The following is a 115,343-nucleotide window of genomic DNA, read 5'->3' as shown; positions in this document are numbered from 1 at the left end:
GCGCGCCTGATCCCGTTGCTCCTGCCAAAGCCGCAGCAGAATAGCCACGTCGTCGGCGGACTCCTGTGGTGGCGTGGGCGGCTGCGGTCCGGCCGGCGCGGCAACAGGGCTTGCCCGATGCTCGCGGATCGTCTCTCGCGCGCGTTCCCACCTCGGCAACCACTCCAGTGGATCGGCACCGCATGCCTCGACGAACGCCTTGACGGTGTCCCAGCTGGGCAGATGGTCACCGCCTGCAGCCTCGGCCAACGCTGTGCGCGACCGGCCCGTCCGCCGCGCCATCAGCAGGTACTTCGGTGACCCCGCCTTCTCCCGCAAGTCTCTCAGTTCCTGCGCGAACTCGGCAATCGGACCGTCATCTGCGCGAAGCGGCCTCTCAGGCCGGGGCATAAATCGATGCGAGGTAGTCCGTCACGCCCGTAGTATAGTCGCGGATATCGATCTTCAAAGGCTGTTCAGTCACGCCGTGGCCGACAGAGCCTGGCGGACATGGCACGCGTGATCACGTGCCCGCTCATGCCGCAATCCGATCGTTACGCTAGGTGACCGGCGGCTGGGTAGATCGAACGCTCGGCCGTGCCGAGTTGAGTGCACGTGATGCCGGTCGCGAATCTCGCGTTGGCCTGTCGTCCGTGACTGCCGGTTATCCCGTCGGTTCGACTCGTGTCTCGGCCTTAACGATGATCGAGACCGGTCAGGCCGAATGTGTCCTTCGGATGGTGGATTCTGCGCAGCGGGCTCAGGTGGCGCTTGCCGCGATGGCCGCGTACCTGCGGTCCGGGCGGTCCGGGAACTGCTGCCGCAGGCGCTGAAGTTCGGTGAAGCCGGCCTTCGTCAGGCGTGCGGAGAACTCGTCCACCGGCCAGCGGTACGCAGTGAGGACCTTGTGGTCGAACTCGGCCACCTCGTCGTCGCTGTCGAAGAACCCAATCACCAACCTCCCGGACGGGGTCAGCATTCGGCGGAACTCGGTGAGCACGTGGTCCAGTTCCTGGGGCGGCAGATGAATTGTCGAATACCAGGAGAGGATGCCGGCCACCGAGTGGTCGGGGACGTCCAGTTCGGTCATCGAGCCGAGCCGGAACTCCGGCCCGGGAAAGTTCGCTCGGGCGTGGTCGATGAACTCACGGACCAGGTCGATGCCGGTCACGTCGGCGCCGAGCGAATGCAGGTAGGCGGTCCAGTGACCGGGGCCGCAACCGAGATCGAGCACCCTGCCGTCCAGACCGGCGAGGTGGCCCCGGATGAGCGCCGCGTCGTCGGGGACCTGCCAGCCACCACCGAACAGCGCGATGTACTGCCCTGACATCGACGAATAGGCATCGCGTACCGGTTGGTTGCGCACGGCGACACTTTAGACCTGGCGCACCATGCTCCAGCACGGTTGAGTACGGCAGCCTGCGCGGAGGACGAGCCCGCAGAACCTCGATCGACACCCCAGCTACATCCTCGCCGCCTACATAACCTCCGACGCATAGCCCCCACCGCAGCCTGACCCAACACCGTGAAGGTTCGTGGCCACGGCACGAGGACGCCTGGCGGACGGGCGTGTCGGCCAGGTCGGCGAGGGGGGCGTCGAGGGCCTGGCGGGGACAGACCACCGTGCCGGTCGCCGGTACGGGTAGCCGGCCCGCCTCGATCTTGCGCAGCGTCTCGGGGAAGATGCCGGCCGCCAGGGCCACCTCGACGAGGCTGCGGCCGGGCAGGGCGGTTCCGAGGTGCTGGCCTGCGGCGATCTGTGTGGGGGTGAGGGGTTGGCGAACCATGCCAGCACGGTGTCCCTGCGGAGCGCCCCAACCTCGGGTGGTATAAGAATGCCGGTATAGAAATACCGCATGGGGGGGAGGGAGGCAGTTGTGATCGAGCTGAAGTCCACCGAAGAGATCGGCCGGATGGCGGTCACCGGCCAGTTCGTCGGCGAACTGCTCGGCTATCGCAGCAGGCCGCGCCGGTAGCCCTCGCCGACGGCGGCGGCCCGGTCTCGGACGCCGAGCTTGTCGTAGACGTGCTGCAGGTGGGTCTTGATGCTTGCTTCGCTGACGAACAGGAGTCTGGCCGCCTCCCGGTTGGAGGCGCCGTCGGCGACCAGTTGGAGTACCTCCAGTTCTCGGTTGCTCAGCGCCAACCCGGTCGGTTTGCGGACCCGGCCCATGAGTTGACTCGCGGCCGACGGCGCGAGGACGGATTCGCCGCGGTGGGCGGCGCGGACGGCGCGGATCAGGTCCTCGGGTGGTGTGTCCTTGAGCAGGTAACCGGTGGCGCCGGCCTCGACCGCCGGCAGCACGTCGGTCTCGCTGTCGAAGGTGGTGAGCACCAGCACGTGTATGGACGGTGCGGTCTGGGCGAGAGCGGCGATGGCCTGCACGCCGTTCATCTCGGGCATCCGCAGATCCATCAGCACCACGTCGACGTCCAGCCGCACCGCTTCGGCCACCGCCTCCCGACCGTTGGCGGCCTCGCCGGCGACCTCGACGTCGGGCAGGTCCGCGAAGGCTCCCCGGAGCCCGTTACGAACGATCGGATGGTCGTCGACGATCAAGATGCGGATCATGGTGCCGCCATCGGGATCGCCGGCACCCGTACGCTGATCGCCGAGCCCTCGCCAGGGGCGCTCTCGATCTCCACCACACCTCCCACGCTCCGGACCCGCTGCATCATGCTCCTGAGGCCGAACCCCTGAGCCGAGCCACCGTTCATGCCCCGCCCGTCGTCACGGACGTCGAGTAGGACCACGTCGGTCAGGTAGGAGAGGGTCAGTCCCACCCGGGATGCGCGGGCGTGTCGGACCACGTTGTGCAGCGCTTCCTGCGCGACCCGGAACAGGGTGACATCGATGGCCGGGCTCAGCGCGACCTGTTCGCCGGTGATCTCGAACCGTACCGTGATGCCGGTGTCGTCTTCCCATCGCCGGGCCAGGTCGCCGAGGGCGTCTGGCAGGTGGGCCGCCTCCAGTTGGCGCGGCCGTAACGCCTGAACCGACCGGCGGGCCTCGTCCAGGCCGTCCCGGGCCAGGGCCAACGCCCGGTCGACGTGCTCACGCGCCTGTGGCGGCGAGTGCCAGACACGCTGGGCTGCCTGCATCTGGGTGATGATGCCGGTCAGGCCCTGCGCCAGCGAGTCGTGGATCTCGCCGGCCATCCGATGCCGCTCGTCCAGCACGCCGGCTTCGCGGGCCTGGGCCAGCAACTGGGCGTGCAGCCCGGCGTTCTCCTCCAGCGCCGCCTCCAGCCGGGCGACCATCTGCTGGCGTCGTTCGTGCTGCTCGGCGCTTTTCTCGGCCAGCACGATGCCGGCGCTGATCGCCGCGGTCTGCACCACGATCACTCCCAGATAGGTGCCGAGTGACTGCACCGTCGCGGCTGGCGCGTCGGACGCCATGGTGTTGATGGCGACCGAGGTGCCGAACACACCGGCCACCCCCAACGGCCACGGCCGTAGCTGGTACGCGTGCAGGAACCCGGTGATGGCGAAGAGCAGGAAGACCGCGTCGCGCGCCATCAGTGCGACGCAGAGCGCGAGCAGTCCGGCGAAGTAGACCAGCATCGGCCGGGTCTGCTTGCGGCGTTCGCGCGGCACTCGGGTGTGTCCCAGATACACCCACCCGGCCGCCGTCCCCACCAGTCCTAGGGTGATCGCGCGGTCGTGCCAGGTCTGGCTGGGCTGGGCCATGGCGATCGCTGTCGAGCAGGGGAGTAGCAGCCAGGGCACCAGGACGAGCAGCTTCTCGTACCAGCGGTCCCACTCGGGACCGGCGTCACCGCTCATCGAAGCTCGCACCTTCGGCTCATTCCCAGCGGAACAGCTTCGCTGCCGCAGCACCGGCCACGACCGCGAACAGCGCCATTATCCCGAGTTGCAGGAGCAGCGGCGACGCCGCCGTGCCGGCCCCCGCCACCGCATCACCCGACCAGCCGAGCAGGAGCGACTGCGCGCCGGGTGGGGTGTAGTCGCCCAGCCGCCTCAGGAAATCCGGCAGCAGGAAGCGGGGCAGGAAGACCCCTCCAGCGAACATCGTCACCATGTAGACGACGGTCGCCAGACCGGTGGCGGCCCGGGAGGTGGGCGCGACCGCAGCGATCAGCATGCCGATCGCCAGTACCGCGCCGAAACCGAGCAGGAACGCGACCGCGAACCGGAACGGGTGCCGAGGCAGAGGCACGTCGAGCACCAGCCGGGCCGAGACGACCAGCAGGGTCGCCGCCGTGACCGCAGCGGCGAGGGCGACGATGAGCTGCGCCGCCAGCACCGTGCCGGGGTGGACCGGCGTGGTGGACATCCGCCGCAGGATGCCCCGCTCCCGATAGGTGGCCACCACCGCCGGGATGTGCTGCAGCCCGACGATGCCGAGCCCGAGCACGAGTGCGCTCGGTGCCCAGAGTTCTACGAAACGCACCCCGCCGAACTCCTCCGACGGCGCCCGCATTGCGGGGACGAGGCCGAGCCCGAGCAGGATCGCGGTCGGGAACAGCACCCCGAAGACGACCGCCATCGGCTCCCGCAGGAACAGCTTCGCCTCGGCAACAGTGAGTTTGTACAGGGCAGACATTATGACAACTTCTTTCGAGTGAGGGTGACGAAGGCGTCGTCCAGGCTGGCCTGCTCGACCCGGAGTTCCTGGGCGATGACGCGCTGCTGGACCAGGACCGAGGTGACAGCCTGTAGCAGGTTTCCGGTGCCGGTCACCACCACCTGCTGCCCGTGGCGCTGCACGCCGGTCACCTCCGGCAGATCGGTCAGCAGCCGCTCCACCAGCGGGGTCGACGGCCGGAACCGCACCCGCTGCTCGGCGGCAGCGCGCGCGACCAGGCCGGCAGGCGTGTCGAGGGCGACCACGCGCCCGGAGTCGATCAGCGCGAGACGGTCACAGAGCCGCTCCGCCTCATCCATGAAGTGCGTGACGAGAACGATCGTCACGCCGGAGTCGCGTACCTCGTCGACCAGATCCCAGGTGTCGCGCCGGGCTTGTGGGTCGAGCCCGGTGGTGAGCTCGTCCAGCACCGCGACGGCGGGACTACCCACCAGGGCCAGCGCGATCGACAGCCGCTGCTGCTGCCCACCGGAGAGCCTCCGGTACTGGGTATGGCGTTTCTCGGCGAGTCCCAGCATCTCCAGCAGCCGCGCCCCATCCGCCGGCGCGCGGTAGAACGATCGGTACAGATTCATAGCCTCGGCCACCGTCTGCTTGTCCGGCAGTTGGTGCCCCTGCAACTGGACCCCGACTCGTTCCCGCAACTCAGCCCGGTCCCGCCGTGGATCGAGGCCGAGCACCGTGATCTCGCCACGATCGGGGGTACGCAGACCGCTGACACACTCGACCGTGGTCGTCTTGCCGGCGCCGTTCGGACCGAGAATCCCGAAGATCTCGCCCGCCTCGACCACGAACGACACATCTTCGACAGCGACCGTGTTCCCGTACCGCTTGTGGAGGTTCGTCACCTCGATGATCCCCATAGCGGCAGCCTCACCGTCGGCGCTGGATGCCGGATCACCCAGCCGGCACCGGGGTCGGTCGACCCTCGGATCAACCAATCGGTTGACGCCGAGCGGGCGCGCGTCGGGACCGGGCGACTTCTGTGAGCATCCGGGCAGGTCGTAGGGTCACCATTCGCCTACCCGAGTCCAGGGCGCGTGGCAGGTCGGCGAGCAGTTTCCGGGAGACCCGTCCGGTCAATACAAAGCCCGCTGTGTCCATTTATTTGATGCGGCAAACGCTGTGCAGGATATCGTGTCTCTACGTTCGTAGGACCATCCTGTTCGAAAGGAATGTGCCGTACCGTGGCGAAGCAGATCATTCAGAAGTTGATCGATGACCTGGACGGCGGAGACGCCGAGGAGACCGTCAAGTTCGCTCTCGACGGCGTGCAGTACGAGATCGACCTGTCGAGCGGCAACGCCGACAAGCTGCGCGAACTGCTCTCCCCCTACGTCACCCGCGGCACGAGGGTCGGCCGAGGTGGAGTGGTAGTCGTTGGCCGCGCCGCTCGCGGCCACGGCACCGTCGGCACCGATCGTGAGCAGAGCAAGGCAATCCGGGCATGGGCCAGGAAGGCCGGCAAGGACATCTCCGACCGAGGACGAATCCCGCAGGAAATCGTGGACGAATACCACGCGAAGGCCGGCAGGTGAACCACCCGAACCACCCCTGCCCGCGCCCCGACCGCCCCGCGGTCGGGGCCATGTGACGGCGGTGCTGAGCTGGGCCGCCACACGCACATGATGCCGTACGCGATTCACCGACACGTTCGGTCGCCGAGCTTCCCGTCGGTGCCGGCACGCCCACTCGCGATCGGTGGCGGCCGAATCCAGTCGAGGTCGTCGAGTTGTGTCCACAAGGTTCACGATCCTGTGGATTCGGAGACTCCCAGCGTGATCGGCAGCCACCACGCTCGTTTCGTGAGTGCGCGCGGCTGGTGAGTGTCTGACAGAGGTTGAGCGTTCTCGCTGGAACTCTGGCCCCGTATGGCGTTCTCAAGGTGCTCTCGAATGCCCGGTGGCCGTGGGATCGAGTGGATGCCCCCGAAGCCGACGGAACGCCGAGGCCGGACGGAATGGCTGGCGACGTATGATCGCGGTGAGGGCGAAGGGCCAGGCCGAGATGCCGGCACCGGTGTGAGAGGGGTGTCAGGATGTTCGGTTGGAAGAAGAAGCTCAACGATCTGGTGGCGCAGCTCAGGCCCGACCTGAGTCGGGAATCGCTCGGTGTCGGGCCCGACTTCCCGGGCATCGCACCGAACCCGCTCCTGAGCAGAGATGCACGGAAGCGCAATGCGGAACTGCGTACGGGGGCGCTTGCGCTCGGCGTTCTCGTCGATTGGCGGGAGGTCAGCAGCGACGGCAGTCCCCGCGTGGTCCTGATGCTCGACGTGGAGACCGCTGACGGCGTCTCGTTCCGCGGGATCGCAGACGAAGACCTCACGATCACCGAGCTCACCCGACTCGCCCCAGGGCAGACGATGCCCGTGCGCTACCGGCCGGCCGTCATGGACCACTACGTCGCCCTCGCCCGGGACGCGGACCCCGCCCGCGTGCAGCAGCTCGCTGATGAGATCGCGAGCCGCAAGCGGACCTGATCCGAAGCCACTGGCCGGGCGCGGCTGGGTCGTGTATCGGAAGTGCTGGTCGTAGGCGAGACGCTGCCCGAAATGGCGTGCGATCTCCGTCCGGTCATGCTGGGATCAGTCGGTATGAATAACCAGTCTCTTGGCGAAGCCGACCTGACGGACAGGATGGAACGGAACCTCGCGGAACACGCCTGTCACCTGCACCGGAGTATGGCTGGCGCGACCGTCACGGAGACCGGTGACCTCCTGGTCGCGGACAGTGGTCTGGACGACGACACGTTCAACATCGTCGCCGCGGCCCGCTTCACCGCCGCCACCGCTGCGGCCCGCATCACCGAGACCGTCGGGGCACTGGCCCGTACCGGTCGCCGTTTCTCCTGGTGGGTTGGGCCTGCCTCGACACCGGCGGACCTCACCGCCCGCCTGGCGGCGGCTGGTCTGCCGGTGTCCGAACGCGAGACGGCGATGTGGGTCGAACTGGACAAGAGCCTGCCGCCCCCCGCCGTTCCGGGACTGGACATCCGGAGGGTGACCACGGCCGAGCAGCTCGCCGACTACGCCACGGTCCTTGCCGCGAACTGGGACCCGCCCGCCGAAACCGTCCGCGGCTTCTTCGCCCGGGCTGCCGCGCGGGCACTGGCCGCGACCTGCCCGGCCCGGTACCTGGTGGGCTACGTGGCGAATCGTGCGGTCTGCTCCGCCGAAGTGTTCCACCACGCGGGAGTCGCCGGCATCTACAACATCTCCACCCTGGCCGCCCACCGTCGGCGCGGCTACGGCGGCGCCATCACGCTCGCGGCCCTCCGCGCGGCCCGTGACCGAGACCACCGCATCGCGGTCCTGCAGGCGTCGGCCGACGGCGAGCCCGTCTACCGCCGGCTGGGCTTCCGTCCCTGCGGCCAGTTCATCGAACATGCCGTCAACCCCTGAACCACCAAGACTCCACGGGCTGTCCGTCCGCCATCCCCGAATGGGCCGCTCACCGCCTGCCCGAGTCCCCTGCGCGAACCCGGGGCCGGGGTCGGCCTCGATGATCGATCGGGACGAGCTGATGATCGACCCGCCCGCCCTGGTGTAGACCGGCCCGGATGATGTGTCCGACAGGACCGCCCTGATGCCCCACACCAGCGACGAGTATCGGCAAGTGCGCAGCGATCCGTCGTACCTCGCCGACCTGTTCGGGGTGGGTACCACCGACCAGCACACGGCAGTTGGCGTGCTCGTTCCAGTCGTACGCGGCCAGGCGCGCCACTCGCATGTACAGCGGCTCCCCGCCGGTCCGTAGGTCCTGCAACTCTCCGGAGCCGGGGTTCGAGGTGCGGCACAACACGATGACACCCTTGGTGCGGGTGTCCAGGAACGGCCGCAACGCATCGACCCCCAGGTAGGGCTGGACTGTCACCGTGGAGAGTGGGCGTTGGTCACGGATGACAAGCCGGTCTGGGCAGCCCTGGGGCAGCCGCGGCGGCGGGACCAGTCGTCGAGGCCGACGGGTGGTCGACAAGGGCACCCAGGCGTCGGATTCGGGCGCCCTTTCTCGGGTGAACTAGGGTGGGCGCGATGGGGAGCAGGCAGGAGATCGGCGCGGTGCCGCCCGAGGCCGACCTGGCTCGGGCCGATTCGCTGGCGCGGGAGATCTTCTCGGACATCGCCAACAAGTGGCCTCTTCTGATCATCGAGTTTCTCGGTCTGCGGACCATGCGGTTCAACGAGCTACGCCGCGAGGTGGGCGGCATCAGCCACAAGGTGTTGGCGCAGAACCTCCGTACGTTGGAGCGCAACGGCCTGGTCGAGCGCACCGTGCACCCGACTGTGCCGCCCAGCGTCGACTACTCACTCACCGAGGCTGGCCAGGCGCTACGCAAGGTGGTCGACGGCATGTGCGACTGGACCCAGACATACCTGAGCCATATCGAGGACTCGCGCGCACGCTTCCCGAGTTGATCGATGCGGTTAGTCGATCACGGCCGTCGCCTCGATCTCGACCAGGTGCTCGGGGACGTCCAAGGCCACGATGCCGAACAGTGATGCGGGCGCCTCGATGGTGACACCCAACTTCGCCGAGGCGCGGGCGATCCCGTCCAGCACCTGCGGCATGAGCCCGGGCTCCCAGTCGACCACGTGCATCGTCAGCTTGACCACGTCAGCGAACGTAGCCCCGACGCCGGCCAGCGCCGTGCCCACATTGAGGTAGCTCTGTTCGACCTGTGTGGCCAGGTCACCGCCTCCCCACGCGACCTGACCGGCGATGTGGACAAGTTTCGAACCCGTTGCCACCGACACCTGCTTGTAGATCGGGATCTCGGGCAATCCGGGTGGATCGATCAAGTGAACAGCCATGAACCGACCGTACGAGGAAGACGTCAGGCCCGGAAGAGAGCACTTTGTCGAGCCCAGGGCACCTTCTGGTAACCGCGTCGGTCGGCGCTACGGCGCGGATCGGATCGACCCCGAGGAAGGCGAGTCGACCTGTGCGTTGCTGGAAGCCGTCTGCGCTGACCTCCGTCGCGATAGTCGGCCCCGGTCACTGCGGTGAGGTCTGGCGTTCTGTCAGCGGCGTAGAAATCTATCGGACACTCCACAGTAGCGATACCTGTTTAGGGTGAGCGCCATGTCTAGATCGATACGCATCGCGATCAGTGTCGTTCTTGCAGTCGTGCTGGCCTCGACCGTCGTCGTTACCGCCCCGGCGCGTGCCGCGGGTGTCCTGACCACCTGGCGATTCGATTTTCGGTACGTACCCGCGCAGGAGCACCTGATCGAGGCTGCGCTCACCGGCGCCTACTCGGTCGCCTACCACGACCTTGAGGACGTGCTGCCCGATCATGACGAACTGCGCAAACGGGGTCTGAGCTGCGACGCCGATAACCTGCACATGCTGACCGGCAAGGAGTTGATCCTGTGCGGGATGAAGAAGGAATTCGCCGTCGACTCGCCGCGGGACCTGCCGGCCAAGGTTGTCGCCGAGATCGACCAGGACAACGATATGGTCAGCCTGACGGTCGAGGCCAGTGTGTCGCAGGAGAACGCGGACAAATGGAAGAAGGCCGCGATTACGGCGGCTGCTAGTATTGCGAAGATCTTTCTTCAGGCTGCCTGCATCAACTATCGCACCAGTCGCGGGCACAACCCGAGTTTTGCGGTCGTCGCTGCGTCGTGCGCGGCCTTCGGCGAGGCGCTCTCGCTCCTGGCTTCCCGCGTCGGTGAGAACGCCATAGACGGTGTCCTGAAAGATCCTCACACCTGGGGCACGAATCTACTCGTAATCCTTGTCGGCTCGGGGCTGGCGTGGTTGTGGGAGTGGGACCTCGTCGGCCGGGTCCAGAACGACCAGGGTGGATTCTTCACCGCCGCCGCACGCGTCATCGACCAGATAGCCGCGACCGTCGGCCGGATCTGTCCACTCTGCAAGACCTACTTCGGGTCCATCTACAACGCGTTGGCCGATAGGTTCATTCGGCCTGCCCCGCCGGTGCCCAACATCCCGCGCGGGCTGGCCGCGATGCGGGTGATGCCACTCGGCGACTCGATCACCTATGGCGTCGGTGTCGACAACCCGGCCGGCACCGGATACCGCGCGCGCCTGTATGACGGCCTGAGGGACGATGCGGTGCTTGATCTGGTGGGATCGCAGAGTTCGGGGACGCTACCGGACAGGAACCACGAGGGGCATCCGTACTGGCGAATCAAACAGGTGGAGCAGCGGGTCGAGTGTGTGATCCCGCAGTACCGGCCGAACGTGGTGCTTCTGCACATCGGCACCAACGACATGCAGTTCAACGAGGATGTCGCGGGCGCACCGGGGCGGCTCGACACGCTGATCGGCAGGATCGTCGCGTTGGCGCCGGAGACCACGGTCCTGGTGGCGCAGCTCGTGCCGGCGTTCAACGCCGGCACCAACGACAAGGTGCAGACCTACAACCGAGCCATCCCCGGAGTCGTCGCCAGGTACGCGGCGGCGGGCAAGCGGGTTCGCGTAGTCGACATGAGCGCGGTGACCCGGGCCGATCTGACCGACTCGGTGCATCCGAACGCCACCGGGTATCGCAAGATGGCCGACGCGTTCCTCGGTGCCATCCGGTCCGCCCAGATCGAGGGCCTCATCGTTGACCCGGTCGGCGGGAACGCGGACGCGTGCAGCGGCGAGGTCGGCAAGGCGCCGGACTCTCTCTCGGCCGGCAGCTCCGCGTCCGGCACCGGATGGCGGTGGCAGGGCGTGGTCGCACCAGGTGTCGGTGCGACCCGGGACAGGGTGCAGTTCGCCGACGTCGATGGTGACGGCCTAGACGACTACCTGGTGCTCGACGACCAGGCCCGGGTCAAGGCGTGGACCAACGCGCATACGCTCGGCGGCGGGTACGGCTGGAGGTATCGCGGCGTGGTGGCGACCGGTGTCGGCGCGGCACCGGAGAACGTCCGGTTCGCCGATGTCGACGGGGACGCCCTGGAGGACTACCTGGTGGTGGACGGCAGCGGCCGTGTGTCGGCGTGGATCAACAGCTACACCCCGGCCGGTGGGTTCGGCTGGTCGTACGCCGGGGTGATCGCCACCGGCGTCGGCGCCACCCGGGACCAGGTGCGGTTCGCCGACATGACCGGCGACGGCAAGGACGACTACCTGGTCGTCGACGAACAGGGCAGGGTCACCGCCTACGCCAACATGTACACCACCGGCGGCACGTACGGCTGGTCCTCGATGGGGCAGGTGGCCAGCGGCGTGAACGCGACCCGGGACCGGGTCCGGTTCGCCGACGTCAACGCCGACGCACGCGACGACTACCTCGTGGTACACGACGAGGGGCACGTGAGCGTCTGGCTGAACACGGCACCCGCCCTGACGGTGCAGACGCCTGGGGGTAGGCCGCCATCGATCGTGTGGCAGAACCACGGCCGCACCCTCACCGCGAGCGGAGCCAACCGCGACCAGGTCCGCTTCGCCGACATCAACGGCGACGGGAAGGACGATTACCTGTTGGTCGACTCGGCGGGCAAGGTCGGCGCCGCCCTCAACGACCGCTACGGCAGGCCGGACGTGTGGGAGTGGCAGGGCGTCATTGGCCGCAACCCGGACTCGGCGACGCGCAGCGGCATGGTCGACCTGACCGGTGACGGCCGGGCGGACTGGGTGGCGGTCCGCGAGAACGGAACGGTCGCCGCGTGGGTCAACCGGGTCGGTCAGGGCGGTGGCTACGGCTGGGACTACGCCGGAGTGATCACCACCGGTGTGAGCCCGGGACGCGACCGGGTCCGGTTCGCCGACATGGACGGCGACGGCAAGGACGACTACCTGGTGCTGGAGGACAACGGCGCGACCAAGGCATGGCTCAACAAGTACACCCCGGCCAACGGCTTCCAGTGGGACTACGCCGGTGTCATCGCCCCCGGTGCCGGCGCACCCAAGGAACAGGTGCGGTTCGCCGACATGAACGGCGACCGCAAGGACGACTACCTCGTCCTCGGTAGTGACGGTGGAGTGAAGGCATGGCTCAACAGACGCACCGCCGACGGGTGGGGCTGGGACTACACCGGGTCGATCGCACCCGGGCCACACCCGGCGCGCGACGAGATCCACCTCACCGACCTCAACGGTGACCTCCGCGCCGACTACCTGCTGGTCGACGCCGCCGGTCGTGTCTGGGCCTGGCTCAACGGATACAGCGACAACCGTTTCACCTGGCGCTTCGACGGCATGGTCGCCTCCGGGGTCGGAGCGAGCGGCACCCAGGTCCGATTCGCCGACCTCAACGGGGACCGGCGGGCCGACTACCTGGTAGAGAGCCCGGACGGCCAGATCAAGGCGTGGACCTTCCACGGGTACGTCGTCAACCAGCAGTCCGACACCCCGATGCCCGACGCACCGAACACCCCGGGCAGCGGCGTGGGAATCGACCCCTGCCTTCTAGAAGTAGCGAACCGGCAGGACTGCTGAGTGGCAGCCGGCCAGGGCTCCGGTGAACGACGTCGATCTTCGGACCCTGGCCGGGCCGTCCCCCGTCAGCTTCGAGGAAGAAGCGCTGTCCGTTCGAGGGTGGAACTGACGTCCGTCTTCGAGCCGCGCAGCGCTGAGGCCCTGACAGAGCCCGCCTGATGGAGAGCCGCCGGCCGGTGGGCCAAGGGGCCATCGACCGCTCGCCGGCCATGGTCCCCTGCCGACCGGGCGCGACCTGCCCGCACCGTCCGCGTCAACCAGGATGGCGGTGCGGTGTCGGCGTGGACGTGGCGACGAGCCACGGGACGGGTGACTGCTTCCGAGGCCACACAGCATCCGGATATGGCCGGATGGGGGAGGCGTCCGTTTGGTGAGTCACCGCAGTGCTGCTGCGAGGTCGGTGGCGTTGTCGAACGCGGTTGCCGCTCTTTCGGTTTCGTCCTTCGTGAGCGTGACGGACTGGGCGCGGGCCAGCATCTCGGCCGCGGTCTTCGGGTCGTGCAGCACCATCGCGAGTTCGGCGCGGTAGACCAGGACCTCTACCTGCTCGACCGGGTCGTCGTCGGTTTGCGGGCGGGCCAACGCGCTGTCGAGGATCCGCACCGCCTGTCCGACATCTCCCCGGGAATCGGCCTGCACGACAGCATTCGCCAGGGCCTTGGCCAGCCGCGCGGCAGGCGTGGCGGCCGGTATGGGCGCGGTGGCGGTGTCCCGAAAGACGCGGATCCAGTTGCCGCCCGGGTCGATGACGCTGAACCCGCCCAACCCGTCGGCGTTCTTCCGCGCCCTCGGCCGGGTCATCCGCGGCGTTCCGGACACCAGCACCTTGCCGTACGCGGCGCGCATGCCGGCGGCGAACGCCCGGTGTAGTCCGTCGATGTCCGTGGTGAGTACGAGACAGGAGCCGTAGGACTGCTCCGGGTCGAACCCGGCGATCTCGAAGAACTGTAGATGCAGGTCTTCCCGCTGCACCCCCACACACGGGTGGGGCTTGCGCTGCTTGTACGTGGTGCGGAAACCGAGCACTCCGTAGAAGGTTTCGATGTCGTCGATGGATGCACACGGCAGCAGGGGAACGGTCCGCTCGTTGGCCATGCCTCCTTCCTAGACGTCGCAGGGTGTCCGTCGCCCATGGAAATAGCCGATCATCGCTGTCGGTCGTCCGACTGGCTGATGACCAGAACGCCACGCCGCCGAGTCGAGCCATCGGCGATGCCTTCCCTGCCTGCCGTGCGACTCGCTGAGAACAGGCTCAGGCGACGCCGAACAGCAGGGCGGCACCGATGGTCTCGATCCAGAAGTACCACCAGATCGGATAGAACCCAGTTGCCTTGTCGCCGATCCGGGAGAACAACCGGCCGAGGGCCATTCCGGCAAGGGCCGCTGCGACGGTGATGACCGCGCCGGTCCGGATATCGCCGACGTCGATCGCCGCCGCAGCCAGTACGGCGGCGATCGCCAGGCCGAACCCGCCGTAGACCGCCCGAATCTCGGACCGGCTATCTGCTGATTCGATGACGATGCGGAACGGACGGGCAAGTGCCGCAGGCGCGGCGAGCGCGTAGACGCCCATGCCGAAGAAGAACGTCCCGACGATGATGATGACCGTGGTCGTCATGCGCGCCCTCGAACCGCTGGCGTCGTGCGGCGCCCGCAGGGGCTGGACGCGAGCAGGGCCGTCCCCGCCGACAGGACGAGCAACGCGACGGCGTCGACCTGCGCCACCCGGACCATCTGCTGGTTCAGCGATGGGGTGGTCAGCACGAGAAGCAGGAAGGTGCCGAAGCTGGCCGCATTGATGGCCACCGCGGCGGGGCGTAGGTGCGGGCGGAACGCCGAAACGATGATGGTGACGCCGACCAGAGCGAGCAGGATCGCCCGATGCCGCATCAGTGTCGCCAGGTCCGCGCCCGTGACGTCCACGCCGTAGGCCGTACGGGCCCAGGCAGGCGACACGGCACCAGCGCCGGGCAGCACGTTGAGCAATCCGGCCGCCACGAGGAGCCCTTGCCCCAGTCGCCGCCTGATTCGTCCTGGCGGGCGCAGTACGCGCGTTGGCCGTTCCGCTGCGGTTATGAGCACACGTGCGATCATCGGCCACGTGGCCGATGTCCTGCTTCCAGAAACGTGTCGTGCCGAGCAGGCGAGGATCTGGATCTGGCTCGGACAGGCGGCCTATCTGGGGCCCGCACTGAGGCTGAAGGCGCACTCCGGTTCCGTGCACTGTTTCGTGTTGGGCGTCGACGCACCGTTCACGCTACAAGCCGACGACATCGGTGAACGGCGTACCCGCAGCGCCCTCGTTCGGGCGCGAACACGACACCGGGTCATCGCGGACGACGGCCGGATGCTCTTCTTCTACCTCGACCCCGGCTCGGGCCTGGCGGAGGGTGTTCGCGCTCGGATGACCAAGCGCACCTCCTCGGTCGGGCTCGACTATCAGCACGAGTCGTCGCTGATCAGTCACGTCCAGGAAACCTCGTTCCCCGATCCGGCCCGACTGCGGGAATTCGTCGACGCTCCGAACCCTGATGCGATGGACGAGCGGATCCGCACCGCGATCGGCATCATGCGTGCCCACCCTGACCAGAAGATGAGCGCGCCGCAGCTCGCTGCCGAGGTGCACCTGTCGACGTCACGATTTCTGCACCTGTTCTCGGCGCACGCCCACACCAGCTTCCGCCGGTACCGGTTGTGGGCCCGGATGCTGCACGTCGCACTCGCGGTCGACGAAGGTGCGGACCTGACCCGGGCGTCCACCGAGGCCGGGTTCGCCTCGCCGGGACACTTCAGCGACAGCTTCCACGCCATGTTCGGACTGACCGCGAGCAGGCTGTTCTCCGAACACACCCGCCTCGTCGTGCTCGACACGCACTGACGTTCACCTCGGGGTGACCGCCGGGCAGCGCGGCGACAGCCCACAGTTCATCCCCGTACTGGCCAGGATCCGCGTCCCCCGAGTCGGAGGCGGCCGACCACGGACCCGCTCCGACACCGTGCTGGCCGACAAGGCGTACACGTCCAAGGCCAACCGCGCCCACCTACGATCCCGGGGCATCCGCGCGTGTATCCCGAGCAAGGCCGACCAGGACGCGCACCGCAAGGCCAAAGGCTCCGCAGGCGGCAGACCACCCGCCTTCGACCCCCACGTCCACCGCCTACCGGCGTCCCGCTCGACGAACTGGTCGCGGCCCCGCCCACCGGCGATCCACGTGTCCACCTGCGGCCCGTACGGCGATCCGGCTTCACCGTCGTGCGAATGGTTCTACGTACTCAACGGATACGTCAGGCTCGTCCTCGGTGACCAGGAATACCGGCTGGGCCCCGGCGAAGCCGCAGAGTTCGACACCCGCATCCCGCACCAGATCGGCAGCGCCGACTCCCGGGCCGCAGAGCTGCTCACGATCTTCGGCGCCCAAGGCGAACGGGCTCACCTGTCGCCCTCCGCGACATCGCCCACCTGAACGAACCGGCAGCGCCGAATGGTCCACAAATTGGGAGGCGGGATTGATCTTCGCTGTTCATACTGGTGCCCATGAAGCTTGCTGAGGCTCTTGCGCTGCGCGCGGATGCGGCGCGTCGCGCCGAACGACTCCGTGCCCGCATCGTCGCCAGCGCTCGATACCAGGAGGGTGAGACGCCTGCGGAGGACGCCGCGACACTTCTGGCGGAAGCCGGCGAGGTGCTTGGTGAGCTGGAGACGCTGATCCGGCGGATCAACCGCACCAACGCCGCCACCCTGGTTGACGGTGGCACACTGACCGACGCGCTGGCACGCCGTGACGTGCTTCGTTCGCGGCACAGCGTGGTCACCTCCGCCGCCGACGCCGCCGCTGGGGAGGGCCAGCGTGGGCTTCGGCAGTTGCGGTCGGAGCTGAAGATGATCCCGGCCCTGCCGGTGGCACAACTGCGCAGCCAGGCCGACGACCTCGCCCGGCAACTTCGCGAGGTCGACACGGTGATCCAGCGGACGAACTGGGAGGTCGACCTGCTGGACTGAGAGGTTGCGGAGCAGGTAGCCGACGTGGAGGCGTGCACGAACCCGAGAGCCGGCGGGTATTCCGGTTCACTCCTGGCGCGCCGAGGGCAGGCGCAGGGGTTCGACTCCCCAGCACACATCGCAGGCCCAGCACAGCACACAGGTGACGGCGCACAGGGCACGGCACACTACCGGGTGCAGATCCACGACGGCGAGGGTGGGACAGGGGCCTACCGCAACCCCCGAGTACAGATCGGGAAACAAGGCGAGAAGCGCTCAGTTCCTCAGATCGCGATGGACCCGAGAACGTCTGCGATGATCTCGCGCGACCGCGTCCGCGCGGTGTGATCGGTCAACATGTCCTGGACCATGATCTCGATTGCGCCCGAATCCTGGATCACTGGTTCGAGTTGAGCCCGAAGGGTCGTAGGAGTTCCGGAGATCTGCGGCGGAATGACGCCGTCCACGATCGTGCTCGAGCGGGTTTTCGTCGAGGCACTCAGTTCGGCCCGGGCCTGTTGCACGGTGGGGATGGGCCTGTCCCGTCCGCCGGCCCGCAGGGCCCGCGCGGGCCAGGTCAACTCGTGTGCTGTCTCGGCATCGTCGGCAGCGACGATGTTGAGCGCGGTTGGCGGGACTGACCCGTACCGTCGTGGTTGGCCGCACGCACCGTGTCGAGCTGCGGCGCGCGGAGCTTGACGCCCGGTTCCCTGGCCTGGTCGATGCTCTGACCGTCACCGTCGGCGTGCCAGCGCAGGAGCAGGCGGTCCGGCCGGGTCGTGCCTGACGGTGCGGCGAGACGCACCGCCGCCGGGCTCCGGCCGGCAGCACTGCAGGCCGGAGCGGACCGAGGTGAAGCGCGGGGTGTCGGAGCCGAGCCTGCACTCGGCCCGCGCGTGCCTCAGCAGGTGACGAGCGCACCGGTCAGGACGTTCAGCAGTCGCCCATGTTCCGGCGCCGGAGCGTTGATCCAGCCAGGGACTCCGTTCGTCGAGACCAGGTCACGCAACTCGTCCATCCGGGGAATCCAGTACATCCGGTGTTCCGGGTCCGCCTCTCGGCAGGCCAGAAGATCATTCAACGCCTTTCCCCAGGCATCGACGGATTCTGGTTCCTCGGCCTGTTCCACGGTCATTCTCAGCACCGTGGCCACGGCAGCGAAAACGGTCGCGTTCCACCGGCCGTCATCGACTCGCCCCCGCTGCTCACCGAGCACCCCCGCCGCCAACGGCGCTGCCAGATCGCGTGCTCGCGGGTCCAGATACATCAACCGCAGCAATCGGTCGTCCCAGGGCCTGCGGTGCGACGGATCGGGTTTCGGATCGAGATAGTCGAGAGCGAAGGTCACCGACAACGGTCCACGTACCCCGTCGAACGGCTCCACCGAGTGCGGCCCCGGCTTCTCCGGCGCGCGGTAGCGGGACGCAGCCGGATCGACCGCGTGGCCGCTCTCCCGCACCAGGTCGAGAAGGGCCGTGAAGGCCGGCAGCAACCGGTTGGTCGGATCCTGTTCACTCAGACCCACCAACTCCTGCCGGATCTGCGGCTGCAACAGATCGCTGGTGTGCTCCCGCAGGAAACGCTCCGCAGCCGGCCAGTCGGGCTGTGCCAACCACTCGGCCAGCAATTCGGAACCGGCGCGCTGGACCCCGCTGGACGGCACCGCACCGGCCGCCGCGAACGACGCCAGACTGAACTCCCGGGCCGACCAGTGCACCACGCCATCCGGACCGACAACCTGCCACCTCGCGTCGGACCCGGCACCATCCGGACCGATCACCGGCAACCCGTAACGACCCACCACCGCCGTCACCTCGAAGACCAGCCCCGTCGCCACCACAAGCGGCTGCACCCGGCGACGACCGAACTGCACCAACACCATGCCGATAGCAGACAGCGCCGCACTGCGTGGCCCCAGCCCCTCACCCACGTCGACCACCACCACCGGACGCACCGACGACCCCGCCGCCGCCACCACCGCCGAAGACCCCGACCACGCCCGCCACCGAGCCATCTCACCCACCACCAACACACCCCGGTCGACGGCTACCCCACGGCGGCCACCGCCGACCGGCGGCTCGGCGACAGCGGCACCCTCGGGAACGTCCGCGCCCGCTTGAGGCCTCGCAGAGGCTCCGAGCCAGGTTTCGCCGCCCTGCCACATGCTGTTCCAGTAGTCGTCGTCTTGGTGGAGTACGTCGAATGACACCGGGTCCTCGTCCGGGTCTACTGGGCTTCCGTCCCATTCGAGTAGGCCGTTGGGGCCTATGGGGTCGTTCATCAGATGGTTGGGGTCGCGCCAGCCGTTGACGAGGACGGGTCCTGCGGTGCCGGGGTCGAAGGCCGGGTAGGGGTAGGTGACCTGGGCTTTCTTGCCGTTGCGCGCCCGTACCCACACGGTGGTGGCGTCATATCGGTAGGCGACCGGCCCTGGGGGTAGATCTCTGGCCACTCGCCGCAGCTCTACCCGACGCCCACCGACCTGCAGCCGCCCATTGCTCTCCAACGTGGTGAGGCGGGCCGTGGTCGCCTGCTCGTCGGGCTCGCGCGACCAGCCCTCCTCCAGCACCCGTCGCCCCGCGATCGGGTCGAAGACCGGGTACGGATACGTGACCGTGATCCCTCGGCCATCAGGCCAGCGGACCCACACCGTGTTCGCGTCGGACCAGAGCTCGACATTCCCGTCCGGAAAGTTCGTCCCCAGTGGCACGGCAAGGTCCCTCAGGCGCAGAACTCCCTGCGCCACCCGGCCGGAGTCGAACTTCGCCGCCGTACCGGGATCCTGCGGCCAGCCCTCTTCCACCACCCGTTCGGCACCAGCCGGATCGAGAATCGGATTCGGGTATGTGAGCATGGCCCTTCTGCCGTCCGGCAGACGCACCCACACCGTCGTCGCGTCATGCGTGTACTCGATCGTGGTATCCGGGAATCTCCTCAAGCCGAGATCCATGCGTCGGAGGTTCACCCAGAAGCGCCCTGCCGAGAGCTTGGTGGTGTCGAACTCCGCCGTCGGGCCCGGTTGCCGGGGCCAGCTTTCCACGACCTCCGGCCCGGCCGCGGCCGGATCGAGCACCGGGTACGGAAACACGGCCATGATCTTCTTGTCGTCCGGTGTCCGCACCCACACCGTCGTCGCGTCATACCGATACTCGACCTCGGAACGGGCCGGGACGCGCTTGGCAAACGGGATCTGGCGGCCGTCGATGGTGAGTGCACCATGGGCAGTCACCGTGCCGGTCCGCACCACCGCCAGGTCACTGGGCTGCCGCAGCCAGCCCTCCACGATTCTCGGCCTGACGCTCGTCGGGGTGAAGACCGGGTTCGGGTAGACGATCGTGACCCTCTTGTCCTCGGGTAGACGCACCCAGGCGGTCGTACCGTCAGCCCAGAATTCGGCCGTGACGCCGCTGACTCTCGACCCCATCCGCACGTCGCGGCCCCTGATCGACAGATTTCCGTTGCGAAGTTTGCCGACGGACGGAGCCTCCCGCGGCGGCTGCCACCGCTCATCCCTCGGCTGGCTCGGCTCGCCGACCACTGTTTCCGCGTCACCCGCATCCACTGCCGACAGTGCCGGGGCATCCGCCATCGATAGATCAGCCAGATTCACCACTGACAAGGCGACCGGGTCCACCACTGACATGGCGGTGGGATCCATCGTGACGCCCGGATCGGTAGGGTCGGAGGGTGCGGTTTCGCCGCCTTGCCACATGCTGTTCCAGTAGTCGTCGTCTTGGTGGAGTACGTCGAATGACACCGGGTCCTCGTCCGGGTCTACTGGGCTTCCGTCCCATTCGAGTAGGCCGTTGGGGCCTATGGGGTCGTTCATCAGATGGTTGGGGTCGCGCCAGCCGTTGACGAGGACGGGTCCTGCGGTGCCGGGGTCGAAGGCCGGGTAGGGGTAGGTGACCTGGGCTTTCTTGCCGTTGCGCGCCCGTACCCACACGGTGGTGGCGTCATATCGGTAGGCGACCGGCCCTGGGGGTAGATCTCTGGCCACTTGCCGCAGCTCTACCCGACGTCCGTCGACCTGTAGCCGTCCACTGTGATCCAAGGTGGTGAGGCGGGCCACGGTCGCGTGGTCGCCCGGCTCGCGCGACCAGCCCTCCTCCAGCACCCGTCGCCCCGCGATCGGGTCGAAGACCGGGTACGGATACGTGACCATGATCCCTCGGCCATCAGGCCAGCGGACCCACACCGTGTCCGTATCGGACCAGACATCGACTCTCGAATCCGGATAGTTCACCCCCAGTGGCACGGCAAGGTCCCTCACACGCAGACTTCCCTGCGCCAGCCGGCCGGAGTCGAACCTCGCCGTCGCACTGGGATCCTGCGGCCAGCCCTCTACCACCACCCGTCCCGCATCAGCCGGATCGAGAATCGGATTCGGGTATGTGAGCATGGCCCTTCTGCCGTCCGGCAGACGCACCCACACCGTCGTCGCGTCATGCGTGTACTCGATCGGGACGTTCGGGAATCTCTTGTATCCGAGATCCAGTCGCCGGTTGTTCACCCAGAAGCGCCCTGCCGAGAGCTTGGTGGTGTCGAACTCCGCCGTCGGGCCCGGTTGCCGGGGCCAGCTTTCCACGACCTCCGGCCCGGCCGCGGCCGGATCGAACACCGGGTACGGAAACACGACCATGACCCTGTTGTCGTCCGGTGTACGCACCCACACCGTCGTCGCGTCATACCGATACTCGACCTCGGAACTGGCCGGGATGTGTCCACCCAGCGTCACCCGCCGACTGTCGACGACCAGGTCTCCGTATGCATTCACCGTGCCGGGCCGAGCCACTGCCGACTCACTCGGCTGCTGCGGCCAACCCTCCAGTAGTCTCGGTCTGGTTCTACTCGGGCTGAACAACGGGTTCGGGTAGACGACCATGACCTGGGTGTCACCCGGGAGACGCACCCACACCGTCGTACCGTCAGCCCAGTATTCGACCGTGGCGCCGGTGTGGCTCGATCTCAACCGCACTCTGCGGCCCTCGATCGGCAGGTCCGTCTTGACGATCTTGCCGGTGGAGGGTGCCCGCCGGGGCGGCTGCCACCGCTCATCCCCCGGCTGGCTCGGCTCGCCGACGCCGGGTTCCGCGTCGCCCGCATCCGCGGTCGTCGCTGGCGGGGAATCGGTCATCGCCATGTCGATCAGATCCCCGATCGACATGGCGGGAGACATGGCGGCCGGAGACATCGTCCTGTCCAGGTCCATCGGGACGGCCTGGTCCATCGTCTTGTCCAGGTCCATCGGGACGGCGTGGTCCATCAGGACGGCCGGTGGCTCGCCACCGCCGTGCTGCGTGGACTCCCAGGGCTCGTCATCCTGGCGGAGACCGTCCGACGGCACCGGCGCCTCACCCGGAAGCTCACCAGGAGCCCGGCCCGGTTCCACCGGGCTGCCGCCCCACTCCAGCAGGCCGCCAGGGCCTACCGGGTCGTACATCAGATGGTCGGGATCGCGCCAACCATCCACCACCACCGGACCCGCAGCGGCCGGCGCTGCAGCCGGATACGGAAACGTGACCATGGCCTTCCGGCCATCCGGCCACCGCACCCACACCGTCGTCTCGTCGAAGCGGTAGGCAACCAAGCCCCGGGTCGACGCCCCGCCGAACTTCTTCCCGAAATACAGGTAGAGCCGGTCGACCCACATCTGACCGGTGGCACTGACTGTGCCGAGCCGGGCCATCGCCGCCTGCTCGCTCGGTTCCCGCGGCCAGCCCTCCTCCACCACCGGCTTCCGGTCAGCCGGGTCGAAGACCGGATACGGATAGGTGACCATGACTCTTTTGTCACTCGGTAGACGCATCCACACCGTCGTCGCATCATGCGTGTAGGCGACCGGGGCATCGGGATACTTCCTTCCCAGAAACACGAATCGGTTGTTGACCCGCACCTGCCCCTGCGCCAGTTTGCTGTTTGCGAACTCCGCCCTCGCGCCCGGCTGCCGTGGCCAGCCCTCCACCACCAGCGGCCCCGCAGCCGCCGGGTTGAAGGCCGGGTACGGATACGTGACCATGGCCTTCCGGCCGTCCTGCGTACGCACCCACACCGTCGTCGCGTCATACCGATACTCGACCTCGGCCCTGGCCTCGAGGAGGCCGACCGGCACGACCTTGCTGTCGACAGAGAGCCGCCGCTGCCCATCCAGCGTGCCGGGACGAGCCGCCGCAGCCAGCGCATTCGGCTCCCGCTCCCAGCTACCGATCACTCTCGCTGGAGTACGATCCGAGCCGAGAACCGGGCTCGGGTAGACGACCATGATCCTTCTGCCGTCCGGCAGAAGCACCCACACACGCGTGTCGTCGGTCCAGTAGTTGACCATGACGTTGTGGTCCTTGTGCCTGAGCCACACCCTGCGACCCTTCACGGGCATAGTCCCGTTGCGAAGCATGGCGCTGGACGCCGCTTCCTCTGGAGGCTGCCAAGGCCCGTCCCGGTCGATGACCGGCAGAAGCGCCGGGTCCAACGTCGTGTCCACATCCATCGGAGCGGTCGACGATCCCGCACCGCCCTGCCACATGCTCTCCCAGTAATCGTCATCCTGGCGCAGCCCGTCGAACGACACCGGATCCTCACTCGGATCCACCGGGCTACCGGTGATCTCCACCGGCAGGACTCGCTCGTGCCCTGTCGAGCCCGCGGCCACAGTCCACGCGCCGGGGAACTGCCCGCCCGCCGGAGCAGCCTCCGCCCGCAGTTGGACCGTCTCGGCCGCTGCGGGCAGTCGCAGCGGCCTTCCGCTGACGTCCAGGAACACGGCCGTGGTGCCGTCCCGCAGCGCGGCGATGTGCCAGTCGTCCAGCATGGTGTCGAGCGGGGTGCCGTCCGGCTCCGGGGAGCCGATCCACCGTACGCCCGTTTCGTCCGCGAGCAGCCACGCGACCGACGGGGCACCACCCGGCTGCCGGAACCACACCAGGGCAGCAGAATCCGGGGTGCTCCGCAGGGCGTCGAGCAACGCGTCGGCCTCCACCGGTTCCGCGACGCCGCCGACCAACTCCGGCAACCGGTTGACGGCGACCGGCAGCAGCCGCCGGACCAACTCCGTCGCCTGCGTCTCGGATCCGGACCGGGCAAGGTGAACGGCGGCAGCCAGGGACCCGGGCGGGATCGGGACCCGCAGACCTCGCCGGATCGTCACCACGTCGTCGAGTAGGGCCGCGAGGCGCCCCCGGCCAGGTTCCTCCCCGGCCATCACCCGCTCGTACGCGGCCCGCAGCGCCATCCGTCCCGCCACCTGTGGCCACGGCAGCACCCGGACCGCCACGGCGTCATCCCACGACGACTCCCGACCGCCCGCGTCGACCGGCACGAGCCGGTCGACCAACCCGGCCTGCTCCGGACGGGCCGTGCCCACCTGCACCTGCACCTGCATCCGATAGCGGTCGGCGAGGCCACCGAGCGCCTGCGCATCATCCGGAAGCCGACGCGGTCCGCTCGCCCAACGGTCGATGTCCCACGGCACCAGAACGAGCCCGTCGGCAAGAGGCTGACCTTGCAGGTAGGCCAATCCCACCGCCGACTGCGGCGACTCCTCGACCAGATGGACCAGCGTCCCCTCCGCCGGTGACGGCGTGGCGATCGACAAGGCCAGCGCGATCGAATGACCCTCCTGCACCATCGCTCCGGTCAGCACGAACCGCCCAGGAACGACCATGATCTCTCTGCACATGTGCTCGCCGGGCACCAGACACCTCGCCTCGTCACCATCACCACGGGTATCGGCGGTGTCTCGACGCGCCTCCCCCAGCGTTCAACATGGCAGCCATCCCAGGTGGCCAAAAGTCCCCGTTCGGGGACCTCGGAGCGCCCCACACCGCGCCTGACGCCCGGCGGCGATCGCGAGGACCGTGGCGGAATCGGCTGCGGCGGATCAGGCCAGGAGAATCTCGCGCATCCGTGCGCCCAGGTTGATTCCGCCGACGGCGCGGGGGCCGGTGGGCTCGTGGACGTCGAGGGTGTTGTTGCGGCGCATCATCTCGCGGACCGGAGGCGGCAGCCGGGGTGGGTCGTCGATGGTCGCGAGAACCTGCCCGGCGGTCGAGATCAGTCGATCGGTGAGCGTGGCGGCGTCGGTGTCCACCCGCACGTGGCCGTACTCCATGCCGACGGTGGTGAGGTCGAGCACCTCGAACACGTGGGTCAGCAGCGGGATCGGATCGGTCACCTTGTCGAGCCGGGACGCGTGGTCGCCGACCACCGCGACGGCGGCGGTCAGCTGCGCGTACGGGTGCAGACCGCTCGGCAGCGCGGTCAGGGGCCACCGCAGCGCCGGTCCGGCCTCCTTCCACAGCGGCCGGTAGTTCCGGCGGTGCACCAGGAGACGCCGGCCGGTCCGTCGGTACACGTCGTGGGCCTGGGTCTGTAGGTCCGCGTGGGCCCCCTCGGCGGCCTCGCTGACGATCCAGGCCGCCACCACCAGGCCGTCGTCGTCGTCCAACAGCTCGATGATCGCTTCGGCCTGTGCCGGGAACCGGACGTGCGAGCCGGCGCCGTACCGGTGCCGCACGTCCTGCAGCAGTGCCTGCTGCCGCTCTGGATCGAGCTGGACTCGCCTGCTACCCAGCAACTGCCGGAGCCAACGCATCTCGCCTCGTTTCAGCCGTCGCGGACCGCGGCAATGCTAGTGCGTCGGACGCCTCTCGCATCGTGTGGGGCGCTGAGCAGCCGCCACGGTGTGGCGGTCTATCCGCAAACGGATTGGGGCACACCGACGGGGTGGCGGATCCTGTCCTCCGCCACCCCGTCGGTGTGCCTTTCGAACCTGACCGTCGTACGCGAGCGGTCCGGCGACCGCGCAGGCCGGGCGGTCAGGCCAGGCGTCGGGCGAGCGATTCGCCCTCGACGTCCAGGGTCGGCACGACCTTCTGCATCCAGCGGGGCAGCCACCAGATCCGGCTGCCGAGGATGAGCATGACGGCGGGAACGATGAGCATGCGGACCAGGAAGGCGTCGACGAGGACGCCGATGGCCAGCGCGAACCCGATGGTCTTGAGGATGATGTCGTCGGTGAGGGTGAAGCCCGCGAAGACGCCGACCATGATGAGCGCTGCGGCGGCCACGACGCGGGCACTGTGGGTGAAGCCGTCGATGACCGCCTGGCGGGCCGGCGTGCCGTGGACGTACGCCTCCCGCATCCGGGTGACGAGGAAGACCTCGTAGTCCATGGCCAGGCCGAACAGGATGCCGGTGAGCAGGATCGGCAGCAGGAACAGCACCGGGCCCTCGGTGTCGAGACCGACGAGTTCGTTGAGCCAGCCCCACTGGAAGACCGCGACGGTCGCCCCGAGCGAGACGCCCACGGAGAACAGGAAGCCGAGCGCTGCCTTGACGGGTACCCAGATCGAGCGGAACACGGCGATGAGCAGGATGAGCGCGAGCCCCACCACGACGGCGAGATAGAGCGGGAACACCTCGGTCAGCTCGTTGGAGATGTCGACGCCGACGGCGGTGACGCCGGTGACCAGGGCGCGGGCTCCGGTCTGGTCGGGCAGGTCGGAGAGCGTGGCCCGGATGCCGGCGACGAGGTCCTTGGTCGACTCGTTCGCCGGGCCGGACTGCGGGATCACCGTGAGGGTCGCGTACTGCGTCGTGCCGAGCTGCTCCGCGAATGCCTGCTGTGCCTCGGGGGTGTCACTGGTGATGGGCGGGATCACGGCGGTGATGTTGGAGTCGTCCTCGGCGGCCAGTGCCAGCAGCCGCTCGGTGGCGGTCCCGACTGCGGCAGCCGGGTCGGTGGCCTGCGCGGTGTCGATGACGACGAGCAGCGGCCCGTTGGCGCCCGCGCCGAAGTTGTCGGCGATGAGGTCGTAGGCGACCCGTACGTCGCTGCCTGCGGGCTTGGTGCTGTCGTCCGGGAGTGCGAGTTGGAGGGAGGCCACCGGGATGGAGGCGACGACGGCGGCCGCGATGCCGGCGACGAGCGCGGGCCAGCGGAGGCGGGCGAGACCTTCGATCCAGCGGCGACCGAGGGTACGTGAGGTGCCGGAACTCTGGTCGGTGTCGGTCTCCTCGGTGGCGGCGGCGATCTGCTTCTTCACCACGCGGGTGCCGGCGAAACCGAGGAGTGCGGGCAGCAGGGTCAGCGCGATGAGGACGGCGAGCGCGACGGTGAACGCGGCACCCAGCCCCATCTCGGTGAGGAATCCGATGCCGCAGAGGGCCAGGCCGACGAGGGCGATGACGACGGTGAGCCCGGCGAACACCACTGCGGAGCCTGCGGTGCCGACGGCGCGGCCCACCGCCTCCTCCAGCGGGCGTCCCTGGCGTACCTCGGCCTGATAGCGGGACAGGATGAACAGCGCATAGTCGATGCCGACCGCCAACCCGAGCATCGTGCCGAGCGCGGGGGTGGTGGTGCTCAGCTCGACGAAGCCGGTGAGAGCGGCGATGGAGGCGGCACCGATTCCGACGCCCACCAGCGCGGTCAGCAACGGCATCCCGGCCGCGACGAGCGACCCGAGGGTGAGGGCCAGTACGACGAAGGCGATGGCGATGCCGATCAGTTCGGCGATGGCTCCGCCGATCTCCACACCGAGTACGTCTCCGCCGACGGTGGCGGTCAGTCCGGCCCGCTCGGCGACATCGCGGGCGGCTTCCAGCGCCTCCCGATCCGAGGTGGTCAGGTCGACCGCGCTGCGGGCGTAGCTGACCGAGGCGAAGCCGGTCCGCCCGTCCGCGGAGACGGCCCTCGCCTCGAACGGGTCGACGACCGACCGGACGTTCTCGGTCCTGAGCGCGGCGAGCGAGTCGGCCACGGCCTGCTGGTTGGCCGGGTCTGCCAGCGTCTCGCCGTCCGGGGCCTGGAACACCACCCGCGCCGTCGCGCCGTTCGGCACCGCCTCGGGGTCCCGCTCCCTGATCAGGTCGAACGCCTGCGTCGACTCGATGCCGGACAGCTCGAAGCTGTCATTCGTCTTGCCCGACAGGGTCGTCGCCCCGAGCGCCACGGTGAGGAGCAGCAGGGCCCAGATTCCCGCCACGGTCCAGCGGCGTCGGAACGACCAGCGTCCGAGCCTGAACAAGTGCCATGCCATGCCGTCTCCTCCTGCGTCTCGGTGAACAGGTCCCGCGGGGGCACCTCGCACGGCTCCCGCCGACGAAGCGCGACCTCACGGCCTGTCGTGCCGCAGACGCTAGCACGAAAATATCCGACTGGATATTTTCGTGGTGGTGGTCATAGGATCGGGCAGGCGGCGCACCGTGCCGACCGCCGATCGCTCTGGAGGTGGGCCATGACCGACCCGGAAAAGCGGGACAGCTCGAAGCGGGGGCCGTACGCCAAGGGGCTCGCGCGGCGGCAGCAGATCATCGACGAGGTGCTGGCGGTCTACGACCGGCTCGGATACGAGGGCACCTCACTGCGCGCCATCGGCGAGGCGATCGGCGTGACCCATCCGGTGCTCAAACACCACTTCGGCACCCGCGAGCAACTCTTCATCGAGGTGCTGCGGGAACACGACCGCCGCTTCCTCGAAACCGCGTACGACGGGGACGCCAGCTTCGTCGAGCTGATCCATCAGTCGGCCGAACACAGCATGCGCGTACCGGGGCTGATGTCGTTGCTGAACAGCATGGTGGCCCACGCCCTGGAGGCCGGCAACGAACGCTCACGCGCCCACTTCTCCGAGCGGTACGCCGACCTGCGCGAGAAGATCACGGGCCTGCTCGCCGACGGCCAGGAGGCCGGGGCCGTACGCACGGACATCCCCCTGGACCAGGCGGCCTCACTCCTCCTGGCGGCGGCCGACGGCCTGGGCACCCAGTGGCTGCTCGACGGGAGCGCCGACATCAAGAGCGGCCTGCTACTGCTGCAACGCCTCCTCGCACCACCGGACCAGCAGGTGGCACAGACCGACGGCTAGCGGGTTGTCCGTGGCCGCGTTGGTCGGGGCGCGGCAGCAGGACTAATCGGTGGCCTCGCCACCCGGCTCCGGCCTATCGTGCAGCGAGACCGTAGCCCCGCGACTGCCTTCCGAGAGGACATCACCCCGCGTGACCCCGCCCGCTCTGTAGACCTGACACCGCTCCGCGCATCGGTCGCCGACCCCCGTCGTCGGCTCTCTTTCCGTGCCCTTCGTCAGGTCTTCAGAGGGATCATGTCTACGCCTCCTCTCATCGTGCCGTCCGCCATCGGCCCACCTGTCCGGTTCTCGCCGCCGACGATTCCCGATGGTCACCGTCAATCCGACGACGCCCCCGCCCTCGTCATTCATGGCCTTTCCGAACCGCTGATCGTGCGGTGGCGCCGGGGAGAGCGGCAGAGGTTCACTCGTCCGGTGCGAAGCCGTCGCCGCGGACCCGAGCCGGGGCGAGAGCTGCGGTGGCCTCGCCCCGGGCTGCATCACGCCTCGGTCCGCGCGTGGTCGCGGATCGCCGACCGTGATCGATGGCCGGGACCGGTGCGGTTCCGACGCCGGAGGTGAACGCGTCAAGCGGTCGATCCGACCGTGGCGTTCGCAGGCGCTGGCCAGCAGGAAGTGGGTAGATCTGTTGTCGTTGGGACGACAACAGATCTACCCACCCCGGCACATCCGGCCCTGCGGGCGGGAGTGATGAGTTGTCGCGGCCCCGCCCGTCATACCTTCGTCAGGACCCGACGAGGCATGAGGATGGCGTGATGGACGAGCAGGTCATGAGTGGTCTGGGCGAGGTCGACGAGTCGGCGTTCTCGGGGCTGGCGGAGCGGCACCGGCGGGAGCTGCACGTGCACTGCTACCGGATGCTCGGGTCGTTCGAGGACGCCGAGGACACCGTGCAGGAGACGTTCCTGCGAGCCTGGCGGCGGCGGGAGACCTTCGAGGGACGGTCCACGTTCCGGGCCTGGCTGTACCGGATCGCCACCCACGCCTGCCTGGACCTGCTCGCCAAGCGCCGCCCCGAACCGGCCACCGGGGGCGAGGTGCTCTGGTTGCAGCCCTACCCGGATCGGCTGCTCGACGAGTTGACCACCGGCGACGCGGACGAACCGGAGGCGGTCGCCGTCGCGCGGGAGACGATCGAGCTGGCGTACCTGGTCGCGGTCCAGCATCTCGCGCCGCGTCCACGGGCCGTGCTGATCCTGCGGGACGTGCTCGGCTGGCCGGCGAAGGACGTCGCGGAACTCCTGGGGGACTCGGTCAACTCGGTGAACAGCGCGTTGCAGCGGGCCCGCGCCGGCATGCGGGAGCACCTGCCCGCCGAGCGCCAGGACTGGACCGGTGGCGAGGAGGACGCCGGGACCCGTGAGCTGGTACGCCGTTACACCGACGCCAGTGTGGCCACCGACATCGGTGGGCTCACCGCGCTGCTGCGGGAGGACGTCCGCTGCTCGATGCCGCCCACCCCGGGCCGGTACGTCGGCCGCGACATCGTGGTGGAGGACTGGGTCGACAACGGCTTCGAGAACATGACGAACCTGCGTGGCCTCCCCACCAGGGTCAACCGGCAGCCCGCCGTCGCCTTCTACCACCGGCGGGCGGGGGCAACCGCGTACCTGCCGCTGACCATCGACGTCCTGCGCATCAGCGGCGGTGCGATCACCGAGATCATCACGTTCCACGCCGACCGGTTCCCCCGGCTCGGTCTGCCGCCGTCCCTGCCGGCGGACGACACGGAGTAGTAGCCCCGGTCCTGTGCAGGAGGAGCGACATGAACAGCACACATGACGCCGTGACCATCGCCGCCCTCCTTGGGCTGCACCTGGTACCTACGGGGGTGATGATCCCCGTCCTCACGCGAGAACTCCGGCGTTCTCAGAGTCGGCCGTAAGAGCGGGTAGCGCGTTCTTCCTGGGAGTACTGGGACCAGGCTGTTGCCGGACCGGATACCTACCGTCGTCGACATGGCGAATTCGAGACTCGGGGGCCTGTTCAGCGCGACCTGCGGCGTTCTGTTGCTCGTGGGTTGCTCCGCCGAGGCGGGCAGTGGTGGCGCCGCTTCCGACGACGCGACGCCGTACTCGGCGACCGCCGCACCGACTGCGACGCCACCGGTGGCCGCCGGTGAGGTGTCCCCGCATCCGTACGTCGGGATGTGGGTGACGGCCGACGGCCACATCCGGCAGATGTTGCTGCCGGACGGCCGGTACGACGAGGCCCGGGGTGGGCGGGAGAGCGCCTACACGGGTTCCTACCAGGTCGTCGGGACCCGGATCGAGTACGTCGACGACACCGGTTTCAGCGCGGACGGCACCTTCGACGGAGACGTCCTGCACCACGCCGGATACGTCTTCTATCGCGAGGGCAGCGACGCGCACCGGCAAGCGAGCGAGGACGGATAGGCGGCTGGTCAGCGGAGCCAACGACTGACGGCCAGGGTGCCCAGCAGCCGCAGTGCCTCGGCGCTGCGGCTGTGCGGCTCCGCCCGGTACACGATCAACTGCTGGCCGGGCGCGTCCCGTACGTCGAATGCGTGGTAGGACAGCGTCAGCTCGCCCACCGCGCCGTGCCGGAACGTCTTGGCCTCGTGCGTCTTGCCCTGCACGTCGTGCCGCCCCCACAACCTGCGGAACTCCGGGCTCGCGGCACCCATCTGCTCGACCAGTTCCCGCGCCCGCCGGTCGTGCGGGTCGTGGCCGAGGGCCAGACGCAGGTTCGCCACGCACGCCTCGGCGGTACGACGCCAGTCGGCGAAGAACGTCGTACCGGCCGGGTCGAGGAAGGCCATCCGGACGAGGTTGTCCGCCTCGGCGAAGTCCGCGTAGAACGCGTCGGCCAGCGCGTTGCCGGCCAGCAGGTCGAGTCGCCGGTCGATGACCACGGCCGGCGTGTCCGGCCAGGCGTCGAGCAGTTCCCGCAGGCTCTGCCCGACCTGCGGTCGAGCGGGAGTCGGGGTACTGCCGGGTGAGAGCCCGGCCAGCCGGAAGAGATGGTCGTGAGCGTCCGGCCCGAGGTCGAGCGCCCGGGCCACGGCGGCCAGCACCGACGAGGACGGGTTGCGCTCCCGGCCCTGTTCGAGCCGGGTGTAGTAGTCGACGCTCACCCCCGCCAGCACCGCGACCTCTTCGCGGCGCAGCCCGGCGACGCGTCGGGTGCCACTGGAGACAAGGCCGACGTCGCCCGGGGTCAACCGGGCGCGTCGGGCGGTGAGGAACGCCCCGAGCGCGGTCGTCGGCATGCCACCAACGGTAACCGTGCGGGCTCCGGCCAGGCAGGGTGCGGCACACCCTGGTTCGGTCCGGCCTGGCTGCCGACTCCGCCGCCGGTGACGGTGGAACCACGAAACCCCACCCCAGGAGGTACGCCATGAGCAGCCCCATGCTCGACGAGGCGGTACTGGCGGAGATCGCCGGGAACACCGGTGACCGGCACCGGCCACTGATGTTCGTCAACGCCGTCATCCACACGCTCGACCCGGTGATCGGTGACTTCGCCACGGCCGATCTGCTGGTCGGTACGAACGAGATCGTCGCGGTCGGCACCGGCCTGCACACCGCCGCTGAGGACGACGGCGCGATCGTGATCGACTGCACCGGCCTGGCCATCGTGCCCGCCGTCGTGGACGGTGTCGCCGTCGCCGGCCTGCGCGTTCGTCCGGCCGACCGGGTCGGCGCGCTCACCCCCGGAAACCCGGCCACCTTCGCCCTGGTAGCCGCCCCGACCTCCGGCCGCTCCGTGCTCGAGATGATCGTCTGGCGTCCGGAGCAGGCCGCCGCGATCGTCGTCGACGGCGAGATCGCACTGGTCAACGGCCGTCGGCTCACGCCCGCCCCGATCGAGCCCGAGCCGGGACCACGATCGGTCGAGAGCCCCTACCTGGGCATGTGGATCGACGAGACCGGCTTCCTGCACCAGGAACTCACCGCCGACGGTCGGTACGACGAGACGCGGGGCGGTCGGCCGCACGCGTACCAGGGTGCGTTCTGGATCGACGGCGACCGCATCGTCTACCGCGACGACCTGGGCTTCTGGGCGTACGGCCGGTTCGTCGACGGGGTGCTGCACCACGCCGGTTACGTCCTGCGCCGCCGGTGAGGCGCAGACCACGAAGGGAGGACCTGATGATGTTGTTCAGCGGAGGCACGGTCGTCACCATGGACCCGGCCATCGGCGACCTGGAATCCGGTGACGTGCTGATCCGCGAGGACCGGATCGTCGCGGTCGGCGCGGACCTGCGGTCCCATCCGGAGGCGTCGGGCGCGACCGTGGTCGACACGACCGGCCGGATCGTCAGCCCCGGTTTCGTGGACACCCATCGGCACGCCTGGCAGGCGCAGATGCGCCGCAGCATCCCGGACGTGACCGACCTGGGGGCGTACGTGATGTCCACGCTGGCCGGGCTCGCGCCCGCGTACACCCCGCACGACATGTACGTGGGCACTCGGCTCGCCGTGCTCACCGCCCTCGACGCCGGCATCACCACGATGCTCGACTTCTCGCACAACTCCCGTACGGCGGCGCACTCCGACGCGGCGATCCAGGCGCTGGTCGACACCGGTATCCGGGGCGTACACGCGTCGATGGGTCCGCACTTCGGCGCGTGGGACCGCCAGTGGCCGGGCGACCTGGCCCGGTTGTGCGGGGCGTACCAGGGGGCGAACGGTGGGCTGGTGACGCTGCGCCTGGCGGCGTTGGCCACCGACGAGATCGCCGGTCCGGCCCTGGCCTACGGGCCGGAGCTGGCGGCGGTCGCCCGCGATCTCGACCTCGGGGTCAGCGTGGACGCGGTGTTCGGCGTACCGTCGTCCACGGCGATCATGCGCTGGGCCGCCGCCGGGCTGCTCGGTCCGGACCTGACCCTGATCCACGCCACCGGCCTCACCTCGCAGGCGTGGCAGGCGATGGGTGACGCCGGGGTCACCGTGTCGCTGGCACCGACCTCCGAGGCGCAGATCGGCCTGGAGACCGCGGTGCCCGCGATCGACGAGGCACTGGCCGTCGGTATCCGGCCCGGACTCAGCATCGACGTGGAGGTGGCGCTGGCCAGCGACATGTTCACCCAGATGCGTACCCTGCACGCCATCCAGCGGATGCGCGCGGTGAACGCCGCCTACGGCACGGACACCACGCCGCACCGGATCACCACCCGCGACGTGCTGGACTTCGCCACCGTGCAGGGTGCCCGGACCAACGGACTCGGTGACGTCACCGGTTCGCTGACCCCCGGCAAGCAGGCGGACCTGCTGGTCGTCGCCGCCAACGACGTCAACACGATGCCGCTCAACGACGCGGTCGGCACGCTGGTGCTCGGTGCCGACGCCCGCAACATCGAGACCGTCGTGGTCGCCGGCCAGGTACGCAAACAGCACGGCCACCTCGTCGACGTGGACCTGGCCGAGCTGCGCCGCCAGGTGACCGGATCCCGCGACGCGATCCGCAGGTCCGTGGCCAACGCCTGACCCCGCGTCTCTCCCGCCCCTGCCCGCGTGGCGAGACGCATTCGGCGATCATGGAGTTGTGGTTAGGGCGAGAAGGGTGAATCGGGCCGAAACTCTAGCCACAGCTCCATGATCGACGAGGCGAGATGCCACCCGTGCGCCGGAAGCGCGGATCTTGGGGTGGCGGCGGGTGCGGGAGGCCTGGCCGTCGGACTGAGGCTCGGGCGCGGGTGGTGGGCCGGGCTGCCCCGATCGTCCGTGACTCGCGGACAACTCCGGGATTCTGCAACAAACCTGCACATCTCTACTCTTGCGCCGCGAGTAAGCGCTTTCCTAGCCTGAGATTACATCGATGTTTCGCTCTATGGCCAGTTCGAGGGCTTACGAAACTCAGTCACCTGCGGTGTCGGGCTGTGCAGGACGTGTCTCGCGCCGCGCTCACTCCCGAGGAGTCCATCAGTGAGAACCACAGTGCGACACAGGCTTCTGGCCGGCGGTACCGCCGTGGTCGCGGCGGCCGTGGTGGTCGCGGCGCTGCCGTTGACCCACGCGTCGGGTGCGGCCGACGGCCACATGGCCGCCTCGGTCGTCGCCGACGCGACCAACCTCAGCATCGGAGCCGGTGCCGACGGCTCCAGCAAGGGCGGCGGCACCAGCTACGGCAACGTGATCGACGGCGACGTGGGCACATACTGGTCGCCGTCCGGCTCGACCGGCCGCGTCTCGGTCAAGTGGGGGGCCGCCACCACGGTCGGTTCGGTCACCATCCGCGAGGCGTCCGGCGCGGTCGGGGTCATCGGCGGCTGGCGACTCGTCAACAACGACACCGGCGCCACCCTGGCCAGCGGCACCGGGGCCGGGACGATCACCTTCGCCGCCACCTCGCTGCGCAAAATCAACTTCGAGATCACCAGCGCGAGCGGCACGCCGAGGGTCGCCGAGTTCGAGACGTACGCCTCCGGCACGACGACCCCGCCCACCACACCGCCGCCGCCGACCGGGCCGACCACCCCGCCGCCGACCACGCCTCCGCCCACCACCCCGCCGCCCTCGTCCGGCACGCTGTACGTGGCGCCGACCGGCACCGCCAGCGCGCCCGGCACGCTGGCGAGCCCGACGACGCTCACCTCCGCGATCACCCGGGTCACCGCGGGCGGGACCATCTTCCTGCGCGGCGGCACCTACCGCTACTCGCAGACGATCACCATCGGCCAGGGCAACAACGGCACGTCGAGCGCCCGCAAGAACATCTTCGCGTACGCGGGGGAGACGCCGATCCTGAACTTCTCGGCGCAGAGCGAGGACCCGGCCAACCGTGGGCTCGAAATGGGCGGGTCGTGGTGGCACGTCCGGGGCATCGTCGTCGAGCGGGCCGGGGACAACGGCATCCTGCTCGCCGGCAACAACAACATCGTCGAGCGGGTGGTGACCCGCCACAACCGGGACTCCGGCCTCCAACTCTCGCGGCTGATCGCCAACGCGCCCCGGGACCAGTGGCCCTCGAACAATCTCGTGGTCAGCACGGTGTCGCACGACAACGTGGACTCCGACGGTGAGGACGCCGACGGCTTCGCCCCCAAGCTGACCGTCGGCTCCGGCAACGTCTTCCGCTACACGGTCGCCCACAACAACATCGACGACGGGTACGACCTCTACACCAAGAGCGACACCGGAGCGATCGGCGCGGTGACCATCGAGTCCTCCCTCGCCTACGGCAACGGCACCCTGAGCAACGGCGGTCAGGCCGGCAACGGTGACCGCAACGGCTTCAAGCTCGGTGGTGAGGACATCGCGGTGAACCACACCATCCGGGGCAACATCGCCTACGACAACGGCAAGCACGGGTTCACCTACAACCGCAACCCCGGCACGATGACGGTGTCGAACAACGCCAACATCGGCAACACCGAGCGCAACTTCAACTTCGACGGCGGCTCCTCGGTGTTCCGCAACAACACGTCGTGCAGCGGCGGCTCGAACGACCGGATCGTCGGCAACTCCGACAGCTCGAACCAGTTCTGGTCCGGCACCAACGGGTCCCGGTGCGCGTCGTACTCGGGGGCGTTCGGCTGGTCCTTCGTCTCCGACGGTCGGCTGGTCGTGACCTTCGGCGGCCGGGTGGTCACCCCGTAACGAGCACGGACGAGGTCGGCGTCACCGGTCTGCGGTGACGCCGACCTCGTTCACGGGGGGTTCATCCGAGAATCAAAGCCGGTTCATAGGTACGCCTGTTGGTATTCGTTGGCATCTGTCGCCTACGGATCGGCCAACATCCCATGCTCACTTGGCGCAACCGGGCACCCGCCCGTCCCGCGACGCGTACGCCATCGGCACCGATCGTCGGGCGCGGCCCGGCTGCGGACCGCGACGATCAGGCCGGGCACGCCCTCCGCGCACCGAGCCGACTGCATGCGTTCAATCGGTACGAGGTCAAGTACGTGGTGCCGGTCGGTGACGTGCCGGCGCTGCGTGCCGAACTGGACGCGCGAATGGGTCGCGACAGTCATGGTGGCCGGACCGGGTACGGCGTGTGGAGCGTCTACTACGACACCGACCGACTGCGCTTCTACTGGGAGAAGATCGAGGGTCTCCGGTTCCGCCGCAAACTGCGGGTGCGCCATTACGGCGACCGCTCCACGATCACCGACGACAGCATCGTGCACGTCGAGGTCAAGCAACGGGTCAACCGCGTCACCCAGAAGCGCCGCGTCGCCCTGCCGTACCGGCTGGCCCGTGATCTCTGCGACCGCCGGGAGATGGTCGAGCACCATCCCGACCAGGGTGCCTTCCTCGAAGAGGTGCAGGAACTGATCTGCGGACTGGATCTGCGTCCGGTCGCGATGACGGGTTACCAGCGGGAGGCGTTCGTCGGACGGGACTCCGACATCGGCCTGCGAGTCACCATCGACCATCGGGTACGCGGCCGGGACCGCGACTTCCACCTGGGCGCCGAGGCGGAGAACCGCCTCATCGTGCCGGCCACGCTCGCCGTGGTGGAGATCAAGGCCAACGAGCGGGTGCCGTACTGGCTCACCGACCTGGCCGCCCGGGCGAACCTGTCGATCGTCCGGATGTCGAAGTACTGCCAGAGCGTCGAGGCGTTCGGCCGCGCTCCCCGATCGGTCTTCCACGTCACGGAGGGCACCGCCGATCGGCACCCTTCTCACCCCTACGCGTAGAGAGCACACATCCTCATGCCGTTCGAATTCCAGGACCTCTCCGGTACGTTCAGCGTCGGCGACATCGCCCTCGCCCTGTCGCTGTCGTTCCTGCTCAGCGCGATGATCGGCTGGGTCTACCGATTCACCCACCGGAACATCTCGTACAGCCAGTCGTACGTGCAGACGCTCGTCATCCTCGGCATGCTCATCTCGCTGATCATGCTCGTCGTCGGGTCCAACATCGCCCGCGCGTTCGCTCTGGTCGGTGCGCTGTCCGTGGTGCGCTTCCGGAACGCCATCAAGGAGACCCGGGACGTCGGTTTCATCTTCCTGGTGATGGGTGTCGGCATGGCCTGCGGCACCCGGTTCTACATCCTGGCCGTGGTCGCCGCCGTCGCGATCAGCATGATCATCGTGTTGATGTACCGCTTCAACTGGTTCGCCGCAAACGTGCAGCGGCAGGTGGTGAAGGTGCAGGTCCCGCCGGTGGCGAACTACACCGAGTCCATCCAGGACGTGTTGGTCCGCCACACCAGTGAGTTCGAGCTGGTGAGCATGGAGACGATTCGTGGCGGCGCGTTGACCGAGATCATGTACACGGTGCGGCTCAGGAAGGGCACCGAGCCCGGTCAACTGATCGCCGCGTTGGCCGAGCGCACCGGCGGTCAGCGGGTCACGGTGCTCACCGGCTACGACCAGACGGACCTGTGATGAGGCTCAAGCACCGGATCCCGGTCCGGGTCCGGCACTACTGGAAGTTCCTGGCCGGCTGCGTCGCCTTCCTGCTCGTCCTCACGGTGACGCTCAGCACGGTGCGCATCCGCCCGTACGTCACCAGCAGCGCGGTCGGCGGTGACGTGGTCACCCAGGACATCGTCGGCACCGTGGACCTGTTCGACGAGACCGCGGCACACAGCATCACGCTCGTCTATCGCGACGCGGACTACCAGCGGATGTTGGACACCTTCTACGCCGAGGGCGAGAAGGACTACATCGAGGCGGACCTGGTCATCGACGGCACCAGCGTGCCCAGCGTCGGTATCCGGCTGAAGGGGAACTCCACGCTGCGCAGCCTGAGCCGCAACGGCGAGACCCCGCAGGGCGCCGCCGGACCGAACGGCGCGAGACCCGGCGGCGACCAGGACGGCGGGCGACGGCAACGCGGCGGTCAGGACCAGCCCTCCGGCACCGGCCCGGCCGGACCGGAGGGCGCCCCCGGCGACGGCGTCATCCCGGACGGGGCCGACCTCGCGCCGAACGGCGGCGGGATGTCGCGGATCTCGCTCCAGGCCGAGGAACCGGAGAACCTGCCCTGGCTCATCCGCTTCGACGAGTACGTCGACGGTCGCCGCTACCAGGGGCACCGGGAACTCTCCCTCCGCGTCGCCGGGATGGGCGGCGGCTCCACGGTGCTCAACGAGGCGGTGACGCTCGACCTGCTCGGTGACGCCGGTGAGGTGGCCCAGGAGTACGCGTACACCAGCTTCACCGTCAACGACCGGCCGACCACCGCCCGGCTGGTGGTGGAGCATCCCGACGAGAACTTCACCGCGAAGATCGACGGCAGTGGTGTGCTCTACAAGTCGCTGGCCACCGGCAGCTTCACCGACCAGGGCGACGATCCGACCGCCTACGACGACGACTTCAAACAGATCACCATGAAGGGCAGCCAGGATCTGCAACCGGTGATCGACCTGATCAGGTGGGTCGAGAACGCCAGCGACACCGAGTTCGACGAACAGCTCGCCGACCGGGTCGACGTGGAGTCCTTCGCCCGGTACGTCGCCTGGCAGAACCTGCTGCTCAACTTCGACGACATGTCCGGGCCGGGTCGCAACTACTACCTCTGGTACGACCTGACGAGCAAGAAGTTCACCGTGATCGGCTGGGACTACAACCTCACCTTCAGCGGTGACGCCGGTCAGGGCCCGCACGAGCAGGGTCGCCTCGGTGGTGGTTTCCGGGGCGGGGGTGCCACCCGCCCGACGACCGGTCAGCAGGGTGCCGAGACCGAGGGCGGAGCACCTCCGGGCTTCACCGCCCCGGATACCGCCCCGCCGGGCTTCGATCCCGAAGTAGCCGACGCGAGGCCCGACCGCGCGGGGCGTCCCGACAACGGTGGACCCGGTGGTGGCGGTCCCGGTGGTGGCGGCCACCTCCTCAAGGAGCGCTTCCTCGCCAGCGAGACGTTCACGCAGGTGTACGAGGACGCGTACCGCGCGCTCTATCGGCAGGTCTACGCCGACGGCGCGGCCCTGGCGGCGCTCGACGGCATCACCGAGGTGTTGTCGAGCGTCGACGGGCAGGACGCGCAGACCGTGACTGACGACGCGAATCGGCTGCGTACCCTCGTCGGTCAACGCACCGAGAGCCTCGCCGCGGACCCCGTGATCACCCAGAGCTGAGCCCGACGTGGCCCTCCGCCGATGCCCTGCCGGGAGAACATCGACCTGACATGTTCCTCACGTCCGCTCGCGAGGCTGGCTGCGGCCGGGTCGAGAACCGGCCGCAGTGGCCCGGGAGCCTCCCGGACCGATCGGACGAAAGGCGTTGTCATGCGCAGGAATCGGACGCTGTTGATGAGTGCCGTCATGCTGATCGCGTTGTCGGCCTGCGGGTCGACGGCCGACGAGCAGAAGACGGACGACGGCACCGGGCAGGTGGCCTCACTGGCCACCCCCGAGCCGGAACGGACCGGCTCGGCGCAGCCGAAGGAGGAACGTCCGCGCGAGCGGCTCGACACCACGCCGGAGGAGTACCAGGCGCTGCTCGGGCCGTACCGCAAGTGCCTGAAGCAGCAGGGCGTAGCGGACAGGTTGACCGCCGGGCACCCCGGCCGACCGTCCGGCGAGACCAACGCCAAGGAGGCGGAGGCGTACGAGGCGGCGAACCGGATCTGTGAGCCGAAGTACTATCCGCTGCCGCCGTGGGAGAAGGACCCGGCCAACCCGGAGGCGCGGGACTTCGCGGTCGCCGTCGTGAAGTGCCTCAAGGACAAGGGCGTCAAGTACGTGGAGGTCTCCGAGGACGGCGTCTCGCTCGCCTTCGGCGGGGACCAGAACCACTCCCGTTCGATCAGCATGGGCCTGGATCTCGCCCCCGAGTGTGAGCGCAAGGTGGCCGCCGAGTCGAACTGACGACGCTCCGCCGAGCACCGCGAGATGTCGGCGTGAGTTGTCGGGGTGAGATGTAAGGAGGGGACCCTTCCTATACACGAGGCGTTAGGAAGGTGCCCTTCCTTTCACAGCGGAGCGCGGCGGCCGGTCCTCCGGCCGCCGCGCTCTTGTCGTTCGCCGCCCTGCGCCGAGCGCCGGGCGGGGGCAGGCTCACGCGGCGGCGAGGGCCTGCGTCGGGGGCAGCCGGGCCGCGCGTACGCAGGGGTAGACACCGGCGAGCACGCCGATCACCACGGCACCGCCGACTCCGAGGACCGCCGCCTGGCCGGGCAGCACCAACGGCCAGCCCTGCCAGGCCGCGTACCCGACGGTGGCGAGCAGTCCCACCGCCGTACCGACCAGACCGCCGAGTGCCGCCAGCACGGTCGACTCGGTCAGGAACTGACCCCGGATCTGTCCACGGGTCGCCCCGAGCGCCCGCCGCAGGCCGATCTCGGCCCGCCGCTCCAGGACCGAGACGACCATCGTGTTGGCCACCCCGATGCCCCCGACCAGCAGGGCTACCGCAGCCAGCGCCAGGAAGAGCACGGAGAAGTTGCCCTCGGTGGCCCGCTTCGCGGCCAACGCGTCGGAGGGACGGCTCACCACCACCGTGCCGGGCCGCTCCGGTGAGATCGTCTCCGCCAGCACCCCGCGTACCGCCTCCAGTTGTGACTCCTCGCAACGGATGTAGATCACCGTGGGGTGGCCGTCGAACCGCAGCTCACTGCGGGCCGCCGGCCAACCGACCAGCACCGATCGGTCGATGTCCGGGGACAGCGGAGTCTCGGCCAGGATGCCGATCACGGTGAACCGGCGGTCTCCGATCGTCACCTGCGGTGCGGGCTGTCCGGCGGGCAGATCGGCGATGCCGAGCCGGGTGGCGGCCACCGAGCCGAGGACGACGGTGGGGAAGTCCGCCATGGCCGGGTTCAGCCAGCTACCGACGCGGATCCGCGCGTTGATGGTGGGCAACAGGTCCAGGTGACTGGCGAGCACGGTCAGGCCGGAGCCGTCCGTGGGGTCGAGATGGTCGTTGCGACGTACCACGGTGCGGGTGTTGCCGACCGCGCTGACCGCCGTGACCGGGCCGATCCGCTGCACCATCCCCACCGCCGACTCCGGCAGCTTGACCGGTGGGTCGCGGTCCGGGGCCGCCATCGCCTGGAGAGAGTTCGTACCGAGCGCGGTCAACTCGGTCAGCAACGCGGCCTGCCCGGCGGCCGGGATGCCGGTGACCACGATCATCGTGGCGATGCCGATGGCGATACCCAGCGCCGACAGCACCGCCCGCAGCGGGCGGGCCCGCAGGCCGGTCAACCCGAGCGCGAGCAGATCCGGCAGGGCCAGCCGGGCCGGCCGTGGTGCCCGGTCGATCGGCCGGGTCACCGGTCCGACACCACATCGCCGGCCGGGCCACCCGACTCCACGGCACGGGCCGGGCTGCCCGACTCCACGGCACGGGCCGGGCCACCCGACACCTCGGCGGGAGCCGACTCCACGGCACGCGCCGGGACGAGCGACGACTGCGTGTCGTCGCGGATCAGTCGCCCGTCGCGGATCTCGATCTGCCGGGGCAGGGACGCGGCGATACCGCGGTCGTGGGTGATCAGCACGATGGTGGTGCCTTCCTCGTTGAGCCGGCGCAGCAGCCGTAGCACGGACTGCCCGGTGGCGGTGTCGAGTGCGCCGGTGGGTTCGTCGGCCAGGACCAGCGACGGTTGGTTGGCCAGGGCGCGGGCGATCGCGACGCGCTGCTTCTCGCCGCCGGACAACTGCCCCGGGCGGTGCCCGGTGCGGTGCGCCAGGCCGACCCGGCCCAGGGCACGCAGGGCGTGCTCCCGCCGCTGTCGTCGGGGCACCCCGGCGTAGAGCAGACCGGTGGCGACGTTGTCGACGGCGCTGAGCCCGTCGGAGAGGTGGAACTGCTGGAAGACGAAGCCGATCTCCCGGGCCCGCAGCGCCGACAGCCGCCGGTCCCCGAGCGTCGCGACGTCCTGACCGGCGATGTGGACGGTGCCCGAGGTGGGCCGGTCCAACGTGCCGATGATGTTGAGCAGGGTCGACTTCCCCGACCCGGAGGGTCCGACGACGGCCACCAGTTCTCCGGCGGCGACGTCCAGGCTCACGTCGGCCAGCGCGGTGACCCCACCGGGATAGACCATGGACGCGTGGCGTACCGAGAGCACGGGCGCGGTCACGAGGGCACCACCACCTCGGTGCCCTCGGTCAGCCCCTCGCCGGTGATCTCGACCCAGCCGTCGGCGAACATGCCGGTGCGTACCGCGACCAGCCCGCCGGGCGCCTGCACGGCGTAGCCGCCCTCACGCAACGCCACCAGCGCCTCGACCGGCGCGACCAGCACGTCGGTGGCGGTACGCCCGGTGAACTGCACCTGCACCTCGCCGGAGTCGAGGTCGGCGATGGTCTGCGGCTTGTCGACGGCCACCGTCACGGTCAGCAGGGGCGGGCCGCTCGCGATGCCGGCGTCGCTCGCGACGAGGTCACGGCCGACGGAGACGACCCGGGCGGGGACCTCGCGGTCGTCGGGCAGGCCGACGGTGACCCGGTCCCCTCGCTTGATCGAGGCGGCGTCGGTGAGTTCGGCACCGACGGTGATCACCTTGCGGACCGAGGTCACCGACAGCAGGGGCGTCTCCGCCGAGTCACCGGGTTGGCCGGTCACCGAGTCCACCCGGACCGCGCCGCTCGCGACCTCGACGTGTCCCACCGGGATCGTGCCGGTCGCCGGCACACCGAGGTCGGTCTGCCAGCGTTTGATCGCCGTGACCAGTGCGGGCGTGAGGACGCCCTCGCCGCTGCGTACCTGGTGCGATGCTGCCGGGGATCCCGCTGCCGCCGTCGGCTCGTCGTCAGCGTCGCCGTCGGCGGCGCTCTGGGTCGGGGGCTGCGGCGTCACCCGCTCGCCGGGCGACGGCTGCCGGCCGATCGGGTAACCGAGCGCGCGAAGGTTGTCCGCGACCACCCGGACGTCCCGGCCGACCAGGTTCGATCCGGCGATGTCCCGGTACATCGGCAGGCTGCCGTAGAACAGCACCACCGGGCGGTCGTCGGCCCGGAACAGTTGCCCGCCGCGCTTGACGGTGGTGCCGGCCTTCGGCAGCCAGGTGACCGTCGCGGTCAGGTGCCCGGCCAGCGGGCGCGTCGGGCCGTACCCGAGGCTGCCGGGCAGCGTCCGGGTGGTCGACAGGTCGCGGCGCGCGATCGGCGTGGTCGCGACCGCGTCCGTGTCCCCCGAGGCCGGCTGGGCGTCGGCCCGCTGCCGGGTGACCACGATCCCGGAACCCACCGTGAGCACCGCCACCACGAGCCCCACGGCGAGCCACCGCATACCGCGTCGCCGTACCGGCGGCTCGGGTACACGCGGGATGAACTCGGTCGGGGCGTCATGCTTCGGATCCATGCCGACGAGGGTGTCCAGCGGTCGTTAGAAACCTGTCAGGTATGGCCGCCGGAGCCCTGCCGACGGGAATCCAGACCTATCATCGCCGCCATGTGTGCACAGGTGCTGGTCGCTGACGACGATCCCCGCCAGGCCGAGGTGGTACGCCGATACCTGACCGCCGAGGGCCACGACGCCGTGGTGGTGCACGACGGCCGGGCGGCGCTGGACACGGCCCGTCGGCTCCGCCCCGACCTGCTGGTGCTGGACGTGATGATGCCGGAGCTGGACGGTCTCCAGGTGTGCCAGGCCCTGCGCCGGGAGTCCGACGTGCTGGTGCTGATGCTGACCGCCAGGTCCACCGAGGACGACCTGCTGACCGGACTGGACCTCGGCGCGGACGACTACCTGACCAAGCCGTACAGCCCTCGGGAGCTGATGGCCCGGGTCCGCACCCTGCTGCGGCGGGCGAAACCCGGCGCAGCACCGTCCGCCGACGCCGGGCTGCTGCGGGTCGGACCGATCGAGGTCGACCCGACCGCCCACCAGGTGACCGTGGACGGCGTACGGGTCGCCTGCACCCGGGGTGAGTTCGCCATCCTGGCGGCGATGGTGAAGCAGCCGAACCGGGTCTTCACCCGAGGTCAACTGCTGCACCACACCCGTGGCGTCGACCGCAGCTCGACCGAGCGGACCATCGACGTCCACGTGATGAACCTGCGCCGCAAGATAGAACGCGATCCGCAGCGCCCGGCCTGGCTGGTCACCGTCTTCGGGGTCGGCTACAAGCTGGCCGGCGGTCCGGCGAAGACACGGTGAGCACCCGGCGGGTGCCGATCCGGCACAGTCTGGTGACCCGGTTGCTGGTCACCTCGGTGCTGATCGCGATCGCCGCGATCACGTCCACCGCATGGCTCGCCACCCGGACCGCGACCCGGGCCATCAGCCAGGAGCAGGGTCGCTCGCTCGCCGAGAACACCGAGGTCTACAACGAGCTGATCGAGTACGCGGCCACCCACCCGGACTGGTCCGGGGTGTCACCGCTCATCGAGCAGCGGGCCGCCGGGCTGGACCGGCGGATCACCCTGATGACGGAGGACCGGGCGGTCGTGGCCGACACGCGCGACGGTCCGCCGCTGCACGCCGCCCGCCCGGCTGCCGTGGTCGATCCGCTGAACCTGGACCTCGGGCTCACCGGCGGCACCGACCGTATCGACCCTCGGGCGGTCGGGCCGTTCCGGGTGCCCGACGACGTACGCGACGAACTGCTCGCGAGCGCCAAGGAACAGTTGGAGTGCCTACGGCGGAGCCGGCTGGGCGGAAGGATCGAGTCGCTGCCCGACGGGCGATTCACCGTCGTGCTGACCACGCCGGATCCGCGCGGAGCGGCAGGTAGCTGCGAGGCGAAGCCGTCCACGGCCAGTGGTGCCGAGGAGAAGGCGCTACGGACCCTGGGCCGGCTGGCGGGCGACTGCCTCGACCTGGCCGAGGACGAGGGACTGGAGATCCTGCCCGACTTCAGCGCGTACCTGACCAACATCTGGGTCGACGAGCGCAGCGCCCGCCCCGCCCCACAGGAGACCTTCCGGGTCGACGTGGACGCGGACGAAGCGGCCCGGATCAGCGAGTGTGTGGAGAGGTCGCGGCGGAGCATGCTCCAGTCGCACGTGGCCCCGGCCGTGCTGCTGTTCATCACCGCACCGGACAGCGGCGCCGACCAGACCACGTTCACCCTCTCCGGCGAGAACACCGTCCGCATCGTCACGGTGACCGGTGCGGTGCTGGTCGCCACCATCATCGTCACCGTGCTGGTCGGCCGCCGGCTGGTCCGTCCGTTGCGGACGCTCACCGACGCCGTCGACCGGCAGCGACCGGCCCCGGTCTCCGCACCGGACGAGATCGGGCGGCTGGCCCGGGCGCTGAACGACTCGATCCACCGCCGGGACCGCGCCGAGGCACAGCGACGCGCCATGGTCAGCGACGTCGCACACGAGCTACGTACCCCGCTGACCAACATCCGGAGTTGGCTGGAGGCGGCCCAGGACGATCTCGCGCCGACCGACGCCCAACTGCTCGGTCTGTTGCACGAGGAGGCGGTGCTGCTCCAGCACATCATCGACGACCTCGCCGACCTGGCCGCCGCAGACGCCGGCACGCTGCGGATCCATCCCGAGCCGACCTACGTCCGGGACGTGGTCACGCAGGTGGTGGACAGCCACCGGGGTACGGCACAGGCGGCCGGGATCGCGCTGACCGTGCAGATCGAGGACGACCCGGTGCTGTCGGCCGACGCGGTCCGGCTACGGCAGATCGTCGGCAACCTGGTCTCGAACGCGATCCGGTACACCCCGCCCGGCGGGTCGGTCACCGTCGCCGCGCAGCAGAACACGATCACCGTACGGGACACCGGGGTGGGCATCGCGGCCGATCACCTGCCGAAGATCTTCGATCGGTTCTGGCGGGCGGACGGGTCCCGTACCCGCGCGACCGGCGGCAGCGGCCTCGGCCTGGCGATCACCCAGCACCTGGTCAGCGCCCACGGCGGCACCATCGACGTGCAGAGCACCCTGGGCGAGGGCAGCCTGTTCACCGTCCGGCTGCCGGACACCCCGACGGGGCCGCGTCAGGGATGACGCGGCCCCGCCGGTGACGGTGGGCCGAGGACGGGGGAGGTCACCGGCCCACCATGCTCATCGGATCAGCGCACCCGCAGCTTCTGGTGCACCTCTGCGGTGGGCGCGTAGGTCCGGTCACCGGAGTAGGCGACGTGCACCGCGTACGACCCGGCGGACAGCCCGGTGGTCGGCAGCTTCACGACGGCCTTGCCCTTGTTCAGCGCCACCACGTGCGTGGTCCCGGCGAAGGTCACGGTGACCTCGCCGGTCGGCGTCGGGGACTTCTTGTGCTGGGTCTGTGCCCGCACCTCGACGTCGAGCGTGAACGCGCGCCCGGCGGGGACCGACGCGGGCGCGGCCTTCGCCTTGACCTTGGCACGGGCGTCACCGACCGTGTCGAAGCCCGTCCAGAGGTGGTCCCGAGCGAAGATCGTGAAGAGCTGGCTCGCGGTCATGCCGTCGTGCGCACCCGGGACCTGGGTGGTGTGGGCGGTGTACCCACGGGCCCGGAAGTTGTCGGCGATGGCGTTCTGGTTGTTGAGGTTGCCCTCGAAGACGCCGTTGCCGAGGAAGACGAAGAGGTCGTCGTCGCCGACCGCGTTCGCGACGTTGTCGTAGTCCTGCGCGCTCAGCGACGGGTTGCCGGAGAAGTGACCGTAGTAGCCGAACGTGGTCGGGTAGCCCCGGATCACGTGGGCACCGGTCATGCCGCCGTAGGAGAACCCGGCGTACGCCCGGCCGGACCGGTCGGTGGCGACGTTGTACCGGTCCTCGATGAGCGGCAGGATCGTCTGGACCAGGTTGTCGGCGGCGTTGGTCTGGTTGTACGAGGCGAAACCGAGGCTGGTGCCGGTGAAGTGGTTGCCCATGGTGACGACCACGGTGGGCTCGATCTCGCCCTTCGCGGTCATGTTGTCCAGGATGTTCGGGACGTTCGCCGGCACCATGAAGTCGGTCTCGTCACCGAAGATGCCGTGCGCCAGGTACGCCACCTTGTACGGCTGCGCGCGCTTGGCGTCGTAGCCGGGCGGCAGGTAGACACCGAGGTAGTGGCCGCTGTCGCCGAGGATGGTGGTGTACGGGACGTACCCGACGGTGCCCCGGTCCTTGGGCTTGGCCGGCAGCTCGTACTCGGCACGGCCCTTGAGCACCGGGTCGTCCTGCTTCGCCGCGTACGGCACGTACACGGCGTCGAGGACGTCGTTGTTCCGGGTCCGGAACGAGGACTCACCCGGCGGACGCGGGTTGGTCGAGGCCGGGTCCCAGATGCGCTTGTTCTCCCAGCCCTGGGTCGGGTCCCAGACCCGGTACCAGTAGCTGATGCTGCCCGCGTGCAGCGGCAGCGAGACCGACCAGTTGCCCTTCTTGTCCCTGGTCATGTCGCGGAGGAACTCGGTCCCCCCGGCGTGGTACCGACCCGGCTGCCACTCCTCCGGCTGGTACCGCGTGTTGCCGGTGTTCACGTCGAGCAGGGTCAGGTCCCCGGCGAGACGGACCTGGGTGGCGTTCGGATTGCGGTAGACGAAGGTGACCGTGTATCCGGTCGGTGAGTGCTTGTCCGCCTTGACGGTCGCACCCTCCTTGGCCGCAGGCTTGGCCGAGGCGGCGGCCGGCGCGGAGACGACGAGGCCGACTCCGAGTGACATGGTCGCGAGCAACGAGACGGTACGCCTGAGCCTGCGCCTTCCGGTCTCTTTCTTCAACTGAGCACACTCCTCTACAACCGCTTCTCGCGGTGCTGTTCGGATCTCGTGGTCGTGTTCGGACCCTGGCTCTCGACTGCTCACTGCCGCAGGAGCCGCTGAAGGTGGGTGGGGTCTGCGCGACGAGGCGCGGGGCGGTCGGACATGGAGAGCCTCCTCCTGGGCCACGTGGGCTGCTGCCCGGTGGGGGGTTATGACCCGTTTCGGTACTCTGTGGACCTGGTCCTGTGCTAAATCGAATTAGCATCGGTAGTGTGGCGGGGGTCGCCTTTCGATGTCAAGGGTGTTCCAGAGCTGTTACAGCTCGGGTCGCTCCTGGTCAGGGCCGTACAGAGATCGACACTCCGTCACCGTCGGGGTGGCGGTGCCGTCACCCGTAGATGCGGAAGTTGTCGAACTCGAAAGCGCCGAGACTGGTCGCGATGACTCCCGTGGTGCCGTCCGGGAAGTCGACGGCGTCGACCGTCTTCACCTTCGTACCGTTGATGTAGAGATCGAGCTGCGTGCCTCTGCCGACGATCGCCAGGCTGTTCCAGCCGTCGGCGGCTATCTTCTCGGAGCGCTCGGTCAGGCGGTAGGAGAATCCGAGTGCGTCGCTGCGCGCCACGAACGAATAGGTGCCGTCCCCGGAAAGCAGGAATGCGTAGTACCGTTTCGGCTGCCCGGACCACCGGTACATCAGTCCGGCCGCGCTGGTGGACCGGCTTCGCTGCGCAATTCGTACGTCGACGGAGACCGGTCTGTCGGTCATGTCGACCGGCACCGCGTCGCCCGCGTTGGTCGCGTTGATCCAGATGTAGTGGATGTCGCTGGAGCCGGTCTGGTTGGAGAGCCGGAACAGTCCCTGCGCGGTGTCGACCTCGCTCCGCCACACGTCGGTGTCGTCGTCGGCGGCGTCGACCCAGAGTGCGTACCGTTGCCGGACCTCGTCCGGATCGCTGGCGGTCGAGGTGAACGGTTCGGTGAACAACGCCTGCCGGAACGGGTCCGGCTCCTGCTCCTTCGGCACCAGCGCCGCGATACCGGCGACGATCCCGACCAGGCCGGCGACGATCCCGATCAGACCCGGGACCGACCTCAGCACACGCCGGAGCCGCTGCCGACCGGTACCCGTCGCCGGGGCGTCGGCCTCCGCCGGATCGGACGGCGAGGGCTCGGCGGCCACCTCCTCGCCTGCCGGCGGCGTGCGCTGCCCGACGATGTCGGCGGTGCCGCCCGGGTCGGCGGGATCGGTGTTTCCGGAATCGGTGTCGGCGGACGCTTCCGAGGGGATCGAAAGGTCCTCGCGACGAGTCCCGTCGTCATCGAGGGGGGAAGGATGCTCACTTCTCATGAGCGGCAGTCCTTTCCGGTCTGCTGTGGAATTTCCACGATGTCGACGAGGATTCGAGTCGCCGGGAAGGCGGTTATTCTGGATGGTAGCGAGGCATGCCAGGCGCACCGGAATTCGACGCGAATACGACCGAGAACATGCCCGTGCAGGTCGACGTCGTGGACACCGTCAGCGGGTGGCTCACCGAGGTCACCGTGCCGCTGCGCGCCACCGACGGTGACTGGGTGGTCCTGCGGATCTCCGACCCGGCCCTGCCCAACGGCACGCCGGGGCCGGTCGGACACCCCGGCAACGACTTCGGTGTGGCCGACACCGGCCCGTGGTGGCTGCGCCTCTGATGCCTGCCGACGACACCGCCGTCATCCGTTATCGACCAGTTCGACGGTCACGGTGGCGGTGTCACCCACGTCGAGCGCCTCGGCGGTGCGGACGGCCCGCTTGACCGGAAGGACGTAGCAACCACGGTTGCTGTCCGGGAACACCGAGGTCGTCCACCGGCTGCCGCCGATCGCGGCCCGGACGCGTACCGCACCGAAACCCCGACGGGTCCCACCGGAGAGCTCGCGGATCTCCTCCGACGCCCCGACCGGCAGACTGACGAAGGTCCAGCTCTCGTCACGCCGGGCAGCCCAGATCCACAACTCACTGTCGAACGTCACGATCACGACGGTCAGCATCACATCCGGGACCGACAGCGCCGACGATCGACCCGACCGGGACCACGATCACCGCTACCGGACGCCCCGCGACAACCGCGTGGCGCGCGCGATCACGCGTGCCACGCAGTTGCCGTCCAGGTGCTCAGTGGGTCAGGACGACCGTGGAGATACTGCGCGCGCCCACGTTGACCGAGACCTGTCCGCCGTTGACGCTGGTCGACTGGCTGGCAGCGTTGGCGTTGAGCGAGGTCAGGTAGTGCTCCGCCCGGGTGACGGACTGCGGCACCTGGATCACCGCGTTGTTGACCGCGCTGGTCGAGCGGTTGAGGATCACCAGGGTGGTCTTCCCGCCACCCTGGTACGCGGTCACCTCCAGCGGCGCGGCCTTGGCGCTCTTGGCCAGGGCGACCCGCTGGTAGCCGGGGCGGACGTACTTGGAGTACTGCGAGAAGGCGTACCCCCGCTTGAGCGGTGCGCCGGCCGTGGTGCCGAAGGCAGCCTCGCCGTCACCGATGAAGGAGTAGTAGCGCTTGCCGTACCACCAGACGTAGGCGGTCCAGTTCGCCTCCATCGAGCGGTGCACCGTCCGCATGATGTCGTCGAGCGTCTCGTTCCAGACGGTCTGGTTGCCCGGGTTGCCCCAGATGTTGGACCCGTTTCCGTCGGCTTCGTGCAGGTTCCACTCGGTCATCCACACCGGCTTGTTGTGCTGGTCGGCCAGCGGGTACGACCGCAGTCGCCCGGACGCCTCGGTGCCGTACAGGTGCCCGCCGACGTAGCCGATGTTGTTCCGGGCGGTGGTGTCGTTGAGCGTCGGGTCGGTGTAGGTGTAGTTCAGGTTCACCGCCTCGGCGACCATCAGCTTGGTGTTCTGCACCCGCGTGCCGTGGTCGCGTACGAAGTTGCGCAGTTCGGTGCCGCTCCAGTCCATCGAGTCGTAGTCCGGGTGCCAGTCCGGCTCGTTCTGCACCGAGGTGACGTCGATCGGCACGCCCTGGCCGCGCATGTACTGGACGTAGCTGTTCAGGTGGTTGGCGTAGTCGTCGTAGTAGTCGGTCCGCAGCTTGCCGCCGTTGATCCGGCTGTTGTTCGTCTTCCACGCCGCCGGTGCCGTCCAGGGCGAGGCGAGGATCTTCACGCCCGACCCGTACGACTTCGCCGTCCGTAGCGCGTTGACCTGCGTCGGCCACTCACCGGAGACCGGCGAGATACCGGTCCGGACGATCGACAGGCCGAGTTGGTTGTTGCCCAGCCCGACCAGCGTCTGAGTCTCGGCGGTCGACCACGCGCTGCCCCAGATCGACACGGCGGCCCCGAACCCGTCGACCGTCTGGTAGCGGGTGGCGTTGTTGACCGTGATGTCGGCCGCGCCGGTGGGCGGCGGCGTGGTGGGCGGTGGGGTCGTCGGCGGCGGGGTGGTCGGCGGTGGGCTGGGGATGGTGCCGCCGGTGCAGCCCACACCGTTGAGCGCGAAGATGCTGGGGGCGGGGTTGCTGCCGGTCCAGGACCCGTTGAAGCCGAACGAGACCGTGCCGTTGGTGGGTACGGCGCCGTTGTAGCTGACGTTCCGGGCGGTGACGGCGGCGCCGCTCTGGCTCACCGTGGCGTTCCACGCCTGGTCGACGGTCTGTCCGGCGTTGAAGGACCAGGTGAGTGCCCAGCTCGTGAGCGGATCACCGTTGTTGGTGATGGTGACGTTGGCACCGAAGCCGCCCTGCCACTGCGACGAGACGGTGTAGTTGACCGTGCAACCGGCTGCCGCCGCACCGGCGGGCATCGCCACGGCGACTCCCGCCGACGCCAGGAGTACGGCCCCGGCGGTCACCCGGGCGGCATTGTGTGTGAACGTTCTCATTCGCCTTTTCATCGCTGCGCTGGTCCTCCTCGAAATTGGATGCCTCGACCTGCCGTCGGTGACGACGCAGAGACGGGAGCGCTCCCAAGGTGCGGCGGAGGCCGCCCTGCTGTGCCCAGGACGGGGGCGATGATGAAAGCGCTTGCCAGATCGGCACGAATGTATGCCGCGTCAACGATCGATGTCAATGTTGCGGCGCGTCGCCTCCGAGGCGGCCGTACGCAACCCGGCCGTGGTGAAAGGAAGGGTCCCCTGCTAACGCCTGGTGCACTGAAGGGGACCCTTCCTTACATCACAGCCTCAGCGGCGGCGGGACGAGCGGGGAGCCGGTCGGGTGGGGCGGCCCACCCGGGTGACATGCAGCAGTCGATCCGGTGCCACGCCCAGGAGCGCGGCGAGCGCCGTCCGGGTGGCCGCGACGTCGACGAGCTGACTCAACGGGTGTGCCGCCAACCCGGCCGCGTGCAGTGTCAGCCAACACCGCAGCAGTACCCGCCCGAATTCCACCTGCCCGACCCGATCCAGCCCTTCCGGCGCGACCAGGACCAGCACGTCGCCTCCCCGGGCGAGCGGGTCGTCGGCGGCGGCGAGCAGCCTCGGCAATCCCAGCCGTCGCAGCGCCGGATAGGCGGCCAGCGCAGCCCGCAGCCCGCTCGCGGCCGGGCGGGACAGCCCGAGGCAGCGGTCGGTGAGGCCGTCGGCGTGGTAGTCGGGATGGGTCGGGGTCAGCCGCAGCCAGCGGCGCAGCTCGGCGACGACCGCCGGGTCCGCGTACACCTGCCGGTCGGCCTCGCGCAGGAGCGCGCCGAGGCGGTCGGCGTGCGGCAGGGTCCGGACGCTGCCACCGGCCCGCCGGGCGACCGCGTCCACCGCCGCGACCGCGTCGCTGTCCGGACCGCCGACGAAACCGCCCCGATGGGTACGCCGATCCCAGACCTCGGTGGTGCGGAAGGGGGTCGGGTAGCGGCTCGACGCCGGCCGGAGCCGCCCCACCCACGGATCGTCGTGGTCGGCGACGTACTCCAGCGACAGGTCGGCGTCGGCGGCGACGATCAGGCAGGTCTCCACGAACGCGCCCAGGGACAGGCGCAGGTCCCGGCCGCCGGGGTCGGCCGCCGGCAGGGTGTACGCCGGGTCCCACCCGACCCGGATCTGCCCGGGTTCGTAGCGCAGCCGCCACGGCTGGGTGTTGTGCGCGCTCGGCGCCCGCCAGCAGAGCGGTTCGAGCGCGCGGAACGCGGCGACGTCCACCTACCGCTCCTTGGCGTAGAACGTGTAGCCGTGCAGCGGGCGGCCACCGAGCCGCCGGTACTGGGCCGCCGACGCCGGGTTGTCCCGTCCGACGTAGGTGCTGCGCAGCGCCGTGTATCCGGCGGTGTGCAGGTTGTGGTGCAGGTGCGTGGAGAGCAGCCGTTGGTAGCCGCGCCCCTGGTACTCCGGGACGACGCCCTTGACGATCAGCACCGCCTCCCGCCGGTAGCGGCGGCGGGTGCCGAGCAGCCGGATCTGGTTGACCAGGTGCAGGTCGCCCCGGACCGCCACCATGAACTCGCTGATGTCCGGAACACACAGCGTGAACGCGACCGGCTGACCGTCCCGGGTCAGATAGAGCAGCAACGACTCGTCCAGCAGGTACGCCAGCCCGTCGGTCTGCCGCCGGAGCTGCCAGGCGCAGATCGGGGTGTAGTACCCGAGCTGGGCGAAGGAGTCGTTCAACATGCCGCGCAGCAGGTCGAGTTGGTCGTCGAGTCGCCGTACGTCACCGCGGTGCAGCTCGATCCGCGCCCCGTCCGGGTCGACGCGTACCGGGGGCGCCGGTTCGGCCGGGGTGGGCACCGGGCAGATCCAGGTGTCGGACTCGAACCGGCGCTGGAACCCGTACGCCTCGTAGGCCGCCGCGTAGTGCGCCGGGTTCCAGGCGCTGTCGACGAAGCCACGCTCGGCGTACCCGGAGGTGATCACGCCGCCGGCCTGGTTGGGCAGCAGTGCCACCGGGCCGAAGAGCAGGTCCCGGTCGGGATCGGCGTGGGTGGAGATCGCGTCGAACAGCGGCCGGGCGGCCTCGGCGGTGAACTCGGTCAGCCCGAAGAGCTGACACCGTCGGCCGATCTTGGCGTCGAAGGCCGCGTCGATGTGCAGGGTGGTCCGGCCGACCACCGCGCCGGTGGCGTCCCGCAGCACGTACATCGGGATGCCGTCCTGCCACCACTGCCGGATCTGCTGGCGCGGGATGGGCACGTGGCGCGGCTCGTCGGCGTACAGACGGTCGGTGAGCCCGAGGAACTCCCGCAGGCCACGGCGGCAGGTGATCCGCTCGAAGCGGTATCCGTCGGCACTCACCGGATCACCGCCGGGCCGGTCGTCTCCGCGCCGAGCGGAGTGAACGTGTCGATGTGCCCCATCTCCGGGCCCTCGGCCCGCCAGGTGCCGTTCGAGTAGCCGTCCGGCGAGGCCGTGTAGAGCCGGATGAACCCGGCGGTCGCGTTGCGGGTGCCGTCGGTCAGCCAGGCCATCAGTTTCCGGTGGTGCCGGGTACGCGCGAAGCGCAGCATCGCGTCGCGGTCGGTGAAGAACGCGATCGTGCCGAGCGTGAGCGGGAACTGCCAGTAGACGGTGTGCCAGCAGTAGCCGGACATCCGTCGCATGTCGCGGACCATCCGGAACCAGTCCGGGGCGAGCCGCAGCAGCACCAGCGGGCTGGCGTAGCGGGTCCCGCCGATGAACATGGCGCCGGCGCGGGCCTGCGCGGGCGCGCGGGAGAAGTCACGGGTACGCATGGTCACCTCACCAGGTAGACGTTCTTGATCTTCTGATCGCCGGTGAACGGGCCGTCACCGGGCTCGTGCAGCTCCACCCGCAGGTCACCGGCGGTCGGGTCCTCCAGCAGCGACTGCGCGAAGTCCCGGGAGACCGAGGTGAGGTGGCGGCGTACCCCACCCCGGCAGGCGGCGACGAGCGCGTCGCGCTGCGACGCGGGCAGCGGGCGGCGCAGTTCGATGTGGATCACCGGCCGGGTCTCCAGCGACGCGTCCTCGACCAGCGTCAGGCAGAAGCGGTTGATCTCGGCGGCGTGCGGGTTGCCGGTGTAGAGGCCGTACTCGACGTCCTGCGGATAGAGGTTGGCCCCCAGGTAGGAGACGGTGGAGTCGCGCCGGCCGAACAGCAGCAGCACCGGCAGGGTCATCCGCTCGACGGAGACGGCGGTGCGGAACTCGGCCCGGCGGACCGGGTCGGCGTGTGCCAGCTCGACGATCCGCTGGTACGGCACGAGTACCGCCTCGTCGCCGATGTTGTAGCGCAGCCGGGGCTGGAGCACCTCACCGGTGACCGTGCAGAGCAGCTCGCGGCGGTCGTTGGTTTCCAGGTAGGTGGCGAACGGGTTGTACTGGAAGACCATCGGCAATCGCTGCTCGTCGGCGCCGAGCAGCTCGGCGCGTAGCCCCCGGTCGGTCTGCAACCGCCGCCGCAGCCACACCGTGAACCGGGTCTCGGCGCCGATGCCGATGGTCAGGTCCGAGGCCCCGTACGCGGAGCGGACCAGGGCGAACCGCTGTTCCAGGTAGTCGCGCAGCGCCTCGGTCATGCCCTCGCCCCCGCAACTGGCGAAGATGCGGTACTTCCCCCACTCGAAGCCACCGGCGTCGAGCCGGTCCCGCAGGTGTTTGAGGAACGGCGGGTAGGCGGTGACCAGGTAGTCGTAGTCGGGGCCGAACTCGTGCAGCGTGTCGACGATCTTCCCGAGGTCCGGGCCGGTGTTCTTCACGACCGCGATCCGGGACATCGCCGCGCCGGTCGTGGTCCCGGTGGCCCAGGCCCCCATCGAGTACGCGTTGATGACGAACGCTCGACGCATCGGGAAGACCAGCCCGGTGTAGCCGGCGATGTCCCGGTGCACCGCGCGCAGTTCCCGGTCTCCCCGGGGCCAGTTGAACGGCCGTCCGGACGAGCCGGCCGACTCGTCGACCACCACGCCGCGGGACGGCATGCGGCCGTGCCAGCACCGTGCGGCGGCGGCGTGCGCTGTCACGTACCCGTGCTTGTCGGTCTCCGGGAAGTCGGTCAGTCGGCGGCGGGCGCGGGCCGGGCGGGCGCGCAGGAAGGACTGGTACGCGGGGACGTGCCGGGCGGCCCGCTCGCAGACGGCCTGTGCGTTCGCCGCGGCCAGCCGGTCCAGGAACGGGTGGTGTCGCCGGGCCAGCCACCGCCATCCGGCGGGGTGGCGACCGGCGATCCGGGTCAGTGCGGCGACCGCGCGTCCGCCGGTCGCCAGCGTCGTCTGACGGCACCGCGCGGCCAGCGCCGGAAGCGGCGACTCGGCGGTACCCAGTGCGATGTGTCGGTGCGGCAGTTCGGCCATGTCGCCATCCTGTTCGCGTCGACGTGCCGACACCTGAGCGCGGGAACGGGACCGCGTTGAGTACCCGTACCCAGGCGAGGGTGAGGGCCGCCACCGCTCACCGGTGGGCGTAAAGACCTAAATCGCATCCACCGTCGTCAAAGGTTGAGGGGTTGGGAGCGCTCCCGTAGCATGCCTGACACGTATGTTAACGCTCACCTAACAATGACCTTCGCAAATGCGTCGGTCGACTCAGTGCTGGGAAGGATGCTTTATGGCTAGATCCAGAATGGTCAATGCCAGTCTGGTGTCGGCCGGTGTGGCGATGCTGGCGACGTCGGCGGTGGCCGTCGTCGCGCCGCCAGCCGGCGCTGCGGCGGCGGGCTGCTCGGTCACGTACGCCGTGGCGTCGCAGTGGCAGGGCGGCTTCGGCGCCAACGTGTCGATCACCAATCTCGGTGACGCGGTGTCCAGTTGGACGCTGACCTGGTCCTTCGGGGCCGGGCAGACGGTGACGCAGTCGTGGAACACCACGCTGACGCAGAGCGGCACGGCGGTGACCGCGAGGAACGTCAGCTACAACGGCTCGATCCCGACCAACGGCTCGGTGTCCTTCGGGTTCAACGGCTCCTGGACGAGCAGCAACCCGACACCGACCAACTTCGCCCTCAACGGCGTGGCCTGCAACGGTGGCACCACACCGACGACCCCGCCGCCGACCACTCCGCCGCCGACCACGCCGCCGCCGTCGGGTACCTGCTCGCTGCCGTCGTCGTACCGGTGGTCCTCGACGGGTGCGTTGGCGCAGCCGCGTGCGGGTTGGGTGTCGTTGAAGGACTTCACCCACGCCCCCTACAACGGCCAGCAACTCGTCTACGCCACCACCCACGACACCGGCACCAGCTGGGGCTCGATGAACTTCGGCCTGTTCTCCAACTGGAACCAGATGGGCTCCGCCAGCCAGAACCCGATGCCGTTCTCCGCCGTCGCCCCCTCCCTGTTCTACTTCGCCCCCCGCAACATCTGGGTCCTCGCCTACCAGTGGGGCGGCCCCGCCTTCTCCTACCGCACCTCCACCAACCCGGCAGACGTCAACAGTTGGGGACCGGCACAAACCCTGTTCACCGGATCCATCACCAACTCCGGCACCGGCCCCATCGACCAGGCCCTCATCGGCGACAGCCAGAACATGTACCTCTTCTTCGCCGGCGACAACGGCCGCATCTACCGCGCCAGCATGCCCATCGGCAACTTCCCCGGCAACTTCGGTTCGAACTACACGACGATCATGACCGACACCACCAACAACCTCTTCGAAGGCGTCCAGGTCTACAAACTCGAAGGCGAAAACCGGTACCTCATGCTCGTCGAAGCCATCGGCTCCCAAGGACGCTACTTCCGCTCGTTCACCGCGACGAGCCTGGGTGGCACCTGGACCCCCCAGGCCGCCACCGAGAACAACCCCTTCGCCGGCAAAGCCAACAGCGGCGCCACCTGGACCAACGACATCAGCCACGGCGAACTCATCCGCACCAACCCCGACCAGACTATGACCGTCAACGCCTGCAACCTCCAACTCCTCTACCAAGGACGCTCCCCCAACTCCGGCGGCGACTACGGCCTCCTGCCCTACCGCCCCGGACTGCTCACCCTGCAACGCTGACCCACCGCTCCACGCCCGGCGGGCCCACGACAGGCCCGCCGGGTGCGGACGCCGGGCGGATGCCGCCGCGGCCGGGTCCGGGTCAGAACGTCAGGACCAGGTGGGCGACGGCGAAATAGATGATCAGCCCGGTGGCGTCGACGAGGGTGGTCACCATCGGCGCGGAGACGACCGCCGGGTCGATGCGGAGCCGCTTGGCCAGCAGCGGCATGGTGGCGCCGACGGTGGCGGCCCAGGCACAGATGATGACCAGAGAGACGCCGACGACCACGGCGATCTCACCACCGACCACGACTACGCCGACCACCAGGCCGACCGCTGCCAGCATCGCGCCGAGGAGCAGGCCGACCCGCGACTCCCGCCAGATCACCGCCGGCAGGTCCGAGCCGCGCAACTCACCCAACGCGAGGGCGCGTACGGCCGAGGTGGTGGCCTGTGCGCCCGCGTTCCCGCCGGTGCCCACGAGCAGCGGGATGAACAGGGCCAGCGCGGTCACCTGCGCCAGCGTGGCCTCGAACGCCTGGAGCACGTTGACGGTGAGTACCGAGGCGACGATGAGCAGCAGCAACCAGGGTGCCCGGGAGCGGGCCAACCGCCAGACGCTGACCGCCATGTAGTGGCCGGGCCAGGGCGCGGTGCCGGCCTGCCGGGCCACGTCCTCGGTGTCCGCCGCTTCGATGATCTCCATCGCGTCGTCGAAGGTGAGCAGGCCGACGAGCCGGTCCTCGCTGTCCACGACCGGCAGGGCGAGGGTGTTGGTCTCCCGCACCAGGCGGGCTGCCTCCTCGGCCGGGTCGGTGGCGCGTGCCCGGAAGACGTGGGTGTCCACCAGGTCGGCGACCGGTACGTCGGCGGCGCTCAGCACCAAGTCCCGCAACTCCACCACGCCGACCAGACGGCGGCCCGGGTCGACCACCGGCAGCACGTACACGGTCTCGGCCTCGGCGCCCTTGCGCCGGACCACGTCGAGGGCCTGGGCGGCGGTGACCTGCCGGGGCAGCGCGACCGCCTCCGGCGTCATGATCTGCCCGACCGAGCCGGGCGGGTATCCGAGCAGTTCGGCGGTCATCTGGCGCTCGCGCGGCGAGAGCCCGGCCAGGACGCGTCGGGCGACCTTGGCCGGCGCCTCGGTGAGCATGCGGGCCCGGTCGTCCGGATCCATCTCCTCGACCAGCTCGTGGAACGCCTGGTCGCGCAGCCCCACCAGGATGCGCTGCTGGTCCACGGGGTCCAGTTCCTCGAAGACGGCGAGTGCCGGGTCCTTGTCGAGCAGCCGGAACGGCACCCCGGCGGTGACTCCGTCGAGTCGGGCGAGTTCGTCAGCGATCTCGTACGGCGGTCTGCTGTCCAGCCACCCGCGGATCAGCTCGAGGTCGTTGCGGTCGACGAGCTGCTGCAACGTCCCGGTCATCCGATCACCTCCACGGGTGGTGCTGGTTCGGTGCAAAGTTCCGTAGCTACCCGGTGCATGTGCCGAGTACGCCGCCGAGCGGCCCGGCGACAGGCCAGGGACCTGGTGATCTCCACCACGACCGGACCCCGTTCGGGGTCGCCGACCTCGCGTGGAAGGGGCAGGGAACCGCCACACCGACTCGCCGCGCGCCGACGCCTGGCGGCCCGGGGCGGGCTGTCCTAACCTTGGCGGTACGAGGGGAGTACTTCCCACGAACCATACCGGTCAGTACGGCGCACCCCGGGTGTGCCTCGGGTGGTTGCCCACGAACGGTGGGTGAAGGAGACCTCGAACATGCACGGTGTTCGAGGAAGGCCCATGCCCGAATTGTCTTACTCCGCCGGTGAATTCCACTCCGTGGGCACGCCGTTGCTCTGGACGGTGACCATCGTCGGGGTGTTGGCCCTGCTGGTGCTCGACTTCGCGGTGACGCACCGCCCGCACCGGGTGTCGCTCAAGGAGGCGTTGGGCTGGTCGGCCTTCTACATCGCGCTGCCGCTGATCTTCGGTGCCTGGGTGTGGTCCGAGTTCGGCTCCGAGCAGGGCGTCCACTTCCTGACCGGCTATCTGGTCGAGAAGTCGCTGTCGGTGGACAACCTGTTCGTGTTCATGCTGCTGCTGGCGGCGTTCGCGGTGCCGGCCGAGTTGGCCCAGCGGGTGCTGCTGTTCGGGATTACCGGCGCGTTGGTGCTGCGGAGCGTCTTCATCGCGTTGGGTGCGGCGGCGTTGCAGACGCTGGACTTCGCGTTCCTGATCTTCGCGTTGATCCTGTTGTTCACTGCGGCGAAGCTGTTGCGGGATGCGTTCACCGGGCACGAGCAGTCGGTCGACATCGGCAACATGCGCTCGGTGCGACTGCTGCGCCGGTTCATGCCGGTGGTCCAGGAGTACCACGGCACCAAGATGGTCGTCCGGGTCGACGGCCGTCGGGCGTTGACGCCGTTGGCGTTGGTGGTGGTGGCGGTCTTCGCCACCGATGCGGTCTTCGCGGTGGACTCGGTGCCGGCGGTCTACGGCATCACCGAGGACCCGTACCTCGTCTTCGCCACGAACGCGTTCGCGTTGCTGGGTCTGCGGGCGCTCTACTTCGTGCTGCACGCCGCGCTCAGCCGCCTGGTGCACCTCAGCTACGGTCTGGCCGTGATCCTGGCGTTCATCGGCGTCAAGCTCGGCCTGCACTGGGCGCACGGTGTCTGGGAAGGTGTCCCGCTGATCCCGACGGCGGCGTCGTTGCTGGTCATCATCGGTGTGCTGACGGTCGTGACGATCACCAGCCTGCGTGCCACCCGCAACGTGGTGCCGGGCTCCAAGGAGGTCGTCACCGAACGGCGGTGATCCGGGCCCGCAGGAGTCAGTCGCGGTAAAAACGGTCAAAAGGCACCATATCGGCTCTATGCTCCGCCCCGAGAGGGGTGGAGATGACGCCATCAGTGGAACGCGCCGGGCCGATCCTGACGGGCCGGTTCCGCGAGGACGTCGAAGGGCTGCGCGGTCTCGCGCTCGTGCTGGTGCTCGTCGGGCATGCCGGCGTGGCGGTGCTGCCGGGATTCTTCGTCGCGGTCGACGTCTTCTTCGTGATCTCCGGCTTCCTGATCACCGGTCTGCTGGTCGACGAGGTACGCCGGACCGGCCGGATCTCGATCACCGCGTTCTACGTCCGGCGCGCCAAACGGCTGTTGCCCGCCGCCAGCGCCGTCGTCGTGGCGAGCATGCTGCTCACGTACCTCTTCCTGCCGCCGATCCGGTGGTCCGAGACCGCCCGGGACGCCCTGGCCAGCGCGGTCTACGCGATGAACTGGCGGCTGGTCGAACAGTCGACCGACTACCTGCGGTCGGAGGAGGCGCCGAGCATCCTCCAGCACTTCTGGTCACTGGCCGTGGAGGAGCAGTTCTATCTGCTCTGGCCGCTGCTCCTGCTGGTCGCCGTGGCGCTCGGTCGTCGGCGGGCGCAGTCGATCGAGGCGCGGTCGCCGGTGGACGTCCGTGGCCGGCACCGCCGGAGGTTCTTCGCGGACCGGACGTCGATGCCGGTGCTCGTGGCGATCGCGCTGGTCGGCGTACCGTCCCTGGCCTGGTCGGTGCACCTGAGCCAGGCCGAGCCCGCGCGGGCGTACCTCGTCACCACCACCCGGATGTGGGAACTCGCGCTGGGCGGGGCGCTGGCCATCCTGAGCGGCCACCTCTCCCGGCTGCCCCGTCCGGCCGCGACCGCGCTCGGCTGGACCGGCATGGGCCTGATCGCCCTCGGCGCGGTGCTGATCGGGCCGGACGCGGCCTATCCGGGACACCTCGCGCTGCTACCCACGCTCGGCGCGGTGGCGGTCATCGCGGCCGGGCCGGGTGCCGGACGGTACGGGCCGGCGTCGCTGTTGGAGACCCGGTCGCTACGGGCGGTCGGCGTCGTGTCGTACTCCTGGTATCTCTGGCACTGGCCACTGCTGGTGGCGGCGGAGGCGCACTGGGGTCCGTTGGGGACCGGCGCCGGCCTGGCGGTGATCCTCTGCTCCGCGGTCCCGGCGGTGCTGACCCACCACCTGGTGGAGAACCCGTTCCGGTACGCGCAGTTCTCCCCGGCCCGCACCCTGCGGATGGGGCTCGTCGCGACCAGCCTGACCGTGCTGGCCGGGGTCGGCCTGAGCCTCGCGGTACGGCCACCGACCGCGCCGGGTCCCGCGCAACTCGCCGGAGCGGGTCAGGCGTCACCGGGCGGGGACCCGGCGCTGGTGGACCGCTTCGCCCGGATCACGCCCGACCCGCTCCACGCCCGCGACGACCTGCCCGACGTCTATCGGGACGACTGCATCACGCAGGCGCAGGAGTCGAGTCTGCGCACCTGCGTCTACGGCGACCGCGACTCGCCGGTCGAGGTGGCGCTGGCCGGCGACTCGCACGCGGCGCACTGGGTACCCGCGTTGCAGCAGATTGCGGCGGAGCGCGGCTGGCGGCTGGTGACCTACATCAAGACCGCCTGTTCGTTGATGACCACCCCGACGGTCGTCGGCGGGCGAGTCGACGAGAGCTGTACGGAGTGGAACCGCGAACTGCGGACCGCGCTCACCGGGCAGCGACGACCCCGGCTGCTGATCGTCTCCAGCGTGACCCAGATCCCGCTGGTGGCGGGCAGTACGCCCGCCCCCGGGCCGTCGACGGCCGACGCGCAGACCGAGGCGCTGGCACGGACCTGGTCGGAGCTGACCGGAGCGGCGGTGCCGCTGGTGGTCCTCCGGGACACCCCGGCGTTCAGGGTGGACATGGCCGAGTGTGTCTCCGCCAACCGGGAGCGGCTCAGCGCCTGTGCCCAGCCCCGGCAGCCCGCGCTCGTCTGGGGCGTACCGCAGGAGCGGGCCGCGGCTCTGGTGGCCCAGGTGCACCTGGCCGATCTCAACGACGCGATCTGTCCAGGCGAGCGCTGTCCCGCCGTGATCGACGGCGTGCTGGTCTATCGGGACGCGCATCACCTGACCGCCACGTACGCGCGCCGTCTCGCGCCCCGGCTGGACGACTTCCTGCTCCGGCACACCGCGCGGCATCTGTCATGAGACGGCGCACCGATTCAACCTTTTGGGTTAATTGCGTTGTTTATACTCACTTGTCCGTATCGGCGGTGTGATGCTGGGCGACGTACGAGAAGTCGAACGTCGCGGGCGGTCCTGAGCCCGGTCGGCACCCGGCCGGCGCCCACAGGACGACCTCCGATCTCGCCGTCTCCTCGTGGACCCGAGGAGCACGACACGAGCCGGCCGATCCCGGACAGCATCCGGGTATGCGTCGCCGAGGTCGTGACCCGCGTTCGAGCTCCGCCCAGAGGTGGCCAGGCCCTGTGCGCCGGTTCACCGGCCTGGCGGTTGCACTGTGGACGGTGGTCGACGGTCTGCTCGGACATCTGCCCAGCGGCGGTCGTGGCGCGAGCCACGGCCGCCGCTGGCGGCCGTTGTGCGCCCTCGCCGCCGGTCGGCCCCTCCATCCGATATGAAACGGGCAATTCGTGAAAATCGGGATGTACGGCGCATAGGTGTTGATACTGCATGTGTCACATGCGGCGGTCGGCACGACGACTCGACCTCCGTCCGGATTGGTCCGTAAGGGAGTCGTCACGTGCAGGCCTGGTTCACCGAAGGGCGTTCGCCGACGCTGCAGGACAGATACTCGGCGCAGCACAACGCGTTCGGCGCGCTGCGCCTGGCGATGGCGTGCGGCGTGATCATCGCCCATGCCGGGCCGATCGGATTCGGGGTGGGAAACCTCGGGACGGGTCTGTTCGCAGGCCAGAGCGACATCGGCACGATGTCCCTCTACGGCTTCTTCCTGATCTCCGGGTTCCTCATCACCGACAGCGCACTGCGCTCGTCCCTGCCGCAGTACATCCGCGCCCGCCTGCTGCGGGTGTTTCCCGGCCTGTGGGTCTGCCTGCTGGTCACGGCCTTCGTCATCGCGCCGCTGGTGGCCCTCTACGAGAACGGCAACCTCAACGGCTTCTGGGGACACCCGGAGGGTCCGTTCGACTACGTCACCACGAACGTCCTCGCGTCGATGGAACAGTTCCCGATCTCCGGCCTGCTGGCCGACACACCGTACGGGCGGCTCGGCGGCGGTCCGAGTGCGTTCGACGGTTCGCTCTGGACCCTCCGGTACGACCTGGCCTTCTACGGCGTGGTGGCCCTGCTGACGATGACCGCGGTGCTGCGCCGGTCGCCGCGTGCCGTCCTGCTCTTGACGTTCGTCTGCTACGCGCTGATCCTGTGGGACTTCCTCAACGGACCGACCATCACCTCACGGCCGCCGCAGCACGGGGCGATCGGGCCGTTCCCGCTGCTCGGTGCCTTCGCCGCCGACTGGACGCTGATGCTCGGCTTCCTGTTCCTGCTCGGCACGGCCGCCCGTCTGTACGCGCACCGCATCCCGGTCAACGGCGTGTGGGCGCTGGTGGCCGGTGTCGTGCTGACCGGCTCGCTGCTCAAGGGCGGCTTCTTCGCGGTCGGCCTGCCGGCCTTCGGCTACCTGGTGCTGTATGCCGCGGTGGCGCTGCCGAAGCAACTGTCCCGAATCAGCCGGCGACACGACTACACCTACGGCCTCTACATCTACGGCTTCCCGGTGCAGCAGGTCCTCGCCCTGGTGGGTGGTGCCGAGTTCGGGATGTTCGGCTACATCGTGCTGAGCCTGCTCGGCACCATGCTCTTCGCCGTACCCTCCTGGCACCTGGTGGAACGTCCCGCCCTGCGACTCAAGACCGAGAGCGTCCGGGCCCGCAGGCGCGCCGACCACGAGGCGGAGACCCGGCAGAGGCTGCCGGTCTCCTGAGCCTCGGCAGGAGTCGGCCCGATCCACGCCGACCTCGCCGCCGTGCGGGAGCGACTCTTCCCCGGACTGCCCGAGACCCTGCTGGCCCGAGGCTCCGTCGGCTGGATCCACTGCTTCGGCGTCGTCAGCTTCGAACTCTTCGGTCAGCTCGACGGCCTGATCACCGCGCGGGATGGCGCGTCCCGGTCCGTCGTCCAGCCCCAGATGTGCACCGCCCGCTCCGACCCGGTCTGCCGTGCGCCGTCGAAGGCGACGATGGGCGCGTAGGTGGGCGGCGGCGGGTCCTCCGGCGGGATGAAGTCGCACTTCGGCGGCGGAATCGGTCGATCACACTCGGGCGCTGCCGCGGCGGGCTGTGCCATCACCAGGGCCATGCCCCATCCGGTCAGTACGGCGCTGACCACCGCCACACTTCTGCGTACTCGCATCTCACCCTCGTTTCTCCGCCGCGTACGTGGGTCGTCCACGCGTCGATCGGCGTCGTGGGAGGAGTCTGGGTGGACGGACGACCCGGGAGACAGGGCTGGCAGTCCCGCAGGTCCGGGACGTCGTCCCGGGGACGCGGGACGGCACGGGCGGCGATTGTGATCTAGCATCAGCTCTCCCGCCGTTGTCGTACTGCGGGTCGGCTTCCACTCACGGGAGTTCCTGGATTGTTCTCCACTCTCATCGGGGCCGCCTCCGGCCCCGGATCGTCCTCGCGCGCCCGCGTCATGGCCCGGGCCGCCGTCGCGTCGGCACTGGTGCCGGCGCTGCTGCTCGGTGCCGGCGCACCTGCGGTCGCGGCGACCAACACGCTGACCGTCACCACGCTGGACCGCAACGGCAAGAAGGTCACCGTCACCACGACCGTGGTCAACCTCGCCAACAACGAGCGCCGTTCGGTCAAGTCCAACAAGGCCAAGAAACTGCCGAAGGGCACCTACGCGGTGCTCGCCTCGATCCGCACCGGGGACACCTCGACCCTCGGTGCGCGTACGGTCAAGGTCTCCGGGTCCAGCAAGACCACCGTGGACGCCCGCAAGGGCAAGCGGGTCTCGCTCGGCCTCAGCTCCGCGCCCGACGCAGCCGGGCTGGAGGTCCAGACCATCGCCCAGATCTGCACCCGGGGCAGGTCGACGATCGACTACGTCGACGCCCGGGACTCCGGTGGCGGTCTGTTCGTGGTGCCCAACTCGTCGACGCGGTTGGGCTTCGCCGCGATGCGGGCCTGGAGCGACCAGGCCGGCACGGCACCCCACTACGCGGTCATGTTCACCACCGCCGGTGTGCCGAAGAGTCCCACCCGGACCTTCGCGAAGTCGTCACTCGCCACGGTCAACGTGGAGGCCAGGCGTGGCCCGTCGGCGGCGAGTTCCAGCGGCCTGGCGGTGCAGCCGGTCGACCGCTCCTGCGGCAACCACATGTACGGCTCGCTACTCGGCGCCGACCAGCCGTACCGGACGAAGGTGCACCTCTCGGCCGGCAAGTGGCTCGTCCGGGCGAACAGCTACACGTCCGCGAAGGACGGCTCCACGCCGGTCGTCGGCGGCTTCCTCGTCCCGCGTACGGTCAGCGCGGGTGAGTCGTACACGCTGCGGTTCTTCCGGTCCGCCTGGGGACCGTCCACCCGGCTGCCGCAGGTCAACTACGGCTGGCTGTCGTACGTGCTGAACGACATGTTCGCCGACCCCGGCTTCCCCCGGGACAGCGTCGAGGGCGGCGACAAGGCGACGGCGACGCTGAAGTTCGGTGGCAAGACGGTCAAGACCAAGAAGGACAGGGGCTGGGAGTCGGAAATGACCAGCCTTGAGTACAAGGTCAAGAAGAGTGGTTGGTACACGCTCACCAACGACGCGAGCCGCTACTACCCGGAGATCACCTTCCCGGCCGGGATGCTGTCACCGAAGACCAGCGTCACGTACCGGTTCAAGGCGAAGCCGAACACCTCGGTGACCGCACCCGTCTACGCGCTCACCATGCTGCCCACCGGGCTTGACCTGGACAACCGGGCCAAGGCCGGCGACAGCACGAACGTCCAGTTGAAGCTGAGCCGGCCCAAGGCCGGTCCGGACGCCAAGCTGGGCAAGAACCCGAAGGTGAAGACGGTCACCGCCAAGGCGTCCTTCGACGGCGGCAAGACCTGGCGCTCGGTGTCGGTCAAGAAGATCGACGGCGTCTGGACCGCCCAGGTGGGCAACCCCACCTCCGGCGCGGTCTCGCTGCGGGCGCGGGTCACCGACACCATCGGCGGCTACACCGACGTGACGATCATCCGGGCGTACGCGATCGGCTGACGCTCCGGCCGTGACGACGACGGGCCCCCCTCCCGGCCGGGAAGGGGGCCCGCTCGGTGACCGGATGCGCCCGGCCACCGATCTGTGGTGAGGCCTACCAGTACTTCGGCAGCTCGTAGAAGTCGTCGCCGTTCAGGCTGTCGACCGAACGGTCCGCCATCCGCTCGGCGATGCCGACGATGCCGGCCTCGACGGCCTTGGTCAGTTGACCCTTCTGCTTCTGGCCCCAGGCGTGGGACTGGCCGCGTACCTCGAACAGGACGCTCGCGCTGCCGTTGAGCGCGAACGCCGACCGGGCCTGCCCGGCGTAGTCGCGGTCGAAGCTGTAGCCGTCCGAGACCTGGTAGTGGACGTACTGGCTGACCCCACCGAAGAACGGCGAACCGGTGCCGGAGCCGTTGCCCGCGTGCTGCATCATGCCGAGCGCGGCGGCCAGCGTGTGCCGACGGGAGGCGTCCTGGTCGAGCAGGGGCCAGTCGGCGTACCTCGGGTTGCCGTCGACCTCCGAGCCGAGCGGCGGGAAGTCCAGCGCCACCGTGACGTACTGGTCGGTCCCGATGTTCTCGTTGCACGGGCCCATGTGGTGCAGGTCCACGTAGGCGTGGACCTTGCCGAACTCGTCGCGCAGGTTGACGTAGAGGTCACGTAGTGCCCGGGACTCGTTGGTCAGGTACATGCCGGGCAGCGTCTCGTTGGACGGCCGCGTCGCGGGCGAGGGCTCGGCGGTCAGGTCCGCGCTGAAGTCCCGGTTGACGTCGAAGCCGCGCGCGCCGTTGCTGTAGTAGTACGGCGCGTTGGTGCCGGCCAGTTGCGGGAACTTCTCGACCACCTCGTTCCACGGGAAGTCGTTCTGCCGACGGTTCAGCTCCGCACCGTCGGGGTTGAACTTCGGAACGGCGACGATGGTCAGGTTGTCCCGGATCAACTTGGCCTGCGGGCTCCCGCTGGACCCGAGGGTCTTGAGCATCTGGAGCAGGGCCTCGGTGCCGGTCTTCTCGTTGCCGTGGATCTCGCTCGTGATCAGCAGTACGCGGTCACCGGTGCCGACGCGGGCGGTGTAGATGTCCCGGCCCCGGTGGGACGTGCCGATGACGTCCACCGCGACCCGGCCGTTGCTGGTCGCCTCGATCTGGGCGAGCTGCTTGCCGAGCTGTGCGTAGTCGGTCCACCCGGAGGCGGATCGGTTGCCGGGCAGGTTTCCACAATTCGCGTTCACGTTCTCTGCCGACGAAGACGGCGCGAACAGGGTTACGGCACACATTGTTGCGACAGTTGTCGACACCAAAAGGCGACGATGCATCAGACCTCCTACATCTGTATGACTTCGGCTGTGCGGTGCGTCGTTCCGGGTGTTTCCGAGCGGCTTCCACCTCGTTCTCGCTGTCTTCTGCGGCCACGTATCACCTGCTGGCAGGCGTTGTGTTAAGTGATCCTGCCGATCAGGTGAGGCAAAACTAAAGGCGTCGGTTAATGTTCACCGCCGACGACCTGCGTGTTTGAGGAAACTTTGAGGTTCGTGGTGGCCGCGCGTGCTGCGGCGAGTGCTCGGGGACTATTCGAAATCGGTCCACGAGAAATGCGGCGCTGAGATTTCGGCCGCCCGGTGTTAGCGTCCACGGGTGGAGCCGACACGTGGTGCCCCGGTCGCCGGGCTGGTGCTCGCGGCCGGTGCGGGCCGCCGGTACGGACGACCCAAGGCGCTCGTGGAGGTGCATGGTCGGCTGTTGGTGGAACGCGCGGTGGCCACCCTGGGGGCCGGTGGCTGCGACTCGGTGACCGTGGTGCTCGGTGCCGACGCGGAACTGGTCGCCGCCCGTGCCGACCTGGCCGGGGCCAGGGTGGTGGTCAATCCGGAGTGGGCCGGTGGGATGGGATCGTCACTGCGTACCGGTCTCGCCGTGCTGACGCCGACCCCGGCGGTGGCCGCGCTGGTGCTCCTGGTCGACATGCCGGGCATCACCGCCGAGGCGGTGCGCCGACTCGTCGGTCTCGCCGCGCCGCAGGTCCTCGCGATGGCGGGGTACCACACCGGGCGCGGTCACCCGGTCCTGCTCGGCCGCGCGCACTGGGCGGGTATCGCCGCCTCGGCCGTCGGTGACGTGGGCGCCCGTCCCTACCTGCGCGAACGTGCCGAGCAGATCCGGGTCGTACCGGTCTCCGACGTGGCCGACGGCGGTGACATCGACACCGAGGCGGACCGGGCCAGGTTCCTCGCCGCCGGGGAGGCGGCGAGTGCCTGACGTGCCTGCGAATGCCGGTCTCAGCGGGCGGTGAGGATCACCGGCCCGTCCTCGGTGACCGCGATGGTGTGCTCCCAGTGCGCGGCCCGGCTGCCGTCGGCGGACCGCAGCGTCCAGCCGTCCGGGTCCACCCGGTACCTGTCGTCGCCACCGGCGAGGAACATCGGTTCGAGGGCGAGGACCAGCCCCGGCCTGAGCCGCAGCCCCCGGCCGGGCTTGCCCTCGTTGGGCACGAACGGGTCCTCGTGCATGGCACGACCGATCCCGTGGCCGCCGTGGTTCTCCATCAGGCCGAATCCCTGCGACCGCCCGACGGTGCCGATGGCGTGGGCGATGTCGCCCATCCGGGCGCCGGGCGTGGCGGCGGCGATGCCGGCATGCAGGGCGCGGCGGGTCTCGTCGACGAGCCTCTGGTCGGCCGGGTCGGCGGTGCCGACGATGAAGGTCACCGCCGAGTCGCCGTGCAGCCCGTCGATGTACGCGCCGCAGTCGACGGTCAGCACGTCGCCGTCGGCGAGCCGGTACGCCGTGGGGATGCCGTGCACCACCGCGTCGTTGACCGAGGTGCAGATGACCGCCGGGTAGGGGCTGGGGGCCGACCGGGGGTGGTAGTGCAGGAACGAGGGCTTCGCGCCGGCCTCGCTGATCACCGTGGCGGCGATCTCGTCCAACTCCCGCAGGGACGTCCCGACCGTGGCCGCCGCCTGGGCCGCAGCCAGCGCCGTCGCCACCACCCGCCCGGCCTCGCGCATGACGGCGATCTCGCCCGGCGTCTTCAACTCGACCATCTCCACCTCTTCGTCGCTCGTGCCGGCGGGGCGGGGTGCACCCCGGCGCTGGTATTTTAATACCAGGATTACTATAGGCGCATGGTGCGTACCCCGATGACCGAGGACGAGCGGGCGCGCGGCCTGGCGTTGGGGCGCCTGCTCCAGCAGGCCCGTGGCGGTCGCAGTGCCGCCGCCGTCGCCCTCCAGGCCGGCATCTCGCTGGACACGCTGCGCAAGATCGAGCGCGGAGCGATCGCCTCGCCCGCCTACTTCACCGTCGCCGCCCTGGCCCGGGTGCTCGGGCTCTCGCTGGACGACCTGGCGACCCGGCTCGCCGAGCCGTCCCCGGCCAGCGGGCGACTCGCCTCCTGACCGGGCGACGGGTGGCCACCGGGCAGCCCGACCGGTCCCGGCGATAACTCGCTGGGCCGTTCCGGAGCAGGTCGGCATGATGGTGCCGAGGGTCAGGAGGTGCGGGTGCAGATCCCGATCGACGCCCTGGGTGACGCCGGCGCCGTACTGCTGGTCGAGGGGGCCAGCGACCAGGCGGCGGTGCAGGCGCTCGCCGTACGTCGCGGTCGGGACCTGACCGCCGAGGGCGTACGGGTGCTGCCGATGGGCGGGATCACCAACATCGGGCAGCACCTGGTCCTACTCGGCCCGCAGGGGCGCGGCCTACGGCTGGCCGGGCTCTACGACGTCGCCGAGGAGGGCTTCGTCCAGCGCGGACTCGACCGGGCCGGGATCGCCACCGCCGCCTCCACCGCCCGGATCGCCGAACTCGGGTTCCACGTCTGCGTACGGGACCTGGAGGACGAATTGATCCGGGCCGTCGGCACCGACGGGGTGCAGGAGTTCCTGGACGCGGTCGGGGACCTGCGATCCTTCCGGCTGTTCCAGCGACAGCCCGCGCAGCAGGGACGGGAGTTGACCGCCCAACTGCACCGCTTCGTCGGCACCCGGTCCGGCCGCAAGGAGGCGTACGCCCGGCTCATGGTGCAGGCGCTCGATCTGGACCGGATGCCGCGCCCGCTGGACGCGGTGCTCGACTCGGTCTCCGCTCACCACCTGCGCAGCATCGAGCCGGGCAGCCTGCCTCCGGGCCGGTAGGGGACTGACGCCGCGGGCGCGTGCGGTTACCGTCGGCCGGGTGACCCGACACCTGCTCGTGCCCGGACGGGGGACACCGCGCCCCGAGCACTGGATGAACTGGCTCGCCGACCGGCACCCGGACTACCGGTGGGCACCCGAGCCGCCCGGCCCGCCGCTCGTCCTGCGGGACCGGGTGGCGGCGCTGCACGAGGCCGTGCACACCTCGACCGAGCCGGCCGTGCTCGTCGCACACAGCGCCGGGTGCGTCAGCACCGTCGTGTGGGCGGCCGGGCACACCGGTCCGGTCGTCGGCGCGCTGCTGGTCACCCCACCGGTCATCGACGGGTACGAGCCGGACGAGCCGGGGGACCTGCCCTGGACCCTGCCCCGCACCCCGCTGCCGTTCCCGACCGTCCTGGTCGCCAGCCGGACCGACCCGTACACCACCTTCGCCCAGTTCACCGAGTACGCCGACGACTGGGGAGCGGACCTGGTCGACGCGGGCGAGGTCGGACACCTCGACAGCGCAGCCGGGTTCGGCCCCTGGCCCGACGGGGAGCGGCTGATCGCCGGCCTCGGCTGAGCGGGGCTGCACGTCCATCGCACTCGGTCGATAATGCGGTGGTGGTGAGAATGGGCTGGTTACTGGTCGGCGCACTTCTCTCGGCGGTGGTGGCCTGCGACGGCGCGCCGTCCCCGGACCCGTCGGGCTCCCCCTCGGGGCAGTCCGGCGGCACGGCGACGCCGACCGAGTTCGTCGCCCCGCCGCTGCGGCTGCCCACCGTGGCACCCGGGGACGCCTGTCCGGTCACCGAGCCGCAACCCTGGCCCCACCCGGACCAGGCCAGTCGGGTGCTCGGCCCCGGGCCGCTCTATCCGGTCGCCGACTATTTCCGGGACGGCGTACTGGAGTTGCGGGCCATGGACCGGCAACAGGACGGCACGTACGCGAAGAAGGTCCGCTGGATCGGCTCCGGTTATGCCGGGCCGGTGCTGGTGCGGGCGGCCCGGATCGACGGACCCGGCCCGGCCGGGGCGGAGTTCGCCTACCTTGGGGAGCCGCGCGACGGCGGACACCACGCCCTGCTGGTCCGTCCGGAGAACGACCTGCCCGCCACCACCACGGTCGGTGGGCCGGGGTGCTACGCGTACCAGGTCGACGGCACCACGTTCAGCGTCACGGTGGTGTTCCGCGCCGCCCTGGAGGCGGCTGGCTGATCAGTTCGGCGCGGCCACGGTCGGTGCCTCCAGGTAGCGCACGCCGGTCGCCTCCTCGGAGACCTGCCAGAGCCGCGCGGCCAGGGCCCGGTCGTCGGCGGGGGCGACGACCGGGCGACTGTGCACCCGGTTGCCCCACCGGAACAGCGGCGGGCCGTGGAAGACGCCGGTCTCGGCGGTCGGCGCGGTGGCGGCGTAGAGGAGCGGGACGGTGCCGCTCTCGGAGCTGCGGGCCAGCAGCAGACCGCCGATCCGGGTCACCGCCCATTCCCCGGCGTTGTCGTACTGGCGGTTCATCGGGGTGCGGGCCATGCCGGGGTGGGCGAGGAGGCTCCGCACCGGGCTCCCCGCACGGCGCAGTCGACGGTCGAGTTCGACGCCGAACAGGGCGTTGGCCTGCTTCGACCGGATGTACGCCACGGGCGGGCCGGTGTCCGGTCCACCGGCCAGGTCGTCCAGGTCGGGTCCGCCGCGCAGCAGTCGGTAGAAGCCGGAGCCGACGGTGACCACCCTCGGGTCCCGATCCGGCCGGAAGAGGTCCAGCAGCAGGCCGGTCAGGGCGAAGTGGCCCAGGTGGTTGGTGGCGAACACGCTCTCGTACCCCTGGGCGGACCGCTCGTGTCCCGGCTTGCCGATCCCGGCGTTGTTGAGCAGCAGGTCGACCTGTCGGCCCTCGGCGCGCAGCTCGGCGGCGAACTCGCGGACCGAGTCGAGGTCGGCCAGGTCGAGTCGGCGTACCACCAGGTCACCGGCGATGCCGGCGCGGGCCTGCTCGGCCTTGGCGGGGTCGCGTACGGCCATGATCACGGTCGCGCCTCGGGCGGCGAGCTGCCCGGCGGCGACCAGGCCGAGACCGCTGCTGGCCCCGGTGACGACCGCCGTCCGGCCGCGCTGGTCGGGGATGTCGTCGAACGTCCAGGAAACGGGCATGAGGCACCTCCGGTCGATCGCAGCGGATGAACTATCCGCTGCCGTGGTGTCGACCGTAGCACGGAGCGGATAAGTAATCCGCTCGGATGCGGATGGATTATCCTCGTGCTGTGTCCACCGACCCGTCGACCAACGCCGAGCCCCTGCGTGCCGACTCGGCCCGGGTGCGTGCCCGGATGCTCCGCGCAGCCCGGGAACGGCTGGCCGCCGGTGACGTGGAGTTGCCGATGAACGCGATCGCCAAGGCGGCCGGCGTCGGCGTCGGAACCGTCTATCGGCACTTCCCCAGCCGACTGGCCCTGCTGGAGGCGCTGGCCGCCGACCGGTTCACCCAACTCGTCGACGCGGCCGAACAGGCCGCCGCCGGGCCGGACGTCGACGCCGAGATGGCCCGGCTGCTCCGGGTCGCACTCGATCATCAGCTCGGTGACCCGGCGCTCGCCGCCGTCCTGGCCGAGCCCGAGGCCGCCCGCCCAGAAATGAGAGAACTGGGCCGGGCGCTGACCACGGCGGTGGACCGACTGCTGCACCGCGCCCGCGCCGCCGGTGCCATCCGCCCGGAGATCACCGCTGACGACCTGCGGGCGCTGTTCTGCGGCCTCCAGCACGCGGTCACGGTCAGCGGCGACGCCGACCGGGACCGGTACGTCGAGATCCTGCTCCGGGGACTACGCGCCTGACGGCTCGGCGCGGGCCGTGGGCGGGTCGGCGAGGAAGGACTCGACGGCGGTGACGAAGGCGTCGGGTGCCTGCGCGTGTACGTGGTGGCCGGTCGGAATGGTGACCAGACTGCCGGCGGGGAGGCTGTCGGCCATCTGCGCCATCGGCTCCTGGGGCAGGTGGCTGCCCGGCCCGCCGGCCAGCACCAGCGTGGGCACCGGGAGGCGGGCCAACGCCGACCAGCGGGCCGGGTCGGGAGCGTTCAACTCCGCCAGCACCGACGGACGTACCTCCCGGTCGTAGTACGGCGCGCTGTCCGGCAGGTCGGTGGGAACGATGATCCCGAGCGGCACCGGCGGCGGGCACTCCTCCAGCACCAGGGCGAGCACCCGCTCCGGTGCCCGCTCGGCGGCCAGCAGTGCCACGGCGGCACCCAACGAATGCCCGACCAGGACCACCTGTTCCAGGGCCAGCCGGTCGAGAAACGCCAGCAGGTCATCACGCAGCACGGTGAGCGAATACGGCCCGACCTGGTCGCTGCGTCCCATCCCCCGCAGATCGGGCAGGTGGACGGTGCGGTGCCGGGCGAACGTCGGTGCCAGCGCGTCCCAGGTGGTCCCGTCGCCCCCGCCACCATGCACCAGCACCATCGGCGGCGCGGCCTCCGTGCCCGGCCCGCCCTCGATGCTGCGGTACGCCAGCCGACCCCACCCCATGTCCACCGACCGGTACGCCAGCATGGCGGAAGCCTACGGCGGCGTTCCCGGGTCCGCTGTCCCTGCGGAGGCGGCGCCGCAGCGCTTGGAGGACACCCTCTTCCGCCCCGATCGCCGGACCGCCACGGGTGCCGGTGCGGTCCGCAGTCCGGCCGGTGGGACGAAGATGGCCCGGCGGTCGACCGCATCACCTGCGGCATTCAACTCGTACCCCGCCAACCAGATCCACCCGTCGTACGTGGTCCAGTTCAGGACCCGGATCACGCGGCTGTCGGAACTGCACGCCGGCCTCACGTCCCACACGGAGCAGATCGCCGGGGCAGGGTGTGGTCAGGTCAGCCATCCGAGGAACCTCCGGCGGAGGCTTTCCGTGGGCACCCAGCTCAGATCCTCGGCGGCTGACAGCATGTACGAACCCAGGTAAAGGGTCAGGCAGGTGCGTGCTGCGCCGTACACGCGGTGTGGCGGAAGTCCACACGGAGCGACAGCAACGGTGGTGCGTGCGTCGAGGTGGCAGGCAACCTACCCGGCGTGGTCGGGGTCCGACAGCAAGGACCGGCAGGCCCCCTGCTGTCCTTCACGACCGACCAGTGGATCGGCTTCGTCCAGGGCGTCAGGGACGGGACGCTCGACGCCTGAGCGTCCACCGTCAGCGGGCGTTTCGCGGGCAACCGAGGTGGAACACCGCCGTGCTTTCATTGGCCCATGGCGAACCCGGTGATTCTCTCCGTCGACGACGACCCGGCGGTGTCGCGGGCCGTCTCCCGGGACCTGCGGCGTCGCTACGGCGACCGGTACCGGGTGGTGCGCGCCAACGCCGGCCCGGAGGCGCTGGAGGCGCTACGGGAGATCAAACTGCGCGGTGAGCAGGTGGCCCTGCTGCTGGCCGACTACCGGATGCCGGAGATGACCGGGATCGAGTTCCTGGAAGCGGCGATGGACCTGTTCCCGGCGGCCCGCCGGGTGCTGCTGACCGCGTACGCGGACACCGGCGCGGCGATCGACGCGATTAACCTGGTCGACCTCGATCACTACCTGCTCAAGCCCTGGCACCCGCCGGAGGAGAAGCTCTATCCGGTGGTCGACTCGCTCCTGGACGCGTGGTCGGCCAGCCCGATCGCGGCGGCCACCGAGATCCGCGTGGTCGGGCACCGGTGGTCCGCCGAGTCCTTCGCGATCCGTGACTTCCTCGCCCGCAACCTGGTGCCGTACCGCTGGCTGCTGGTGGACGACCCGGAGGGGGCGCGGCTGCTCGCGGCGGCGGGGGTGACCGAGGCGGACGTCCCGCTGGTGGTCACCGGCGACGGCAAGACGCTGGTGGCTCCGGCGGAGGCGGAGCTGGCCGGGCTGATCGGCCTGACCGTCACCCCGGCGGCGGACTTCTACGACCTGATCGTGGTCGGTGGTGGCCCGGCCGGGCTGGGCGCGGCGGTGTACGGCGCGTCCGAGGGGCTGCGAACGGTGCTGGTCGAGCGGCTGGCCACCGGTGGGCAGGCCGGACAGAGCAGCCGGATCGAGAACTACCTCGGCTTCCCCGACGGCGTCTCCGGCGCGCAGCTCACCGACCGGGCCCGTCGGCAGGCGCTCAAGTTCGGCGCCGAGCTGCTCAGCACCCGCGAGGTGGTCGGCCTGGACGAGGCCGGCTCGGCCCGGGTGCTGCGGTTCAGCGACGGCCAGAGCCTGGCCGCGCACTCGGTGGTGCTGGCCACCGGCGTGTCGTACCGGATGCTGGCGGCGCCCGGCCTGGACGACTTCACCGGCAGGGGGGTCTTCTACGGCTCGGCCGCCAGCGAGGCACCGAGCTGCGTCGGCGCGGACGTCTACATCGTCGGCGGGGCCAACTCCGCAGGGCAGGCGGCGGTCTACTTCTCCCGGTACGCACAGCGCGTGCACCTGCTGATCCGGGGTGCCGACCTGACCGCCTCGATGTCGCAGTACCTGATCGAGCAACTCGGCCGCATCGAGCAGGTGATCGTGCACCCGCACACCGAGGTGGCCGCCGCCGCCGGAGACGAACACCTGCAACGACTGACGCTGCGCGACACCCGCACCGGCGAGCAGCGGGACGTGGACACCTCCTGGCTGTTCGTGTTCATCGGCGCGGAACCGCGTACCGGCTGGTTGGACGGCACGGTGGTCCGCGACCAGCGGGGCTTCGTGGTCACCGGGCCGGACCTGGTCCCCGGCGGACGTCGGCCGCCCGGCTGGTCGCTGCCGCGCGACCCGTACCACCTGGAGGCGAGCCTGCCGGGCGTCTTCGCCGCCGGTGACGTCCGCGCCGCGTCGGTGAAGCGGGTGGCCTCGGCGGTCGGCGAGGGCGCGATGGCGGTATCCCTGGTGCACCGTTACCTGGAGGCGCAATGACCACCGACGGCCCGGAGCCGCAGCGGTTGACAGTCGAGGAACTGCGGACGCTGTTCCTGTTCGAGTCGCTGGACGCCGAGCAGTTGGCGTTCCTGGCCGGTCAGGGGCGGGTCGAGCGGCGGGCGGCAGGTGAGCTGGTCTACGGGGAGAGCGACCCGGCGGAGTGCTTCTTCGTCCTGCTCGACGGCACGGTACGCCTCTGCCGCATGGTGCACGGTGACGAGGTGGAGATCAGCCGCACCTCGCAGCGCGGCGCGTACGGCGGTGCCACCCAGGCGTACGTGGGCGACGCCCGGCTGTATCGCAACAGCATGTGGGCGCTGACCGACGCGGAGTTCTTCGTGCTGCCGGCGGAGAAGTTCGCGCACGCGGTGCGGTCCTGGTTCCCGATGGCGATGCACCTGTTGGAGGGCATGTTCATCGGCATGCGGGACACCCAGACGCTGATCGGTGAGCGGGAGCGGCTGCTGGCCCTCGGCTCGCTGTCGGCCGGGCTCACCCACGAGCTGAACAATCCGGCGAGCGCGGCGGTGCGCGCCACCTCCAGCCTGCGCGAGCGGATCGCCGCGATGCGGCACAAGCTGGCGTTGATCGCCGACGGCCGGATCGACGGCCGACGGTTGCACGCCCTCGTCGCCCTCCAGGAGGAGGCGGCCGAACGGGCGGCGAAAGCCACGCCACTTCCCGCCCTCGCCGCCACCGACGCCGAGGACGCGCTGACCGACTGGTTCGACGAGCAGGGCTTCACCTCCGGCTGGCAGTTGGCGGAGACGCTGGTCAGCGCCGGGCTGGACGTCGACTGGCTGGAGCGGGTCCGGGTGGCGGTCGGGCCGGAGGACGTCGAGGCGGCGGTGCGCTGGCTGACCTACGCGGTGGAGACCGAGCTGCTGATGGCGGAGATCGCCGACGCGGCCATCCGAATCTCCACGCTGGTCGGGGCCGCCAAGCAGTACTCCCAGCTCGACCGGGCGCCGTACCAGGTGGTGGACGTGCACGAACTGCTCGACGCCACGCTGGTGATGTTCAAGGCGAAGGTCCCGGCCGGGGTACGGGTGGTCCGGGAGTACGACCGGAGCCTGCCGGCCATCCCGGCGTACGCGGCCGAGCTGAACCAGGTGTGGAGCAACCTGATCGACAACGCCCTCGGCGCGATGCCCGACGGCGGCACGCTGACCGTCCGCACCGGCCTGGTCAACGACCAGTTGGCCGTCGACATCGTGGACACCGGACCGGGTATCCCGGCGGAGATCCGGCCGCGCATCTTCGAGCCGTTCTTCACCACCAAGCCGGTCGGCGAGGGCACCGGGCTGGGGCTGGACATCTCGTACCGGATCGTGGTCAACAAGCACCACGGCGACATCCGGGTGACGAGCACGCCCGGCGACACGGTCTTCCGGGTGTTGCTGCCGACCGACCTGGAGTCGCCGCCGACCGGCTGACCCGGCACCCCGCCTGGCGGACGCCGCGTGGCCGGTCAGCCGACGGTGGTCTTGCGGCCCTCGGCCCGGCCCTCTTCACGGGCGGTGGCGAGCATCTGCGCGAGTCGCCGCCGACGGCGCCGACGGACGACGACCACGACGACCACGAGCGCGACGACGGCGAGCAGGAGCACGAGCTGCGCCCAGGGCACGCTCCACGTGGTGACGCTGGTCGAGGCGGGACGGATCACCGCGCCGGTCGCGTCGCCGCCGAGCACGGCGGGGGTGAGGTCGACGGTGGTCCGCATCCGGCCCAACCCCCACACCCCGTCGACGCGGGCCTCGAACGTCTTCTGGCCGCCCGGCAGGATCTCGTCGACCTCGGTCGGGGTCTGCCGCCCGGCCAGGCCGAACAGTTCGCGGACGGTCACCTCGCCGCCGCCGGTCACCGCGACGTTGCCGTTGTTGGTGGCGGTGTAGCTGACCTGGACCGTGCCGCCGGAGAACGGGTTCCACGAGGGCGTGTAGGTGGCGGTGAGCCCGTCGACCGCCAGGCTGGCGGTGATCGTGCCGCTGGCGCGCATCATCACCCGGAAGCCGACCCGGCTCTCCACGGCGACCGTGCCGCCGGTGCTGGTGACGGTCGCCGCGATGCCCGCCGGGTGGTCGCCCGGGGTGGCGTTCTCCGGCACGGTGATGGTGAACGGCACCACCTTCGTCTGCTTGGCGCCGACGGTGACCTGCTCCTGCACCTCGATCCAGGTGCCGCCGTCCACCGACGTCTCGTTCGAGGGCAGCATGTTGAAGCGGCCCTTGTCGGTGAGGTAGCCGTCGGCTGCCTTGAGGGAGAAGACCACGGAGGAGTCGCTGAAGTTGCGGACCGCCAGGTGTTCGGTCATGACCTGCCCGGGGTCGAGGGTGTGCTCGATCCACCGCCGTCCGTCCGGGCCGTTGCGGTCGGCCGGCTGCACCGCCCAGGTGACGGTCGGGGTGGTCGGCTCCGCCATCGCACCGGCCGGCGCGATCGGCGTGGCGACGAGCACCACGGCCAGCACGGCGAGCAGCCGTGACAGCGTTCGCGGCGGCGAGGTTCGGAACATGGCGGGATCCTTCGGCGGTAGGGGTGCGGCCGGGGGAGCCGCCCGAGGCGGCTCCCCCGACCAGGGCATTACTCGAACAGGGAGAGGGTCAGCGTCGAGGTGTACGACCCGGCGGCCACGTCGGCCGGGGTACGCAGGAACAGCCCGGCGTTGACCGAGTACGCGTCACCGGCGACCGCGCCCGAGTCGAACGTGGAGACCAGCAGCTCCTGGTCGGTGAGGCCGACGTTGTTGCCCGGCTGGGTCGGCTCGTCCAGCACGGTGACGACCTCCTCGCCCTCGCTGACCAGGCCGGTGTCGCCACCGTCGATCAGGCGCGGCTTCCAGCCCAGGTGTCCGGCGCTGATCGGGTCCTGGCCGCTGCTGCCGACGAAGTTGGTCGCGCTGCCCAGCACCGCCCAGGCGGAGCCCTCGGGCACCTCGTCGGCGGTCCGGGTGTCGGTGACGGTGACCGTCGGCAGGGTGCCGGTGAACTGACGGACCAGCAGGGTCGAGCCGTCCTCGGTCAGCGCCACCGAGTTGCCCGCGATGGACATGGCGAGCACGCCCGGTTCCTTGACCTCTTCGATGTCGACGGTGACGCGGACGTCGGTGCTGTCCACCGGCTCGGCCAGCGCCGGCGACGCCAGCGCCACCGACCCGGCCAGCAGCGCACCGGCGGCAGCCGCCGCGATCAGGCGCTTGTGGTTCCTTGTGTGCATTCGATGCTCCGTTTGGTGCTCATGTCTGTCGAACGGGGGATGGTGCGGTGGCGGCACCCGCAGGCACCGCCACCGCGAGACAACTAACCGCAGGTGAGAGCGGGGAACGGCGCCTCGACCTCGGTGGTGACGGGCTGGCCGTTGACGGTACCGGTGACCTTGACCGTCGACGTACCGGCCGCCACCGTCTTGGCCCGGGTGTTGAACGCCTGGAAGGCGGTCTTGCCCGGAGCCACATCGGTGACCTTGCGCGAGCCGTACGGGGTGACCAGCTCGATGGTGAGTGCCACGTCGTCGGCGTTCTGGGCGCTGACCGAGACGTACGCGTTGGTGCCGATGCACTGGCTGCGGGCCTGCACCGTGACGTCCCACTCCGGGTCGCCCTGCCCGACGGTCGAGCGCGGCGTGGTGTCCGCGGTGACCGGCGAGTTGGCGGCGAGGTAGTTCGTCAGCATGGTGAGGTCGTTGTCGCCGGTGGTGACCCGGTCGGTGCCCCCACCGAGGGTGGTGAAGTTGTCCCCACCGGCGGCGAGGAACGAGTTCACCGTGACCCGGTAGGTGGCGGCCGGGTCGATCGGCGCGCCGTTGAGCTGCATCGAGGTGATCCGCGAGCCCTGCGCGGCGGCCGGGTCGTAGGTGTAACTGAAGCCCTTCGACACGCCCAGCCAGAGCAGCGGACGGGACGCGCCCGCCGGCTGCCACTGCTGCTCCAGCACCTGCTTGATCTCGGCACCGGTGTAGGACTTGGTGACCACGTCGTTGGAGAACGGCTGGACCGAGAACGCGTCGGCGTAGCTCACCGTGCCGTCGGTCCGGTACAGCAGGTCGGCCCGCAGACCGCCCGGGTTCATGAACGCGATCTGCGCCCCGCCCCGGCCGGCGTCAGCGGTGCCGGCGAGCTGCACGTCGGCGATGAAGTTGCCCAGCGCCGACTCCTTGCCCCGGTCCTCGTTGCCGCCGGTGTAGGCCCGCCGGATGTCGGCGGTGATCTCACCGAGCTTGCGCTGACCCAGCTCCTCCGCCCGGACCTTCGCGGCGGCCACGATGTCGGCCACCGCCGGGTCCTGCGGCGCACCGACCACGTCGACGAGCGAGGCGTCGGCGGCGGTGACCGAGCCCGACTGCGGGTCGAAGGTCAGCGTGACCTTGCCCAGCCGCTTGCCGTAGTCCTCGGCCTGGACCACCGGACGCAGCTTGTCGGTGCCCGGGACCGGGACCTCGAAGGCGTACGGCTGGTGGGTGTGGCCGCTGAAGATGGCGTCGATGGTGGCGTCGACCCGGGTGAACTTGCCGAAGACCGGGTCGTTCGCCAGGGCCTCGGGGGAGTCGATGTTCTCCGTGGCGGCGCCCTCGTGCGCGAGCAGCACCACCACGTCGGCCTCACCGTTGTCCGGGTTGCCGTCCTTGAGCTGGGCGGCGACCAGGTTGGCCTCGGCCACCGGATCCCGGAACGTCAGGCCCGCGATGCCGTCCGGGCTGACCAGCGACGCGGTCTGCTCGGTGACCACGCCGACGAAGCCGACCTTGACCCCACCGATGGTATTGACCGAGTACGCGGGCAGCGCCCGGGAGTCGCCCCGGTACACGTTGGCGCCCAGGATCGGGAAGTCGGCCCGCTCCATCACCCGGTCGGTCAGGTCGGTCATGCCCTTGTCGAACTCGTGGTTGCCCACCGCCGACACGGTCAGCCCGGCCTGGTTGAGGAAGTCGATCGTCGGGTTGTCGTCGTCGATCGCCGAGATGAAGGTCGACGCGCCGATGTTGTCACCGGCGGAGACGAAGGCGGTGTTCGGGTTCTGCGCCCGGAGCTGGTCGACCAGACCGGCGAGCTGGGCGGCACCGCCGACCGGCTGACCGTTCACGGTGGCCGGGGACTCCAGCCGACCGTGGAAGTCGTTGATGGTCAGCAGTTGCAGGTCCACCGGGGCGGCCCCGGTGTTGAGCCCGACGATCAGCGGATTGTGGTCGCTGGCCCGGTACGGGTCCGGTGCGAAGAACGAGGCCAGGCCGTCGTACTGGAAGGCGTACGACTCGACCGCGTTGGTCTGCCAGACGTCCACGCCGGTCACCCGGTCCGCCAGCGACGGCGAGGCCAGGGCGTGGTCCAGCGAACCGGACTCGCCACCGAAGACGTAGCTCGTCTTGCCGGTGTCGTTCAGGTTGGCGTACTGCTTGCCGTAGAGGACCTGCATCGGGTCCTCGTGGGTGTACGAGTTGAAGTCACCCAGCAGCAGCACCTTGTCGGTGCCGCTGTCGGTCTTGACCCGGTCCACGAAGGTCGCCAGCGCGGTGGCCTGCCGGACCCGGTCGCCGTTCCAGCCGCCCTGACCGTCCCCGGCGTCGGCGTTGTCGCCGGAACCGGCGCCGCTCTTGGACTTGAAGTGGTTGACCACCACGGTGAAGTCGAGCGGCCCGGCGGTGAAGGTCTGCGCCAGCGGCTCGCGGGCGTTGAACCAGACCGACTCGTCGTTCACCGAACGGGACGGACCCTTCGGCTGGGTCTTGGCCGGCTTGAAGATGATCGCGGTGGTGATGACGTCCTGCTGGGCGGCGCCCGGCAGCTCGGTCGGGGTGCGGACGTAGTCCCAGGTGCCCGCGCCGTCCTCGGTGTTCAGGGCGGCTACCAGGCGCTTGAGCGCCTGCTGCGGGTCGTTGGTGTTGAACCGGACCGAGTTCTCGATCTCCTGGAGCGCGACCACGTCGGCGTCCAGCGCGCTGATCGCCGAGACGATCTTCGCCTCCTGCTTGACCAGTGCCGCCTCGTTCGCGGCACCGCGTGCGTCTCCGCCGAAGTGGACGAAGTAGTTCAGCACGTTGAAGCTGGCCACCCGCAGGTCACCGCCGACGTTGACCGGAGCGGCGGTACGCGGGTTGGTGGACTTGAAGGTGGTCCGGGCGGCCGGCGGGGTGTCGGCGTCGACCGGACGGGTCGGCTGTAGACGCCACTCGTTGAAGGCGTACGACAGCACCGACGGACCGAACGCCTCGACCGAGTCGCCGACCCGCAGCGGGGCGGCCGGGGAGACGTACGGCGGGAGCAGCCCGGCGTTGGCCAGGTTGGTGGTCTTGCCGTCGTCGACCAGCAGTCGGCGCGCCTTGTTGTCGGCGGCGAGCTGGAGGGCCGCCTCCGAGCCGGGGCGGGCCTTGTCGGTGGGGGTGGCGGCGGGCTTGTCACCGGCGGTGAGGACGACCTCGCCGAACCGGTTGGTGTTGTAGACCTCGGAGACGGCGTACGCGCCGACCGGGGCGACCAGCATCGACTCGACCGACTCGCGGGCGCCGTCGCTCAGCGGCAGCTCGACCGGGACCGGGGCGGGCAGCGGTGCGTCCTGCTCGCAGACCTGGACGTCGCTCTTGGCGCCGATGGTGAGCTGGGTGAGGCCGTTGAACTCGCTCGCGGTGCCGCTGACCCGGATCCGGTCGCCGATCGCGACCGACGGGTGGTTGGCGGTGTTCGTGGTCAGGTAGACGAAGACCGCGTCCGAGGCGGTCCCGGCGGCGACGGTGCGCTCCCCGCCGCTGCCCGCCGTCTGCACGTAGACGCCGTTGTAGCCACCGGTGCGGTGGTCGGCGGTGACGATGCCCTCGACGGTGACCCGGGTGCCGGCCAGCGGCGTGGCGTCACCGGTGCCCTGGACCTCGGCGATGGTGCGGTCGACCGTGATGGTGCAGCCCAGCGGCGGATCCGGGTCCGGATCGGGGCCGGGGCCGGAGCCGCTGTTGCGCACCCCGAAGCTGTTCGGTGCCGGGGGCCGCCAGGTGCCGTCGATCTTCTGAAGGGAGTGACCGACCGGTGTGGAGCCCGTCTCCTCCACACCGATGTCGACACCGGTCCGGCCGTTCGCCGGGCCGCCGACCGCGGTGAAGGTGCCCTCGTAGGTGAGGAACTCGGCGACCCCGCCGTCGGGCTTGACCAGCGCGACGCCGTCGGGCGCGCCGTTCTGGATGCCGTCGGCCGGGTACGACGCGACGACGACACCCGCCGCCGGGACGGCGCCGCTGAGCGTCCTGGTGTTGTACGGCGCCCCGTTGGCACCGTTGTAGAGGACGATCTGCCAACCGCTCAGGTCGAAGCCGACCGGCGCCTCGATCTCGATCGCCTCGCCGACGTCCGCGCCGACGTTGTCGTAGTGGATCTCACTGATGAACGGCGTCGTGGGCACCGGGTCGGCGAACGCGGCGGTGCCACTGGAGAGGGTGAGCGCGGCGGCGGTGACCAGTACGCCCGGGATTGTGAGTAGTCGTGTACTTCTTCTTCGCTGCATGTGCGCGGCCTCCGAGGGTTAGACCTCGGGAGGATAAGCGCCGCCGGTGTCCGTACGGGAGCCACCAGATGTACTAAAGCAGGGGAAAGTCGGTGGCGTGGACCACCGGCCTGGCCTGCCGGGATCGCCGGTTCCGCGCTACCGCGAGCGCTGTCGTGCCCGGCGTCGACGCGCTCGACTTCGTCAAGGTGCCTGCCGATGCCCTCCGCACCGGCCCAACGCATACCGGTCAGGCGACCGGCGAGAGTCGAACGCGCGGGGTGGCGCACTCGCGGGCGAAGATGCGCAGCAGGACGGGCAGGTGGAAACGCTGCCCGGTGCCGTCCGAGTCGACCGGCACCAGCAGGTTGTGCGCGACCAGGTCCTCCACCACCCGGTTGGCCAGCGGTCGGGGCAGGTGCAGGATGTCGCCGGCACTGGACTGCGTGATCAGTGAGTCACTGCTGGCCAGCGTGTTGAGCGCGGCCCGCGTCTGGGGTGTGAGCGCCTGGTAGCTGCCGGAGAGACTGTGCCGGACCGAGATGTCCCCGACCACGAGCTCTTCCAGCCGGTTCTCCTCCTGCTCCAACTGTTCCGCGAAGCTGGGCAGCGCGATGCCGGGCTGGGCGGCGATCCGGCTCCCCACGATCCGCAGCGCCAACGGCAACTCGTCGCAGGCCGCCGCGATTCGGCCGAACACCTCCGGCTGCTCGCGTACCCGCTGCTCACCGGCGATGGTCGCGAGCAGTAGCACCGCGTCGCCCCGGCTCAGCGACCCGAGGTTCAGTCGCCATCCCACGTCGAGGTCGAGCAGGCGGTGCCGACTGGTGATCAGCACCAGACTGCGGCCCGCACCCGGGAGCAGGGGCCGGACCTGCTGGGCACACTCGACGTCGTCGATGATCAGCAGTAGTCGCCGATCGGCGAGCGTGCATCGCAGCACTGCGGCGCGTTCGCGGACGTCCTCGGGTACGTCGGTCAGCGCGACGCCGAGTTCGACGAGCAGTTCCCGCATCAGGTCGGCGGTGCTCCGGGGCGTACCGGCGGCGTGGTCGAAGCTGACGAAGAGTTGCCCGTCGGGAAAGAGTTCGGCCAGCTCGTAGCCGCTGGCCACGGCGAAGCTGGACTTGCCGACGCCCGGTGCCCCGGTGACCAGCACGACGGCCGCGTGCTCGTCGGTGCCGACGGTGTCCGCGATGGCGCGTAGCTGTCCGGCCGCGGCATCCCGTCCGACGAGGCGGGGCGGCTTCATCGGCAGGGCCCGCCGACCGGCCGGCGGATCGGGGACGGTCGGCGGCGGTGTTCCGCTCCCGAGGACCGCCGTCCGACCGCCGGGCGACCGGACCTCGGTCGAGTCGGCGTCGAGCGCGAGCTGGAGTGCCCCCTGGAGGGGTGGACCCGGATCGATCCCCAGTTCGTCGACGATCACCCGCCGTGCCTCCTGGTAGGCGGCGAGCGCCTCCGCGACCCGGCCTTCGAGCGTGAGCGCGACGACCAGTTGGGCCTGTCGCGGCTCGTCGAGCGGCTCCTCGGCCACCATCTGCCGCAACTGCGGGATGACCGCTGCGGGTTGCCCGAGTCGCAGCCGTACGTCGATCAGCGCGGTCACCGCCCCCCGGCGTTGTTCCTGGAGCGCCACGGCGAACGCGGTGACGTCGGTGCCGAGGTCCGGCAGATCCTCCAGCGGTCGACCGTGCCACTCGTCGAGGGCCTTGCCGAGCATGTCGACGGCGGTGTCCAGACGGTCCTCCCGGGCCGCCCGATGTCCCTGGTCGACGAATCGCAGGAATCGCAACAGGTCGAGTTCGTCCTCCTCGACCCGCAACTGGTAACCGGTGCCGTCGCGGACCAGTCGGTCGGCCGAGTCCCCGACCCGGTGCAGGAGCTGCCGCAGCCGGTGCACGTACGTGCGGACGTTGTGCAGCGCCGAGGCGGGCGGGGAGGTCGGCCAGATACCGTCGATGAGGCGATCGGTGGCCACCGTCCGGCCGGGGTTCATCAGCAGGATGGAGAGCAGAGACCGGGGTTTCGCTCCGTTGATCGGAAGTGGACCAGCCTCGGTGGCCAATGTCAACGGGCCGAGCACATTGAACTGCATCGAATTCTCTCCCCCTGCAGGACATCGCCGGTGAGCGATTTCTTCAATTCGCAATCCCCGCCGGGAGGGAGTAGTAACACGGCCACCAGATGATGAAAACAGTCACCGATCGGGCTTTGTCACACCGCAAACGGACACCGCCGCGCTGGCCTGGTACGCAGCGTCGAGCACCGCCGCCGCATCCGCCGTGCCCGCCCCGGTGGACCGTCCGGTGCGTACCAGGTCCACGAAGTCCTCCGCCTGACGGGCCAACGCGGCGTACATCGTGGCGTCACCGTCGGCCGGGTCGAGGAAGGCCAGGCGTACGTGGTCACGGGTGCCGAAGACCTCCACGCTCGCCATGTCCCCGCCCCGGTGGTGCCGCCCCAACGACACGAGCGCGGTGGCACCGTCGGAGAGGCCCAGCAACGCCTGGGCGCTGTCCACGTCGTGCCCGCGTACCGCCGGATCGGTCACCGGCCCGGCGGCCTGACCGGCGACCCGGACCACCCGCTGCCCGGTCAACCACTGGATCTGGTCGAACTCGTGCACTCCCATGTCGACGAAGATGCCGCCGCTGCCGGTGCGGAAGGCCGCCCCCGGCGGCTCACCGTCCCACTGCAACGCCGCCACGAAGAGGATCTCGCCCAGCTCACCGGCCGCGATCCGGTCCCGTAGCTCGCCCAGCGCGGGCACGAAACGGCGCCAGTAGGCCACCTGGAACGGGATACCCGCCGCACCGGCCACCCGGCCCGCCTCCCGCGCGTCGGCGGCGGTCAGCCCGGCCGGCTTCTCGCACAGCACCGGCAGTCCGGCCTTGGCCGCGGTGGCGATCAGCGCGCCGTGCCGACCGGTCGGCGCCGTCACCAGCAGACCGTCGGGCACGGTCTCGGCGAGCAGGTCCTCGACCGAGGCGTACGTCGGCAGCCCGGCGACCGCCGCCCGGGCCGCCGGCACCGGATCGACCACTGCGGTGACCGCCACCGTCCGGTTGCCGCTGAGCGCGCGCAGGTGGTGCCGGCCCATCCGGCCGGCACCCACCAACGCGAGTCGGAAATCAGGACTGCTGGTCATCTCGCCACTCCTCCTCGTCGGGGCGTTCGTCTCCGGTCGGGCCGAGCCAGTCCGTCAGCGCCGCCACCACCGCAGGTGCGCCGGTGGCGAAGACGCGGCGTCCCGCCCGCCGCCAACGCCGACTCGTACCGCCGGTCGCCTCGATCAGGGCGGTACCGGCGGCGATGTCCCACGGCGCCGGGTCGAAACTGACGAAGGCGTCCAGCTCACCGGTGGCCACAGCCGCCAGGTCGCAGACGGTCGAGCCCGAGTTCCGCAGGTCGGCGACGTGGGGCGCGACCAGACTCAGCAACCGGTACGCCTGACGGCGCGGACCGGCCGTGTTGGGGACCGCGAACGCGACCAACGCGTGGCCCGGCACCGACGTCCGGTCCACCGTCACCGGGACGTCCCGGCCGTCGCGCACCTCGCCACCACCGAGCACCAGACAGGCGCCCGTGGCCGGTTGGAGGATGGTGGCGGCCACCACCCGACCGCCGTCGCCCGTGCCCCGCCCGTCGGCCCCGCCGGTGTCGCCCCGGTCCGCCGCGACGGCGATGCTGACGGCGTAGCGGCTCAGGCCGTGACTGAAGTTCAGCGTGCCGTCGAGCGGGTCGACGATCCAGCGCAGGCCCGAGCAGCCCGTGGTCAACCCGGACTCCTCGGCCAGCACCGCGTCCTGCGGCCGGGATCGGGCGATCAGACCCAGGATGGCCCGCTCGCTGGCGTGGTCCGCGGTGGTGACCGGGTTCTGGGCCGCGCCGCCCTTGTAGGACAACCGCACCCCCCGGTCGCACACCTCGCGGATCGCGTCCGCCCCCGCCCGCGCCGCACGGACGCTGAGATTCCGCAGATCAGTAGGAGCCGCCCCGACGCTCATGCCGCCCCTCCGCTGCGCTGCGGGCCGGCATTTGTGCTGGGCCTGATGGTTCGCTCGCTGTGCTCGCTCATGCCGTCCCTCCGCTGCGCTGCGGGCCAGCATTTGTGCTGGGCCTGATGATTCGCTCGCTGTGCTCGCTCATGCCGCCCCTCCGCTGCGCTGCGGGCCAGCATTTGTGCTGGGCCTGATGGTTCGCTCGCTGTGCTCGCTCATGCCGCCCCTCCGCTGCTCACTCCGTCGGCTACGCGGGCGTAGTGGCCGTCCACGAAGAGCAGGGGCGGCTTCGGGCGCAGCAGGCCCGACGACCGGACGACACCCATCAGCACCATGTGGTCACCGGCCGGATCGGTCCGGACGGCCTCGCAGCCGAAGTACGCGACCCCGTCGGTGAGCAGCGGGCATCCGGTGGTCCGTTCCGGACCGGTCGGGACGTCCGCGAAGCCCTCGGTTCCCGCCGGTCGCCCGTGCGAGGCGAACCAGGCCGCCTCGGCGCGCTGGTCGTCGGCGAGCACCGTGATCGCGAACCGGCCGGTCCGGCGCACCGCGTGCAGCAGTCGGCAGTCGTGCTTGAGGCAGATCAACAGCATCCGGGGGTCCAGCGACACGGTGGTGAACGAGTTGACGGTCATGCCGACCGGCCCGTCCGAACCTCGTGCGGTGGCCACCGCCACACCCGTGGCGAAGCGGCCGGCGACCGACCGGAAACCCCGGTCGGTGTCGACCCGACGCGACACGTCGGTCATCACAACGCTCCTCTCGTCTCGCCGGCACCCGAGTCGACCAGGGCGGCTATCCGGCGTCGGTCGGTCTTGCCGTTGGCGTTCGTCGGCAGCGCGGGCACGTGGTGGACGCGGCTCGGCACCATGTATCCGGGCAGCCGGTCGGCACAGCTCCGCCGCAGCTCCCCACCGATCCCCTCGGTGCCGGTGTAGACGGCTTCCAGGCAGGTGCGCTCGCCCGCGCCGAGCGCCAGCACCACCGCGTCCTGCACCCCCGGGTGGCCGCGCAGGACCATCTCGATCTCGCCCAGCTCGATCCGGTAGCCGTGCATCTTCACCTGGTCGTCGAGGCGTCCGTGGTGGACCAGGACGCCGTCCTCGCGGCGGACCCGGTCACCGGTGCGGTAGTACCGCCACCCGTCGTGGGTGACGAAACGGTCGGTGTCGTCGGCCGGGTCGGCGTACCCGGTGAAGCACTGCGGTCCCCGGACGCAGAGTTCGCCGTCGTCGTCGACGATCTCGCCGGTCTCGGACCGCAGGATCGCGTCCAGGTGCGGGTACACCTCGCCGATCGGGACGGTCCCGTTCGAGGTGACCGGCCAGTCGGCGACCTCGGCGGGCAGTCGGTGACCGGTGCAGGTCACGGTCAGCTCGGTGGGGCCGTACAGGTTCTCCAGCACGCTGTTCGGGGCCGCCTCGGCCCAGGCCCGCGCCTGTTCCAGAGTCAACGGTTCACCGGCGAACAGGCTGTACCGCAGGCCCGGCATGGCACCCGGCGACAGCATCCGCATCCGGCGGGCCAGGGACACGACCGACGGCACCGAGAACCAGCCGGTGATGCCCCGGTCGTTGACGAAACGCACCGGGGTCAGCACCTCGTCGGGTTGCGGCACGACGAGCGTCGCCCCGCTGCCCCAGGCGACGAACATGTCGAAGACGGACGGGTCGAAGGTCAGGTCGAAGTTCTGCGACAGCCGGTCACCGGGCCCGATCGGATACCGGTCGAGGCAGTACGCGAGGTAGGCGTCGACGTTGCGGTGCCGGATCGGTACGCCCTTCGGACGGCCGGTCGAGCCCGAGGTGAACAGCGTGTACGCCACGTCGTCGGGGGTGCCCTCGGTCGGTGGCACGGGCGTGCCGTCCCGGGAGTCGTCGAGGCGTACCGGCACGGCACCGGTCCGGGCCGACAGGTCGGCGGCGACGGCGACACCCGTCTCGTCGACCACCACGACCTCGACCCCGCCGCCCCGGCACACCTGCACGTTGCGGTAGGCCGGGAAGGTGGGGTTGAGCGGCACCACGACCGCCCCGACGCGCAGCGCGGCCAGGTAGCCGACGTACGCGGGCAGGCTGCGGGCGGCCAACAGACCGACGGCGGCGGGCCGGCGGCCGTCCGGGTGGCAGAGCCGCCCGGCCAGGTGCGCGACGAGGTCGTCCAGCCGCCGGTACGTCACCGCCTCCGCGCCCACTTCGAGCGCGATCTCCTCCGGCGACCGCGCGACGCTGCGCTGGAACCACTGGTACAGACTCACGGCGTTGCTCCCTTCCTGTCGTCGATCGGTTCCCAGGCGCAGCTCCACGGCGTACCGCCGGTCGGCGGGAGCGTCCGCCAGCGCAGGTGCCGCCAGCACCCGTGCTCCTGGTCGGCGCCGACCGGTATCCGCCACGGCCGGAGACCCAGCCCATGCCCGGTGGCCTTGGCGCAGGACTCCTGCACGGTCCAGACCCGGGCCACCGTCGTGTCGCGGGTGGGCCGGTCGTGTCGCAACAGCGTGGCGGCGTCCTGCGGACAGCAGCGCCGCACCAGGGCGTCACCCACCGGGTACGGCTCCTGCACGTCCACCCCGACCGCGCCGCCTCGGGTGTGCACCGCCGCCGCGACCACCGCGCCCGAGTGCGCCAGGCTGACTTCGAGATCCGGGCGGCCCGGCAGGTACGGCTGCCCGCCCGCGCGACTGCCCACCGACAGGTGCCCGGTCCCGGCCGGGGCCACCGCACCGACCAGTGCGGTCAGCAGTCGCCGCGCGGCGACCCGCTCGGTGACCCGCCAGCGGGGCAGCCCCCGACCGGTGTCACCGGCGGGGCCCTCCGGCGTCTTCACAGCACCGGTCGGCGCGTAGGCGGCGAAGACCCCGTCGGGCAGCGCGACCGCCACCGCGCCCGGCATCCCGGGAAGCCGGTATCCGCTGCTCATGGCCCGCTCCCGAGCAGGTCGTCCGCGTGGTCGGCGAGACCGGCGAGCATCGTCCCGGTGGCACCACCGGCGATGCCGAACATGGCCGCCTCGGTACGCAGCGCCGCCTCGCCGCCGTCGCGGAACGCGTCCGCGCCGCGCAGGTGCACCGCCTCGGCCGTGATCGTCTCGGCCGTCTCGGCGGCGGCCACCTTGAGCACCATCCCGGTGGCGGTCGACGGGGGACCGGGTGGCCCGTCCAGCAGGGGCGCGCACAACGCGTCGAGTTGACGCAGGGCGACCAGGCAGCGGGCGTACCGGTCGCGGACCGCCGGGTGGTCCCAGAGCGTGCCGTCGGCGGCGGGCCGGGACCGTAGCCAGTCCCCGAGCCCGGTCATCAGTCGGCGGCAGAGCGCCCGGGACCAGAGGGCACCGGCCAGCCGTTCGACGCCGACCTGTCGGGCGAACCCGGCCAGCGCCCGACCGGGCCGACCGACCAGCGCACCAGGTTCCAGGGCCACGCCGTCGAACCGGAGGTGTCCCACTCCGGACCCGGCGAAGGCCCGCCCGGCGGACTCCACCGTCACCCCCGGCGTCGACCTCGGCACCAGCAGCCAACAGAAGCTGGTGAAGTGTCGGGGCTCGCGGTGCCGGGCGAGCACCAGGGCGGCGTCGCAGGTGGTCGCGTTGGTGATCCAGTCCTTGCGGCCGTCGACGGTCACCGCGTCGTCGCCGAGCTTGGTCCGGGTGGTGGCGTCGAGCAGGTCCGAGCCGGAGGCACCGGCGTCGGTGACGGCCAGCGCCACCACCGTCTCACCACGCACCATGCCGGCCACCGTGTCGGCGACCGGTCCGGTGGTGGCGGCCTCGGCCAGCAGCGGCAGCACGGTGGCCACCTGGACGCAGACCGAGAGGGTCACGCCCAGCGGGCTGTGGGCGTCCAACTCGGCCAACAGGGCCGCCAGTCGGCGCGGGTCCGGTTGGGTACCGCCGTCGGGGTAGAGGGCGGCGATGACACCGCCGGTGCCCAGTGCCCGCCACAGGGCCCGTGCGTCGGCGGTGTCCGCCCCCGCCAGCGCGGTGCGCAGCGCGGCGGTGAAGTCGGCGGTCGACTCAGGCAAGACGCACCCCCGGGTCACGCAGCGCCAGCGCCCCGTTGGCCAGCCGCAGCCGGTCGTTGCCGTAGTTGAGCGACGCCGACCGCAGGTCGCGGAAGGCGCGCTCCACCGCCAGCGGTGAGCCGGTGAGGTATCCGTGCCGCAGCCCGACCAGTTCGACCAGCTCGTGCACGGCGGCGAACGACTCGTCGGCGGCCCGGATCTTGAGCGTGTTGAGCAGCGACTGCACCGGCGCGGCGGACATGTCGGGTGCCGTGTCGACGACCGACACGGTGTGCCGCAGCACGGCGTTCGTGGCGTCGAGCCGGGTGCGTATCCCGGCCAGGCGCAGCAGCACCAGCTCCGACGAGGGGGCGAACTGCCGCCGTCCCGCCTCGCTGCGGGCGTGCCGCAGCACCCGCGAGTACGCGCCGGCCGCCGTGCCGAGCCACGCCGCCGCCCAGCCGATGTGGGCCAGCGGCGCGAACACCCGGGTGGCGATGTCGCGGAAGCCGCCGTGTTCGCCGACCACCTGCCACTGCGGCACCGCGCCGCGCAGACGCATCGGCACGCTGTGCGTGGCCCGCATGCCCAACGGCTGCCAACCACCGGTCACCTCGATCTCCACCTGGTCGCGGGCGGCGTAGACCAGGTCGACCTGGGTGGCCGACTCGGCCTGCGGTGCCAGTGTGGTGATCAGGAACGCGTCGGCGTACGGGCCGCCGGTGACGATCGGGGCCTGCCGGTCGACGCGCAGCATCTCCCCGTCCTGCTCCAGCCCCGACTCGGAGGTGAGCAGGTGACCGCCCTTGCCCGGCTCCGTGGTGACCGAGCCGAGGTACAGCTCGCCCCGCGCCACCGCCGGCAGCACCTCGGCGCGCAGCTTCTCCCCGGCGTACGCGGCGAGCGCCGCCACCTGCTGACAGTGCATCGTGAAGACCATCGCCACCGACATGTCCACCCGACCCAACGCCTCGGTGACGTCGACCATGTCGGTGAGCGTGCCGCCGGGCCCGCCCTCGGCGGTCGGCACCAGCAGCCCCAACAGCCGGGTGCGGCGCATCGCGTCCAGTGCCTCGGTGGGGAACGTGGCCGTGGCGTCGGCGGCCTCGGCGTGCGCGGCGGCGACCTCCACCACCGTGGTCACCGCCTCGGCGTACCCGGTCATCGGGCACCACCGCCCACCGGCGTCCGCAGCTCCTCGACCACGTGCCACAGCCCGCCCGCCGTGGCGAACGTCGAATCGACCAGTTTGTCGTCGGGAACGGCGACGCCGAAGGTGTCCTCGATGGCGAAGAGCAGCTCGATCTCCCGCATCGAGTCCAGGCCCAGGTCGCGCAGGCGGGACTCCTCGGTGATCTCCTTGTCTCCGGCGAACTTGAGGAACGGCCGGAGCATCTCGGTGAATTCGGCGTTCATGACGGTCACCTCTCGTCTCGTGGGTCGGTCGGGTCGGTCGGGTCGTCCGGTGCGGTGCCCGGCGTCCGGGTCAGCGTCAGCCGGGACGTCTCGACGACCTGCTCGCCGTCGCAGACGACCTCCAGCGGCGCCGGATGGCCGAGGAAGGCCAGCAGGCTCGCGGAGAGCCCGTACGCGCCGACGTTCGGCACGCTGAGCACGTCACCGGGGCGTACGTCGGGCAGCGTCGCGGCGCGGGCCCAGGTGTCCAGCGGGGTGCAGAGCGGACCGGCCACGATGGCCCCGGTCAGCGCCGACTCGTCGGCCGGATCGGTGGACCCGTCCGGGTGCAGGGCCGGGACCAGCGGCGGCAGTCGGCGCAGGCCGGACATTCCGCCGAGGTGGTTGATGCCGGACTCCAGCACGATCACGGGTGTGCCGTGCGAGTGCTTGACGTCCAGTACCCGGGTCAACAGGGACCCGGCGGTGGCGGTGAGGAAGCGACCGGACTCGAACGCGATCACCGGGTTCCCGTCCGGCCAGCCCGGGAAGAGGCCGTCCAGTGCCGTCCGGACCTGCGCGTCGAGCCCGGTCAGGTCGGCGTTGTGCCCGGCGCGGGCGAACGGCGCGCCGAAGCCACCACCCAGGTTCAGCAGCGTCAGCTCGATGCCGAGCAGGTCGCGCAGCCGGTGCGCGGTGGCGGCGGCGGAGGCGAACTGGGTCACCAGCGCGTCCACCGACTCGACGTTGCTGCCGGTGTAGAGGTGGAACCCGGAGACGACCGCCGCCGACCGGGAGCGGAACGCCTCCGGCTCGCGTTCGATCCAGTCCACGTCGGCGCCGAACTGCGAGGCGACGCCGGTCATGGTCAGCCCCTGGCCGGGATTAGGCATCCGGTCGTTGACCCGCAGCAGGCAGTGCAGCGTGGTGCCGAGCCCAGCGGCGATCCGGTCGGCCTGGTCGAGGGCCCCCGGCGAGTCGACCGAGAACCACCGCACGCCCGCCTCGACGGCCCCGACCACCTCGGCGTCGCGCTTGCCGGGGCCGGTGTAGAGCATCCGGTCGCCGGGCACACCGGCGGCCAGCGCCGTGGCCAGTTCGCCGGGGGAGCAGATCTCGGCACTGCACCCGGCCTGGTGCAGTGTCGCCACGATGGCCGGGTGCGGGTTGGCCTTGAGCGAGTAGTAGAGACGGCTGGGCGTGGGCAGGGCCGCGCGCAACGCGGCGTGGTTGGCGCGTACGGCGGCCAGGTCGTAACGGTAGGCCGGGGTCTCGAAGGGCAGCTCAGCCACGACGCTCACCCGCCAACCGGGCCAGCGCGCGGCGGTCGACCTTGCCGTTGCCGTTGAGCGGCAGGCTCGGCAGCACCACGCACCGCGCGGGCACCTTCATCTCCTCCAGTTGGCCGCGCAACCGGTGCAGGATGTCGTCGGCCGCCAGCTCGGCGACCACGAAGAGGGTGGCGCCGTCGCGGCCGTCGGCGGGCGGCAGCACCCCGGCCACCTCCACGCCGTCCACCCGGTACGCGGCGGCCTCCACCTCGGTCGCGCTGACCCGGGTCCCCTTCTCCTTGTAGACGTCGTCGCGCCGACCGGCGTAGTGCACGTAGCCGTCGGCGTCCACGTGGCCGTAGTCGCCGGTGTGCAGTTGCGGGAACAGCCCGTCGCGGCGGACGAAGCGTTCGGCGGTCAGTTCCGGGCGTCGCCAGTAACCGGCCATCACGTGCGGACCGCGCACCACCAGCTCACCCGGGGTGCCGGGGGGTTGCCGCCGACCGGTGGAGTCCACCGTGAAGATCTCGGTGCCGGGCAGCGCCCGGCCGGACGCCCCCGGCCGCCGCAGGTCCTCGTCCGGCGGCATGATGGCGGCACGCTTGCACTCGGTGAGTCCGAACATGAGTTGCACCCTCAGGTCGGGTAGCGCCTCGCGCAGACCGGCGAGCACCTCGGGCGGCATGGTCGCCCCGGTGTTGGTGATCAGGCGCAGTCGTGGGCGTACCGCACCGGGGCGGCGCAGCAGTCGCAGCAGGTTGATGGCGAGCGACGGCACGCAGGGCAGCACGGTCGCCCCCGACTCGCGCAGCGCGACCAGCAGGCGTCCGCCGGTCTGCCCGGCGTCGCCCAGGTGCAGCCGACAACCGGCGACCGTGCTCAGGAAGATCTGGTACAGGCCGTAGTCGAACGAGGTGGGCAGCACGTCGTGCACCACGTCGTCGGGCCGGTACGACAGTTCCGCCTGGATCGCCCGGGCCGCGAAGGTGACCTGGGCATGAGTGGAGACCACCGCCTTCGGCATGCCGGTGCTGCCCGAGGTGTAGATCAGGCAGACCGGATCCACCGTCAGCGGCGGTGCGGCGGGTGACCCCTCGCGGTCGGCCCCCGGTGACGCGCCCTGCGCCGCCTCGACCAGGTCGGCCGAGGCGCGGACGGCGACGTTCCGGCCCCGTGCCAACCCGCGCAGCAGCGGGTCGTCGGTGACGGCGAGCACCGGTTCGGCGTCGTCCAGCACGTGGGCGAGGGCGACCTCGGGAGCGGGCACCCGGATCACCGCGAAGACCGCACCGACCCGGGACACCGCGTACAGCAGGGCGGGCAGGGTGGCGTCGGCGGTCACCGCGACCACCACCCGGTCACCGCGCCGTACGCCCTGCCGGTGCAGCCAGTCGGCGAGCCGTCGGCTGCGGACGTCCACCTCCCGATGGCTGAGGCGGGCCGTACCGTCGCTGACCGCGTCGGCGTCCGGCCACCGCGACGCGGCCCGATCGATCAGGTGGTGCAGCAGGTCGGTGCTCATCGGTGACCTCCGGCGCGGCTGGCGTCGGCGAACATCGCGCACAGCGAGCCGACGTCCCGCAGGTCCGCGGCGGAGAGCGCGGTGGCCGGAACCTCCACGCCCAGCCGCCGCTCGACCCGGTCGATGACGTCGACCAGCCGGAACGAGTCGAAGCCGGGCAGGTCCCGCAGCACGTCCGTGGAGCGCAGGCGGTCCTCGTCCAGGTGCAGCGTGTCCCGCAGCGCGCCGAGCACCGCCGCCCGCACCGGGCCGCCCCCGGCACGCGGGCCGTCGTCGCCCGCAGCCGGAGCGGCTCCGATCGCCTCCACCGCCGAGAGGTACTCGTCGACCAGCGCGCCCAGCGCGTCGGCCAGTTCGGGGGAGGCAGGGCGTCCCGCCTGGGCGCGGCGCAGCGCCACGTAGCTGCGGGCGGAGAGCTGCTGCCACTGCTGCGCCTGCCCGGCCAGCGCGGCGGCGGCCTCCGGGCGGACCGACTCCAGCCAGTGCTCGTGCACCTGACGGGCCCGTCCGAGCAGCCACACGTCCAGCACGAACCGGTGCAGACCGTCCACGGTGGTCAGGCTCTCGGTGAGCGCGGCGAGATGCGCGGCCACCGCCGGGCGGGACCGACGGGCCCGCTCCGCGTTGCCGGCCAGCATCTCCGGCACGTCGAGGACGGGTGCCGGCCCGGCCGTGATGGCCAGCGTGTCGGCGCCACCCGCCAGTGCCGCGTCGAACTCGTCCACCGGCAACCGCCACACCCCCGGGCGCGCGGGCCCCCAGGCGGTGTCGTTGTGGTACGCGTCCACGACGGTCACCGCGCCGGAGGCGTCGCCGGTGGCGAGGAAGCTGTGCCGCATGTGCTCGTGGCCCTGGTACGGGCACCAGGGCAGGTCGTGGGCGTCGGCGATGACGTACAGCGGTTGACCGGTGGCGAACAGCCGGCGTACCCGTGGCCCGTCGAGTCGCGTCCACCGGCCCTCGACCCGCAGGCCGAGCAGACCCACCGCCTCGGCCGCGCGGTCTTCGGGCGTGGTCTCGACGGTGGGCAGCCCGGCACGGTCCCGGGTGCGGAACTCGACGCGGGCACCGAGGGCGAGATGGCTGCCGGTGCCGTGCGCGTGGTCGGCCAGCAGCGCGAAGCTCGTCTGGAGGCAGTCCAGCGCGGCGGCGCGCAGCGCGGTCAGGATCGGTGTCCACACCGGATCCCCGGTCCGCCGCTCCGGCCGGTTCTGGGTGGGTGGGGGCATGGGAGGCTCCTCGTTGCTACGGCGGGCGGTACCGCCGGCGCGGTCACCCGCGCCGGCGGCGTGGACGGCTCAGCTCTCGGCCTCGCGGTCGAGGCCGTTGGCCCACTCGGTGAGCACCCGGGCCTGGTCGGCGAGGGCGTGCTCGTCGGAGCCGATCGGGTCCTTGAAGAAGAAGCCGAACTCCTCGACCGGGCCGACGTGACCGGCCCGGTGCGCGGCGGCGGTCAACCGCGCCAGGTCCAGCACCAGCGGTGCGGCGAGCGTCGAGTCGACACCGCTCCAGGTGAGCTGCATGGACATCCGGACGCCGAGGAAGCCCTCGAACGAGACGTGGTCCCAGGCGGTCTTGTGGTCGCCGAGGTCCGGCACGTTGTCGATGTGCAGCGGTGCGGTCACGTCCTCGCCCAGCAGCGCCGGCAGCACGCCCGACTTGGAGCTGAGCTTGCTCTTGGCGTTCGCCGGGTCCTCCAACGTCGCCCCGTCGCCGCCGCCGAGCAGGTTGACCCCGGCCCAGGAGAGCACGTGCAGCGCACGGCAGGTGAACATCGGTGCGAGTGCGGTCCGCAGCAGCGTCTCACCGGTCTTGCCGTCCGATCCGGCGAAGGGCACCCGGTGGCGGCGGGCCAACAGCTCCAGGGCCGGCAGCCGCGCCCCGGTCGACGGGGTGAAGTCGACGAACCCGCAGCCCGCCTGGAAGGCCGCGTACGCGACGACCGAGCTGGGCGGCAGCACCCGGGCGTCCGGGTCGGCCAACGCGCGGGCCAACGCCTCCAGGTCGTCGTGTTCGGGCCGGAAGTCGACGGGCGGTTCGGTCGACGACACGTTGACCACCACCACCCGGGCCAGCCCGTGCCGGCTGCGGAACTCCTCGATGTCGGCGGCCAGCCGGTCGATCGCCTCGGCCTGGCTGCCGGTGTGGGACCGCGCGTCGTAGCCGGTGCGCAGTTCGCGCTCGACCTCGGGCAGGCTGCCCCGCACGGCGGCCAGGACCGGGGCCGGGATCACGCCGGAGTCGACCAGCGCCTCCGCCTTCTTCTCCAGTGGTGTGTCCACCACGTCGTGCCCACCGACGACCATGTCGGTCCACCTCACCAGCGGCGCGTCGCGCAGCATCTCGGTGTCGGTGACGCAGCCGGTGGACCGGGTCATCCCGGCCCGCAGCGCCAGCAGGCCGGTGACGGCGGTGGTGGCGACCGAGCCTCGGGCGCCGTTGAGCCACAGGCCGATCGGCCCGTCGGAGGTCTGCGACGAGGACGTGCTCTGCGAGGTCTCGCTGTGCGTGACGGTCACGGGTAGGTCCCTTCTCTGGGCGCGCCGGGTCGGTGGCGCGCGGTTCGGTGGCGGGTACGGGATCAGCGGGCCAGCACTTTGCCGAGCGCACCGGCGATGTCGTGCATGTCGGGTTCGGTGCCGAGGAACGTGCTGTGGTGGGTCTGCACGGTGTGCGCGGCCAGCCACTCGGTCCTGGGGTAGGCGCGGTCGCGGTGGATCGCGCTGAACCGCTCGGCCAGCGGCGCGAGCAGGGGCTTGGTCCAGGGCTGGAGCAGCGGGCTGCGGTGCAGCGGCTCGTCGGTGACATAGAAGCGCTTGCCCAGCTCGGCGGTGAGCGCGCTGGCCACGTCGGCGTTGTCCATCCCGGCGGGCAGCTCGTCGAGGACGATGGTGCCCTCGTAGATGGAGATCCGGGTCTGCGCCGGTGCGGGTTGCAGCAGGCGTACCCCGTCGAGGTCGGCCACCAGTTCGGTGAGCAGGGCGTAGTTGCGGTTCCGTACCGTGTGCTGCTGGTCCAGGGTGCCGAGTTGGGCGCAGGCCACGGCGGCGGAGAACTCGCTCAGGCAGAAGTTCGCGCCCTGGATCCCGGCGCTCTCCTCCAGGTCCAACTCGCCCGGGGCCGCACGGTCGGCGCGGTAGCGACGGGAGTCGGCCCGCAGCTCCTGGAGGACCGGTGCCAGGGTGTCGTCGTCGGTGACCACGGCACCGCCCTCACCGCAGGTGAGGACCTTGCCGTGCTGGAAGCTGAAACAGCCGATCCGGCCCAGTGAACCGGCCTGGCGGCCCTGCCAGGTGGCGCCGTGCGCCTGGGCGCAGTCCTCCACGATCGAGATGTTCCGGGGCGCGGTGACCGCGTCCAGCGCCGGGATGTCGGCCATGTTGGAGGCCCAGTGCACGGCCACCACGGCGCGCGGGTCCACCGACAGGTCGAGGTCCTCCGGCCCGATGCAGCCGGTGTCGGCGTCCACGTCGACAAGCACCGGCACCAGCCCGGCGCGGAGCGCGGCGGTGGCCGAGGCGGTCCAGGTCAGGGCCGGGACGAGCACGGTGTCACCGAAGTCGAGGCCGAGGGATTCGAGGGCCACCACCAGCGCGCTCGACCCGTGGTCGACGGGCACGCAGTGACGGGTGCCGACGTAGCGGGCGAAGTCGGCGGCGAACCGGCGCTCGAACAGCGGGGTGTCGCCGCAGGTCGGGCTGCTGATCGCCCACCGGCCGCCGTGCAGCACGGCGGCGAGGTTGCGTTCGGCGTCCGGTGCGGGGACCGGCCAGCGGGGCCACGGCCGGTCCGGCGGTCGGAACGGTCGGCCGCCGTCGACGGCGAGCCGTCGGTCGGTACGGATGGAGGTCGTCATGCCGTCGACACTGCTGCCGGTCGATACATCCTCCGTACACATCGGATACCGGCGGATGTCGATGCCGTGTATCGGCGCTGTATCGGCCTGGCCGACCCTCGGGACATGAGCCGATCCCCGCAGTCATCCCGCAACGAGCCGACCGCACCACCCGGCGTCGAGCGCGGCGTCTCGGTGGTCATCCCGGTGAAGGACCGGGTGCCCGAGATGCGTCGGCAGCTCCGCAGCCTGCACCGCGCGGCCCGGAACTGCCCGGAGCCGGTGGAGGTGGTGGTCGTCGACGACTCCGCACCGGCGGCGGCAGCCGCGCACCGGGCCGCCTGCGCCCAGTACGGCGCCCGTTACGTACGCGGCCCCCGGCACGTAGGGGCCAAACGCAACCTGGGCGTCCGGCACGCCCGCCACGACCTGTTGCTGTTCACCGACTCCGACTGTCGCGTGCCGGAGGACCTGATCACCCGGTACGCCGCCCGGCTGCGCGCCAGCGGCGACGAGGTCGCCGGAGTCACCGGGCCGGTCCTGGTGGAGCCCGGCGAGAGCGCCTTCTTCCGGGTGATGAGCCGCTCATACCTGCTGCTTGGTGACCTGACCCGGCCACTGCACCACGAGCGGGTGTCCTGGGGCGCCGGGGCGAACACGGCCGTGAAACGCGTCGCGTTCGACGCCGTCGGCGGCTTCCCCGAGGACTCCCCGATGCCGATCGGCGGCGAGGACCTGCACCTCGGTCTGCTGCTGACCGACGCCGGGTACGCGCTGCTCGCCGAGCCCGAGGCGGTCGTCACCCACGACACCTCGGTCGCCGACACCCTCGGTGCCGTCGCGTACCGGTTCACCACGTACGGGCGTTCCGAACAGTGGCTCTGCGTGGCCCACCCGCACCGCCGCCGGTTCGTGCTGAACACCGTCAGCGCGCTCGCGGTGACCGCCGCCGTCGGGCTGGCCACGGCGCGGCGTACCGGCGGACGCAGCCTGCTCGCGGTGCCGGCCGTCGCGGCGGCGCTGGTGGCCGTGAAGACACCCGGTCGACTCGGTGACGACCGTGGCCCGCGTGCCCTCGCCGAATCGGTGGCCTGCGCCGCGATCGAGACCCTCTTCGACGGTGCCGCCTTCGTCACCGCGCTCCGGATGCGCCGCCCGGACCTGCTCTTCACCGGATTCCGCGCCCCGAACGAGGCCGACTACCAACCGGTCGCCCCGTCGCGGGCGGAACCGGTCGCGGCGTGAGAGGAGCCGGCGTGCCGACCACCCTGCCGCTGGCCCCGAGCCAGCAGATGATGTGGGAGTTCATGACCGCCCTCGACCCGGCCCACCCGGGCGCCGCCCGGCTGGTGGTGGTGGAGTTCCGCCGACTCTCCGGCCGACTCGACGTCGACGCGTTCGCGCAGGCCGTGCAGGACGTGATCGACCGGCACGACGCGCTGCGGATGCGGTTCGTCCGGATCGGCGTCCGGCCCGAGATCGAGATCCTGCCCCGGGTCCGGTCACCCCTGGTCCAGGTGGACCTCACCGGCCAGTCGTCGGCCGCCCAGCAGGCCCGGATCGAGCAGATCGCCTACGAGCACCGCACGGTCGCGTACGACCCGACCGAGGCGCCACTGTGGCGGGCCGCGTTGATCCGGCTCTCCGCGACCGAACACGTCCTCGCGCTCTGCTTCTTCCACATGGTCTCCGACGGCTGGTCGTGCCGGCTGTTCGTGGAGGACCTCTGCCACGCGTACGCGGCCCGACTGGGCGCGGTCCCGCCGCAACCGCCGCTCGGCGTCGACTTCGCAGGGCTCGCCGCGATCCAGGAGACGGAACTGGCCGGTGGCGGGGTCGACGCCGCCACCCGGGCCGCCCACTGGCGGGACCGGCTGCGGCCGGTGTCGCCGTACCAACTCTTCCCGGCCGGCCCACCGGCCCCCGACGCCGACCTGAGCGCCGAGGTGGCCACCCGCTTCGCGATCCCGCCCGAGGTGGCCGCCCGCCTGCGCCCGGCCGCCCGGCGGGCCCGGACCAGCCCGTACGTCCTGCTGCTCGCCGCCTACCTGGTGATGCTGTCGCTGCGCGCCGGTCGGGAACGGATCGTGCTCGGCACCACCACGCTCGGCCGGGAGAGTCCGCTGTCGCAGCGGCTGATCTGCCAGTTCACCAACAACGTCTACGTGCCGGTGGAGATCGCGCCGGACGCGCCACTCGGTGCGGTGGTGCGTGCCGCCCACGCCTCGCTGACCGAGGCGATCGCGCACGTGGCGCCGTTGCACCGGGTGGCCGAGGCGGTGCACCCGGCCCGGCAGCGCCCGTGGCCGGACAGCCACCTCTTCGACGCCTGGTTCCAGTCAGCGGCCACCGCCTCCCCGGTGCTGCACTGCCCCGGGCTGCGGGTCGAGCCGCTCGACATCACCGCGCGTCCCACCCCCGGCACACCGGCGCCGGTGGTCGCCGCCGACGTACCCGCCGACTGCCTGCCGGTCTGGCTGAAGCGGGGGTCGCCGATCGTGGTGGTGGACGACGACCGGGCCGGCGGGGTCTTCATCCGCAACCGCAGTTTCTTCGACGACGACCTGGTCCGGGGGCTGATCGACGACTACCTGGCGGTGGTCGCCGCCTTCGTCGACGACCCGGACCGCCGCCCGGCGCAGCTCCGGCTTCCTGACGGCGCGTGCTTCTTCGATCACACGACGGGGTAGAAGAGGCCGGGAGGGGCGGGGACCAGGATCCAGGCCGACTCGGGAGAGGTACGACGACCATGACGGACACCTCGACGCACCAGCACGCCGACCGGGCGACACCACCGGTGCCGCGAAGCGCCGTCCGGGCCCGCTACTCGGTGGTGCTGCTCTTCGTCATCATGGGCCTGGCCATCGGCGGCTGGTCCTCCCGGGTGCCGGACGTCCGCGACGCGGTCGGCCTCGGCAACACCGGCTGGGGCCTGGCGAACATCGCCACCAACGCCGGTGAGCTGATCTCGCTCGTGGTGGTCGCGGTGCTGATCAGCCGGATCAACACCCGCCGCCTGGCGCTGGCCGGTGCCGCGCTGATCCTGGTCAACGCGCCGCTGCTGGCCGCCTCGACCACGGTCGTGGCGTTGGTGGGCGGGCTCGCGGTCTGGGGCTTCGCCGCCAACCTGCTGGCCACGCCGATGAACGCGCAGTCGGTCGAGGTGCAGAAGCAGTACGGCCGACCCATCCTGTCCACGTTCCATGCCGGGTTCAGCATCGGCATGCTCGCCGGTGGGCTCTCCGGCACCGGAGCCGCCGCCGTCGGTCTCTCCCCGTCGGTCCAGATGGCGATCACCAGCGCCCTGCTCGGCGCGGTGCTGATCGGCACCCAGCGATGGTTGCCGGACACGCCCCGCCAGGAGACCAAGGAGGGTGAGGCGCGCCGTCGGCTGCGCGACCGCTTCACACCCCAGTTGCTGCTGCTCGCCGCGATCGCGTTCCTGGCCTCGTTCGTGGAGATGGCGGGTGCCCAGTGGAGCGCCCTGTACGCCACCGAGGTCGCCGCCGCCGGGGCGGTGCTGGCCGCCGCGACGTACACCTGTCTCTCGCTGGCCGCCGCCGGTGCCCGACTGGTCGGCGACACGCTCGCCGGGCGGATCGGCCGGATCCGTTTCGTCCGGCTCTCCGCCCTGGTCGCCGCCGCCGGGCTGGCGTTGCCGCTGGCCGTGCCGCACCCGGCCGCGGTGATGGCCGGGTTCGGCCTGCTCGGCTTCGGTCTCGCCTGCGTGACGCCGACGGTGCTCGGTTTCGCCGGTGAACAGCCCGGCCTGACCTCCGGTGAGGGGGTCTCGGTGGTGGCGATGGGTCAGTGGCCCGGTGCGCTGCTGGCCGCACCGGTCATCGGTCTGCTGGCCGGTGCGCTCGACCTGCGGCTGGCCTTCGTGGTGGTGCTGGTGATGGTGCTGGCCGTGATCGTCCTGGTCGGTCGGGTCCGGGCCGGCGCGTTGCCGGGCGAGGGTGCCGGCGGGTGAGGTCGGTCCGCGCCGCCGGGGCGGCCTGCGGTCAGCCGCCCCGGGCCACCGGTCCGACGAGCTGACCCTCGGTGCCGGTCATGCTGAGCATCACCCACTGCACCTTGCCCTTGGTGATCAGACCGACCATCTCCGGGTGCAGTTGGGTGAACCAGCCCTGCACGCTGGCCAGACCGAGCGCGGTCGCGGCGGTGGCGGCCTCGGCCTCGGTGAGTCGTTGCAGCACCACGATGTCGCTGCGGACCAGCACCTCGACGTCCCAGCCGGCCAGGTCGTCGCGGACCACGAGGGTGGCCCGCCAGGGCGCGCTGAGGTTGGTGTCCGGGCCGGTGACCGGACCGGTGTCGATCACCACGAGTTGCGGTTCGGTCGGGGTGGCGGGCACCGGCGGGGCCACTCCAGGAGGGAGGAACGAGGCGATCTCCCGGCCGATCACGCAGCGCCGCAGGAAGGCGTCCCACTCCTGCTCACGGGCGGTCTGGATGAACAGCCGAGCACCGAGCGCGAGAGACCGGAAGGCGAGCAGTTCGGCGGCGCGTACCCCGCCGGTCAGCATCAGCCGGGTCGGCTCGGCGCGGAACACCCGCAACCCGACCGGCTCCTGCTGTCGGTTGCGCCCGACCACCAGCCCGCCGCCCCCGGCGACCAGGTGCAGGCCGGCGACGGCCGCCTGGTCGGTGACGTGCAGCCCCATCCGGCTGCCGGGAAAGGCGACGCCGTTCACCTGAGGAAGCCTCCGAGCGGCAGGGTGGCGGCCACGCCGTGCGCGTGCTCGCCGTCGAGTCGTTGCAGGCGGCCCCCGTGACCACGGACCGCCTCCTCCAGTGCGCGGTCGGCGGCGGCGAGCGCGTCGGCGTCGGCACCGATCAGCCGGAACGCCACCTCCACCACGGTGTCGGCGGCACCGGTGCGACCGGTCTCCCGGGTCACCGCGATGGAGACCACGCCGGCCGCCGCAGGCAACCCGCGCAGCAACGGATCCACCTCCCACGACCGGTGCGGCCAGTCGAGCAGCCGGTGGCAGCTCTGCGGGACGCCCTGCGCCGACCAGTGCCGCCAGCCCTCCCGGGCCAGCGGCCGGTCACCGCCGGCAGGGCCGTCGGTGAGGTGGGTCAGGCCGGCGACGGCGGCCAGCACCTCGTCCCGGTTGAGCAGCCGCGTGGCCACCCGGTCCTGGCGCAACTGCCGCCGGGTGCGGCGGATCGCCGCAGTGAGCGCCGGGCGCAGGTCACGGTCGGCGTGGAAGTCGGGGGTACGCGGCGCCTGGAGCACCACCCACGCCTGCCGGCTCGCCGGCACCTCTCCGCCGGTCAGCTCGCGGTACGCCCGGTCCACCGCTGCGGAGCGGGCCCGAGGCGCCGGGGTGACCTGGATCAACACCTGCACCGCCACGGCCGGAGTGTCCGGGTCGACCGCCGGCAGCAGCGACACCGGTGACGGCAGGGCCTGCGGCGCACCCATCAGCAGGGCGCCCTCGGTCGGGTCGACCTCCAGCACGGCGCTCAGGCCGCCCCGGTGGGTCAGCAGCACGGCCGGCTGGTCGTCGATCTCGACCTGGTCGAGTTCGACGCTGCCCTCCAGATTGGTCAGCAGGTGCCAGGCCGCGTCCGCGCCGGTGGCGGGGAGCTGTCTGCGGCGGCCTCGATAGCCCCACCAGACGGCCAGCCACTGATAGAGCCACCGGCCCCGGTGCCGCAGCAGGGTCGGCGAGAGCAGCAGCACCACACCGGTGGCCACCGCGACGGTCAACGGCAGCCCGTGCGCGCTCGCGGCCAGCACCCCGGCAGCACCGGCCTGCCAGGCCACGAGTTGGGCGACGTGGATGCCGCCGACCCGCAGCGGACGCCGGTGCGGGCGTACCACCACCGGGACCGCCGCCGCTTCGGGCGTGGTCACCGTCGTGTCGAGGCCCTCCGGGCGGGCCGCCACGTCGGGCTGGGCCGGAGGCGCCGGTCTCGGCTCCACCGCCGGCTCGGCGGCCGGAACGGCTGCGGCCAGCGCGGCGGCCCGACTGGTGTACGCGGTCCCGACGGTCGCCCGCCCCTGAGTACGCTGCGGGGCCCACTCCTGCCCCGGCCCGGTCCCGCCCAGCGTCGGCGCCGGCGCGGCGGCCTGCGGCGGCGGTGCCGTGCGCTGTGGTGGCGGTGCCGTGGCCCCCGGGTGTTGCTGCCAACCCGGTTCGCCCGGCCGCGCCGCACCCGGATGCGTCACCGCCACTCCCTCCCTGACCGGCCCGGCATGGTCAGCGTCCGGTCGCGGCCTCGACGTCGGCGACCGTCACGGTACGCAACTCGTCGAGACTGGGTCGCTGGCCGGACTGGCGCAGTCGCTGTGCCTGTGCCTTGCGTACGCCCTCGAACAGTTTGCGCGCCTCCCGGGCGTTGCCGAAGTTCTCGTCCCGTTCGATCGTGCCGAAATGCTTCCGGAGCACCTCGGAGACCCCGTCGTCCAGAAGGTATTCGTCGCCGGAGGCCATCCGCTCCACGATGACCACCAACTGCTCCGGCGAGTAGTTGCCGAACTCGATGGTCCGCGCGAAACGGGAGGCCAGACCGGCGTTGGCGTCGAGGAACGTCACCATGTCGCCGGTGTAGCCGGCGGCGATCACCGCGATCTCGTCCCGATGATCCTCCATCAGCTTGACCAGCGTGTCGATGGCCTCCTGGCCGAAGTCGCCACCGCTGCCGAAGGACCGGGAGAGGGTGTACGCCTCGTCGATGAAGAGCACGCCGCCACGCGCCTGCTCGAACGCCGCAGCGGTCTTCTCGGCGGTGTGGCCGAGATATTGTCCGACCAGGTCACGGCGGGACACCTCGCGGAACGAGCCGCCCGGCAACGCACCCAGCGCGGCGAGCAACTCGCCGTAGATGCGCGCCACCGTGGTCTTACCGGTGCCCGGTGCACCGGCGAAGATCAGGTGGTGGCTCACCGCGCCGACCGGCAGCCCGGCGCTGCGCCGCCACTCGTTGACCTGGATCTCGTCGATCAGCGCCCGGACCTCCTCCTTCACCGACTCCAGGCCGACCATCGCCGCCAGGTCGGCGAGCAGCCTCTCCACCCGCGCGGTGTCCTGCGGCGTGCTGGCGCGGGCCGCCGCCGCACCGAAGGCCGCCTGCCGACTCGCCCGACCCTCCACGATGGTCGGGGAGGCGCCCTCGGCGATCTCGATCGCCGGTTCGGCGGTGTTCTCGGTGGTGCACTCGGTGACCGAGCCCTGGCAGCCCCGACCGAAGGTGACAGCCGGGCCCCGGGTGTCCCGGATCCGGCAGCGACGCAGCACCGGCGCGCTCTGGTGCACCACGGCGACCCCGGCCTGGCCGGTCTGCGAGATCTCACACGCCTCGATGGTGGGCTTGCCGTACTGGTAGATGTAGATGCCCCGGTTGCCGCAGCGGGTCACGGTGGTGGTGCGGATCGTCGGGGCGGCACCGATCCGCACGATGATGCCGTCCTCGGCGAGGTCGCTGAACTCGCACCCCTCGACGCTGCCCTCGGAGTCCTCCACCACCAGGCCGTAGCGTGCGCCGGTGACCCGGCAGCGGGCCAGGTTGAACTCCGAGCGACCGGCGACCTGGACGGCGGCGCCGAAGCCGGCGCTCAACTCGCAATTGGTCACCGTCAGCTTCGCCCGGTCGGCCACCACGACCGGCGCGTCCCCGGCCTTGAGCACGAGGTCACGCAGCTCCAGGCGACCGGAGTTGCAGGAGACCGTCGGGTACGTCCCGGAGGAGGCGTCGATGATGACCGTGCCCGGCCCCTCGGCGGCGACCACGGTGGCGCCCCGGTCGTTGACGAACAGCGCCTCGTAGTAGGTGCCGGGGCTGACCGCGACGACGGTGCCGTCGTCCGCCGCCGCCAGTGCCTCACCGATGGACGGGTAGGCGCCGGCTTGGTCCGTCGAGACGAGAAGGGTGCGCGTCATGGCTCCGGGCTTCGTGCGGCGAGCAGGCGGGGGTCGGACCGACGATATCCCAGCCGCTCCACCGGATGTGAGCCCCGCACGCTCCTGCGACGGGCGGCGCGCCTGGCCGGGACGACGCGGACCGGGCCGCGCCGCAGCGCCGTCGCTGGTTAGGCTCGGCGAGCGGTCCCGGCCGGTCGGCCCGGGAGACGACGACCTCCGGGAGGACGGATGACGCAGCCGCGGATGCTGCCGCTGGCGGCGGGTGCGCTGCTGGCCGACGGCACCGTCTACACCCACACCTCGGTACGCGGAGACACGCCGCCGGACCTGCATCCGGTGGTCCGGCGTTTCCTGCACGGGTTGCCGGTCGACCAGCGCGAACGCTTCACCGGTTGGTGTGCCGAGGCGGTGCTGGTCTCCGACCGCCTCCACGCCGCCGAGCAGGGTGGGCCACCGATCGAGGCGGCGCGGGCCCGGGCGCTGCTCTGGGGTGCGAAGGTGCGGGTGACCCGGGTACGCGAGGAGGGCGACCCGCGCCACGGCGAGGTCCAGCCGCCCTGCCGGTCCTGCGCGGCGTTGCTCGACTGGTTCGGTATGGAGGCGTTGACGTGACCGGACGGTTCCCGCCCCTGGTGGCCGAGGCCCTCGCCGAGGCGGGCTGGTCGCCCGACGGACGTGACGACGACCGGGGCCGCGAGTGGGGGCTGCGGATCGCGGCGCAGGCCAGCCCCGGCGGCCGACAGCACACGATGACGGCTGCGGCCATCGCCGCGTACGCCGAGTTCGGTGGGTTGCGGGTACGTCCGCGCAGGGAGGGCGAGCAGATCGCGCCGAGCGAGTTCCATCTGGACCCGTTCCTGGTGCGGCAGTCGGTGGAGACGCTCGCCGAACTGGCGGAGGCGATCGGCACGCCGCTGAGCCCGCTCGGGGAGGAGGGCGACGGCACCGGCATCCTCGCCATCGACGCCCGGAGCCGGGTGTTCGTGCTGGACCACACCGGGGACTGGTTCCTCGGCGCGGACCTGGACGAGGCGATCACCGGTCTGGTGCTCGGTCGGCAGCCGCAGCGGGTGAACCTGGACGGCGGCTGGTGACGGACCGGCAGCCCACCACCGGCCGGCAGCCTGGCATCGGCTGGCAGCCCACCACCGCCACCGAGCGGGCGATGGTGGCCGCCGCCGAGGCCGACGACCGGGCGGCCTTCCTCGCCGCGCTCGCCGACGGTCCGCTGCTGCTGCCGGTGTCGCCGTCGGCGGCGGCCGGCCTGGAGCCGGTGGCCTGGCCCACCGCCACCCACGACGGGGTGACCCACGTGCTGACCTACACCTCGGCGGGTGCGATCGCCGCCGGACTGCCCGGCCGGTCAGTCGACTACCACGTGTTCGGGCTCGCCGACCTCGCCGTCGACTGGCCGGACGACGGTTGGCTGCTGGCCGTCGACGCCGGCTTGCCGATCGGGCTGCGGCTGACCGCCGAGGAACTGCGGTCCGTCGCCGCGCCCATGGTCGAGGCGGAGCGCCCGCTGCGCGAGGCGATCCGACAGCAGGACCCGAACGCGCTGATGTCGGCGCTGTTCCGGGCCGAGCTGGTACTGCCGCTGCGCCCGGACGGTCCGGCCACCCGCGACCTGTCCGACCCGGAGTTCCCCTGGTGGCACCTGCCCGACGAGCGGGGACGGCCGAGCCTGCCGGTGTTCACCTCGGAGGCCCGGATGCGTCAGGCGTTCGGCGACCACGATCTGGTGGTGGTCAACAGCCTCCAGCTCACCGACCACTGGCCGGACCTCTCCTGGCAGTTGTCGTTGAATCCGGACACCCCGCTGGCTGCGGCGATGCCCGGCGAGGCGCTGCTGAAGCTACGTGAGTGGGTCGGTGAGCTGCGCCAGGTGATGACCGAGGCGACCGAGGAGGAACGGCGTCGTCGCGAGACGGCCGCGTACGCCGATCCGTCGCGGCGGGGCGTACCGGTGCCGCGCACGGCCTCGGAACCCGAGGACGACGACGGGCCGGACCCGGACGTACCGCTGCTGCTGCAACTGGTCATCCCGCACCGCTACCTGCCGTCCTACCTCGACGACGGGTACGACCGGGCGGCCGGGCTGGTGCACGCCTGGCACGGCCCGGGGCGGGACACCCCGGCACGGCTCTACCGTCGCCTCGGGCTGCTCGGCGAGGGCTCGCCCTTCGAGGAGGGCGACGAGTGGGTGGCGGTGCTGCGCTGGCCGCCGGGCGAGACCACGCCGCCGGAATGGGGCGAGGGCGGGCCACGCATGGAGTCGCTCGTCGTACCGGACGGCACCGCGCTGCACTGCCTGCACCAGGACGGCCGCGACGAGCTGTTGGCCCGCTTCGACTCGACCACCCGGCGCTGGTCCCCGGCCTGATCAGGAACGGCGGCGGGCGAACCAGGCGCGCGCCGGTGGGCTGCACACCAGGGCGAGTGAGACGCCCGCGAGGCCGCCCACCACCAGCGGGGTGACCATCGTCGGCTGGAAGGTCAGCTTGCCCTGCGACAGCAGCGTGACGATGACGACGACGAAGATCCCGAAGGTGAAGCCGGCCGGCACGGTCAGCCCGGCCGCGCCGTCGCCCTGCCAGGCCATCATCATCCCGAGCGAGGCGAGGAACACCACCAGCAGGGCGAGCGCGAGGACGGCACCACCGATGCCCACCACCAGCAGCCGACCGATCCCGGTGCCCTCCGTGCGCAGCATGGCCAGGAAGAAGGCGATCCCGGCGACCAGCCACACGACGACCGCCGGCACCATCAGCAGCACCGCGAGCGTGACCACGGGCGGACGCGGCGCGGCCGTCCGCCCGGGGGCGGGCAGGCCGGGCGGCGCGCCCTGGGCCTTGTGGGACGGAGCTGCCGCTGCCGGCGCGGCCACCGTCGGTGCCGGGCCGAGGATCGGGGAAGGGGCAGGCGCCGGGTACGGGCCGGACACCGGCGGTGGGCCGGGAGGCGGGTACGGAGATCCACCGGTGGGTGTGGACGACACGGGTTCCTCCTCGGGGCGCATCGGTCAGCCCGGCGGCCGGCGCCAGACCGAGTCGTCGGCGGGCTCGTCGGATCCCGGCCCACCCGACGGGAGCGGCGTGCCGGGTGCCGGGTCGACGGGTGCGGGTCGGTCCTGCTCCGCGACGGCCCTGCCCCGACGGGCGCGACGCAACAGCACGACAGCCGTCACGGCCCCGACGAGAAGCACCAGGATCCCCACCCAGACCAGGACCACGACCATGGTCTCCGCCGGGCCGGGGCCCTCCACGGCACGGGCCGCCGCCAGGTCCGCGTCGAGGTCCGGCTCGCCGGGGGACGGTGCGGCGCGGCCCCGACCGTCCGGCTCACCGGTCAGGGCGGCCCGCAGGTCCAGGGCACCCCATCCGTAGTGCAGGTCCCGGCCCGGCTCACCGGCGTCCCGTGTGGTCTCAAGCAACCGCTCGAAGAGCTGATAAGCGGTCAGGTTCGGGTACTTCGCCTTGACCAGGGCCAGCGCCCCGGACACGATCGCGGCTGATCCGCTGTTGCCGACCGCGGTGACGTACCGGCCGCCGGGCGCGGCCTGCACGATGTCCTCGCCCGGCGCGGCGATGTCGACCTCCTCGGCCGGCAGCGCCGCTTCCTTGCTGATCACACCCGCCCGGTCGGTGCCGTTCACGGCGATCGCGCCGGGGTGCCGGGCCGGGTTACCGATGATCGCGTCCTTGCGGTTGCCGACCGCCGCGACGACGACCACGTTCCGCTGGTACGCCCGGTCCACCGCCCGGTTCAGTTCCTCGCTGTGGCTCGCGCCGAGCGAGACGTTGACGATGTCCGCGCCGTTGTCGACCGCCCAGTCGATGCCGGCGGCGATCGCGGTCGGCGCGATCACGGCGGCACGTGGGCTCTTGATCGTGACCGGCAGGATGCGGGCCTTCGGTGCGATCCCGAGTACGCCGTACCGGTTACCCGGGCCGTGTCCGTGCCCGGCGATCAGCGAGGCCATGCCGGTGCCGTGCCCCTCCCGGTCGACACGGCCCCTGGCCTCGTCGTCGTAGAGGTCGACGCCGGGTAAGACATTGTCCCGGAGATCCGGGTGTGACGCGTCGACCCCGGTGTCGATCACCGCGACGGTGACGCCGTCGCCCCGGCTGACCTTGTGCATCTCGGTCAGCTCCAGGGCCGACAGGTGCCACGAATCGTCCCTGGTGGAGTCGGCCAGCGCGGGTGCGGCGGGCACGACCAGGGCGGCCACGGCGGCCAACGCCACGGCCGTCACCGGTCGGGTGGGGACTCGCATACCCGTCTGCCTTCCGTTGTGGGCCGCCGGTCCCCGACGGTCAGGAACGTGGACGGTCACCGCATGGTACGGGCCGGCCACCGGAATTCCGGTGACCGGCCCGCCGCTGCTCAGGCCTGCCCGAGCGCCCGTCCCTGCTCGCGAGGGCGCTGCTCGGCCGGGGCCTCGACCACACCGACCGCGGACGACTCGGTGACCCACAGTTCGTCGTCGCCGTCGCCGTACTCCCAGCTCTCCTGCTCCCCGTCGCGTGCCGGACCGGAACGCGGCTTGGGCACGGAGCCCCCGACGCGGCGTCCGCCGAGCGACGGCGCCGGGCCGGTGGTCGGTGCCGGCCGGGCGGCGCCGGTCCGGCCGGTCAGGCCGGGCCGGGCACCGCTGCCGGGCGTGGGCTTGCCGGACGGCGTAGCCGGGGGTGTGGTGCTCCGGCCACCCGGAGCGGAGCCCGCCCTGGGTGGCGTACCGGGTGCGGCGCCGCGCTGACCGCCGAGGCTCGGCGGCGGCGAGGTGGCCGGACGTGCGGGGGCGGCACCCCGCTGGCCCGGCCGGGCCGTGGAGCCCGGCAGTTGCGGGCTGGACGCCGGTGGGGTGGGTGAGCCGGTGGGCCGCAGCCCGCCCGGTCGGCCCGGCCTCGCACCCGGTGCGCCCGGCGCACCGGTGTTGCCGGGCAGGGTCGGACGGTTCGGGGCGGGACCCCGCTTGCCACCCGGGGGTGCTCCGGCGCCGTTACCCGGTCCGCCGGCTCCGGGGAGGGTGGGGCGGTTCGGCGCCGCACCTCGGCTGCCGGGCGTGGTGGGTCCACCGGCGCCGGGCAGCGAGGTGCGGGGCGCGTTCGGTCGTCCGCCCGAGCCCGGTTGGTTCAGGCCCGGGTTGGCCGGACGAAGCCCGGGACCCGTCACCGGCGGTGGCACCGGGCCGGGTGCGACGGGAGCGTTCGGCGTGCTCACCGGTGGTGGCGCGGCCGGGGGCGGCCCGGCCGGGGCGACCGGGGACGCGACACCGGCGAGGCTGACGCCGCCCGGCGTACCCGGCGGCGGAGCGGCCGGATCGCCGGGCCGGTCGCCCGCGTTCGGCTGGTTCGGCATGTCCGGCCGGTTCGGGCGGGCGCCGTTGAGCGAGGGCGCGCCGGGTCGGCCGCCCGGTGCGCCCGGCGGCGTCGGCCGGGGAACACTGGACTGGTCGAAGATCACCGCGTCGGTCGGGCCCTTGAACTTGCCGCCTCGCGTGATGTTCGTGATGTACGTGTCGATGTAGAAGTCGGCCAGCGGCTTGACGATGTTCTTGGCGCGCTGGTGGTATTCGTTCTGGACGTCCTCGTACGACTTGCCGTTGTTGATGCCGAAGAGGTCGCCCAACTGGATGCCCTCGTCAGCGGCGCGGACGTCCGCCTGCTTGACCTGCTCGGCCTTGTACTCCAGCCAGAGTTGCCGCATCTCGGTCTGGGTAGTCTTGATCTTGCTGGCGAGCTGCTCCAGACCGGTGGCGTTGTTGGTGGCCACGGTCTTCCACTCGTCCAGCGAGTGCAGCGTCGCACCGACCCGGCCCATGAAGACGCGCGCGGCCGGCGACTGCCACTTGGCGTCGAGCGAGTCGGCGTGGCGCTTGAGGTTGTCCCGGGTCGCCTGGAGCAGACTGGCGGCACGTCGCCACATCTCGGCGAGTGCGGTCGTGCGTTCGTCGCTCTCCTTGCGGACGTACTCCCACATCTGCTCGACGTTCACCGAGTCCCACGCCGTGGGCTCGTACGGCGTGGACTGGGCGGCCCGCTCGGCCGCATAGTCGTCCGACACCCCTGAGTACATGTGGTAGCTCGGCGGCTGCCAGCCGTAGTAGTCGCTCATCCCCGCTCCTCAGGTCCCACGTTCCGTCCCGCCGTCACTGCAGACTCGACTGGTCCAGCCGGAGATCCTCGCCGTGCATGCGTTCGCTGTCGCCCGGGATCACGTACGCGCCGGAGCCCTCACCGACGACCTCCCGCTGAGCCCACTCCGGTGCCTGTTCCCGCTGGTCGCCGGTGGGGCAGGAGTCCATGCCGTAGTAGGGGTTCATGGGCACGGGGTCGGCGGCCTCCGGCGGAACCACCCCGGCCGGGTCGTCGGCGTTGCCCTCCTGCCAGGCGCCACTCAGGGTCTCCTGACCGTCGACCGCGTGGAACGCGTTGAAGACGTCGTCGTTGGTGGCCTGGGCGAGCGCGTCCCCGGTCAGGTACTCCGCCGAGATGGACATGGCGGCGGTGCTGAGCGCGACGAGTCCCTTCATCGCGTCACCCATCAGGTGGGACACCGCCATCCGGCTCTCGTCGTGCCGGCCCCGGAAGAACGCGGCCTCCTTCATCCCGCCGCCGCCGAACGGCGCCTGCACGGTGAGCATGGGTTGCAGGCCGCCCTCGAAACTGGGCCGGAAGTTCTCGTCCAACTCCTTCTGGATCGCCTGCGCAAAGTCCTTGAGCTGTTGGATGTCGACGTTGATCTCTTCGTCGACGAGCCATTCGTCGCCCATGTCCCTCCCCCGATCACTCACCTGGCACCGGC

At 70.8% G+C, this 115,343-nt stretch carries 96 protein-coding genes and 4 pseudogenes (1 of these 100 only partly in view); 42 read left to right on the top strand and 58 right to left on the bottom strand.

The window, feature by feature from the left end:
* The 7 genes and pseudogenes from ACQVFL_RS29280 to ACQVFL_RS29250 all read right to left on the bottom strand — a co-directional run.
* Positions 1-390, bottom strand: partial view of a helix-turn-helix domain-containing protein gene (locus ACQVFL_RS29280; RefSeq protein WP_431728052.1) — the 5' end (the start) only. The gene continues 399 nt to the left of window position 1, outside the view; 390 of the gene's 789 nt are visible here — the first part of the coding sequence; it begins with the start codon at positions 388-390; its stop codon lies off the left edge, out of view.
* 349 nt (positions 391-739) lie between these two features.
* On the bottom strand, positions 740-1,345 hold the full coding sequence (locus ACQVFL_RS29275; protein ID WP_431728051.1) for a class I SAM-dependent methyltransferase: 606 nt from the start codon (positions 1,343-1,345) through the stop codon (positions 740-742).
* Positions 1,346-1,529: 184 nt separating this feature from the next.
* Positions 1,530-1,766 (bottom strand): annotated as a pseudogene (locus tag ACQVFL_RS29270) (transcriptional regulator); the annotation flags it as partial.
* Positions 1,767-1,930: 164 nt separating this feature from the next.
* Complete coding sequence (locus tag ACQVFL_RS29265) at positions 1,931-2,551, bottom strand: response regulator (RefSeq protein WP_431728050.1); 621 nt, start codon at positions 2,549-2,551, stop codon at positions 1,931-1,933.
* Positions 2,548-3,765: a sensor histidine kinase gene (locus tag ACQVFL_RS29260; RefSeq protein ID WP_431728049.1), complete on the bottom strand. Its 1,218-nt coding sequence runs from the start codon at positions 3,763-3,765 to the stop codon at positions 2,548-2,550. Before ACQVFL_RS29260 ends, ACQVFL_RS29265 begins: the two co-directional genes overlap by 4 nt.
* Positions 3,766-3,784: 19 nt before the next feature.
* The gene (locus tag ACQVFL_RS29255; RefSeq protein ID WP_431728048.1) at positions 3,785-4,546 is read right to left on the bottom strand and encodes an ABC transporter permease; all 762 of its coding nucleotides are present in this window, start codon (positions 4,544-4,546) and stop codon (positions 3,785-3,787) included.
* On the bottom strand, positions 4,546-5,451 hold the full coding sequence (locus ACQVFL_RS29250; RefSeq protein ID WP_431728047.1) for an ABC transporter ATP-binding protein: 906 nt from the start codon (positions 5,449-5,451) through the stop codon (positions 4,546-4,548). Before ACQVFL_RS29250 ends, ACQVFL_RS29255 begins: the two co-directional genes overlap by 1 nt.
* Before the next feature lie 324 nt (positions 5,452-5,775).
* Here ACQVFL_RS29250 and ACQVFL_RS29245 point away from each other — a divergent pair, with 324 nt between their 5' ends.
* The 4 genes from ACQVFL_RS29245 to ACQVFL_RS29230 all read left to right on the top strand — a co-directional run bounded on the left by ACQVFL_RS29245 (position 5,776) and on the right by ACQVFL_RS29230 (position 9,005).
* Positions 5,776-6,126 carry an Lsr2 family protein gene (locus tag ACQVFL_RS29245; RefSeq protein WP_396699728.1) on the top strand — a complete coding sequence of 117 codons (351 nt, stop codon included), beginning with the start codon at positions 5,776-5,778 and terminating at the stop codon, positions 6,124-6,126.
* Positions 6,127-6,626: 500 nt separating this feature from the next.
* The gene (locus tag ACQVFL_RS29240; protein ID WP_431728046.1) at positions 6,627-7,070 is read left to right on the top strand and encodes a hypothetical protein; all 444 of its coding nucleotides are present in this window, start codon (positions 6,627-6,629) and stop codon (positions 7,068-7,070) included.
* Positions 7,071-7,271: 201 nt separating this feature from the next.
* Positions 7,272-7,991, top strand: coding sequence for a GNAT family N-acetyltransferase (locus tag ACQVFL_RS29235; protein WP_431728045.1), 720 nt, complete (start codon positions 7,272-7,274; stop codon positions 7,989-7,991).
* A gap of 630 nt (positions 7,992-8,621) precedes the next feature.
* On the top strand, positions 8,622-9,005 hold the full coding sequence (locus tag ACQVFL_RS29230) for a winged helix-turn-helix transcriptional regulator (RefSeq protein WP_396699819.1): 384 nt from the start codon (positions 8,622-8,624) through the stop codon (positions 9,003-9,005).
* Positions 9,006-9,014: 9 nt separating this feature from the next.
* On the opposite strand, the gene ACQVFL_RS29225 is transcribed toward ACQVFL_RS29230, so the two are convergent.
* Positions 9,015-9,401, bottom strand: coding sequence for a RidA family protein (locus tag ACQVFL_RS29225; protein ID WP_396699817.1), 387 nt, complete (start codon positions 9,399-9,401; stop codon positions 9,015-9,017).
* A gap of 271 nt (positions 9,402-9,672) precedes the next feature.
* Here ACQVFL_RS29225 and ACQVFL_RS29220 point away from each other — a divergent pair, with 271 nt between their 5' ends.
* Positions 9,673-12,990, top strand: a complete 3,318-nt coding sequence (locus tag ACQVFL_RS29220; RefSeq protein WP_431728044.1) for an FG-GAP-like repeat-containing protein — start codon at positions 9,673-9,675, stop codon at positions 12,988-12,990.
* 375 nt (positions 12,991-13,365) lie between these two features.
* Here ACQVFL_RS29220 and ACQVFL_RS29215 read toward each other — a convergent pair whose 3' ends face one another.
* The 3 genes from ACQVFL_RS29215 to ACQVFL_RS29205 all read right to left on the bottom strand — a co-directional run bounded on the left by ACQVFL_RS29215 (position 13,366) and on the right by ACQVFL_RS29205 (position 14,988).
* Positions 13,366-14,085 (bottom strand): VOC family protein, encoded by a 720-nt coding sequence (locus ACQVFL_RS29215; RefSeq protein WP_396699813.1) that lies wholly within the window; start codon positions 14,083-14,085, stop codon positions 13,366-13,368.
* A gap of 157 nt (positions 14,086-14,242) precedes the next feature.
* The gene (locus ACQVFL_RS29210) at positions 14,243-14,608 is read right to left on the bottom strand and encodes a DUF4345 family protein (RefSeq protein WP_431728043.1); all 366 of its coding nucleotides are present in this window, start codon (positions 14,606-14,608) and stop codon (positions 14,243-14,245) included.
* Positions 14,605-14,988 carry a hypothetical protein gene (locus ACQVFL_RS29205; protein WP_431728042.1) on the bottom strand — a complete coding sequence of 128 codons (384 nt, stop codon included), beginning with the start codon at positions 14,986-14,988 and terminating at the stop codon, positions 14,605-14,607. The genes ACQVFL_RS29210 and ACQVFL_RS29205 overlap by 4 nt, the downstream gene beginning before the upstream one ends.
* Positions 14,989-15,064: 76 nt before the next feature.
* On the opposite strand from ACQVFL_RS29205, the gene ACQVFL_RS29200 reads away from it, so the two are divergent.
* From ACQVFL_RS29200 to ACQVFL_RS29185, 4 genes and pseudogenes are all read left to right on the top strand, one after another.
* On the top strand, positions 15,065-15,868 hold the full coding sequence (locus ACQVFL_RS29200) for a helix-turn-helix domain-containing protein (RefSeq protein ID WP_431728041.1): 804 nt from the start codon (positions 15,065-15,067) through the stop codon (positions 15,866-15,868).
* Positions 15,869-15,878: 10 nt separating this feature from the next.
* Positions 15,879-16,151, top strand: a pseudogene (locus ACQVFL_RS29195) (transposase); the annotation flags it as partial.
* Positions 16,109-16,454: pseudogene (locus tag ACQVFL_RS29190) on the top strand (cupin domain-containing protein); the annotation flags it as partial. The pseudogenes ACQVFL_RS29195 and ACQVFL_RS29190, both read left to right, overlap by 43 nt.
* Before the next feature lie 71 nt (positions 16,455-16,525).
* A complete protein-coding gene (locus ACQVFL_RS29185; protein WP_396698045.1) occupies positions 16,526-16,990 on the top strand; it encodes a DIP1984 family protein in 465 nt (154 codons plus the stop codon).
* 263 nt (positions 16,991-17,253) lie between these two features.
* Here the strand turns inward: ACQVFL_RS29185 and ACQVFL_RS29180 are convergent, their stop codons facing one another.
* From ACQVFL_RS29180 to ACQVFL_RS29165, 4 genes are all read right to left on the bottom strand, one after another.
* The gene (locus ACQVFL_RS29180) at positions 17,254-17,493 is read right to left on the bottom strand and encodes a hypothetical protein (protein WP_431728040.1); all 240 of its coding nucleotides are present in this window, start codon (positions 17,491-17,493) and stop codon (positions 17,254-17,256) included.
* A 377-nt stretch (positions 17,494-17,870) separates the two neighbouring features.
* Positions 17,871-24,659: a hypothetical protein gene (locus ACQVFL_RS29175; RefSeq protein WP_431728039.1), complete on the bottom strand. Its 6,789-nt coding sequence runs from the start codon at positions 24,657-24,659 to the stop codon at positions 17,871-17,873.
* A gap of 186 nt (positions 24,660-24,845) precedes the next feature.
* Entirely contained in the window at positions 24,846-25,559 is a 714-nt protein-coding gene (locus ACQVFL_RS29170) for a hypothetical protein (protein WP_396698051.1), read from the bottom strand.
* Between the two features lie 223 nt (positions 25,560-25,782).
* Positions 25,783-28,008 carry an MMPL family transporter gene (locus tag ACQVFL_RS29165; protein WP_431728038.1) on the bottom strand — a complete coding sequence of 742 codons (2,226 nt, stop codon included), beginning with the start codon at positions 28,006-28,008 and terminating at the stop codon, positions 25,783-25,785.
* 198 nt (positions 28,009-28,206) lie between these two features.
* Here ACQVFL_RS29165 and ACQVFL_RS29160 point away from each other — a divergent pair, with 198 nt between their 5' ends.
* The 3 genes from ACQVFL_RS29160 to ACQVFL_RS29150 all read left to right on the top strand — a co-directional run bounded on the left by ACQVFL_RS29160 (position 28,207) and on the right by ACQVFL_RS29150 (position 31,232).
* The gene (locus ACQVFL_RS29160; protein WP_396698055.1) at positions 28,207-28,836 is read left to right on the top strand and encodes a TetR/AcrR family transcriptional regulator; all 630 of its coding nucleotides are present in this window, start codon (positions 28,207-28,209) and stop codon (positions 28,834-28,836) included.
* A gap of 755 nt (positions 28,837-29,591) precedes the next feature.
* Positions 29,592-30,572, top strand: a complete 981-nt coding sequence (locus ACQVFL_RS29155) for an RNA polymerase subunit sigma-70 (RefSeq protein ID WP_396698057.1) — start codon at positions 29,592-29,594, stop codon at positions 30,570-30,572.
* Between the two features lie 222 nt (positions 30,573-30,794).
* Positions 30,795-31,232 (top strand): Atu4866 domain-containing protein, encoded by a 438-nt coding sequence (locus ACQVFL_RS29150; protein ID WP_431728037.1) that lies wholly within the window; start codon positions 30,795-30,797, stop codon positions 31,230-31,232.
* Positions 31,233-31,240: 8 nt separating this feature from the next.
* Here ACQVFL_RS29150 and ACQVFL_RS29145 read toward each other — a convergent pair whose 3' ends face one another.
* Positions 31,241-32,068 (bottom strand): helix-turn-helix domain-containing protein, encoded by an 828-nt coding sequence (locus ACQVFL_RS29145; RefSeq protein WP_350699010.1) that lies wholly within the window; start codon positions 32,066-32,068, stop codon positions 31,241-31,243.
* A 128-nt stretch (positions 32,069-32,196) separates the two neighbouring features.
* Here ACQVFL_RS29145 and ACQVFL_RS29140 point away from each other — a divergent pair, with 128 nt between their 5' ends.
* The 7 genes from ACQVFL_RS29140 (at position 32,197) to ACQVFL_RS29110 (ending at position 40,566) form a co-directional block, all read left to right on the top strand.
* Complete coding sequence (locus tag ACQVFL_RS29140) at positions 32,197-32,925, top strand: Atu4866 domain-containing protein (protein WP_396698060.1); 729 nt, start codon at positions 32,197-32,199, stop codon at positions 32,923-32,925.
* A gap of 26 nt (positions 32,926-32,951) precedes the next feature.
* Entirely contained in the window at positions 32,952-34,289 is a 1,338-nt protein-coding gene (locus ACQVFL_RS29135) for an amidohydrolase family protein (RefSeq protein ID WP_431728036.1), read from the top strand.
* A gap of 438 nt (positions 34,290-34,727) precedes the next feature.
* Entirely contained in the window at positions 34,728-36,401 is a 1,674-nt protein-coding gene (locus ACQVFL_RS29130) for a cellulose-binding protein (RefSeq protein ID WP_431728035.1), read from the top strand.
* A gap of 143 nt (positions 36,402-36,544) precedes the next feature.
* Positions 36,545-37,447, top strand: coding sequence for a polyphosphate polymerase domain-containing protein (locus ACQVFL_RS29125; RefSeq protein WP_431728034.1), 903 nt, complete (start codon positions 36,545-36,547; stop codon positions 37,445-37,447).
* A 15-nt stretch (positions 37,448-37,462) separates the two neighbouring features.
* On the top strand, positions 37,463-38,140 hold the full coding sequence (locus ACQVFL_RS29120; RefSeq protein ID WP_396698069.1) for a DUF4956 domain-containing protein: 678 nt from the start codon (positions 37,463-37,465) through the stop codon (positions 38,138-38,140).
* Positions 38,140-39,834 carry a CotH kinase family protein gene (locus tag ACQVFL_RS29115; protein WP_431728033.1) on the top strand — a complete coding sequence of 565 codons (1,695 nt, stop codon included), beginning with the start codon at positions 38,140-38,142 and terminating at the stop codon, positions 39,832-39,834. The genes ACQVFL_RS29120 and ACQVFL_RS29115 overlap by 1 nt, the downstream gene beginning before the upstream one ends.
* 150 nt (positions 39,835-39,984) lie before the next feature.
* Complete coding sequence (locus tag ACQVFL_RS29110) at positions 39,985-40,566, top strand: hypothetical protein (protein ID WP_396698072.1); 582 nt, start codon at positions 39,985-39,987, stop codon at positions 40,564-40,566.
* Positions 40,567-40,755: 189 nt separating this feature from the next.
* Here ACQVFL_RS29110 and ACQVFL_RS29105 read toward each other — a convergent pair whose 3' ends face one another.
* Genes ACQVFL_RS29105 through ACQVFL_RS29095 form a run of 3 tightly spaced genes read right to left on the bottom strand, consistent with a single transcriptional unit; the run spans position 40,756 to position 44,008 of the window.
* Positions 40,756-41,973, bottom strand: a complete 1,218-nt coding sequence (locus tag ACQVFL_RS29105) for an ABC transporter permease (protein ID WP_431728032.1) — start codon at positions 41,971-41,973, stop codon at positions 40,756-40,758.
* Positions 41,970-42,785, bottom strand: a complete 816-nt coding sequence (locus ACQVFL_RS29100) for an ABC transporter ATP-binding protein (protein WP_431728031.1) — start codon at positions 42,783-42,785, stop codon at positions 41,970-41,972. Before ACQVFL_RS29100 ends, ACQVFL_RS29105 begins: the two co-directional genes overlap by 4 nt.
* Positions 42,782-44,008, bottom strand: coding sequence for an efflux RND transporter periplasmic adaptor subunit (locus ACQVFL_RS29095; protein ID WP_431728030.1), 1,227 nt, complete (start codon positions 44,006-44,008; stop codon positions 42,782-42,784). Before ACQVFL_RS29095 ends, ACQVFL_RS29100 begins: the two co-directional genes overlap by 4 nt.
* A 90-nt stretch (positions 44,009-44,098) precedes the next feature.
* Between ACQVFL_RS29095 and ACQVFL_RS29090 the strand changes: the two genes are divergently transcribed.
* Both ACQVFL_RS29090 and ACQVFL_RS29085 read left to right on the top strand, forming a co-directional pair.
* Positions 44,099-44,806, top strand: coding sequence for a response regulator (locus tag ACQVFL_RS29090; protein ID WP_396698081.1), 708 nt, complete (start codon positions 44,099-44,101; stop codon positions 44,804-44,806).
* Positions 44,803-46,620: a sensor histidine kinase gene (locus ACQVFL_RS29085; RefSeq protein WP_431728029.1), complete on the top strand. Its 1,818-nt coding sequence runs from the start codon at positions 44,803-44,805 to the stop codon at positions 46,618-46,620. Before ACQVFL_RS29090 ends, ACQVFL_RS29085 begins: the two co-directional genes overlap by 4 nt.
* Positions 46,621-46,685: 65 nt before the next feature.
* Here ACQVFL_RS29085 and ACQVFL_RS29080 read toward each other — a convergent pair whose 3' ends face one another.
* A complete protein-coding gene (locus tag ACQVFL_RS29080; protein WP_431728028.1) occupies positions 46,686-48,248 on the bottom strand; it encodes an alpha/beta hydrolase-fold protein in 1,563 nt (520 codons plus the stop codon).
* A gap of 427 nt (positions 48,249-48,675) precedes the next feature.
* Positions 48,676-49,746 (bottom strand): LamG-like jellyroll fold domain-containing protein, encoded by a 1,071-nt coding sequence (locus tag ACQVFL_RS29075; protein WP_431728027.1) that lies wholly within the window; start codon positions 49,744-49,746, stop codon positions 48,676-48,678.
* Positions 49,747-49,775: 29 nt separating this feature from the next.
* Here ACQVFL_RS29075 and ACQVFL_RS29070 point away from each other — a divergent pair, with 29 nt between their 5' ends.
* Entirely contained in the window at positions 49,776-49,976 is a 201-nt protein-coding gene (locus tag ACQVFL_RS29070) for a hypothetical protein (RefSeq protein WP_396698089.1), read from the top strand.
* A gap of 21 nt (positions 49,977-49,997) precedes the next feature.
* Here the strand turns inward: ACQVFL_RS29070 and ACQVFL_RS29065 are convergent, their stop codons facing one another.
* The 6 genes from ACQVFL_RS29065 to ACQVFL_RS29040 form a co-directional block, all read right to left on the bottom strand.
* Entirely contained in the window at positions 49,998-50,303 is a 306-nt protein-coding gene (locus ACQVFL_RS29065; protein ID WP_396698091.1) for a DUF1905 domain-containing protein, read from the bottom strand.
* Between the two features lie 136 nt (positions 50,304-50,439).
* Positions 50,440-52,152 carry a cellulose binding domain-containing protein gene (locus ACQVFL_RS29060; RefSeq protein WP_431728026.1) on the bottom strand — a complete coding sequence of 571 codons (1,713 nt, stop codon included), beginning with the start codon at positions 52,150-52,152 and terminating at the stop codon, positions 50,440-50,442.
* Between the two features lie 300 nt (positions 52,153-52,452).
* Entirely contained in the window at positions 52,453-53,403 is a 951-nt protein-coding gene (locus tag ACQVFL_RS29055) for a nitroreductase (RefSeq protein ID WP_431728025.1), read from the bottom strand.
* Complete coding sequence (locus tag ACQVFL_RS29050) at positions 53,404-54,492, bottom strand: hypothetical protein (RefSeq protein WP_396698098.1); 1,089 nt, start codon at positions 54,490-54,492, stop codon at positions 53,404-53,406.
* Entirely contained in the window at positions 54,489-54,929 is a 441-nt protein-coding gene (locus tag ACQVFL_RS29045; RefSeq protein ID WP_396698100.1) for a DUF4188 domain-containing protein, read from the bottom strand. Before ACQVFL_RS29045 ends, ACQVFL_RS29050 begins: the two co-directional genes overlap by 4 nt.
* Positions 54,930-54,931: 2 nt before the next feature.
* The gene (locus ACQVFL_RS29040) at positions 54,932-56,509 is read right to left on the bottom strand and encodes a phenylacetate--CoA ligase family protein (RefSeq protein WP_431728024.1); all 1,578 of its coding nucleotides are present in this window, start codon (positions 56,507-56,509) and stop codon (positions 54,932-54,934) included.
* Between the two features lie 253 nt (positions 56,510-56,762).
* On the opposite strand from ACQVFL_RS29040, the gene ACQVFL_RS29035 reads away from it, so the two are divergent.
* Positions 56,763-58,151, top strand: coding sequence for a non-reducing end alpha-L-arabinofuranosidase family hydrolase (locus tag ACQVFL_RS29035; protein ID WP_431728023.1), 1,389 nt, complete (start codon positions 56,763-56,765; stop codon positions 58,149-58,151).
* A gap of 82 nt (positions 58,152-58,233) precedes the next feature.
* Here ACQVFL_RS29035 and mgtE read toward each other — a convergent pair whose 3' ends face one another.
* Positions 58,234-59,562, bottom strand: coding sequence for a magnesium transporter (gene mgtE / locus ACQVFL_RS29030; protein ID WP_396698105.1), 1,329 nt, complete (start codon positions 59,560-59,562; stop codon positions 58,234-58,236).
* 360 nt (positions 59,563-59,922) lie between these two features.
* Between mgtE and ACQVFL_RS29025 the strand changes: the two genes are divergently transcribed.
* The 3 genes from ACQVFL_RS29025 (at position 59,923) to ACQVFL_RS29015 (ending at position 64,905) form a co-directional block, all read left to right on the top strand.
* On the top strand, positions 59,923-60,939 hold the full coding sequence (locus ACQVFL_RS29025; protein WP_431728022.1) for a TerC/Alx family metal homeostasis membrane protein: 1,017 nt from the start codon (positions 59,923-59,925) through the stop codon (positions 60,937-60,939).
* A gap of 83 nt (positions 60,940-61,022) precedes the next feature.
* Entirely contained in the window at positions 61,023-63,143 is a 2,121-nt protein-coding gene (locus tag ACQVFL_RS29020) for an acyltransferase family protein (RefSeq protein ID WP_431728021.1), read from the top strand.
* A 556-nt stretch (positions 63,144-63,699) separates the two neighbouring features.
* On the top strand, positions 63,700-64,905 hold the full coding sequence (locus tag ACQVFL_RS29015) for an acyltransferase family protein (protein ID WP_396698111.1): 1,206 nt from the start codon (positions 63,700-63,702) through the stop codon (positions 64,903-64,905).
* Positions 64,906-65,048: 143 nt separating this feature from the next.
* On the opposite strand, the gene ACQVFL_RS29010 is transcribed toward ACQVFL_RS29015, so the two are convergent.
* Positions 65,049-65,333 (bottom strand): hypothetical protein, encoded by a 285-nt coding sequence (locus ACQVFL_RS29010; RefSeq protein ID WP_431728020.1) that lies wholly within the window; start codon positions 65,331-65,333, stop codon positions 65,049-65,051.
* Between the two features lie 225 nt (positions 65,334-65,558).
* On the opposite strand from ACQVFL_RS29010, the gene ACQVFL_RS29005 reads away from it, so the two are divergent.
* Positions 65,559-67,181: a hypothetical protein gene (locus ACQVFL_RS29005; protein WP_431728019.1), complete on the top strand. Its 1,623-nt coding sequence runs from the start codon at positions 65,559-65,561 to the stop codon at positions 67,179-67,181.
* Positions 67,182-67,275: 94 nt separating this feature from the next.
* Here ACQVFL_RS29005 and ACQVFL_RS29000 read toward each other — a convergent pair whose 3' ends face one another.
* A complete protein-coding gene (locus tag ACQVFL_RS29000) occupies positions 67,276-68,397 on the bottom strand; it encodes a M14 family zinc carboxypeptidase (RefSeq protein ID WP_396698117.1) in 1,122 nt (373 codons plus the stop codon).
* 403 nt (positions 68,398-68,800) lie between these two features.
* On the opposite strand from ACQVFL_RS29000, the gene ACQVFL_RS28995 reads away from it, so the two are divergent.
* The gene (locus tag ACQVFL_RS28995; protein WP_431728018.1) at positions 68,801-69,421 is read left to right on the top strand and encodes a nucleotidyltransferase family protein; all 621 of its coding nucleotides are present in this window, start codon (positions 68,801-68,803) and stop codon (positions 69,419-69,421) included.
* A 20-nt stretch (positions 69,422-69,441) separates the two neighbouring features.
* Here ACQVFL_RS28995 and map read toward each other — a convergent pair whose 3' ends face one another.
* Positions 69,442-70,209, bottom strand: a complete 768-nt coding sequence (gene map, locus ACQVFL_RS28990; protein WP_431728017.1) for a type I methionyl aminopeptidase — start codon at positions 70,207-70,209, stop codon at positions 69,442-69,444.
* A gap of 81 nt (positions 70,210-70,290) precedes the next feature.
* Between map and ACQVFL_RS28985 the strand changes: the two genes are divergently transcribed.
* The 4 genes from ACQVFL_RS28985 (at position 70,291) to ACQVFL_RS28970 (ending at position 72,501) form a co-directional block, all read left to right on the top strand.
* Positions 70,291-70,563, top strand: coding sequence for a helix-turn-helix domain-containing protein (locus tag ACQVFL_RS28985; RefSeq protein ID WP_396698122.1), 273 nt, complete (start codon positions 70,291-70,293; stop codon positions 70,561-70,563).
* Between the two features lie 105 nt (positions 70,564-70,668).
* Positions 70,669-71,301 (top strand): TOPRIM nucleotidyl transferase/hydrolase domain-containing protein, encoded by a 633-nt coding sequence (locus tag ACQVFL_RS28980; RefSeq protein ID WP_431728016.1) that lies wholly within the window; start codon positions 70,669-70,671, stop codon positions 71,299-71,301.
* 40 nt (positions 71,302-71,341) lie between these two features.
* Entirely contained in the window at positions 71,342-71,866 is a 525-nt protein-coding gene (locus ACQVFL_RS28975) for an RBBP9/YdeN family alpha/beta hydrolase (RefSeq protein WP_396698126.1), read from the top strand.
* A gap of 50 nt (positions 71,867-71,916) precedes the next feature.
* Positions 71,917-72,501: a hypothetical protein gene (locus ACQVFL_RS28970; protein WP_396698128.1), complete on the top strand. Its 585-nt coding sequence runs from the start codon at positions 71,917-71,919 to the stop codon at positions 72,499-72,501.
* Here ACQVFL_RS28970 and ACQVFL_RS28965 read toward each other — a convergent pair whose 3' ends face one another.
* On the bottom strand, positions 72,502-73,431 hold the full coding sequence (locus tag ACQVFL_RS28965) for an SDR family NAD(P)-dependent oxidoreductase (protein ID WP_431728015.1): 930 nt from the start codon (positions 73,429-73,431) through the stop codon (positions 72,502-72,504). It lies immediately after the preceding gene.
* A 110-nt stretch (positions 73,432-73,541) separates the two neighbouring features.
* Here ACQVFL_RS28965 and ACQVFL_RS28960 point away from each other — a divergent pair, with 110 nt between their 5' ends.
* Entirely contained in the window at positions 73,542-74,111 is a 570-nt protein-coding gene (locus tag ACQVFL_RS28960) for a TetR/AcrR family transcriptional regulator (protein ID WP_431728014.1), read from the top strand.
* Here ACQVFL_RS28960 and ACQVFL_RS28955 read toward each other — a convergent pair.
* Positions 74,100-74,831 (bottom strand): alpha/beta fold hydrolase, encoded by a 732-nt coding sequence (locus ACQVFL_RS28955; RefSeq protein WP_431728013.1) that lies wholly within the window; start codon positions 74,829-74,831, stop codon positions 74,100-74,102. The two genes, ACQVFL_RS28960 and ACQVFL_RS28955, sit on opposite strands and share 12 nt — an antisense overlap.
* A gap of 9 nt (positions 74,832-74,840) precedes the next feature.
* A pseudogene (locus ACQVFL_RS28950) lies at positions 74,841-75,150 on the bottom strand (hypothetical protein).
* Positions 75,151-75,266: 116 nt separating this feature from the next.
* Between ACQVFL_RS28950 and ACQVFL_RS28945 the strand changes: the two are divergent.
* The 3 genes from ACQVFL_RS28945 (at position 75,267) to ACQVFL_RS28935 (ending at position 78,610) form a co-directional block, all read left to right on the top strand.
* Positions 75,267-75,446: a DUF397 domain-containing protein gene (locus ACQVFL_RS28945; RefSeq protein ID WP_431728012.1), complete on the top strand. Its 180-nt coding sequence runs from the start codon at positions 75,267-75,269 to the stop codon at positions 75,444-75,446.
* 66 nt (positions 75,447-75,512) lie between these two features.
* Positions 75,513-77,171 carry an FAD-dependent oxidoreductase gene (locus tag ACQVFL_RS28940; RefSeq protein WP_431728011.1) on the top strand — a complete coding sequence of 553 codons (1,659 nt, stop codon included), beginning with the start codon at positions 75,513-75,515 and terminating at the stop codon, positions 77,169-77,171.
* Entirely contained in the window at positions 77,168-78,610 is a 1,443-nt protein-coding gene (locus ACQVFL_RS28935; protein ID WP_431728010.1) for an ATP-binding protein, read from the top strand. The genes ACQVFL_RS28940 and ACQVFL_RS28935 overlap by 4 nt, the downstream gene beginning before the upstream one ends.
* A gap of 35 nt (positions 78,611-78,645) precedes the next feature.
* On the opposite strand, the gene ACQVFL_RS28930 is transcribed toward ACQVFL_RS28935, so the two are convergent.
* The 17 genes from ACQVFL_RS28930 to ACQVFL_RS28850 form a co-directional block, all read right to left on the bottom strand.
* The gene (locus ACQVFL_RS28930; protein ID WP_431728009.1) at positions 78,646-79,689 is read right to left on the bottom strand and encodes a WxL protein peptidoglycan domain-containing protein; all 1,044 of its coding nucleotides are present in this window, start codon (positions 79,687-79,689) and stop codon (positions 78,646-78,648) included.
* A 68-nt stretch (positions 79,690-79,757) separates the two neighbouring features.
* The gene (locus ACQVFL_RS28925) at positions 79,758-80,390 is read right to left on the bottom strand and encodes a hypothetical protein (RefSeq protein ID WP_396698141.1); all 633 of its coding nucleotides are present in this window, start codon (positions 80,388-80,390) and stop codon (positions 79,758-79,760) included.
* Positions 80,391-80,473: 83 nt separating this feature from the next.
* Positions 80,474-84,655, bottom strand: coding sequence for an ExeM/NucH family extracellular endonuclease (locus tag ACQVFL_RS28920; protein WP_431728008.1), 4,182 nt, complete (start codon positions 84,653-84,655; stop codon positions 80,474-80,476).
* 229 nt (positions 84,656-84,884) lie between these two features.
* The gene (locus ACQVFL_RS28915) at positions 84,885-86,732 is read right to left on the bottom strand and encodes an AfsR/SARP family transcriptional regulator (RefSeq protein WP_396698145.1); all 1,848 of its coding nucleotides are present in this window, start codon (positions 86,730-86,732) and stop codon (positions 84,885-84,887) included.
* 102 nt (positions 86,733-86,834) lie between these two features.
* Complete coding sequence (locus tag ACQVFL_RS28910; RefSeq protein ID WP_431728007.1) at positions 86,835-87,785, bottom strand: Gfo/Idh/MocA family protein; 951 nt, start codon at positions 87,783-87,785, stop codon at positions 86,835-86,837.
* Positions 87,769-88,644: an inositol monophosphatase family protein gene (locus ACQVFL_RS28905; RefSeq protein ID WP_431728006.1), complete on the bottom strand. Its 876-nt coding sequence runs from the start codon at positions 88,642-88,644 to the stop codon at positions 87,769-87,771. Before ACQVFL_RS28905 ends, ACQVFL_RS28910 begins: the two co-directional genes overlap by 17 nt.
* Positions 88,645-88,853: 209 nt before the next feature.
* Positions 88,854-89,387 (bottom strand): flavin reductase family protein, encoded by a 534-nt coding sequence (locus ACQVFL_RS28900; protein ID WP_431728005.1) that lies wholly within the window; start codon positions 89,385-89,387, stop codon positions 88,854-88,856.
* A complete protein-coding gene (locus ACQVFL_RS28895; RefSeq protein ID WP_431728004.1) occupies positions 89,387-90,895 on the bottom strand; it encodes an amino acid adenylation domain-containing protein in 1,509 nt (502 codons plus the stop codon). The genes ACQVFL_RS28900 and ACQVFL_RS28895 overlap by 1 nt, the downstream gene beginning before the upstream one ends.
* Positions 90,892-91,557, bottom strand: a complete 666-nt coding sequence (locus tag ACQVFL_RS28890) for a 4'-phosphopantetheinyl transferase family protein (RefSeq protein WP_431728003.1) — start codon at positions 91,555-91,557, stop codon at positions 90,892-90,894. The genes ACQVFL_RS28895 and ACQVFL_RS28890 overlap by 4 nt, the downstream gene beginning before the upstream one ends.
* Entirely contained in the window at positions 91,554-92,657 is a 1,104-nt protein-coding gene (locus ACQVFL_RS28885) for an acyl-CoA dehydrogenase (RefSeq protein ID WP_431728002.1), read from the bottom strand. The genes ACQVFL_RS28890 and ACQVFL_RS28885 overlap by 4 nt, the downstream gene beginning before the upstream one ends.
* Positions 92,650-93,801: an acyl-CoA dehydrogenase family protein gene (locus tag ACQVFL_RS28880; protein WP_396698159.1), complete on the bottom strand. Its 1,152-nt coding sequence runs from the start codon at positions 93,799-93,801 to the stop codon at positions 92,650-92,652. Before ACQVFL_RS28880 ends, ACQVFL_RS28885 begins: the two co-directional genes overlap by 8 nt.
* Entirely contained in the window at positions 93,798-94,052 is a 255-nt protein-coding gene (locus ACQVFL_RS28875; protein WP_396698161.1) for a phosphopantetheine-binding protein, read from the bottom strand. The genes ACQVFL_RS28880 and ACQVFL_RS28875 overlap by 4 nt, the downstream gene beginning before the upstream one ends.
* Positions 94,053-94,057: 5 nt before the next feature.
* Positions 94,058-95,323 (bottom strand): type III PLP-dependent enzyme, encoded by a 1,266-nt coding sequence (locus ACQVFL_RS28870; RefSeq protein WP_431728001.1) that lies wholly within the window; start codon positions 95,321-95,323, stop codon positions 94,058-94,060.
* Complete coding sequence (locus ACQVFL_RS28865) at positions 95,316-96,824, bottom strand: class I adenylate-forming enzyme family protein (protein WP_431728000.1); 1,509 nt, start codon at positions 96,822-96,824, stop codon at positions 95,316-95,318. The genes ACQVFL_RS28870 and ACQVFL_RS28865 overlap by 8 nt, the downstream gene beginning before the upstream one ends.
* A complete protein-coding gene (locus ACQVFL_RS28860) occupies positions 96,821-98,053 on the bottom strand; it encodes an acyl carrier protein (protein WP_396698167.1) in 1,233 nt (410 codons plus the stop codon). Before ACQVFL_RS28860 ends, ACQVFL_RS28865 begins: the two co-directional genes overlap by 4 nt.
* A 69-nt stretch (positions 98,054-98,122) precedes the next feature.
* Positions 98,123-99,343 carry an inositol-3-phosphate synthase gene (locus ACQVFL_RS28855; protein WP_396698169.1) on the bottom strand — a complete coding sequence of 407 codons (1,221 nt, stop codon included), beginning with the start codon at positions 99,341-99,343 and terminating at the stop codon, positions 98,123-98,125.
* Positions 99,344-99,405: 62 nt separating this feature from the next.
* On the bottom strand, positions 99,406-100,680 hold the full coding sequence (locus tag ACQVFL_RS28850) for a DegT/DnrJ/EryC1/StrS family aminotransferase (protein ID WP_431727999.1): 1,275 nt from the start codon (positions 100,678-100,680) through the stop codon (positions 99,406-99,408).
* Between the two features lie 105 nt (positions 100,681-100,785).
* Between ACQVFL_RS28850 and ACQVFL_RS28845 the strand changes: the two genes are divergently transcribed.
* The 3 genes from ACQVFL_RS28845 to ACQVFL_RS28835 are packed head-to-tail and all read left to right on the top strand — an operon-like array spanning position 100,786 to position 104,632.
* A complete protein-coding gene (locus ACQVFL_RS28845) occupies positions 100,786-101,904 on the top strand; it encodes a glycosyltransferase (RefSeq protein ID WP_431727998.1) in 1,119 nt (372 codons plus the stop codon).
* Between the two features lie 11 nt (positions 101,905-101,915).
* Positions 101,916-103,349: a condensation domain-containing protein gene (locus ACQVFL_RS28840; protein WP_431727997.1), complete on the top strand. Its 1,434-nt coding sequence runs from the start codon at positions 101,916-101,918 to the stop codon at positions 103,347-103,349.
* A gap of 59 nt (positions 103,350-103,408) precedes the next feature.
* A complete protein-coding gene (locus ACQVFL_RS28835; RefSeq protein ID WP_396698178.1) occupies positions 103,409-104,632 on the top strand; it encodes an MFS transporter in 1,224 nt (407 codons plus the stop codon).
* Positions 104,633-104,663: 31 nt separating this feature from the next.
* Here ACQVFL_RS28835 and ACQVFL_RS28830 read toward each other — a convergent pair whose 3' ends face one another.
* Genes ACQVFL_RS28830 through ACQVFL_RS28820 form a run of 3 tightly spaced genes read right to left on the bottom strand, consistent with a single transcriptional unit; the run spans position 104,664 to position 108,554 of the window.
* The gene (locus tag ACQVFL_RS28830; RefSeq protein WP_431727996.1) at positions 104,664-105,356 is read right to left on the bottom strand and encodes a hypothetical protein; all 693 of its coding nucleotides are present in this window, start codon (positions 105,354-105,356) and stop codon (positions 104,664-104,666) included.
* Complete coding sequence (eccE, locus tag ACQVFL_RS28825) at positions 105,353-106,843, bottom strand: type VII secretion protein EccE (RefSeq protein ID WP_431727995.1); 1,491 nt, start codon at positions 106,841-106,843, stop codon at positions 105,353-105,355. The genes ACQVFL_RS28830 and eccE overlap by 4 nt, the downstream gene beginning before the upstream one ends.
* A gap of 31 nt (positions 106,844-106,874) precedes the next feature.
* Positions 106,875-108,554 (bottom strand): right-handed parallel beta-helix repeat-containing protein, encoded by a 1,680-nt coding sequence (locus ACQVFL_RS28820; RefSeq protein ID WP_431727994.1) that lies wholly within the window; start codon positions 108,552-108,554, stop codon positions 106,875-106,877.
* 210 nt (positions 108,555-108,764) lie between these two features.
* Between ACQVFL_RS28820 and ACQVFL_RS28815 the strand changes: the two genes are divergently transcribed.
* From ACQVFL_RS28815 to ACQVFL_RS28805, 3 genes are all read left to right on the top strand, one after another.
* On the top strand, positions 108,765-109,148 hold the full coding sequence (locus tag ACQVFL_RS28815; protein ID WP_431727993.1) for a YwqJ-related putative deaminase: 384 nt from the start codon (positions 108,765-108,767) through the stop codon (positions 109,146-109,148).
* Positions 109,145-109,630, top strand: a complete 486-nt coding sequence (locus ACQVFL_RS28810; protein WP_431727992.1) for an SUKH-3 domain-containing protein — start codon at positions 109,145-109,147, stop codon at positions 109,628-109,630. The genes ACQVFL_RS28815 and ACQVFL_RS28810 overlap by 4 nt, the downstream gene beginning before the upstream one ends.
* A gap of 71 nt (positions 109,631-109,701) precedes the next feature.
* Positions 109,702-110,919, top strand: a complete 1,218-nt coding sequence (locus ACQVFL_RS28805) for an SseB family protein (protein WP_431729907.1) — start codon at positions 109,702-109,704, stop codon at positions 110,917-110,919.
* On the opposite strand, the gene ACQVFL_RS28800 is transcribed toward ACQVFL_RS28805, so the two are convergent.
* The 4 genes from ACQVFL_RS28800 to ACQVFL_RS28785 all read right to left on the bottom strand — a co-directional run bounded on the left by ACQVFL_RS28800 (position 110,920) and on the right by ACQVFL_RS28785 (position 115,311).
* Positions 110,920-111,534 (bottom strand): hypothetical protein, encoded by a 615-nt coding sequence (locus ACQVFL_RS28800; protein WP_431727991.1) that lies wholly within the window; start codon positions 111,532-111,534, stop codon positions 110,920-110,922.
* Between the two features lie 24 nt (positions 111,535-111,558).
* Complete coding sequence (gene mycP / locus ACQVFL_RS28795; RefSeq protein ID WP_431727990.1) at positions 111,559-112,812, bottom strand: type VII secretion-associated serine protease mycosin; 1,254 nt, start codon at positions 112,810-112,812, stop codon at positions 111,559-111,561.
* A gap of 110 nt (positions 112,813-112,922) precedes the next feature.
* On the bottom strand, positions 112,923-114,653 hold the full coding sequence (locus tag ACQVFL_RS28790; protein WP_431727989.1) for a hypothetical protein: 1,731 nt from the start codon (positions 114,651-114,653) through the stop codon (positions 112,923-112,925).
* A 34-nt stretch (positions 114,654-114,687) separates the two neighbouring features.
* On the bottom strand, positions 114,688-115,311 hold the full coding sequence (locus ACQVFL_RS28785; protein ID WP_396698196.1) for a hypothetical protein: 624 nt from the start codon (positions 115,309-115,311) through the stop codon (positions 114,688-114,690).
* Positions 115,312-115,343 lie beyond the last annotated feature (32 nt).

It is taken from the genome of Verrucosispora sp. TAA-831 (assembly GCF_050780145.1).
Classification (GTDB): Bacteria; Actinomycetota; Actinomycetes; order Mycobacteriales; family Micromonosporaceae; genus Micromonospora.
The sequence above is the reverse complement of the archived record's forward strand: the minus strand, read 5'-3'. Positions and strand labels throughout refer to the sequence as shown.

What these genes read in the sequence shown, in the direction of transcription:
- ACQVFL_RS29265 (WP_431728050.1), bottom strand. Translation starts at nt 2,551, where the DNA reads ATGATCCGCATCTTGATCGTCGACGACCATCCGATCGTTCGTAACGGG.
- ACQVFL_RS29260 (WP_431728049.1), bottom strand. Translation starts at nt 3,765, where the DNA reads ATGAGCGGTGACGCCGGTCCCGAGTGGGACCGCTGGTACGAGAAGCTG.
- ACQVFL_RS29255 (WP_431728048.1), bottom strand. Translation starts at nt 4,546, where the DNA reads ATGTCTGCCCTGTACAAACTCACTGTTGCCGAGGCGAAGCTGTTCCTG.
- ACQVFL_RS29250 (WP_431728047.1), bottom strand. Translation starts at nt 5,451, where the DNA reads ATGGGGATCATCGAGGTGACGAACCTCCACAAGCGGTACGGGAACACG.
- ACQVFL_RS29240 (WP_431728046.1), top strand. Translation starts at nt 6,627, where the DNA reads ATGTTCGGTTGGAAGAAGAAGCTCAACGATCTGGTGGCGCAGCTCAGG.
- ACQVFL_RS29235 (WP_431728045.1), top strand. Translation starts at nt 7,272, where the DNA reads ATGGCTGGCGCGACCGTCACGGAGACCGGTGACCTCCTGGTCGCGGAC.
- ACQVFL_RS29230 (WP_396699819.1), top strand. Translation starts at nt 8,622, where the DNA reads ATGGGGAGCAGGCAGGAGATCGGCGCGGTGCCGCCCGAGGCCGACCTG.
- ACQVFL_RS29225 (WP_396699817.1), bottom strand. Translation starts at nt 9,401, where the DNA reads ATGGCTGTTCACTTGATCGATCCACCCGGATTGCCCGAGATCCCGATC.
- ACQVFL_RS29220 (WP_431728044.1), top strand. Translation starts at nt 9,673, where the DNA reads ATGTCTAGATCGATACGCATCGCGATCAGTGTCGTTCTTGCAGTCGTG.
- ACQVFL_RS29215 (WP_396699813.1), bottom strand. Translation starts at nt 14,085, where the DNA reads ATGGCCAACGAGCGGACCGTTCCCCTGCTGCCGTGTGCATCCATCGAC.
- ACQVFL_RS29210 (WP_431728043.1), bottom strand. Translation starts at nt 14,608, where the DNA reads ATGACGACCACGGTCATCATCATCGTCGGGACGTTCTTCTTCGGCATG.
- ACQVFL_RS29200 (WP_431728041.1), top strand. Translation starts at nt 15,065, where the DNA reads ATGAGCACACGTGCGATCATCGGCCACGTGGCCGATGTCCTGCTTCCA.
- ACQVFL_RS29185 (WP_396698045.1), top strand. Translation starts at nt 16,526, where the DNA reads ATGAAGCTTGCTGAGGCTCTTGCGCTGCGCGCGGATGCGGCGCGTCGC.
- ACQVFL_RS29170 (WP_396698051.1), bottom strand. Translation starts at nt 25,559, where the DNA reads ATGCGTTGGCTCCGGCAGTTGCTGGGTAGCAGGCGAGTCCAGCTCGAT.
- ACQVFL_RS29165 (WP_431728038.1), bottom strand. Translation starts at nt 28,008, where the DNA reads ATGGCATGGCACTTGTTCAGGCTCGGACGCTGGTCGTTCCGACGCCGC.
- ACQVFL_RS29160 (WP_396698055.1), top strand. Translation starts at nt 28,207, where the DNA reads ATGACCGACCCGGAAAAGCGGGACAGCTCGAAGCGGGGGCCGTACGCC.
- ACQVFL_RS29155 (WP_396698057.1), top strand. Translation starts at nt 29,592, where the DNA reads ATGGACGAGCAGGTCATGAGTGGTCTGGGCGAGGTCGACGAGTCGGCG.
- ACQVFL_RS29150 (WP_431728037.1), top strand. Translation starts at nt 30,795, where the DNA reads ATGGCGAATTCGAGACTCGGGGGCCTGTTCAGCGCGACCTGCGGCGTT.
- ACQVFL_RS29145 (WP_350699010.1), bottom strand. Translation starts at nt 32,068, where the DNA reads ATGCCGACGACCGCGCTCGGGGCGTTCCTCACCGCCCGACGCGCCCGG.
- ACQVFL_RS29140 (WP_396698060.1), top strand. Translation starts at nt 32,197, where the DNA reads ATGAGCAGCCCCATGCTCGACGAGGCGGTACTGGCGGAGATCGCCGGG.
- ACQVFL_RS29135 (WP_431728036.1), top strand. Translation starts at nt 32,952, where the DNA reads ATGATGTTGTTCAGCGGAGGCACGGTCGTCACCATGGACCCGGCCATC.
- ACQVFL_RS29125 (WP_431728034.1), top strand. Translation starts at nt 36,545, where the DNA reads ATGCTCACTTGGCGCAACCGGGCACCCGCCCGTCCCGCGACGCGTACG.
- ACQVFL_RS29120 (WP_396698069.1), top strand. Translation starts at nt 37,463, where the DNA reads ATGCCGTTCGAATTCCAGGACCTCTCCGGTACGTTCAGCGTCGGCGAC.
- ACQVFL_RS29115 (WP_431728033.1), top strand. Translation starts at nt 38,140, where the DNA reads ATGAGGCTCAAGCACCGGATCCCGGTCCGGGTCCGGCACTACTGGAAG.
- ACQVFL_RS29110 (WP_396698072.1), top strand. Translation starts at nt 39,985, where the DNA reads ATGCGCAGGAATCGGACGCTGTTGATGAGTGCCGTCATGCTGATCGCG.
- ACQVFL_RS29095 (WP_431728030.1), bottom strand. Translation starts at nt 44,008, where the DNA reads ATGGATCCGAAGCATGACGCCCCGACCGAGTTCATCCCGCGTGTACCC.
- ACQVFL_RS29090 (WP_396698081.1), top strand. Translation starts at nt 44,099, where the DNA reads ATGTGTGCACAGGTGCTGGTCGCTGACGACGATCCCCGCCAGGCCGAG.
- ACQVFL_RS29080 (WP_431728028.1), bottom strand. Translation starts at nt 48,248, where the DNA reads ATGTCACTCGGAGTCGGCCTCGTCGTCTCCGCGCCGGCCGCCGCCTCG.
- ACQVFL_RS29070 (WP_396698089.1), top strand. Translation starts at nt 49,776, where the DNA reads ATGCCCGTGCAGGTCGACGTCGTGGACACCGTCAGCGGGTGGCTCACC.
- ACQVFL_RS29060 (WP_431728026.1), bottom strand. Translation starts at nt 52,152, where the DNA reads ATGAGAACGTTCACACACAATGCCGCCCGGGTGACCGCCGGGGCCGTA.
- ACQVFL_RS29045 (WP_396698100.1), bottom strand. Translation starts at nt 54,929, where the DNA reads ATGCGTACCCGTGACTTCTCCCGCGCGCCCGCGCAGGCCCGCGCCGGC.
- ACQVFL_RS29040 (WP_431728024.1), bottom strand. Translation starts at nt 56,509, where the DNA reads ATGGCCGAACTGCCGCACCGACACATCGCACTGGGTACCGCCGAGTCG.
- ACQVFL_RS29035 (WP_431728023.1), top strand. Translation starts at nt 56,763, where the DNA reads ATGGCTAGATCCAGAATGGTCAATGCCAGTCTGGTGTCGGCCGGTGTG.
- mgtE (WP_396698105.1), bottom strand. Translation starts at nt 59,562, where the DNA reads ATGACCGGGACGTTGCAGCAGCTCGTCGACCGCAACGACCTCGAGCTG.
- ACQVFL_RS29025 (WP_431728022.1), top strand. Translation starts at nt 59,923, where the DNA reads ATGCCCGAATTGTCTTACTCCGCCGGTGAATTCCACTCCGTGGGCACG.
- ACQVFL_RS29020 (WP_431728021.1), top strand. Translation starts at nt 61,023, where the DNA reads ATGACGCCATCAGTGGAACGCGCCGGGCCGATCCTGACGGGCCGGTTC.
- ACQVFL_RS29010 (WP_431728020.1), bottom strand. Translation starts at nt 65,333, where the DNA reads ATGCGAGTACGCAGAAGTGTGGCGGTGGTCAGCGCCGTACTGACCGGA.
- map (WP_431728017.1), bottom strand. Translation starts at nt 70,209, where the DNA reads ATGGTCGAGTTGAAGACGCCGGGCGAGATCGCCGTCATGCGCGAGGCC.
- ACQVFL_RS28985 (WP_396698122.1), top strand. Translation starts at nt 70,291, where the DNA reads ATGGTGCGTACCCCGATGACCGAGGACGAGCGGGCGCGCGGCCTGGCG.
- ACQVFL_RS28970 (WP_396698128.1), top strand. Translation starts at nt 71,917, where the DNA reads ATGGGCTGGTTACTGGTCGGCGCACTTCTCTCGGCGGTGGTGGCCTGC.
- ACQVFL_RS28965 (WP_431728015.1), bottom strand. Translation starts at nt 73,431, where the DNA reads ATGCCCGTTTCCTGGACGTTCGACGACATCCCCGACCAGCGCGGCCGG.
- ACQVFL_RS28955 (WP_431728013.1), bottom strand. Translation starts at nt 74,831, where the DNA reads ATGCTGGCGTACCGGTCGGTGGACATGGGGTGGGGTCGGCTGGCGTAC.
- ACQVFL_RS28940 (WP_431728011.1), top strand. Translation starts at nt 75,513, where the DNA reads ATGGCGAACCCGGTGATTCTCTCCGTCGACGACGACCCGGCGGTGTCG.
- ACQVFL_RS28935 (WP_431728010.1), top strand. Translation starts at nt 77,168, where the DNA reads ATGACCACCGACGGCCCGGAGCCGCAGCGGTTGACAGTCGAGGAACTG.
- ACQVFL_RS28930 (WP_431728009.1), bottom strand. Translation starts at nt 79,689, where the DNA reads ATGTTCCGAACCTCGCCGCCGCGAACGCTGTCACGGCTGCTCGCCGTG.
- ACQVFL_RS28925 (WP_396698141.1), bottom strand. Translation starts at nt 80,390, where the DNA reads ATGCACACAAGGAACCACAAGCGCCTGATCGCGGCGGCTGCCGCCGGT.
- ACQVFL_RS28920 (WP_431728008.1), bottom strand. Translation starts at nt 84,655, where the DNA reads ATGCAGCGAAGAAGAAGTACACGACTACTCACAATCCCGGGCGTACTG.
- ACQVFL_RS28915 (WP_396698145.1), bottom strand. Translation starts at nt 86,732, where the DNA reads ATGCAGTTCAATGTGCTCGGCCCGTTGACATTGGCCACCGAGGCTGGT.
- ACQVFL_RS28910 (WP_431728007.1), bottom strand. Translation starts at nt 87,785, where the DNA reads ATGACCAGCAGTCCTGATTTCCGACTCGCGTTGGTGGGTGCCGGCCGG.
- ACQVFL_RS28905 (WP_431728006.1), bottom strand. Translation starts at nt 88,644, where the DNA reads ATGAGCGTCGGGGCGGCTCCTACTGATCTGCGGAATCTCAGCGTCCGT.
- ACQVFL_RS28900 (WP_431728005.1), bottom strand. Translation starts at nt 89,387, where the DNA reads ATGACCGACGTGTCGCGTCGGGTCGACACCGACCGGGGTTTCCGGTCG.
- ACQVFL_RS28890 (WP_431728003.1), bottom strand. Translation starts at nt 91,557, where the DNA reads ATGAGCAGCGGATACCGGCTTCCCGGGATGCCGGGCGCGGTGGCGGTC.
- ACQVFL_RS28880 (WP_396698159.1), bottom strand. Translation starts at nt 93,801, where the DNA reads ATGACCGGGTACGCCGAGGCGGTGACCACGGTGGTGGAGGTCGCCGCC.
- ACQVFL_RS28875 (WP_396698161.1), bottom strand. Translation starts at nt 94,052, where the DNA reads ATGAACGCCGAATTCACCGAGATGCTCCGGCCGTTCCTCAAGTTCGCC.
- ACQVFL_RS28865 (WP_431728000.1), bottom strand. Translation starts at nt 96,824, where the DNA reads ATGAGCACCGACCTGCTGCACCACCTGATCGATCGGGCCGCGTCGCGG.
- ACQVFL_RS28860 (WP_396698167.1), bottom strand. Translation starts at nt 98,053, where the DNA reads ATGCCCCCACCCACCCAGAACCGGCCGGAGCGGCGGACCGGGGATCCG.
- ACQVFL_RS28850 (WP_431727999.1), bottom strand. Translation starts at nt 100,680, where the DNA reads ATGACGACCTCCATCCGTACCGACCGACGGCTCGCCGTCGACGGCGGC.
- ACQVFL_RS28845 (WP_431727998.1), top strand. Translation starts at nt 100,786, where the DNA reads ATGAGCCGATCCCCGCAGTCATCCCGCAACGAGCCGACCGCACCACCC.
- ACQVFL_RS28835 (WP_396698178.1), top strand. Translation starts at nt 103,409, where the DNA reads ATGACGGACACCTCGACGCACCAGCACGCCGACCGGGCGACACCACCG.
- ACQVFL_RS28820 (WP_431727994.1), bottom strand. Translation starts at nt 108,554, where the DNA reads ATGACGCGCACCCTTCTCGTCTCGACGGACCAAGCCGGCGCCTACCCG.
- ACQVFL_RS28815 (WP_431727993.1), top strand. Translation starts at nt 108,765, where the DNA reads ATGACGCAGCCGCGGATGCTGCCGCTGGCGGCGGGTGCGCTGCTGGCC.
- ACQVFL_RS28805 (WP_431729907.1), top strand. Translation starts at nt 109,702, where the DNA reads ATGGTGGCCGCCGCCGAGGCCGACGACCGGGCGGCCTTCCTCGCCGCG.
- mycP (WP_431727990.1), bottom strand. Translation starts at nt 112,812, where the DNA reads ATGCGAGTCCCCACCCGACCGGTGACGGCCGTGGCGTTGGCCGCCGTG.
- ACQVFL_RS28790 (WP_431727989.1), bottom strand. Translation starts at nt 114,653, where the DNA reads ATGAGCGACTACTACGGCTGGCAGCCGCCGAGCTACCACATGTACTCA.
- ACQVFL_RS28785 (WP_396698196.1), bottom strand. Translation starts at nt 115,311, where the DNA reads ATGGGCGACGAATGGCTCGTCGACGAAGAGATCAACGTCGACATCCAA.